At 60.8% G+C, this 115,343-nt stretch carries 101 protein-coding genes, 1 other RNA gene and 2 pseudogenes (2 of these 104 cut by a window edge); 63 read left to right on the top strand and 41 right to left on the bottom strand.

The features are described 5' to 3' along the window. Positions 1-74, top strand: the 3' end of a protein-coding gene (locus IEW17_RS04385; RefSeq protein WP_188560807.1) for a pyruvate dehydrogenase complex E1 component subunit beta. 1,039 nt of this gene lie to the left of the window's left edge; only the last 74 of its 1,113 coding nucleotides appear in the window; the start codon falls outside the window, past its left edge; it ends in the stop codon at positions 72-74. A 70-nt stretch (positions 75-144) separates the two neighbouring features. Here the strand turns inward: IEW17_RS04385 and IEW17_RS04380 are convergent, their stop codons facing one another. Beyond that, complete coding sequence (locus tag IEW17_RS04380; RefSeq protein WP_188560806.1) at positions 145-1,527, bottom strand: hypothetical protein; 1,383 nt, start codon at positions 1,525-1,527, stop codon at positions 145-147. Next, the gene (locus IEW17_RS04375; RefSeq protein WP_188560805.1) at positions 1,521-2,858 is read right to left on the bottom strand and encodes a hypothetical protein; all 1,338 of its coding nucleotides are present in this window, start codon (positions 2,856-2,858) and stop codon (positions 1,521-1,523) included. Before IEW17_RS04375 ends, IEW17_RS04380 begins: the two co-directional genes overlap by 7 nt. A gap of 213 nt (positions 2,859-3,071) precedes the next feature. Between IEW17_RS04375 and IEW17_RS04370 the strand changes: the two genes are divergently transcribed. Then, positions 3,072-3,638 carry a DinB family protein gene (locus IEW17_RS04370; protein WP_188560804.1) on the top strand — a complete coding sequence of 189 codons (567 nt, stop codon included), beginning with the start codon at positions 3,072-3,074 and terminating at the stop codon, positions 3,636-3,638. 16 nt (positions 3,639-3,654) lie between these two features. Here IEW17_RS04370 and IEW17_RS04365 read toward each other — a convergent pair whose 3' ends face one another. After that, positions 3,655-4,083: an acyl-CoA thioesterase gene (locus IEW17_RS04365; protein ID WP_188560803.1), complete on the bottom strand. Its 429-nt coding sequence runs from the start codon at positions 4,081-4,083 to the stop codon at positions 3,655-3,657. Between the two features lie 88 nt (positions 4,084-4,171). Next, on the bottom strand, positions 4,172-4,906 hold the full coding sequence (locus tag IEW17_RS04360; protein WP_188560802.1) for a class I SAM-dependent methyltransferase: 735 nt from the start codon (positions 4,904-4,906) through the stop codon (positions 4,172-4,174). 128 nt (positions 4,907-5,034) lie between these two features. Here IEW17_RS04360 and IEW17_RS04355 point away from each other — a divergent pair, with 128 nt between their 5' ends. Then, entirely contained in the window at positions 5,035-5,208 is a 174-nt protein-coding gene (locus IEW17_RS04355; protein WP_188560801.1) for a DUF2256 domain-containing protein, read from the top strand. A 104-nt stretch (positions 5,209-5,312) separates the two neighbouring features. Further along, positions 5,313-5,621: a hypothetical protein gene (locus tag IEW17_RS04350; RefSeq protein WP_188560800.1), complete on the top strand. Its 309-nt coding sequence runs from the start codon at positions 5,313-5,315 to the stop codon at positions 5,619-5,621. Between the two features lie 9 nt (positions 5,622-5,630). Here the strand turns inward: IEW17_RS04350 and IEW17_RS04345 are convergent, their stop codons facing one another. From IEW17_RS04345 to ffh, 4 genes are all read right to left on the bottom strand, one after another. After that, a complete protein-coding gene (locus IEW17_RS04345) occupies positions 5,631-6,464 on the bottom strand; it encodes a molybdopterin-dependent oxidoreductase (protein ID WP_188560799.1) in 834 nt (277 codons plus the stop codon). Positions 6,465-6,479: 15 nt separating this feature from the next. Further along, positions 6,480-7,205 carry a cytochrome b/b6 domain-containing protein gene (locus tag IEW17_RS04340; protein ID WP_188560798.1) on the bottom strand — a complete coding sequence of 242 codons (726 nt, stop codon included), beginning with the start codon at positions 7,203-7,205 and terminating at the stop codon, positions 6,480-6,482. A 392-nt stretch (positions 7,206-7,597) separates the two neighbouring features. Continuing rightward, the gene (locus tag IEW17_RS04335; protein WP_188560797.1) at positions 7,598-9,508 is read right to left on the bottom strand and encodes a CHRD domain-containing protein; all 1,911 of its coding nucleotides are present in this window, start codon (positions 9,506-9,508) and stop codon (positions 7,598-7,600) included. 330 nt (positions 9,509-9,838) lie between these two features. Continuing rightward, positions 9,839-11,203, bottom strand: a complete 1,365-nt coding sequence (gene ffh / locus IEW17_RS04330; RefSeq protein WP_188560796.1) for a signal recognition particle protein — start codon at positions 11,201-11,203, stop codon at positions 9,839-9,841. Between the two features lie 177 nt (positions 11,204-11,380). Between ffh and IEW17_RS04325 the strand changes: the two genes are divergently transcribed. From IEW17_RS04325 to IEW17_RS20815, 5 genes and pseudogenes are all read left to right on the top strand, one after another. Continuing rightward, a complete protein-coding gene (locus IEW17_RS04325) occupies positions 11,381-12,691 on the top strand; it encodes a glycosyltransferase family 4 protein (RefSeq protein WP_229748804.1) in 1,311 nt (436 codons plus the stop codon). A gap of 62 nt (positions 12,692-12,753) precedes the next feature. Continuing rightward, positions 12,754-13,794 (top strand): putative sugar O-methyltransferase, encoded by a 1,041-nt coding sequence (locus IEW17_RS04320; protein WP_188560795.1) that lies wholly within the window; start codon positions 12,754-12,756, stop codon positions 13,792-13,794. A 39-nt stretch (positions 13,795-13,833) separates the two neighbouring features. Continuing rightward, positions 13,834-14,913 (top strand): acyltransferase family protein, encoded by a 1,080-nt coding sequence (locus IEW17_RS04315; RefSeq protein WP_188560794.1) that lies wholly within the window; start codon positions 13,834-13,836, stop codon positions 14,911-14,913. Between the two features lie 86 nt (positions 14,914-14,999). Then, positions 15,000-16,223, top strand: a pseudogene (locus IEW17_RS21420) (FG-GAP-like repeat-containing protein); the annotation flags it as partial. Between the two features lie 117 nt (positions 16,224-16,340). After that, complete coding sequence (locus tag IEW17_RS20815; RefSeq protein ID WP_229748803.1) at positions 16,341-18,392, top strand: T9SS type A sorting domain-containing protein; 2,052 nt, start codon at positions 16,341-16,343, stop codon at positions 18,390-18,392. Between the two features lie 74 nt (positions 18,393-18,466). On the opposite strand, the gene IEW17_RS04305 is transcribed toward IEW17_RS20815, so the two are convergent. Together IEW17_RS04305 and IEW17_RS04300 are read right to left on the bottom strand one after the other, a co-directional pair. Continuing rightward, positions 18,467-19,396 (bottom strand): SGNH/GDSL hydrolase family protein, encoded by a 930-nt coding sequence (locus IEW17_RS04305; RefSeq protein ID WP_188560792.1) that lies wholly within the window; start codon positions 19,394-19,396, stop codon positions 18,467-18,469. Positions 19,397-19,398: 2 nt separating this feature from the next. Next, positions 19,399-20,871: an MBOAT family O-acyltransferase gene (locus IEW17_RS04300; protein WP_188560791.1), complete on the bottom strand. Its 1,473-nt coding sequence runs from the start codon at positions 20,869-20,871 to the stop codon at positions 19,399-19,401. 159 nt (positions 20,872-21,030) lie between these two features. Between IEW17_RS04300 and pseB the strand changes: the two genes are divergently transcribed. The 13 genes from pseB to IEW17_RS04235 all read left to right on the top strand — a co-directional run bounded on the left by pseB (position 21,031) and on the right by IEW17_RS04235 (position 35,500). Then, entirely contained in the window at positions 21,031-22,050 is a 1,020-nt protein-coding gene (gene pseB / locus IEW17_RS04295) for a UDP-N-acetylglucosamine 4,6-dehydratase (inverting) (protein WP_188560790.1), read from the top strand. Positions 22,051-22,067: 17 nt separating this feature from the next. After that, positions 22,068-23,258: a UDP-4-amino-4,6-dideoxy-N-acetyl-beta-L-altrosamine transaminase gene (gene pseC / locus IEW17_RS04290; RefSeq protein WP_188560789.1), complete on the top strand. Its 1,191-nt coding sequence runs from the start codon at positions 22,068-22,070 to the stop codon at positions 23,256-23,258. Positions 23,259-23,396: 138 nt separating this feature from the next. Beyond that, entirely contained in the window at positions 23,397-24,050 is a 654-nt protein-coding gene (locus IEW17_RS04285) for a pseudaminic acid biosynthesis-associated methylase (RefSeq protein ID WP_188560788.1), read from the top strand. After that, positions 24,050-24,784: a cytidylyltransferase domain-containing protein gene (locus IEW17_RS04280; protein ID WP_188560787.1), complete on the top strand. Its 735-nt coding sequence runs from the start codon at positions 24,050-24,052 to the stop codon at positions 24,782-24,784. Before IEW17_RS04285 ends, IEW17_RS04280 begins: the two co-directional genes overlap by 1 nt. Continuing rightward, positions 24,781-25,803, top strand: a complete 1,023-nt coding sequence (locus tag IEW17_RS04275; protein ID WP_188560786.1) for a class I SAM-dependent methyltransferase — start codon at positions 24,781-24,783, stop codon at positions 25,801-25,803. Before IEW17_RS04280 ends, IEW17_RS04275 begins: the two co-directional genes overlap by 4 nt. Before the next feature lie 59 nt (positions 25,804-25,862). Beyond that, positions 25,863-26,609 carry a class I SAM-dependent methyltransferase gene (locus tag IEW17_RS04270; protein WP_188560785.1) on the top strand — a complete coding sequence of 249 codons (747 nt, stop codon included), beginning with the start codon at positions 25,863-25,865 and terminating at the stop codon, positions 26,607-26,609. A 173-nt stretch (positions 26,610-26,782) separates the two neighbouring features. Continuing rightward, a complete protein-coding gene (locus tag IEW17_RS04265) occupies positions 26,783-27,376 on the top strand; it encodes a GNAT family N-acetyltransferase (protein ID WP_188560784.1) in 594 nt (197 codons plus the stop codon). Then, positions 27,360-29,321 carry an NAD-dependent epimerase/dehydratase family protein gene (locus tag IEW17_RS04260; RefSeq protein WP_229748802.1) on the top strand — a complete coding sequence of 654 codons (1,962 nt, stop codon included), beginning with the start codon at positions 27,360-27,362 and terminating at the stop codon, positions 29,319-29,321. The genes IEW17_RS04265 and IEW17_RS04260 overlap by 17 nt, the downstream gene beginning before the upstream one ends. An 8-nt stretch (positions 29,322-29,329) precedes the next feature. After that, positions 29,330-30,007, top strand: coding sequence for an HAD family hydrolase (locus tag IEW17_RS04255; RefSeq protein WP_188560782.1), 678 nt, complete (start codon positions 29,330-29,332; stop codon positions 30,005-30,007). A gap of 58 nt (positions 30,008-30,065) precedes the next feature. Further along, the gene (gene pseI / locus IEW17_RS04250; RefSeq protein WP_188560781.1) at positions 30,066-31,109 is read left to right on the top strand and encodes a pseudaminic acid synthase; all 1,044 of its coding nucleotides are present in this window, start codon (positions 30,066-30,068) and stop codon (positions 31,107-31,109) included. 14 nt (positions 31,110-31,123) lie between these two features. Next, complete coding sequence (locus IEW17_RS04245) at positions 31,124-32,413, top strand: glycosyltransferase family protein (RefSeq protein ID WP_229748801.1); 1,290 nt, start codon at positions 31,124-31,126, stop codon at positions 32,411-32,413. 183 nt (positions 32,414-32,596) lie between these two features. After that, complete coding sequence (locus tag IEW17_RS04240; RefSeq protein ID WP_188560780.1) at positions 32,597-33,943, top strand: DUF7033 domain-containing protein; 1,347 nt, start codon at positions 32,597-32,599, stop codon at positions 33,941-33,943. Positions 33,944-34,021: 78 nt separating this feature from the next. After that, positions 34,022-35,500, top strand: coding sequence for an oligosaccharide flippase family protein (locus IEW17_RS04235; RefSeq protein WP_188560779.1), 1,479 nt, complete (start codon positions 34,022-34,024; stop codon positions 35,498-35,500). A gap of 154 nt (positions 35,501-35,654) precedes the next feature. Here the strand turns inward: IEW17_RS04235 and IEW17_RS04230 are convergent, their stop codons facing one another. The 5 genes from IEW17_RS04230 to IEW17_RS04210 form a co-directional block, all read right to left on the bottom strand. Next, positions 35,655-36,701, bottom strand: coding sequence for a methyltransferase domain-containing protein (locus IEW17_RS04230; protein ID WP_188560778.1), 1,047 nt, complete (start codon positions 36,699-36,701; stop codon positions 35,655-35,657). Positions 36,702-36,819: 118 nt separating this feature from the next. Then, on the bottom strand, positions 36,820-39,978 hold the full coding sequence (locus tag IEW17_RS04225; protein WP_188560777.1) for an efflux RND transporter permease subunit: 3,159 nt from the start codon (positions 39,976-39,978) through the stop codon (positions 36,820-36,822). A gap of 183 nt (positions 39,979-40,161) precedes the next feature. Further along, positions 40,162-41,241, bottom strand: a complete 1,080-nt coding sequence (locus IEW17_RS04220) for an efflux RND transporter periplasmic adaptor subunit (protein WP_188560776.1) — start codon at positions 41,239-41,241, stop codon at positions 40,162-40,164. A gap of 144 nt (positions 41,242-41,385) precedes the next feature. Further along, a complete protein-coding gene (locus IEW17_RS04215) occupies positions 41,386-42,696 on the bottom strand; it encodes a TolC family protein (protein WP_188560775.1) in 1,311 nt (436 codons plus the stop codon). Positions 42,697-42,925: 229 nt separating this feature from the next. Continuing rightward, positions 42,926-43,264: a tetratricopeptide repeat protein gene (locus IEW17_RS04210; RefSeq protein ID WP_188560774.1), complete on the bottom strand. Its 339-nt coding sequence runs from the start codon at positions 43,262-43,264 to the stop codon at positions 42,926-42,928. A gap of 152 nt (positions 43,265-43,416) precedes the next feature. On the opposite strand from IEW17_RS04210, the gene IEW17_RS04205 reads away from it, so the two are divergent. The 4 genes from IEW17_RS04205 (at position 43,417) to IEW17_RS04190 (ending at position 46,762) form a co-directional block, all read left to right on the top strand. Next, positions 43,417-44,157, top strand: a complete 741-nt coding sequence (locus IEW17_RS04205) for an electron transfer flavoprotein subunit beta/FixA family protein (protein ID WP_188560773.1) — start codon at positions 43,417-43,419, stop codon at positions 44,155-44,157. A gap of 124 nt (positions 44,158-44,281) precedes the next feature. After that, positions 44,282-45,259, top strand: a complete 978-nt coding sequence (locus IEW17_RS04200; protein WP_188560772.1) for an electron transfer flavoprotein subunit alpha/FixB family protein — start codon at positions 44,282-44,284, stop codon at positions 45,257-45,259. Between the two features lie 221 nt (positions 45,260-45,480). After that, entirely contained in the window at positions 45,481-46,107 is a 627-nt protein-coding gene (locus IEW17_RS04195) for a bifunctional nuclease family protein (protein WP_188560771.1), read from the top strand. 133 nt (positions 46,108-46,240) lie between these two features. Then, entirely contained in the window at positions 46,241-46,762 is a 522-nt protein-coding gene (locus tag IEW17_RS04190; RefSeq protein WP_188560770.1) for a YfiT family bacillithiol transferase, read from the top strand. Positions 46,763-46,840: 78 nt separating this feature from the next. Here IEW17_RS04190 and IEW17_RS04185 read toward each other — a convergent pair whose 3' ends face one another. Next, positions 46,841-47,656: an ABC transporter ATP-binding protein gene (locus IEW17_RS04185; protein ID WP_188560769.1), complete on the bottom strand. Its 816-nt coding sequence runs from the start codon at positions 47,654-47,656 to the stop codon at positions 46,841-46,843. A 99-nt stretch (positions 47,657-47,755) separates the two neighbouring features. Then, positions 47,756-48,487, bottom strand: coding sequence for an MlaE family ABC transporter permease (locus tag IEW17_RS04180; RefSeq protein ID WP_188560768.1), 732 nt, complete (start codon positions 48,485-48,487; stop codon positions 47,756-47,758). 100 nt (positions 48,488-48,587) lie between these two features. Here IEW17_RS04180 and IEW17_RS04175 point away from each other — a divergent pair, with 100 nt between their 5' ends. Beyond that, positions 48,588-49,313, top strand: coding sequence for an SDR family oxidoreductase (locus IEW17_RS04175; protein ID WP_188560767.1), 726 nt, complete (start codon positions 48,588-48,590; stop codon positions 49,311-49,313). Between the two features lie 220 nt (positions 49,314-49,533). Here the strand turns inward: IEW17_RS04175 and IEW17_RS04170 are convergent, their stop codons facing one another. Beyond that, the gene (locus tag IEW17_RS04170; protein WP_229748800.1) at positions 49,534-50,316 is read right to left on the bottom strand and encodes a GIN domain-containing protein; all 783 of its coding nucleotides are present in this window, start codon (positions 50,314-50,316) and stop codon (positions 49,534-49,536) included. A gap of 43 nt (positions 50,317-50,359) precedes the next feature. On the opposite strand from IEW17_RS04170, the gene IEW17_RS04165 reads away from it, so the two are divergent. From IEW17_RS04165 to IEW17_RS04145, 5 genes are all read left to right on the top strand, one after another. After that, entirely contained in the window at positions 50,360-51,052 is a 693-nt protein-coding gene (locus IEW17_RS04165) for an SDR family oxidoreductase (protein WP_188560765.1), read from the top strand. A 1-nt stretch (position 51,053) separates the two neighbouring features. After that, positions 51,054-51,962, top strand: coding sequence for a gliding motility-associated ABC transporter ATP-binding subunit GldA (gldA, locus tag IEW17_RS04160; protein WP_188560764.1), 909 nt, complete (start codon positions 51,054-51,056; stop codon positions 51,960-51,962). Positions 51,963-52,112: 150 nt separating this feature from the next. Further along, positions 52,113-52,838, top strand: coding sequence for a gliding motility-associated ABC transporter permease subunit GldF (gene gldF / locus IEW17_RS04155; protein WP_188560763.1), 726 nt, complete (start codon positions 52,113-52,115; stop codon positions 52,836-52,838). After that, positions 52,838-54,568, top strand: a complete 1,731-nt coding sequence (gldG, locus tag IEW17_RS04150; protein ID WP_188560762.1) for a gliding motility-associated ABC transporter substrate-binding protein GldG — start codon at positions 52,838-52,840, stop codon at positions 54,566-54,568. The genes gldF and gldG overlap by 1 nt, the downstream gene beginning before the upstream one ends. Before the next feature lie 43 nt (positions 54,569-54,611). Further along, positions 54,612-54,872: a hypothetical protein gene (locus IEW17_RS04145; protein WP_188560761.1), complete on the top strand. Its 261-nt coding sequence runs from the start codon at positions 54,612-54,614 to the stop codon at positions 54,870-54,872. Here IEW17_RS04145 and IEW17_RS04140 read toward each other — a convergent pair. Both IEW17_RS04140 and IEW17_RS04135 read right to left on the bottom strand, forming a co-directional pair. Continuing rightward, the gene (locus tag IEW17_RS04140) at positions 54,869-55,162 is read right to left on the bottom strand and encodes a type II toxin-antitoxin system RelE/ParE family toxin (RefSeq protein WP_188560760.1); all 294 of its coding nucleotides are present in this window, start codon (positions 55,160-55,162) and stop codon (positions 54,869-54,871) included. The two genes, IEW17_RS04145 and IEW17_RS04140, sit on opposite strands and share 4 nt — an antisense overlap. After that, positions 55,150-55,329 (bottom strand): hypothetical protein, encoded by a 180-nt coding sequence (locus tag IEW17_RS04135; RefSeq protein ID WP_188560759.1) that lies wholly within the window; start codon positions 55,327-55,329, stop codon positions 55,150-55,152. Before IEW17_RS04135 ends, IEW17_RS04140 begins: the two co-directional genes overlap by 13 nt. A 151-nt stretch (positions 55,330-55,480) precedes the next feature. Between IEW17_RS04135 and dnaN the strand changes: the two genes are divergently transcribed. Further along, positions 55,481-56,605, top strand: a complete 1,125-nt coding sequence (dnaN, locus tag IEW17_RS04130) for a DNA polymerase III subunit beta (protein WP_188560758.1) — start codon at positions 55,481-55,483, stop codon at positions 56,603-56,605. A gap of 120 nt (positions 56,606-56,725) precedes the next feature. Next, positions 56,726-57,061 carry a gliding motility protein GldC gene (gene gldC, locus IEW17_RS04125; RefSeq protein WP_188560757.1) on the top strand — a complete coding sequence of 112 codons (336 nt, stop codon included), beginning with the start codon at positions 56,726-56,728 and terminating at the stop codon, positions 57,059-57,061. Between the two features lie 99 nt (positions 57,062-57,160). On the opposite strand, the gene IEW17_RS04120 is transcribed toward gldC, so the two are convergent. From IEW17_RS04120 to IEW17_RS04070, 11 genes and pseudogenes are all read right to left on the bottom strand, one after another. Then, entirely contained in the window at positions 57,161-57,706 is a 546-nt protein-coding gene (locus tag IEW17_RS04120) for a DUF4890 domain-containing protein (RefSeq protein ID WP_188560756.1), read from the bottom strand. Between the two features lie 131 nt (positions 57,707-57,837). Further along, positions 57,838-58,377, bottom strand: a complete 540-nt coding sequence (dcd, locus tag IEW17_RS04115; RefSeq protein WP_188560755.1) for a dCTP deaminase — start codon at positions 58,375-58,377, stop codon at positions 57,838-57,840. Between the two features lie 105 nt (positions 58,378-58,482). Next, a complete protein-coding gene (locus IEW17_RS04110) occupies positions 58,483-59,370 on the bottom strand; it encodes a hypothetical protein (RefSeq protein WP_188560754.1) in 888 nt (295 codons plus the stop codon). Between the two features lie 28 nt (positions 59,371-59,398). Then, positions 59,399-60,697 (bottom strand): glutamate-1-semialdehyde 2,1-aminomutase, encoded by a 1,299-nt coding sequence (hemL, locus tag IEW17_RS04105; RefSeq protein WP_188560753.1) that lies wholly within the window; start codon positions 60,695-60,697, stop codon positions 59,399-59,401. A gap of 213 nt (positions 60,698-60,910) precedes the next feature. Next, positions 60,911-62,653, bottom strand: coding sequence for an ABC transporter substrate-binding protein (locus IEW17_RS04100; protein WP_188560752.1), 1,743 nt, complete (start codon positions 62,651-62,653; stop codon positions 60,911-60,913). Between the two features lie 75 nt (positions 62,654-62,728). Further along, positions 62,729-63,238: a hypothetical protein gene (locus tag IEW17_RS04095; protein WP_188560751.1), complete on the bottom strand. Its 510-nt coding sequence runs from the start codon at positions 63,236-63,238 to the stop codon at positions 62,729-62,731. Between the two features lie 82 nt (positions 63,239-63,320). After that, positions 63,321-63,635, bottom strand: a complete 315-nt coding sequence (locus IEW17_RS04090) for a hypothetical protein (RefSeq protein WP_188560750.1) — start codon at positions 63,633-63,635, stop codon at positions 63,321-63,323. 67 nt (positions 63,636-63,702) lie between these two features. Next, the gene (locus IEW17_RS04085; protein WP_188560749.1) at positions 63,703-64,227 is read right to left on the bottom strand and encodes a hypothetical protein; all 525 of its coding nucleotides are present in this window, start codon (positions 64,225-64,227) and stop codon (positions 63,703-63,705) included. A 57-nt stretch (positions 64,228-64,284) separates the two neighbouring features. Then, the gene (locus IEW17_RS04080; protein ID WP_188560748.1) at positions 64,285-64,785 is read right to left on the bottom strand and encodes a hypothetical protein; all 501 of its coding nucleotides are present in this window, start codon (positions 64,783-64,785) and stop codon (positions 64,285-64,287) included. Positions 64,786-64,895: 110 nt separating this feature from the next. After that, positions 64,896-65,636 (bottom strand): hypothetical protein, encoded by a 741-nt coding sequence (locus tag IEW17_RS04075; RefSeq protein ID WP_188560747.1) that lies wholly within the window; start codon positions 65,634-65,636, stop codon positions 64,896-64,898. Between the two features lie 102 nt (positions 65,637-65,738). Next, positions 65,739-66,695 (bottom strand): annotated as a pseudogene (locus IEW17_RS04070) (prohibitin family protein). A gap of 342 nt (positions 66,696-67,037) precedes the next feature. Here IEW17_RS04070 and IEW17_RS04065 point away from each other — a divergent pair. From IEW17_RS04065 to dgt, 7 genes are all read left to right on the top strand, one after another. Beyond that, on the top strand, positions 67,038-68,531 hold the full coding sequence (locus IEW17_RS04065) for an NADP-dependent isocitrate dehydrogenase (protein ID WP_188560746.1): 1,494 nt from the start codon (positions 67,038-67,040) through the stop codon (positions 68,529-68,531). A 67-nt stretch (positions 68,532-68,598) separates the two neighbouring features. Beyond that, positions 68,599-69,276, top strand: a complete 678-nt coding sequence (locus IEW17_RS04060) for a TetR/AcrR family transcriptional regulator (protein ID WP_188560745.1) — start codon at positions 68,599-68,601, stop codon at positions 69,274-69,276. Positions 69,277-69,372: 96 nt separating this feature from the next. Next, the gene (locus IEW17_RS04055) at positions 69,373-71,115 is read left to right on the top strand and encodes a peptidase domain-containing ABC transporter (RefSeq protein WP_188560744.1); all 1,743 of its coding nucleotides are present in this window, start codon (positions 69,373-69,375) and stop codon (positions 71,113-71,115) included. 116 nt (positions 71,116-71,231) lie between these two features. Beyond that, positions 71,232-72,635 carry an HlyD family secretion protein gene (locus tag IEW17_RS04050; RefSeq protein WP_188560743.1) on the top strand — a complete coding sequence of 468 codons (1,404 nt, stop codon included), beginning with the start codon at positions 71,232-71,234 and terminating at the stop codon, positions 72,633-72,635. Positions 72,636-72,771: 136 nt separating this feature from the next. Beyond that, positions 72,772-74,205, top strand: coding sequence for a TolC family protein (locus IEW17_RS04045; RefSeq protein WP_188560742.1), 1,434 nt, complete (start codon positions 72,772-72,774; stop codon positions 74,203-74,205). Positions 74,206-74,271: 66 nt separating this feature from the next. After that, positions 74,272-74,949 carry a DUF1361 domain-containing protein gene (locus tag IEW17_RS04040; protein ID WP_188560741.1) on the top strand — a complete coding sequence of 226 codons (678 nt, stop codon included), beginning with the start codon at positions 74,272-74,274 and terminating at the stop codon, positions 74,947-74,949. Positions 74,950-74,983: 34 nt separating this feature from the next. Further along, positions 74,984-76,369, top strand: coding sequence for a dGTP triphosphohydrolase (dgt, locus tag IEW17_RS04035; RefSeq protein ID WP_188560740.1), 1,386 nt, complete (start codon positions 74,984-74,986; stop codon positions 76,367-76,369). A 104-nt stretch (positions 76,370-76,473) separates the two neighbouring features. Here dgt and IEW17_RS04030 read toward each other — a convergent pair whose 3' ends face one another. Both IEW17_RS04030 and guaA read right to left on the bottom strand, forming a co-directional pair. Further along, the gene (locus IEW17_RS04030; protein WP_188560739.1) at positions 76,474-77,202 is read right to left on the bottom strand and encodes a type 1 glutamine amidotransferase; all 729 of its coding nucleotides are present in this window, start codon (positions 77,200-77,202) and stop codon (positions 76,474-76,476) included. Between the two features lie 158 nt (positions 77,203-77,360). Continuing rightward, the gene (gene guaA / locus IEW17_RS04025; RefSeq protein ID WP_188560738.1) at positions 77,361-78,896 is read right to left on the bottom strand and encodes a glutamine-hydrolyzing GMP synthase; all 1,536 of its coding nucleotides are present in this window, start codon (positions 78,894-78,896) and stop codon (positions 77,361-77,363) included. A 524-nt stretch (positions 78,897-79,420) separates the two neighbouring features. On the opposite strand from guaA, the gene ffs reads away from it, so the two are divergent. The 7 genes from ffs (at position 79,421) to IEW17_RS03990 (ending at position 84,611) form a co-directional block, all read left to right on the top strand. Then, positions 79,421-79,518: signal recognition particle sRNA small type (gene ffs / locus IEW17_RS04020), an RNA gene on the top strand. 182 nt (positions 79,519-79,700) lie between these two features. Beyond that, the gene (gene fsa / locus IEW17_RS04015) at positions 79,701-80,357 is read left to right on the top strand and encodes a fructose-6-phosphate aldolase (protein WP_188560737.1); all 657 of its coding nucleotides are present in this window, start codon (positions 79,701-79,703) and stop codon (positions 80,355-80,357) included. A 108-nt stretch (positions 80,358-80,465) separates the two neighbouring features. Then, positions 80,466-80,669, top strand: a complete 204-nt coding sequence (locus IEW17_RS04010; RefSeq protein ID WP_188560736.1) for a fructose-6-phosphate aldolase — start codon at positions 80,466-80,468, stop codon at positions 80,667-80,669. A gap of 86 nt (positions 80,670-80,755) precedes the next feature. Beyond that, positions 80,756-81,436, top strand: coding sequence for a cell division ATP-binding protein FtsE (locus IEW17_RS04005; protein ID WP_188560735.1), 681 nt, complete (start codon positions 80,756-80,758; stop codon positions 81,434-81,436). Positions 81,437-81,487: 51 nt separating this feature from the next. Further along, positions 81,488-82,381, top strand: coding sequence for a glycosyltransferase (locus IEW17_RS04000; protein ID WP_262891820.1), 894 nt, complete (start codon positions 81,488-81,490; stop codon positions 82,379-82,381). A gap of 76 nt (positions 82,382-82,457) precedes the next feature. After that, positions 82,458-83,576, top strand: a complete 1,119-nt coding sequence (locus IEW17_RS03995; RefSeq protein ID WP_188560814.1) for a DegT/DnrJ/EryC1/StrS family aminotransferase — start codon at positions 82,458-82,460, stop codon at positions 83,574-83,576. Positions 83,577-83,597: 21 nt separating this feature from the next. Then, positions 83,598-84,611, top strand: a complete 1,014-nt coding sequence (locus IEW17_RS03990) for a Gfo/Idh/MocA family protein (RefSeq protein ID WP_188560733.1) — start codon at positions 83,598-83,600, stop codon at positions 84,609-84,611. Positions 84,612-84,810: 199 nt separating this feature from the next. Here the strand turns inward: IEW17_RS03990 and IEW17_RS03985 are convergent, their stop codons facing one another. Further along, positions 84,811-85,746 carry a DUF3078 domain-containing protein gene (locus tag IEW17_RS03985; protein WP_188560732.1) on the bottom strand — a complete coding sequence of 312 codons (936 nt, stop codon included), beginning with the start codon at positions 85,744-85,746 and terminating at the stop codon, positions 84,811-84,813. Between the two features lie 343 nt (positions 85,747-86,089). Here IEW17_RS03985 and IEW17_RS03980 point away from each other — a divergent pair, with 343 nt between their 5' ends. The 5 genes from IEW17_RS03980 (at position 86,090) to IEW17_RS03960 (ending at position 93,366) form a co-directional block, all read left to right on the top strand. Further along, on the top strand, positions 86,090-86,575 hold the full coding sequence (locus IEW17_RS03980) for a BLUF domain-containing protein (protein ID WP_188560731.1): 486 nt from the start codon (positions 86,090-86,092) through the stop codon (positions 86,573-86,575). Between the two features lie 28 nt (positions 86,576-86,603). Then, positions 86,604-89,642: a PD-(D/E)XK nuclease family protein gene (locus tag IEW17_RS03975; protein ID WP_188560730.1), complete on the top strand. Its 3,039-nt coding sequence runs from the start codon at positions 86,604-86,606 to the stop codon at positions 89,640-89,642. Positions 89,643-89,653: 11 nt separating this feature from the next. Further along, a complete protein-coding gene (locus IEW17_RS03970) occupies positions 89,654-90,106 on the top strand; it encodes a nucleoside deaminase (RefSeq protein ID WP_188560729.1) in 453 nt (150 codons plus the stop codon). 134 nt (positions 90,107-90,240) lie between these two features. After that, a complete protein-coding gene (locus tag IEW17_RS03965; RefSeq protein WP_188560728.1) occupies positions 90,241-92,028 on the top strand; it encodes a chloride channel protein in 1,788 nt (595 codons plus the stop codon). 69 nt (positions 92,029-92,097) lie between these two features. Further along, the gene (locus IEW17_RS03960) at positions 92,098-93,366 is read left to right on the top strand and encodes a BaiN/RdsA family NAD(P)/FAD-dependent oxidoreductase (RefSeq protein WP_373286152.1); all 1,269 of its coding nucleotides are present in this window, start codon (positions 92,098-92,100) and stop codon (positions 93,364-93,366) included. A 23-nt stretch (positions 93,367-93,389) separates the two neighbouring features. Here IEW17_RS03960 and IEW17_RS03955 read toward each other — a convergent pair whose 3' ends face one another. After that, positions 93,390-93,653, bottom strand: a complete 264-nt coding sequence (locus IEW17_RS03955; RefSeq protein WP_188560727.1) for a hypothetical protein — start codon at positions 93,651-93,653, stop codon at positions 93,390-93,392. 197 nt (positions 93,654-93,850) lie between these two features. Here IEW17_RS03955 and IEW17_RS03950 point away from each other — a divergent pair, with 197 nt between their 5' ends. Both IEW17_RS03950 and IEW17_RS03945 read left to right on the top strand, forming a co-directional pair. Next, positions 93,851-95,299, top strand: coding sequence for a DNA integrity scanning protein DisA nucleotide-binding domain protein (locus IEW17_RS03950; protein ID WP_229748799.1), 1,449 nt, complete (start codon positions 93,851-93,853; stop codon positions 95,297-95,299). A 158-nt stretch (positions 95,300-95,457) separates the two neighbouring features. Then, positions 95,458-98,163, top strand: coding sequence for a PAS domain-containing hybrid sensor histidine kinase/response regulator (locus tag IEW17_RS03945; protein WP_188560725.1), 2,706 nt, complete (start codon positions 95,458-95,460; stop codon positions 98,161-98,163). A gap of 74 nt (positions 98,164-98,237) precedes the next feature. On the opposite strand, the gene IEW17_RS03940 is transcribed toward IEW17_RS03945, so the two are convergent. Further along, positions 98,238-99,230, bottom strand: a complete 993-nt coding sequence (locus tag IEW17_RS03940) for an aldo/keto reductase (protein ID WP_188560724.1) — start codon at positions 99,228-99,230, stop codon at positions 98,238-98,240. Positions 99,231-99,409: 179 nt separating this feature from the next. Between IEW17_RS03940 and IEW17_RS03935 the strand changes: the two genes are divergently transcribed. The 5 genes from IEW17_RS03935 (at position 99,410) to IEW17_RS03915 (ending at position 103,591) form a co-directional block, all read left to right on the top strand. Next, a complete protein-coding gene (locus IEW17_RS03935) occupies positions 99,410-99,847 on the top strand; it encodes a hypothetical protein (protein ID WP_188560723.1) in 438 nt (145 codons plus the stop codon). A 3-nt stretch (positions 99,848-99,850) separates the two neighbouring features. Beyond that, positions 99,851-100,546 carry an SCO family protein gene (locus IEW17_RS03930; protein ID WP_188560722.1) on the top strand — a complete coding sequence of 232 codons (696 nt, stop codon included), beginning with the start codon at positions 99,851-99,853 and terminating at the stop codon, positions 100,544-100,546. Next, positions 100,547-100,978, top strand: coding sequence for a c-type cytochrome (locus tag IEW17_RS03925; RefSeq protein WP_188560721.1), 432 nt, complete (start codon positions 100,547-100,549; stop codon positions 100,976-100,978). 202 nt (positions 100,979-101,180) lie between these two features. After that, entirely contained in the window at positions 101,181-102,113 is a 933-nt protein-coding gene (locus tag IEW17_RS03920; RefSeq protein ID WP_188560720.1) for an enhanced serine sensitivity protein SseB C-terminal domain-containing protein, read from the top strand. Positions 102,114-102,232: 119 nt separating this feature from the next. Further along, positions 102,233-103,591 (top strand): M28 family peptidase, encoded by a 1,359-nt coding sequence (locus IEW17_RS03915; protein WP_188560719.1) that lies wholly within the window; start codon positions 102,233-102,235, stop codon positions 103,589-103,591. Between the two features lie 150 nt (positions 103,592-103,741). Here IEW17_RS03915 and IEW17_RS03910 read toward each other — a convergent pair whose 3' ends face one another. Then, the gene (locus IEW17_RS03910; RefSeq protein WP_188560718.1) at positions 103,742-104,602 is read right to left on the bottom strand and encodes a DUF2911 domain-containing protein; all 861 of its coding nucleotides are present in this window, start codon (positions 104,600-104,602) and stop codon (positions 103,742-103,744) included. Between the two features lie 189 nt (positions 104,603-104,791). Here IEW17_RS03910 and IEW17_RS03905 point away from each other — a divergent pair, with 189 nt between their 5' ends. Both IEW17_RS03905 and IEW17_RS03900 read left to right on the top strand, forming a co-directional pair. Next, positions 104,792-106,294 (top strand): SDR family oxidoreductase, encoded by a 1,503-nt coding sequence (locus tag IEW17_RS03905; RefSeq protein WP_188560717.1) that lies wholly within the window; start codon positions 104,792-104,794, stop codon positions 106,292-106,294. A 185-nt stretch (positions 106,295-106,479) separates the two neighbouring features. After that, the gene (locus IEW17_RS03900; protein ID WP_188560716.1) at positions 106,480-108,336 is read left to right on the top strand and encodes a prolipoprotein diacylglyceryl transferase family protein; all 1,857 of its coding nucleotides are present in this window, start codon (positions 106,480-106,482) and stop codon (positions 108,334-108,336) included. A gap of 23 nt (positions 108,337-108,359) precedes the next feature. Here IEW17_RS03900 and IEW17_RS03895 read toward each other — a convergent pair whose 3' ends face one another. From IEW17_RS03895 to IEW17_RS03885, 3 genes are all read right to left on the bottom strand, one after another. Further along, entirely contained in the window at positions 108,360-110,939 is a 2,580-nt protein-coding gene (locus IEW17_RS03895) for a type IA DNA topoisomerase (RefSeq protein WP_188560715.1), read from the bottom strand. Between the two features lie 142 nt (positions 110,940-111,081). Next, entirely contained in the window at positions 111,082-111,813 is a 732-nt protein-coding gene (locus IEW17_RS03890; protein WP_188560714.1) for a GAF domain-containing protein, read from the bottom strand. 656 nt (positions 111,814-112,469) lie between these two features. Beyond that, positions 112,470-113,168, bottom strand: coding sequence for a hypothetical protein (locus IEW17_RS03885; RefSeq protein WP_188560713.1), 699 nt, complete (start codon positions 113,166-113,168; stop codon positions 112,470-112,472). A 209-nt stretch (positions 113,169-113,377) separates the two neighbouring features. Between IEW17_RS03885 and IEW17_RS03880 the strand changes: the two genes are divergently transcribed. After that, positions 113,378-113,854 carry a hypothetical protein gene (locus IEW17_RS03880; protein ID WP_188560712.1) on the top strand — a complete coding sequence of 159 codons (477 nt, stop codon included), beginning with the start codon at positions 113,378-113,380 and terminating at the stop codon, positions 113,852-113,854. A 164-nt stretch (positions 113,855-114,018) separates the two neighbouring features. Here the strand turns inward: IEW17_RS03880 and IEW17_RS03875 are convergent, their stop codons facing one another. Then, positions 114,019-115,343, bottom strand: the 3' portion of a protein-coding gene (locus IEW17_RS03875) for an amino acid permease (RefSeq protein ID WP_188560711.1). The gene runs 130 nt beyond the window's last position; 1,325 of the gene's 1,455 nt are visible here — the last part of the coding sequence; its start codon lies off the right edge, out of view; it ends in the stop codon at positions 114,019-114,021.

The raw sequence follows: 115,343 nt of genomic DNA, 5'->3' as shown, positions 1-115,343 counted from the left end.
TCATCGAAGCCTCGCTGCCCAACGTAGCCCGCATCGTGAAAGCGGTGAAGGAAGTGACCTACGCCAAGGTGTAGCTGATTTACTTGCAGCCAGCAGAAAGCCCCGTCAGCAACTACTGACGGGGCTTTCTGCTGGCTGAAGTTTTTATGAGGGAGCCTCGCTTGGCGGGCGTACCTGACCGGCCGTAGCCGCCGATAAGTACCAGCAGCCCCACAGCCAACCCAGCGCCAGCCCCAGCACCGCCAGTCGCCGCAGCGGAGAGCGCAGCCGTTGCCAGCCCGCTAGGGGTTGCCAAGTTCCCGCAACCCCGGCCAGGATTAACAGATGCAGCGGCAGCAGAAACCGGCATTCCACGAGCGTGGGCAGCGCCAGCAGGCAGGGCAGCAGCAGTGCCAACAGCACCGGCGCGGCCTGGGCCCAACGGCGGGCAGCACCAGGCGGGTGACGACGAGTTCGCCACCAGCCCGCGGCTGCCAGCGCAACTGCCAAACCCAGCAGCGCATAGTTAATCAGGCGCAGCGCCACTTGCCCGGGCGGATGGAGCCTTAGCGGGTAAGGCGTCGGAAACCAGATGTCCAGGCCGTTGAAGAGGTGCCGCGAGTAACGGCCTGCCGTATGCAATGGCTGCTGCGCCACAAATGCAGCAAAATGCCCGTAGCTGGCAAAGCGCTGGCCCGGCACCGCCGCCAAGGCCCGCTGACCCACCGAATCAGCATACAGCAGCGAGCGGGGGACTTCCGGAATCAGACTCGACTCATATCGCTGGAAACGGGTACCCCAGGCCAGCTGCTTAAGATAAAGCGGCTGGCTACCGGGCGGCTGGGCCAGCACCAATGGCGTGGGCCGCTGGAAATTTCGCTGATTGATAAGTGCCTGTGGCAACAATACCAACGCCAGACCCGTCACCAACGCGGTCAGGCTACCAGCTAAATTCCTCCTGGTTTCCGCTCGCTGCCCCAAGAGCCACAGCCACCCCGGCACGCTGGCCAGGTAAATGGGCCGGATGTTGAGGGCCGCCGCCAGCAGTATTCCGGCAACCAATGCCCACCGCCACCCTGGCCGGCCCAGGGCCACTAGCCCTAGCAACAGCAGCGTCAGAGCCGGCATGTCGCTCAGGGTGAAGTTGAAGTAGTCGCGCCAGAACAGGAAGGTGAGACCCAGCAGCACCAGCCAGCGCCCCAATGGCAGCGCCCGGCCGGTAACCTGCGCCCACAGCTGCGGCATGGCCAGCCCGAACAGCACACTGGCCCAGCACGCACCCAGCACGCGCGCGCCAGTCAGCATGCTCCAGCCTGTGAAGTGGCACAGCAGCCGGGCCGGCAGTATTAGCAACGGCCCCAGGTAGCCCCGCAGCGGCTCATCATAGGCCAGCAGCGAGAAGCCGCCGTGCTGGGTGAATTTGAGCGACAGTTCCCAGTATTGGGCGGCATCGAACCGGAATTGGTCGGGGGTGTAGCCGCTCAGGGGCAGGTAAGCCGCGTACAGGGCCAGCACCAGCAGCATGCGCCAGCGGGCGGGCACTACCATGGCTGCGCCTCTTCGGCGGGAAGCAGTTCGTGCAGCGGCAGGGTATGCCAGATGTCACGCGGGGCCTTATACAAATGCTTTTGGGCACTGGCTGAAGCCGAAAACCCGCTCACCACCGTGGCAACGTACCCAGCCACCACCAGCCCGCGCGCGCGGGCCGAAGCAGCCCGCCACCAGCGTAGCGGAGTGGCGCCAAATGCTACTGCCGCACTCAACAATAGGTGCAGCGGCAGCAGAAAGCGGCACTCGATGGCTGTAAGCAGGGCCAGCAGGCAGGGCAGCAAGAGGGCCAGCAACACCAAAGCCGGCCGAACCCAACTGGCCCTAGGGCGTTGCCAGGGCCGAAGCAGTAGTATCAGCAGCCCGCCGAAAATCAGCGAATAGTTCAGCCAGGCCAGTGGCCAGGTGGGCACAAATACCTCCTGGATATAGGGCGTGGGATACTGCACATCCAGCGCATTAAATAAGTGGCGCTGCCACACCCCCATGCTACGCCACGGGCGGCCGAGGCAAAGCTGCACGTACTGGCTGGCCGTGCTGAACTCCGTGAGGCCAGTGGCCTCCCACATGGCTTTGCCGCGCTCATCCATGAAGTACATGCCCGCTTGCATGTAGTCGCTGCCAACAGTGGTTTCGTACTTCTGGGTTCTTAGCCCCCATTCCAATTGCTGCAAAAAAAGCGAGGGTTGCCCCGGCATGGTAGTGAGCACCCACGGGGAGCGCACATTTACATGTATACTGTTGGTGTAGGCCTGGGGCAGCAGCACCGCCGCCGCGCCCAGCACCAGCGCCCCGCCCCGTACCAAGCCCCACCATTGGGCACGCCCCAGTGGTGGCACTAGCGCCAGCAGCCCCACCGCAGGTAGTGCCACTTGGTATATAGGGCGCATGTTGGTGGCGGCCGCCACCGCGACACCAGCCAGCACGGCACTCACTACGCCCCGGCCACGCAGCAACGCAATCAAGGATGCGGCCAGGGCGAATAAGGCTGGAAAGTCGGTCAGACTGAAGTTGAAATAATCGCGCCACAGCACAAAGCCTAAGCCGGCAAACAACAGGCGGCGGCCCAACGACACGGCCGGGCCGCCTTTTACAGCCTGCCACAGGGCCGGGCCAGCCCAGCCAAACACCAGCGCCGCAGTGGCGGCGCCGAGGTAGCGCGTCATTTCGATGGGCAACATCTTTGCCTCCACCACTAGTTGCGTGAAGGGGCTCAGCAGCAGCGGAAACAGATAGCCACGCTGAATATTGAAGTAGGAAAGAAACTCGAAGCGGCCAGTTTCAAAATATTTTTCCGCAAAGTCCCAATACCCTCTCGAGTCATGATGCAAACCAACGTAGGTGGTGGAAGGCAGATAAGTACAGTATATAATCCCAATTACCACCACCGCCAGGAGCCCCGGCTGTTTATGCAGCCACGCCCAGATTTGCTTCAACCAATAAAACTTACCCATATTGTACCGTACCAATCCGGCTGAACTGCCGTACATTCCCTCGTAATTGTCGCTCAAAGCTACGTCACTGCTTTCATCGCTCCCACTCGCATGAACCACCGCCTACACCTCAAATTAGAACAATTGGAACGGTCTACCGGGCGCCTGCTGGCCTCCGCCGAGGCGCTGGGGGCTGATAGTGGCAAGTCGCCTGCGCCGGGGCATTGGTCGGCTACGCAGGTCGTGCATCACTTGCTGTTCATTGAAGGCAACATCATTCAGTATGTGCAGAAGAAAATGCAAGCGGAGGAAATGCTGCCCAAAGTGGGTTTGTTCACGCGGTTGCGGGCGCGGTTTATCCGGTTGTTTCTGCGCCTGCCCGGCTTTAAGGTGAAGGCCCCGCGCGGCGTGGCCACCGTTACCGATGCCGGCGACCTGCCCAGCCTGCCCGAGCTGCGCGCCACCTGGGAAGCCTCGCGGCGCCAGCTCGAACGGCTGCTCAACGAATTTCCGGGCCGCCAGCTGAACCGGGCCATATTTCCGCACCCGCGCTCGGGCCGCATCAATATCTATCAGGTGATGGAGTTTTTGCTCGACCACCTGCTGCACCACCAGCAGCAAATCAACCGCATCACCAAAGCCCTGCGGCCCGTTGGCCCCGAGCTGGTCAGGAGCTAAGCACCCGGCGGCCGGGCTAGCGTACCGGGGCCTCGTAAATAGGCAAGTTGCGGAAAGCCTCACTTAGCTCGGCGGGCGGAGTGATGAGCTTGCGGCGGTCGAGGTCGAGCCAGGCTCCGTCCACGGCCACGGTAGCGGCCACGCGGCCGTCGGCCTTGTAGATGGTGTGCGTGATGCTCCAGCGGGTGCCGTCGTCGTTCACGGTGCGTAGGCGGCTATTCACCCGGATTTCCTCGCCGATGTGGACTTCTTTCAGGAAGATGGTTTCCTCGCGGAACAGGATGGGACCCAGCCGCAGGCGGGCAAATTCTTTGATGTCGTAACCCCATGCGGCGAGCAGCACTAGGCGCTGGTCGGCGGCGTAGTCGGCGTAGGCGGAGTGGCGCATGTGGCCGTTGGGGTCCATGTCGGCCCAGCGGGTGCGGTAAGTGGTAGCGTCGGTCATTGGGGAAACAAGAAATTGATAATCAGGAACAAAGAGTTGAGCAAAACCGACAACACGCGGTTTCACCTTCCGCCTTCTTCATTCCGCATTAGTTTAAGGGAGAAAGCCGCACGAGGTATTGGTCATTCTCGTCTTCACTGAGAAATTCGGCGCTGTAGCCGGCTGTTTCAGCGGTATCGTTGAGCAGGGCGGCATCCACAAAAAGCCAGGGAAAGGGTTCGCCGGTGCGGTTTTGGTAGCTCAGGGTATAGGCTACTTCGCCGTAGTAGGGACCATTCAGGTTGAGGAGGAGCGCGCCGTCCTCGTCTTCGTAGAGGTAGCGCACGTCCGACGACGTGGCCAGAATCTGGCCGCCGGGAGCCAGCAAGGTGCGGGCGTGAGCCAGAAATTTGTCCAGTCCCTCCAGGGTACCGGTCAGGCCCAGGCCGTTCATGAGCAGCAGAATGGTGTCATACGGCAGCTCGGTGGGCGGCAGCGGGGCAAACAGGTCGTGCCGGGCGGCGGTGCGCACACCACGCTCCGTCATCACCTGCACCGCTCCGGCCGATACGTCCACGGCTTTCACGTGTTCGAAGCCCCGGCTTTGCAGCTCCAGACTGTGGCAACCGGCGCCGGCCCCAAGGTCGAGCACGCGGCCCCGGCTTTCGTCGAGGGCCAGGCGCTCCAATTCCGGCATTTGCAGCAGCGGGCGGAAGAAGTACGCGGCCGGCAGGGGCTCGTCATCAGCAGCGGTGCAGTGCACGGTGAGGGAGGCCGCGATATCGCCGCGGTGGTAGTCCAGCAGGGCTTTGCCCAGAATATCAGGAGCGGAAGTCGTCGTCATGCGTTGGATGGTAAGGGCGGGGAGGCCACGCCAATCGGACTGCCTTCCTCCTACCCAGGCCAAAATTACCCAAAACTTCGCGGGGAGGCCGGGCGTTTGAAAGGCAAACCCGATTATCAACCGCCCCCATGCTCACTTCCAAACTTCGTAAAGGCCAACTGCCCACCAAAATCTGCGTCACTTGCGGCCGTCCCTTCGAGTACCGCAAAAAGTGGCGCGCCAACTGGGAAGAAGTGAAGTACTGCGGCGAAAAATGCCAGCGCAACCGCCCGGCGTCAGGCGCAGCCAAGGCGACCACCTAAAGGCCCAGGGCGCGATTCCCGTATCTTTTCGGCGAAATCGTTCATTTGGCAACCGGGCCGTCCGCCCGCACCAGCCGTCACCTTCCCTGCAATTTTATTCCCCAATGGCCTCCAACCTCGACTACCTGAACCCCGCGCTCATTCCGCTCGAAGAGAAAGTCAATACCTACCTGGAAACGGAAAAGGCCCTGCGCCGCGCTACCCAGGGCCTCGCCGGGCCACCCCCGACCCAAAGTCCCGACCAGCTACGCCAAAGCTTAGACCGCCTGGAGCAGGAAATACTGGCCCTGCTGCCTACCCGCAACGAATGGGTGAAAGTAGACCTCGGCTACGGCCCCAGCCGCGTGGGCGCCTGGCACGTGCCCGCAACCGCCGCAACACCCGAGCGCTACGAGCTGCGCGTGGTTCACTAGGCGCTTGGCCTAGTGGCCCGCATCCCAATCGTAGCCCAATTCCGCCCATAAGTCCTTCGGCCGGGTGTCGGCGAAGGCGATGGTGCCGATGCGCTTAATGTGCTTGATGCCGTATTTGAGCGGGGTCACCAGCCGGAGCGGTGCGCCGTGGCCGGCGGTCAGGGGCTGGCCATTCATCTCGTAGCACAGCAGCGTTTGCGGGTGCAGGGCACTAGCCATGTCGAGGCCCACGTAGTATTTTTCATCAGGCGTGACCAGGCTCACGTAGGGTGCCAGGTCAGCGGGCGGGTTTAGCGGGTCGGCGGGGCGGCCGCTGCGGGTGGCCAGCGGGTAGCGGGCCAGAAAATCGGACAGCCGCGCGCCGCCCCAATGCACTATGGTGCTCCAGCCTTCAATGCACTTAAGCTCGGTGGTCATCGCCACTTTGGGCAGCGCCTGGATATCGGCCAGCGTGAATTCCTGGGTTTGACCCGTGCCGTAGCCCTGCACGCGCAGCCGCCAGGTTGCGGGGTCAAGCTCGCTTTTCAGCCCGTATTTGCCGTTTTCGCGGGGCGTGCGGGCGCGGTTGCGAGCAAACTCGGGGGCCAGGCGCGTTTGCTTGAAATAAGCACTGCTAAGGCGGCCGTTGGCATCGAGCGCCTTGCGCAGCGGGCGCGGAATGCCGGAATCGTCGGGCTGCGACAACAGCCAGCGCCAGCCCCCAATGCCCACTAGGCCCGCCAGCCCCAAGCCAATGAATGAGCGCCGCGAGCGCCGGCGGGCCTCGGCTAGCACCGCAGCTTCGGATTGCAACGGAGCCCCCGGACCATCGGCCGGGAGCGGCCCAGATGAGTTGTCAGTCATGCTGAAAACGAACGGTTATTTGGATGAAAGGGACGCATCAGCGGCGGGCAGCGACGTAGGCCCGGCCGTGACCCGGTGCGTAGCGGGGTCGACTTCTTCGATTTCGAAGCCAGCCACCATTGCCCGAAAATTGTTCCAGCCGGCCCGCACTACCTGGGCAATGTGCACGATAAAAAACAGCACGTAGCCGATGGTGAGCGCGAAATGCAGGATGCGGGCAAACTCATAGCCCCCCAGCAGCGCGGTGAGCCAGCCAAACTGCGTAGGCTTATAGATAGCCAAGCCGGTAAGCACCGAGCCCAGTCCCATGAGCACCACGCTGGTGTAGGCAATCTGCTGGGCACCGTTGAACTTGCGCACCGGCAGTGGCTTCTTGTACAGGCCCAAATCGTGCAGCGTCACCAGCACCGCCTCCCGAAACGAGTGCCGGGTGGGCAGCAGGTAGCGCCACTCACCCGAATAAATCGTGTAGAGCACGTACAGCAGCCCGTTCAGGAAGAAAACCCACATCAGCACGAAATGCCACGCCATGCCTTGGGCCAGCTTGTGGTCGATGTGGAAAGCCTGGTAAAACGACTGCGGAAAGAACTTGAACAGCGTGATATCGCCCCAACCGAGACGGTACACATCATTGGCCCAGTAAATCCACAGGCCACTCCAAATCATCAGGCTGAGAACGGGAAAGTTGACCCAGTGAAACCAGCGGATGGCCAACGGGTGCTTTTCGATAAGCTGCTTCATAAATCCCGAAACGTGAGGTAAACGGATGCAAGGTACACCGGGCCCAAAACCAGCCCCTCGTCTTGTCCGACGCGGTCCCCGCAGCTTCCTTACAACAAGTAGCTACCAGAGATGGCACAAAAAAAGTGGCAACCCAAAGGGATGCCACTTTCCATACCAAAACACCTTAAAAACTATTCTTTCACGATGGCACTAACAACAATTGCACCAAAAGATTCCGAAGTAGTTAGAATTTTCTTCAAGCTGTTACCTGTAAATCCATTACCCAGGTAATAAATATGATGAAGCTGTTCAAGAATCAGTCAAAACTAAGTTGAAACGCCGTGCTTATCTGGCGTGCTTTCGACTTCCTAAATAGCTTCGATAACAGCGTTATTATTCAACTAATCAAGTTATTCTTTTGCAATGCGCGTTACCACCTGGCTTTCGCCGATGCGCAGCGTGAGCAGGTAGATGCCGGGAGCAACACCGGGCAATGCCAGCGGCATCGAATTGGCACCTGCGCGAACGGCCACGGCCTGTGCCGCCACGGTGCGGCCCAGCATATCGGTGATGCGAAGCTGACCGGTAGCACTGAAGCGGGCATCGAATGATAGCGTGAGCGCCGAGTTGAAGGGATTGGGAGCGGTACTAAACGTTTCGGGCAGCACGGCGGCGGGCTGGGTGGCTAGCACCACCTGCAGGTTGCGTGCACCCCGGTACACTTGCCCACGGATTTCGCCCGAGGGGTTGGCAGCGGTGTGCAGGTTCAGGTAGATATTCTCGTTGCGGAACTGCAACGAGCGGCTCACGTCGAAGGGCACGGCGTTGTCGCTTTTCCAGTAGCCGGCGAGGGACGTAGGAGTGGTGGCATTATCAAAAAACGAAGTCAGGCTGAACACCACCGGGCCCGACTGCGCGGCCGAGCCGGAGTGGAAGTGGCCCATAGTGGCCGGCCCGCTCAGGCCGCCCCACACGGCGGCGAAACGAGCATTGGTCTGGTCCCGGTCGATGCTCACAAAGCCCACGCCGTAGCCAGCGGTGGTTACCGGGTTAGGTTTTTCCTGAGCCCCGTTCAGCACGATGCTGTAGCCCTCGCGCGCCAGCCGGATAACCTGCCCGCGGATTTCACCGTTCGGGTTTGCGGCCGTAGTCAGTACGGTGTTGATACCATTACTCAGCAGCAGGTTTACTAAGGCGGGGGTCAGGGTCGGGGCCGTAATCTCGAAGGTGATAACGTTGCCCACGGTGTTGCCACCGACACCGGATATCACGGGCACGATGCTTACGAGGTTGGCGGGCGTATTGGCAACGCCAGCGTTGGCGGCGTAAAGCTGCAGGTTAACGGGCGGGCCACTCAGGCCCGTGTAGGCCACCTGTACGCGCACGGTGTCGAGGGTGCCGACGAGCCGGCCCACGGATACGGCCGAGGCGGTGGTGGTCACGGCGGGCACCATTTGCGCCCCGTCGAAGCGAGCATCCAGGGGCAGCACGCGCCGCTCGGGCAGTACCTGCGCCCGGATTTCGCCACCGGGGTTAGCGGCAGTGTGGAAGTTGATGTACACCCCGCCCTGCACCAGCGCGGTTCGCAGCGCGGGCGTGAGTAACGGGGTAGCACCTTGCGACGAAATTTCGCCTTCCAGTACGTTGCCCATGAGGAAAGGCGTGAGGCTCAGGGCCACCGGAGCATTGGCACCGGGGCCGGCAATGTGGAAGTGCGCGCCAGTGATGGCACCGCTCAGCCCGGCTACCACCACCCGAAACTTCAGGCGCTCCTGGTCCTGGCTTAGGGTGAATACGCCCAGGCCGGAGGCGTTGGTGACCACGGCCGGCGCTTCCTGGGCGCCGCTCAGCACGCCTGCCAGCGCCTCATCCGATTCTACCGTGACCTGGCCGCGGATTTCGCCGCCGGGGTTGGCCGCCGTGTGCACATTCAGGTACACCAGCCCGCGCAGGAGCCGCGCGATGCGCAGGGGCGTGACCTGGGCCCCGGCCAGAAAGCCCGAGAGGCGGTTGCCGCGCAGCATGCTTATCAGGTTCACACTCACCGGGGCGTTCATGCCCGCCGGGGCGTCATGAAAATGCACGCCCGTGACGGGCCCGCTCAAGCCGTTGAAAGCCGCCTGAATAAAGATGGTGTCACGCCTGGAGTTGACGGTGATGGCCGCTACGCCCTGACCGGTGGTGGCCACGGCGGGCACTTCCTGGGCCCCGCTAAGCCGGGCCGTCAGCAATAGGTGGGGGCGCAGGTGGTCGGCCGAAGCCGCCAACGGGGCGGCCAGCAAGGCAGCAGCGGCCAGCGAACGAAGTAGTTTTTTAAACATGGGTTCTAAAAGTGAAGTGGTTGGGGTGATGAAAGACAGAAGTAGCCGGCAGCCCGGTCTGCCCCCATAACTCGGAGCCGACAGTCGCAAGGTTGCCCGATGCATCTGGTTTTTTCTATGTCATTGGGTAAGCGCTGAATTCGCCAGAATGTTTTGATGATTTTCGGCAACAATCCATTAGCTACTAACACCCTGTCACGGCGTCACCCTGTTCCCAGACCAGCTTTTGAACGAGCCAAATCGACGAGCTGAGACATTAAAAAAAGCCCTGACGAATCGCCAGGGCTTTTTTAGGCAGTTAGACTGCGAAGGTCTTCCGCGGGCGGGAGCTTAGCGCATCATGCCGCCAGGGCCGCCTTTCATGCCGCCCATCATCTTGGCCATTTGGGCCATACCGCCCTTGGTCTGGCTCATTTTATTCATGGTGCGCATCATTTTGCGCATGTCATCAAACTGCTTCATCAGGGCATTTACCTGCTGAATGTCGGTGCCCGAGCCTTTGGCCAGGCGGCGCTTACGCGAGCCGTTGAGCAAGTCGGGATTGGCCCGCTCCTGCTTGGTCATGCTCTTGATGATGGCCTCAACCGGTTTGAAGGCGTCGTCATCAATGTCCACGTCCTTCATGGCCTTGCTCATGCCCGGAATCATACCCATCAAGTCCTTGATGTTGCCCATCTTCTTGATTTGCTCCAGCTGCGAGAGGAAGTCGTCGAAATTAAACTGGTTTTTTCGGATTTTGGCGTTGATGCGCTTGGCTTCTTCCTCATCAAACTGCATCTGGGCCCGCTCCACCAGCGAAATCACGTCGCCCATGCCCAGAATTCGCTGGGCCATGCGGTCGGGGTAGAATAGGTCCAGCGCGTCCATCTTCTCGCCGGTCGAGATGAACTTGATGGGTTTTTCCACCACGGCCCGGATGCTGAGGGCCGCACCGCCACGCGAATCACCGTCGAGCTTGGTGAGCACCACGCCGTCGAACTGCAGCCGGTCGTTGAAGGTTTTGGCGGTGTTCACGGCGTCCTGGCCGGTCATGGAGTCCACCACAAACAGCGTCTCGCTCGGGTTGATGGCCGCCTTCACGGCCTCAATCTCACGCATCATCTGCTCGTCCACGGCCAGGCGGCCAGCGGTGTCGATGATGACGACCTTTTTGTTGTTCTTCTTCGCGTACTCGATGGCGTTGCGCGAGATTTCAACGGGGTTCTTGTTCTCGACTTCCGAGTACACTTCCACGCCGATTTGCTCACCCAGCACCTTCAGCTGGTCGATGGCGGCGGGGCGGTACACGTCGCAGGCCACCAGCAGCACGGTGCGGTTTTGCTTCTTGATAAAGCTGGCCAACTTGCCCGCAAACGTGGTTTTGCCCGAGCCCTGCAGGCCCGCGAGCAGCACCACGGCCGGGTCGCCCTTGATGGTGATGTCCTTCTTCTCGCCGCCCATGAGCTCGGTCAGCTCATCGTACACGATTTTGACCATGAGCTGGCCCGGCGACACGGCTGTGAGCACGTCGCGGCCCATGGCAGCCTCCTTAATCTTGTCAGTTACATCTTTGGCAACCTTGTAGTTAACATCGGCATCAACCAGCGCCCGGCGGATTTCCTTGATGGTGGCCGCAACGTTGATTTCGGAAATACTGCCCTGGCCCTTGAGGGTTTTAATGGCCCGGTCGAGCTTGGTGGAGAGGTTATCAAACATGGATTCGCTGAATTAGCTGCGCTGAACGTCGTTTGCCTGACTTAGGCGGAATTGGCTGATTTGGTGCGGCGGGCGCTGCCCGGAATCAAACCGAAATTGAACCCCAAAAGTAACCACAAAAGGCCGAAAACCGGCAAACGGCGTACCTTCGCGGCCCGCTTTCTGATTCCCGCTTTCGTGTCCGTTTCCCGCCCGCTACGCCTGCTAGTCATCACTTATTATTGGCCGCCTTCGGGCGGGGCCGGCGTGCAGCGCTGCCTGAAATTTGTGAAGCACTTAGGTCATTTCCAAGTGGAAGCCACCGTGATAACCGTGGACCCGGCCCAGGCCACCTACCCCGTGCTCGACGAAAGCCTGCTGGCCGAGGTCCCACCGACAGTGCGCGTCATCCGCACCGGCACCACCGAGCCGTTTGAGTCCTATAAGAAGCTGACGGGCCGCGCCGTGCCCTACGGCGGCTTCGCCAACGAAGGCAAGCCCGGCCTGCTGCAGCAGGCCCTGCGCTTCGTGCGCGGCAACCTATTCATCCCAGACCCGCGCCGGGGATGGAACCGCCACGCCCTGGCCGCCGTGGAGCAGCTGCTGGCCGCCGGCGAGCAGTTTGATGCCGTGCTCACCTCCTCGCCCCCGCACTCCACCCAACTCATCGGCCTGGAGCTGAAAAAACGCCACGGCCTGCGCTGGCTGGCCGACCTACGCGACCCCTGGACGGATATTTATTACTACAAAGACCTGCATCACACGCCGCTGGCAGCCTGGCTCGATGCGCGCTACGAGCGCCAGGTCCTGACCCAGGCCGACGCCGTGTTGGTCACTTCGCCCGAAACCAAGCGCCTGTTTCTGGCCAAGCTGCCGGTGCTGCCCACCACCAAATTCCACGTACTGCCCAACGGCTACGACGAGTCGGATTTCCGCCAGTCCTCGGCCGCGCCAACCGACTGCCTGCGCATCACCCACACCGGCACCATCACGGAGCTGTACCGCATCGAGCAGTTGCTAAAGACCGTGGCTACCTGCGCCGCCGCCCACCCCGAGGTACCGTTGCGGCTGCGCTTCGTGGGTCAGGTTTCGGCTGAGCTACGCGGCCAGATTGAGCGGGCGGGACTCTTGCCCATCACCGAATTCATCCCCTTCGTGCCCCATGATAAGTCGGTCGAGTACCTATTAGAGTCCTCTGTGCTGCTGATGGCCATTCCGGACGTGCCGCGCAACTTCGGCATCCTGCCCGGCAAGGTGTTCGAATACCTGGCGGCCAACAAGCCCATCCTGTGCGTGGGCCCCACCGGCTCCGACGCCGACAACCTGCTGCAGGAGTGCGGCGCGGGCCAGGCCCTGCCCTACCAGGATGCCGCGCTGATGCTCGATACGTTGGAAACCCTGGTGGCCCAGTGGCGCATCAACTCCAACCTGGACTTGCCGGCCGTGAGCCACACGCGCTACTCGCGCCGGGCGCTGGCAGGCGAGTTGAGTAAGATAATGAATAACTAAACTAAAACTCCCTGACCAATAATAGGGTCATTTTAATACAAAACTCTCGAAATTTACACGAAATGAATCACCTTGACAAACTTAACGCAGCCTACCGTAACGCACCGGAGATATTTCAAGCCGGAAGATATTGGAGAGCATACGAAGAACAAATCACCGATGAAGTCAAACAGGCTGATTTAAGTGAGCTGAGGAGCGGAAAATACCCAATATTCACCACCTTTGGCTTCAATGATTTGGTATATTATTACCATCCTCGAATGCCATTTTATATAAAGTCTATCCGTAAAATTGTTCGGAAGCTTTTCATCGATAATCGCGCTTCTTTGCCTTATTCCTTGCGTTTATCGGACATACGGGAAATGGCTTATAAATATAGCAGCCTTCAAGGACAGCTATCGGGTGCACAACCAATTAGCAATGTAGAAGCAAGTGATTTTGGTAATCCTCAAGACTTGTTTGTTATCAAGGGTAAAAAATACACCATGAAATTTCTTAGCTTCTATGTACGGTATTGCTTTGCTCAAAATCACATAAAGTTGAGAGGTGATGAAACCATTGTTGAACTCGGCTCAGGCTCAGGATTTCAGGTTGAGATACTTAAAAAAATGTATCCGAATCTGACAATCCTCTGCTTCGACTTGCCCGCACAATTGTATTTGTGCGAAAAATACCTGGAAAACGTATTTGGTAACAACGCAATTGTTAGTTCAGAAAAGAATTTGGAACTCAGTGACCTCTCCACTTTGGAGAAAGGCAAAATACACTTGTTCGGCAATTGGCAATTTCCCTTACTGACAAACTTCAAGTTTGATATTTTTTGGAATGCCGCCAGCTTTGGCGAGATGGAGCCCGACATCGTAGCTAATTACTTGGATTATGTAAAATCCAATTGCAACTGGGTTTATTTGATGCAAGCTCGAAATGGAAAAGAAAGCTCCAAAGAGCATGGAGTTGTCAAGCCTATCCTTTTCGCTGATTATAGCCAGATGCTCGGCAACAGCTATACACTTGTAGAGGAAGACGACGCTTACGATGCGCATAGAAGAGTATCCCAGACCGGCGGATACTTTCAGGCCCTATGGAAAATAGCTCATAAATAGCCATCAAATAAAGCCAACTACTGCCTTAACCTTTCTCAAATGCTGACAATTCCTTCGCCGAGTCAGGCAAAGATGAGATTACCAGGATTAGATTATCTGCGTGGCTTGGCTGCCTTGGGTATAATGACTTACCATTACTGCTCTTGGACCTTCGGAGAGCAACCGGCAAATTCGTTTTTAGGTCGAGTGGGAATCTACGGCGTGGCAATCTTTTATATTTTGAGTGGCCAAACACTTAGCTATATATATAGCTCAAGCCTTCATTTAAAGATTATCGATTTACGAGAGTTCTACAAGAGGCGATTCTTTAGAATATTTCCGCTTTTATGGTTAGCTACGTTACTCTCTATCGCACTTTCAAAACACGTTCCGGCTGCTACAGATGTCTTTTTGAATCTGACTGGACTTTTTGGCTTGGTAAAATGGGATGTTTACTTTGCGACTGGCGCTTGGTCTATTGGCAATGAACTGTGTTTTTATCTTGCTTTTCCTTTGTTAGTTTTTCTACTAAACAAGAGTCGAATCGTTTTTTTTCTATTTGCCCTGTTAGCACTTGTAATCACTTGTTACTTTTCATTTGTTGCTCTAAAAACTAATGCGACTTTGTCTGACCAGTGGCATATTTACACAAATCCATTGAATCAGTTCGTTCTCTTTCTGGGGGGTGTATTAATGGGAAAGTTCATTCAATCTAGTGCGGTAAGATTAGTTCAGAGTGCTTTAATAGGAGCCATTGGATTTGCAATTTTTTTATTGCTTCCAATTCAAGGCGCCGCCATTGTGCTTGTAACGGGTTTCAACAGACTGTTCTTCATCGTTAGCTGCTTGCTGCTTTGTTACAGCTTTTTTAGCTCTGTTCACGCATCGGTGTTTATCGATAAGCCTTTGCTATTACTGGGCCAAATAAGCTATTCGGTATACTTACTACATCCATTAGTATATGCGATTATTAAGGCTTGTTTCTCATTGATAGCTAGAGTTATTCCGGTACCAAACATATACACGTTGCTTACTTCAATAATTGTGTCGTTAGTAGCCAGCTACCTATCGTATACCTATTTTGAGCGTTTTTTCATAGGAATTAGCCACAATAGCAAGTCTTCTGGTTTCGTTGGTTAAGCTCGTAAGCAGCATTTTAGCTAGCTTTGATTAGATTCCATTTTGCGAATTCCTCAAATCAATCCACATTATCTACACTTTTGCCAATGTCATTTCATTTACGCTCATTATCAGCAGGTATAGCACTGCCCATCATTGGGTTGTTGCCACTATCAGCGCTCGCTCAACCTATCATCGTGGGAGTGTCCCCAACGGTGAATCAACGCTCAGCCCCGAGGGCCAGTAGTGTAACCGCAACGTTTAGTGAGCCTTTGAGCTCTGGCTCAGAAGCGGCTCTGCAGATATTCAGCACTCAACGTGGTGGCAGACGCACCGGCAACACGGGCACCACTGCGCTGACCGGGAACAATTTGTCGTTTGCGCCAGCGCATGATTTTAAACCTGGTGAGACAGTATTTGCTACAGTAACCACTGCGGCTAGGAGCACCAATGGCAACTTGGCCTTGCCACGTGTTTTTCAATTTACGACTGCAGCTACTGGCGGCAACGGTACATTCAGTAATGGTGCAGAAGTATCGGTTGGAAGCAATCCATATATCGTAATCACTGCGGATATTGACAACGATAACGACTTGGATTTGCTGACACCAAACTTCACAGGTAATTCCGTTAGCATCCGTCTGAATAACGGTAGTGGGGCTTTTGGCGGTACTGCCGAAGTTCCAGTCGGCAGTCAGCCCCGTGGCCTTTCACTATCTGACATCGATGGCGATGGCGACCTTGACATTGTAACTGCTAACTATAACGCAAATACAGCCAGTGTGCGATTTAATAACGGCAGCGGACTTTTTTCAGGCAGCTCCGAATTGGTCGTGGGCAATCAACCTCAGAGCGTAATGTTGACCGACTTGGACGGTGATGGCGACTTGGATTTGTTGGTGTCAAATGGTGCCGGAAATACCGTGAGCATTCGAATTAATAATGGGAGTGGAACGTTCAGTGGCGGCTCAGAGGTACCTGTTGGCACTTTTCCATTCAGCTTGACCACCGCCGATGTTGACAACGATGGGGATATGGACCTGATTACGGGTAGCTTTCAGAGCACAACGGTTAGCATCCGTTTGAATAACGGCAGCGGTGCATTTAGTGGCACTACTAACCTAAGTTCAGGTAGTCAGCCCCGAGGTGTAACGGCTGCTGACGTTGATAGTGACGGCGACCTTGACTTGCTGGTAGCCAATTTTGGCAGCAATAATGTGGTCGTGTTCTCCAATAATGGCACTGGCGCTTTTACATTGAGTTCAACCCTGCCAGTTGGCAATTCACCGGGTGGTGTTACCGCAGCGGATATTGACGGCGACAGTGATTTGGATATACTCGTGCCAAACATATTCAGCAACACCGTGAGTGTGCGGGTTAACAACGGCACCGGCGTTTTCACAAACGGCACCGATGTTTCAGTAGGTAGTCAACCTTATCGAGTAGCAATGGCTGACTTGGATGGAGACAGCGACTTGGATATGCTAGTGGCAAACTTTGCCGGAAATTCCGTGAGCGTGCGTTTCAATGATGTTTCGACCCTCACAGATTTGGTAGTAAGTACCCCGCAAAACGTGAGCGGCACCTACCGTAACGTTACCGTCACCGGGCCAACAACTGGTGGTGCCGGCACTGCTACTCTCACTGGTGCCCTCGCAGTAATGGGCACCCTAACGGTGCAGGATGGTGGCACCCTGCTCACAGCCTGCCAGCCGCTTACGGGGGTAGGCAATTTCGTACTGGCCGCTGGCGGTACTTTGGGCATCTGCGACCCGCTGGGCATTGAGCAGACCGGCAATACCGGCTCGGTGCGGCTCACGGGTACCCGCAGCTTCAGCAACGACGCCAGCTATATCTACAATGGCACCGTGGCTCAAGTAACGGGCGGGGCCCTGCCCAGCCAAGTGCGCAACCTGACCACCACCAATACCAACAATGTCACGCTGAACTCCGCCGAAAAGGTAATGCAGGCCCTGACGGTGGGCTCGACGGGCAACTTGGTGCTGAACGGCCAGACCCTTACCCTGCCTTCCAGCGCGGCGGGCACAGCCCTGGTTGTGAACAGCAGCACGGGCCGTGTGCAGGGCAATACCGCGCTGATGCAGCGGTACCTCGACCCTTCGGTAAACGCCGGCGTGGGCTATCGCCACTACAGCGCCCCCGTAGCGGCCACCACAGTTGCCGACCTGATGACTGCCGGTTTCGCGCCAGTACTGAACGGTGCTTACAACAGCTCAGCTTCGCCGGGGCAGGTTACGCCTTTCCCCACGGTGTTTGGCTACGACCAAAATCGGCTGGCCACAACCACCAACAACTACAGCGCCTTCGACAAGGGCTGGGTGTCGCCGCTGGCTACCAGCGATGCCCTGGCAGCTGGCCGGGGCTACACCGTCAATATTTCGGCTGCTGAGAAAGTTGATTTCGCCGGCACCCTCAACACCGGCGACCTGACCGTAGCCCTGGCCCGTACCGCCGGCCCCACCGCTGCTGACGGCGGCTGGGCACTGGTAGGCAATCCGTACCCCGCCCCGCTCGACTGGACTACGGTAGCCGCTGCCGACCGCCCCAACCTGGACGCGGCCATGTACGTGTTCGAAAGCAGCAGCCAGTACAGCGGCACCTACCGCGCCTACACCAACGGCATGGGCGGTGGCAGCCCACTCATTGGTTCCAGCCAGGGCTTTTTCGTGCGGGTCAGCCCCGGCCAGACCACGGGTAGCCTCACTTTTCGCAACGCTCAGCGGATAACGAGCTACACCACGCAGGTACCCGTGCGCCGGGGCTCGGCCGAAACCCGGCCCTTGGTGCAGCTCAATTTGCAGGGCGCGGCCGGTCCGGCCGACGCGCTGTTCGTGTACGCCGAAACCGGGGCCACCGCGGGACTCGATTCGCAGTACGATGCCATGAAGCTTCCCAATCCCAGCGGCCTGAACTTGACGGCCCTGGCCGCCAACGGAGAGGCGCAGGCCATTGCGGGCCTGGCCAAACTCACCACCGCCACAGTGGTGCCGCTGAGCATCGGCGTGCCTGCGGCGGGCAGCTACACGCTCCGCGCCGACCAACTGCTTAACCTACCCACGGGCCTGGACGCCTACCTGTTCGATGCGCAGACCAATCAGCAAATCAACCTGCGCCAGCAAACTCGCTACACCTTCAGCGTGAGCCCTCAGCAAGCCCTGCAAACGATAGCCGGCCGCTTTGAGCTGCGCTTTGGTCCCGCAATGGGCCCCTTGGCAACGGCAGCGGCGCTGGCTGGCTTCGAGTTAATGCTATACCCAAATCCAGCCCATGCCAAGCTCACGATTTCCCTGCCGAATACGGCCGGGGCTATTGCTATGAAGGCGGGCATTTACAACAGCCTCGGGCAGCAGGTTCGGGCAAATATTCCGCTTTCCACTACCGGTACGACGCTCGACGTATCAGGCTTGGCAAAAGGCATCTACACCATCCGGGTGCAGGCCGGAGCCACGCCAATGGTGAAGCGGGTAGTAATTGAATAAAACTTTTCATTTGCCCCACAAAAAAGGCTCCCCGCAGATGCGAGGAGCCTTTTTTGTGCAGTTATTTCGAGTCATTACTTGAGTTGTAAAACAGCCTGCAAATCCGCCGCCAACCGCTGACTGAAGGCGGCGCTGGCGGCGCGCTGCAAGTGGTTGCCGTCAGTCGTGGCAAAGGGCTGGGTACTGTAATCCAGGTAAGGCACGGCTTGGGCGGCGGCCGTTTGCCGCATGAGCTGGTCGAATCCGGGCTGATAGATTTTCTCCAATGCCAGCAGCGACGGGCCCACCGGCAGCCGCACCAATACTACCCGGCCGTGGGGTTTTAGCCAAGCTATGGTTTGGCGCAAGGCCTGCAAGCGGCCCGCTGACAGGTGCTGGCTGGCAGCCAGCCGGCGGTAATCCTGCAATTTGCGGGAGGTGCGGGCGCGCACCTGGGCACTATCGGTGCCGATATTGACCTCCAGCCAGCCGTCGGGATGCAGGCGCTCGGTGGCGGTGGCGTAGTCGAGGGGCAGGCGGTAGAGCGGCTTGGTCTGGTAATGGGTGAGGTAGGCCAGGTTGGGATTCTGGCTGACCTGGTGCAGCTGGCCGATGAAGGAATTATCCTCCGGAAACGCGCCCTCTGGCCCGGTGAGCGACAACGACCACGGGTCGACGGCCACGATGAATAAGCCGTTTTTCGTTTCGGGCCGCAGCTTACGCTGGATACTGCGCAAGTACGCCGGGCCGTAGGGCGAGTGCGTGAGGGTGAAAGCGTAATTCAGCAGCGGTCCTTCAAGCTGCCCACCCAGCCGCGCCGTCAGCACCGCCGGCCGAATGCCCTGCGCCGCCCGCGACGTACCCAGCACCAACGAGCCGGCTGGCGGGGTAGTAAAACGGCCGTAGAAAGCATCCACACCGCCTTTCAGCACCACCGGGGCCAACAGCGTGGCTCCCAGCAGGCCCGCCACCGCCAGCAACAGCAGGCGCAACAGCAACTTGGATACGGCAGCTCGCACGGGCATTTTCAAAACTGAAAGTAGATGAACGACGTGCTATTGAAAATACCCAGATACAGAATCAGCAGCGCCAGGCCCACGTAGCCCACCCAGCGCGTGGCGAACGGCTGCGCGGCCAGCCACGCCTGCGGGCTGCGCCGGCTGCCCGCGTACTCGACCAGTAGCATTAGGCCCACGCCGAGGGCGGCCACGGCCAGCTCGGGGCGGTAGTGCTGCGAAAAGTCGAGCAACAGGGTGGCCAGCTGCCGGCCGTGCAGGTTATGCCAGCCACTGAACAAGTGCCGGCTGATGAACAGGGCGTCCCCCAGCGTATTGGCTCGGAAGAATATCCACGCATACGCCACCAACCCGAACGTGACGAGCACACCCAAGACCCGCCGCAGTCTTGGGTGAGCCGCCAGGCCCGTTAGCTGCGCCAGCCGCTCCCGCGTGGGCCGAGCCCAAATACTCAGCACCAAATAGATTCCGTGCAGGCCGCCCCAGACCAGAAAAGTCCAGTTGGCCCCGTGCCAGAGGCCACTGATGAGAAATACGGCCAGCAGGTTGCCATAGGCCCGGGCCGGCCCTACCCGGCTGCCACCCAGCGGAATGTAGAGGTAATCCCGAAACCAGCTCGACAGCGAAATGTGCCAGCGCCGCCAGAACTCCGGCACCGAGGCCGACTGGTAAGGCTGCCGGAAATTCAGGTTAAAATCGAAGCCCAGCACCCGGGCCGCACCCCGGGCCATGTCGGTATAGCCCGAAAAGTCGCCGTAAATCTGAAAGGTGAAGGCTAGCACGGCCAGCATCAACAGCGGACCCTCGGGGTGCTGACGCGGGTTGTTGAAAATGGGGTTGACGAACAGGGCCAGCCGGTCGGCCACCACTACTTTCTTGAACAGGCCCCAGGCCATGAGCCGCAGCCCGCTCACAATGCGCGCATAATCGAACGGGTGCACCCGCCGAAACTGCGGCAGCATGTGCCCACCCCGCTCAATAGGGCCCGCCACCAGCTGCGGAAAGAAGGCCACGAACAAAGCAAAGCGACCAAAATTCCGTTCCGCTTCCAGCCGGCCCTGGTACACATCAATAATGTAGCCCACCGACTGAAACGTGTAGAACGACACGCCCACCGGCAGCAGCAAACCCAGCGCGGGCCCTGCTCCCACGGGCAAATGCAAGGCGCTGCCCAGCTGCACGGCCGCGTCGCGAAAGAAATTGAAGTACTTGAAAACGAACAGCGTACCCAGGTTGCTGGCCAGGCTGAGGTAGAGCCAGGGCCGCCGTGCCTGCTTGGTGGGTAGCTGGCCCATGCGGTAGCCGCTGTAGTAGTCGAGCACCGTAGTAGCCAGCAGCAGCAGGGCGTGCACGGCCCGCCAGCTCATGTAGAAATAATAGCTGACCAGCAGCAGCAACGGCCCGCGCCAGCGCGGCGGCAAGCCATAATACAGCCCGACGACCAGCGGAAAAAAGACGAGGAAATGAAGAGAATTGAATAGCATTCGCAACGTGGGGCGGCCCCCGGCGGCCAAAGGTCGGGAATGTAGCCTGGACTCTGCGAGTCCGGGCCGGCGCGGCGCGGACGGTACCGGGCCCGGACTCGCAGAGTCCAGGCTACATTTCGCCTACTTTTGCAGTCCTGTTTTGGCTTAACAATTTTCATGGCTCTCGACCTCAACCACAAATCCATCCTCGTTACGGGTGGCACCGGCTCCTTCGGCAAACAATTCGTCCGCACCGTTTTCGAACAATTTCCGCAGGTGAAACGCCTCGTGGTGTTTTCGCGCGACGAGCTGAAGCAGTACGAGATGAGCCAGGAGTTCAGCCCGGCCAAGTACCCGGCCATTCGCTATTTCATTGGCGACGTGCGCGATGCCGAGCGCCTGCACCGCGCCTGCGAGGGCATCGACATCGTGATTCACGCCGCCGCCCTCAAGCAGGTGCCCGCCGCCGAGTACAACCCGATGGAGTGCATCAAAACCAATATTTTCGGGGCCGAAAACGTCATCAATGCGGCCCTCGACTGCGGCGTGAAGGAAGTAGTGGCCTTGAGCACGGACAAGGCGGCCGCACCCATCAACCTCTACGGAGCCACCAAACTATGCTCCGACAAGCTCTTTGTGGCCGCCAACAACATGAAGGGCAGCCGCGATTTGCGTTTTTCGGTGGTGCGCTACGGCAACGTAATCGGCTCGCGCGGCTCGGTGGTGCCGTTCTTTTTGCAGCAGCGCCACACCGGCGTGCTACCCATCACCCACCCCGACATGACGCGCTTCAACATCTCGCTCGAAGAAGGCGTGAAACTGGTGCTGTATGCGCTGGAGCACGCCTGGGGCGGCGAGATTTTCGTGCCGAAAATCCCTTCCTATAAAATCACGGAAGTGGCCCGTGCCATCGGCCCAGAGTGCGAGCAGAAGATTGTGGGCATCCGCCCTGGCGAGAAGCTGCACGAAGCCATGATTACCGAAACCGATGCGCTGAGCACGGTCGAGCTGGCCCGCTACTACGTCATTCTGCCTTCGTTGCCAACTTGGGACGTCGAGAAATTCATCGAGAAATTTAACGGCCAGCGCGTGCCCCTGGGCTTTTACTACGACTCAGCTAACAACGAAGAATGGCTGGACGCCGAGCAGATTCGTCAGGAAATCCGCCTGCACGTCGACGCTGAGTTTGAGGTGTAAACTACATTACCGGTCCGATGCCTAATACCACCTTCAGCCCCACCCGCCCGCTGCCCTACGGCCGCCAGCACATCACCGACGCCGACGTGGCGGCCGTGACAGCCAGCCTGCACGCTGATTACCTGACCCAAGGCCCCACCGTGGCCGAGTTCGAAAAGCAGTTTGCCGCTTACGTGGGCGCCCAATACGCCGTGGCCGTGAGCAATGGCACGGCGGCCCTGCACCTGTGCGCCCTGGCCCTGAACGTGCAGCCCGGCCAGCGCGTCATCACCTCGCCGCTCACCTTCGCGGCCTCGGCCAACTGCGTGCGCTACTGCGGCGGCGAGGTGCATTTCGCCGATATCGACCCGGCCACGGGCCTGATTGACCTAGTGAAAGTGCGGGCCTTGCTGGCCGGCCACCCCAAAGGTCATTTCACCGGCCTCATTCCGGTCGATTTCGCCGGCTTAGCCGTGAATTTGGAAGCAGCCCGACAACTGGCCGACGAGTTTGGCCTTTGGATTATCGAAGATTCGTGCCACTCGCCGGGCGGCTATTTCCTGGACTCCGAGGGCCAGGAGCAGCGCTGCGGCAACGGCCGCTTTGCCGACCTGGCCATCTTCAGCTTCCACCCGGTGAAACACATTGCCACCGGCGAGGGCGGTATGATTACCACCAACAACGAGCAGCTGTACCATCACCTGCTGCGCCTGCGCACCCACGGCATCACCCGCGACCCGGCCGACTTGGTGCGCGAGCCCGACGGCGGCTGGTACATGGAAATGCAGGAGCTCGGCTACAACTACCGCCTGCCCGACCTCAACTGCGCCCTCGGCCTGAGCCAGCTTGCCCGCGCCAACGCGGGCCTGGCCCGGCGGCGCCAGCTGGCCGCCCAGTATGACGCCGCGTTTGCCCAACTACCCGGCGTAACGGTGCTGGCCCCCGGCCGCCCCGGCCACGCCTACCACCTCTATGTGATTGAAGTAGCCAACCGCAAAGAGCTGTACGACTTCCTGAAAACTAAGCAGATTTTCGCGCAGGTGCACTACATCCCGGTGCACCGCATGCCCTATTATGAAGGCTTGGGCTGGAAAGCCGGTGACTTCCCGCTGGCGGAGGAATACTACACCCGCTGCCTCAGCATCCCGCTATTTCCAACCCTCACCGACGAGGAACAGGAGTACGTGGTGGCGTGCATCGTCGAGTTTTTAGACAGCAATAAGCATTAATGACAGCCCGTCATGCTGAGCGCAGCCGAAGCATCTCTACCGCGCAAGTAATTTATTGCTTGCAGCGAAGCGGTAGAGATGCTTCGGCTGCGCTCAGCATGACGTTCTGATTTCTCTATTCCAAATAGCTCCCTTCCCTTGCAGCATACCCAACAAGAGGACTTCTGGTCCGGCGACTTTGGCCGCGAATACACCGACCGCAACTCGCGCCCGCTCGAGGAGTGGAATGCGTTTTACCGCGACCTCTACGGCCACACCAAGCTGGAAATGAACGCCGAATTTCTCGGCGACCTGCCCCGGGAGGCCCGCATTCTGGAAGTGGGCTGCAACACCGGCATGCAGCTGGTGGGCCTGCAAGCCGCCGGCTTCACCAACCTGTATGGCGTGGAGCTGCAAGGCTACGCGGTGGAAAAAGCCCGCGAGTTCGTGCGCGGCGTAAACATCCTGCAAGGCAGCGGCTTCGATTTACCCTTCAAGGACAACTACTTCGACGTGACGTGCACCAACGGCGTGCTGATTCACATCGCCCCCAACGACCTGCCGCGTATCATGGGCGAAATGGTGCGCTGCTCAGGCCGCTACATCATGGGCTACGAATATTACGCGCCCGAAACCACGCCCATAAAGTACCGTGGCAACGACGGCTTCCTTTGGAAAACCGACTTTGCCCAGGTTTTTCTGAATAATTTCCCGGAGCTGCGCCTCGTGAAACAAAACCTCTACCCCTATATCAACGACGCCGAGCGCGGCAACCAGGACGTAGTGTACCTGCTCGAAAAAACTACCCGTTGATGAAGCGCGCCGGCATTATTTCGCAGGTGCGGATGGGCAGCACCCGGCTGCCAAGCAAGGTGCTGCTGCCCGCCGCTGGCCGCCCGCTGCTCGACTACCACATAGCCCGCCTGCGCCAAAGCGGCCTGCCCATCTTCCTGGCTACCACTACCGAGCCAGCCGACGACGTGCTGGCTACCTACGCCGAAACCAACCAAATTCCCTACCACCGCGGCAGTGAAACCGACGTGCTAGCCCGCTACTACGGCACGGCCCAGGAGTTCGGCCTCGACGTGATAGTGCGCGTCACCTCCGACTGCCCACTGGTGGACGGCCCGCTGATTGGGGCCGCCGTGGGCCGCTACATCGCAGAAAACAACCCGCTGGCGTACCGGTCCAATTCCATCGTTCGCAGTTTTCCGCGCGGGCTGGATTTCGAGATTTTCTCGATGCAACTACTGGCCGAGGCGCACACCATTGCCACGCTGCCCTACGAGCGGGAGCACGTCACCCCGTACATCAAGACCAATCCCGCCACGGCCGGCCGCGTGGTTTTTCGCGATGAGGTATGGCCCGGCGGCGACTTCAGCCGCTTCCGCATCACGCTCGATACGGCGGAAGACTACGCGGTATTGCGCACGCTCATTGCGGATTACCACGCCGACCTGCTCGATGTGCCCAACCTGCTGGCCTTGCTCGAAGCGCACCCCGAAATCATGGCCCTGAACGCGCACATCGAGCAAAAAACTACATGATTCTGCCCGACACTCTGCGCCTGAACGAGTTCGGCTTCTACGAAATAAAGCAAAAGCCCACGCCTGCGGAGCTGCGCGACTACTACGCCCAGCGGTATTACCAGGAGAACCTGACCACCTACCAGGCGGCTTATCCGCCCGAGGAGCTGGAGCACATCGAAGGCAAGCTGCGGCTGCGCCACTGGGTGCTGGAGGAACTGCGCAAGCCCAACCGGGTTGGTGCCCGGAATCAGCACGTCCCTATGCCTGCACCGAAAGGAGCCGAATTGGAAAAGCCCTCGGCCACTGCTGATGCCGTTGGGAAACAAGCAGCTGGCGTTGCTGCAAACCCCGGCTCCTTCCTGGATATCGGCTGCGGCGAGGGCTGGGCGCTGGACTATTTCCAGCGGCAGGGCTGGGAGGTGCTGGGACTCGATTTCAGCAGCTTCAGCCTGGAAAAATTTCACCCCGCGCTGCGGGACCGGCTGCGCACCGGCGACCTCTACGAAGAGCTGCAAACGCTGGTAGCGGCCGGCCAGCAGTTCGACGTGCTGTGGCTGGATAACGTGCTGGAACACGTACTGGAACCAGCCGAGCTACTGCGCCTCTGCCGGGCGCTGGTGAACCCCGGCGGCGTGCTGGTCGTGGACGTGCCCAACGATTTTTCGGTCCTTCAACAGCACTTGCTCGACAGCGGCCAGATTGACCGGCCTTTTTGGGTGGTGCTGCCCGACCACCTCTCCTATTTCAATTCTGCCGGCCTGCGCAATATAGCCAAGGCTACCGGCTGGCACATCGCAAAAGTCATTGGCGACCAACCCATTGACCTCAACCTATTAAACCCCGCTGCCAACTACGTCATGGACCGCACCCTGGGCAAAGGCGCGCACCAGGCCCGCCTGCAGCAGGACAACCTGCTGCTGCGCACCGCGCCGCTCCCCGCCGTGGCAGCCTACTACGAAGCCCTGGCCGGCGTGGGGCTGGGCCGCAGTATTGTTGCATTTTTGCAGCCCGCCCAATTAGTGATTAACGGTCAGTGATTAACGATTAATTCTTCCACTGACACTACCCATTAATCACTGACCGTTAATCCCTAATTATGTCCTCCCCTATTTCCGTGCTCAGCGGGGCCTCCGCTCCCGAGCAAACGCGCCGCGAAGGCTTCGCCCAAACCCTGCGCGAGTCGCCCATACCGAACACCGAGCTGCTCAACAATCTGGGCCTGTACCTCAACCGGCAGACGTTTTCGCGCCTGCTGTTCTTCACCGAGCTCTACCAGCAAATCATCCCCGTGCACGGCGTGGCCATGGAGTTTGGCGTGCGCTGGGGCCAGAACCTAGCACTGATGCACGCGTTGCGCGGCATCTACGAGCCGTTCAACTACAACCGCAAAATCATTGGGTTCGACACCTTCAGCGGCTTCCCGTCGGTGGATGCCAAGGACGGCCAGCTGGTGAAGGAAGGCGACTACGGCGTGACGGAGAACTATCAGGAATACCTCGCCCAAATCCTGGCCCTGCACGAGGCCGACAGCCCCATTCCGCACAAGCGCAAGTTTGAGCTGGTGGCCGGCGACGCCTCCGAAACCGTGCCCCGCTACCTGCGCGACCACCCCGAAACCGTCATCGCCTTCGCTTACTTCGATTTCGATATCTACGCCCCCACCAAGGCCTGCCTCGAAGCCATCCGGCCCCGCCTGACCAAGGGTGCCGTCGTGGCCTTCGATGAGTTGAATTGCCCCGAATTTCCGGGCGAAACCCTGGCCTTCGACGAGGTATTTGGCGTGGCCAATTACGCCCTGCGCCGCAGCCCGCTCAACCCGCTGATTTCTTATTTGGTGGTTTAGAATGCCGTCACGCTCAACAGAACGTCATACCTAGAACGTCATGCCGAGCGCAGCCGAGGCATCTCGCGTGCTGCAGTAATCCAATCGATTGAGTTGCTCCCGCACGCGAGGTGCCTCGGTCCCTAGCTTGATGCGCCACATGCTCGGCATGACGTTCTCGTAATTTCTGCCCCATGAAAACCTACCGCCCCCTTCCCCAAGCCGAATACCGCTGGCAGAACTACCAACTGGTGCCCATCCGCTACGAGGACCGGGAGCCTATTCGGGCCTGGCGCAACGCGCAGCTGGAGGTGCTACGCCAAGCCGAGCCGCTTACGACAGAGCAGCAAGAGGCTTATTTTCAACGGGTAGTGCTGCCCCTGTTTGAACAGGAACAGCCAGGACAGCTCCTCTTTTCGCTCCTGTATAAGAACGAATTGATTGCCTACGGCGGCCTCGTACACCTCTCCTGGCCCGATGGCCGGGCCGAAGTTTCGTTCCTGGTTGACCCCACGCGGGCGGCCGACCCAGCCACCTACCGCCAGGATTTCCGGGCGCACCTGCGCCTGCTGGGTCAGGTAGCGTTTGATGGCTTGAAATTCAACCGCTTGTTCACCGAAACCTACGACATCCGGCCGGCCCACGTCACCATTCTAGAAGAAGCCGGATTTCGGCTGGAAGGCCGCCTGCGGCAGCATGTGCAGCTAAAGCCCGGTACTTTTGCCGACTCACTGATGCACGGCCAGCTGGCCGCCGACTATGCCACAGCCTTTGGAACTGCCCTTTAAACGAATATTTATCAGCGGCGGGGCCGGCGTAATTGGTCAGGAAATGACGCGCCGCCTAGCCCTGCTCGATGCCGATATTCAGGTGCTGGTCGGCGATATCAAGCCCCGGCCAGCTGATTTTCCGGCCCGATTCCAGTACCGACAGGGCGACTTGAATTTTATCACCGAGCAGGAAATCGGCGTTTTCGCCCCCGATTTGTTCATCCACCTCGCCGCCACTTTTGAGCGCTCTACCGAAACCTACGGCTTTTGGGAAGAGAATTTCCGGCACAACGTGCAGCTCAGCCACCACCTCATGACGGTGCAGAAGGACCTGCCTTCGCTGCGGCGCGTGGTATTTGCTTCCAGCTACCTCATTTATGACCCGGCGCTCTACACCTCCGCCGAGGTGCCGGAGGAGCCCACCAGCCTGCGCGAAACCGACCATATCCTGCCCCGCAACCTGACGGGCATGGCCAAGCTGGCCCACGAAATCGAGCTGCGCTTCCTGGATAACTTTCGCGCTGAACGGTTTAGCACCGTGGCTCCGCGCATTTACCGCGGTTACGGCCGCAACGGGCGCGACATCACCTCACGGTGGGTACGCATGCTGCTGGCTGGCGAAGAAATCACGGTGTATGGGGCCGAATCGTTTTTCGACTACCTCTACGCCGCCGACACGGCCGAGGGCCTGCTCCGCCTTGCCGCCGCCGAAACGGTTACCGGCCTCATCAACCTGGGCACCGGCCGCGCCCGCCGCGTGGCCGATGTGGTGGAAGTGCTGCGGCAAAACTTCCCCGACCTGCGGGCCAACTACGTAGCCTCAGATATCCTTTTTGAAGCCTCGCAAGCCGATATGACGGCCTGGTCGCGGGTTATCGACTGGCTGCCGCCGACCACGCTCGAAGTGGCCATTCCCGAAATCATCGCCTTCGAGCGGGCGCGTCAGGCTGCCATAGTCGCCGATGAAAGTGCTGCTGCCCAGAGCCCGGGGCACGTCCTCATCAGCAGCCTGTCGGCCAAGGTGCCGCTGGCCCAAGCCGTGAAACACGCTGCCAAGCGCCTGCACCCCGGCATCAACGTCATTGGCGGCGACCTCAACCCGCACGCGCTGGGCTTTCATTTCACCGATGCGAGCTGGGTGATGCCCACCACTACGGACGAGCACCTGCCCGGCATCATTCGTTACTGCCAGGCGCACGGCATCACCCGCGTGGTGCCCACCCGCGACGGCGAGCTGGCCTTCTGGAGCCGGCACCGCACTGCGCTGGCCGAGGCCGGCATCGCCGTACTGGTGAGTGCGCCCGAGGCCGTACACCGCTGCCTCGACAAGCTGGAGTTTGCCGAATTCGGCCAAACAATGGGCCTGCCCGTCATCGCCACCAGCCTCAATATCGAGGCGCTGACCGGCGACGTGTCCACTCCCACTACCGCCTTTGTGGTGAAGGAACGGCACGGGGCCGGCTCGCTCAGCCTCGGCCTCAACCTTCCCTACGCGGCCGCCGTGGCCCACGCCCAAACCCTGCAGGAACCCATTTTTCAGCCCTTCATCCACGGCCGTGAAATTAGCGTGGATGGCTACATTGACCGGGACGGCCAAGTGCACGGCCTCATGGCCCGCACCCGCGACGTGGTGGTGCGGGGCGAGTCGCAGGTGACTACTACTATTCACGACCCGGCCCTGGTGGCCCGCCTCACGCCCCTCGTGGCAAAGCTGGGCCTATATGGTCCTTTCGTGCTGCAAGCCTTGCTGACTGATGATGGCGGACTGCTCATCATTGAGTGCAACTGTCGTTTTGGCGGGGCCTCTACGCTGGGCATCGCGGCAGGCGTCGACTCGTTTTTCTGGTTTTTGCAGGAAGCAGCGGGGGCTGATTTGAGCCAATTCCCTTTTCGTCCGGCTGCCGGGCCACTGCGCCAGGTGCGGGCAGCGGCAGATGTAGTGACGATGGTTACCCCTCAGTAACACCGCCCATGCCCGTCCTCGTTTTCGACCTTGACGACACGCTTTACCCCGAGCTGAACTACGTGCACAGTGGTTTTCGGGCGGTTGCGGCTTTCCTTAGTCCGTTGCTGGCCGTGCCGGCCGAAACCTTGGCGGCGGGCATGGTTGCGGAAGAAGCCGTGCTGGGCCGGGGCCAGGTGTTTGATAACGTGCTGCGCCAGCATGGGCGCTGGAGCAAGGCGCTGGTGGCCGCCTGCCTGCGCGCCTATCGCCAGCACCGGCCTACGCTGGCCTTGTTTGCGGATGCCGAACGCTGCCTCACCCGCTTTGCCGAGTGGCCGCTCTACCTCGTGACGGATGGGCACAAGGAAGTGCAGGCCCGCAAGGTGGCGGCGCTACCGCTGGCCGGCCGGGTACGCCACGCCTACCTCACCAACCGCTACGGCCGCCACCGCGCCAAGCCCGACCCGCACGTATTTGAGCTGATTTGTCGGCGCGAGGACATGGGCGCAGCCGAGGTAATTTACGTGGGCGACAACGTGCGCAAGGATTTTGTGGGCATCAAACCGTTGGGCTTCCGCACGGTGCGGATACTGCGGGGCAACTACGCGCACCTGACAGCCGACGCGGCGCACGAGGCGGACCGGAGCATTCACACGCTGGATGAGTTGACGACGGAGTTTGTGGCGGCGCTGCTGGCATCGTAGGGCGCAACGCGCTACGGCCCGCCTACCTTTGCCCCCTCGAATACTGCCAAATCAACTCATGACCGAAATTACCATCGGTGGCCGTCCGGTTGGCCCCGCCCACAAGCCGTTCATCATCGCCGAAATGTCGGGCAACCACAACCAGAGCCTGCCCCGGGCCCTGGCCCTGGTGGATGCCGCCGCCGCCGCCGGCGTTGATGCCCTGAAGCTGCAGACCTACACCGCCGATACCATTACGATGGACACCGGTTTTGCCATCGACGAGGAAGGCCAGTCGCTGTGGGAAGGCAAGAATTTATACAAGCTGTACCAGGAAGCCCACACGCCCTGGGAGTGGCACGCCGAGCTGTTTGCCCGCGCCCGGCAGCACGGTATGCTGGCTTTTAGCTCGCCGTTTGACGAAACCGCGGTAGATTTTCTGGAAACGCTGGACGTACCGGCTTATAAAATCGCCTCGTTTGAAAACGCCCACTGGCCGCTGCTGCGCAAAGTAGCCGCCACGGGCAAACCCGTGATTGTGAGCACCGGCGCCGCCACCCTGGCTGAGATTGACGGTGCCGTGCGGGTACTGCGCGAGGCCGGCTGCCGCGAGTTGGTGCTGCTCAAATGCACCAGCACCTACCCTTCCTCGCCGGCCAATACCAACCTGCGCACCATCCCGGTGCTGGCCGAAACCTTCGGCTGCCCCGTCGGCCTGAGCGACCACACCATGGGCGTGGGCGCGAGCGTGGCGGCCGTAGCGCTGGGGGCCTGTGTCATCGAAAAGCACTTCACCCTAAGCCGCGCCGAGGGTGGCGTAGACTCCGCGTTTTCGCTGGAGCCCCACGAGCTCAAAATGCTGGTGGAAGAAACCGAACGGGCGCACCAGGCCTTGGGCACGGTCCAACTCTGCATCCAGACCGGTGAGGAAAAAAGCCGCCTCTACAAGCGCAGCATCTACGTAGCCCAGCCCATTGCGGCGGGCGAAGAATTCACGACGGACAACCTGAAAATCATCCGGCCCGGCGATGGCCTCTGGCCCCGGCATTGGGACGTAGTGCTGGGCCGCAAGGCCGTGAAGGACCTCAAACCCGGCACCCCGCTGACCTGGGAAGCACTGTAATGCCGGCTCCCACGTTGTCGCTTATTCCTAGGCTGCGCGATATTTTGCAGCTGCGCTTCACGGCGATATTCGCGGCGCTGCCCCCGGCCGCGCTGGCTGATATTTCGCCGGCCAACCCGCTCAAGCGGCTGGCGCGGGTGCTGGGCTACGCGGGCCTGCGGCTGGTGGGCAACATGTTTCAGCCGATAAAAAACCGCGACGACCTACACGGCAAAGTCTGGCTCTACGTGGTGAGCGCCAACAACTACGACGCCCTGGAGTTCATTCAAAAGGCCCGGCCCGATGCGGTGCTGGTAGCTGGCCAGGCCAAGAACATCGGCCGCTACAATAAGGCGGTGAACCGGCTGTCGTTGCGGCGTAAGCTGCTGTATTATTGGCAGTTTCCGCTGGCGTTGGCAGGCCTGCTGCGCACCGATGGTGGGCGGGCCTGGCGCTTCTTCGACTTCATTTTCTACGCCATCGGCTACTATGAAGTGTATCGGCGGGCGCTGCGGCACTACCGGCCGCGGGCCGTGATTTTCTCCAACGACCACAACGACGATACCCGCTCCCTCCTGCTGGCCTGCCACGCCGAGGACGTACCCACCGCCTACGTGCAGCACGCCAGCGTGAGCGCCAACTTCCCACCGCTGGGCTTCGATTTGAACCTACTGGAAGGCCAGGACGCGCTGGATAAGTACCGCCGCTGCGGCCCCGTGCATGGCCGGGTAGCGCTAGTAGGCATGCCCAAAGCGGACGCTTACCTCAACCAAAAAAACACGATGCCGACCGTGCGCCGCGTGGGCCTAGCCTGCAATATTCACGACCCGCTCCCGGCGCTTACCCAAACATTGACTTACCTGCTGCGTGAGCTACCGGAACTCACCTTTACCCTGCGGCCCCACCCCAGCGACGGCCGCGATTTTGAGCCGTTGCGCCAGCTCTTGCCATCGTTGAACTGGTCAAGTGCCTGGCGGGAAAACGTGTTCGATTTCCTGTTGCGCCAGGATGCGCTGGTGGCCGCAGACACCTCCACGCACCTCGAAGCCACCCTGCTGAACGTGGCCAGCATCTACTACCGCTTCGGCACCAACCCGCTGACCGACGACTACTACGGCTACGCGGCCCGCGGTTTAGTGGCGCGGGCCGACACGCCGGCCCAGCTAGCGGCCGTGCTGCGTGGCTACGCCCAGCACAAGCCCATTGACCTTTACCGACGGGCGGCTTACTACAACGCGACTTTAGGCACGCCGGACGAGGGCCGTAGCCAGCCGCGCACCTTGGCGCTGCTCAATGCGTGGCTGGGAGCAGCGGCCAGCAGCTGAGGCAAATACACTTTTGAGTCAATGTATTTTCCCAGTCAGAGTACATCTTTGCGACAAATTCAAAAGTTGAGAGTTAAAAATCAGACAGATTGCATTTTAACTTTTAACTCTCAACTTTTAACTTGGCACATAAAACGGGAATCCACTCTAATGCCAGCTTCTGCGCTTCCACCTGCCTTACCCGTGCCCAACGCGGCCCCTGTTTCCGAAGAAACGCGGCTGGCGTATGTGCTGCGGCACTTCCGGCTGGCGTATGAGCAGGTACCCAACGTTTCAGTTGGCTATGCAGGAGTGCAGCCTGCCATCACCATAGCTGATGCGGCGGGCGCATTTTTTCAGCAAGCCACGGCCTACCCGCCCGCGCCGAATTTCCGCGAATGGGCCGGGCAGCGGGTGCCGTTTTTCTTCGACAGCCAGCCCGAATTGCCACTCCTGGAGTTGGGTGCGGGCGTGGCTACCATCCACGCCGACCTGATTGCGGCCGCCTTTTACCTGCTCAGCGGCTGGCAGGAGTATTTCTCGGATATCCGCGACCGACACGGCCGTTTTTCCTACGCGGCCAGCGTGCAGCAGCAGTACGGATTTGTAGCGCTGCCCGTGGTGAACTACTACTTCGACGTGCTAAAAACGGCCGTGGAGCATGTAACCGGCCAGCCGCTACGCCTCCGTTCCTGGCGCGAAGGCGCCCCGTTCGCCGCCTTCATCACCCACGACATCGACAACCTGCGCAGCGCCTGGAAAGCCCCCGCTAAAGCAGCCCTGAAACAAGGGCGACTGCTGAGATTCGGGCAACACCTATTCCGACACTTCACCCAACCCGATGCCTGGGACAACCTGGAGGCAGTGGCTGCTACCACGGCCGCGTACGGCGCCAAGTCCACGTTTTTTATTTTGCCAGCCAACCAGCGGGGGGCCGACGGCACGCCGAATGCGGACTACTGCCTCTCAACTGCGCTACTGGTGCGGCTGCAAAAACTAAAGGAGCTGGGCTGCGAAATCAGCCTGCACGGCAGCATCGGCACGGCCGCCAACGCTTTGCAGCTGGAAGAAGAAATTGAAAGTCTCCGGCACGGCACTACCGGCCTGCGCTTTCATTACCTGCGCTGGGAGCCGCGCCAAACGCCGGATTTGGTGGATTCGGCTGACCGGTTTTCGTACGATTCCACCTTGGGCTTTGCGGAGCATTTCGGCTTTCGCAACTCTTATTGCCGGCCGTTTTATCCCTATAATTTTCAAACGGGAGCTGCGCACGATTTTCTGGAAATCCCGCTCAACGTGATGGATGCCACCCTGCACCACCCCAACTACCTGCAGCTGCGGGCCAAAGAAATCCTACCCGCTTTGCGGCCGATGCTGGAGGAAATTAAAAAATTTGGCGGCGTGGCCACCGTGCTTTGGCACAACGACCATTTTGACCCAGCCAACCACCTGACCGGCCCGCGCCAGTTCGCTGAAATCATGCACTACCTGCAGCAGCACGGAGCCGCCTTTCTCACCGGAAGCCAGATTGTGGCCGAACTTCGCCCCTGAGCAAATGCCCCCCGGTCCTCGAGCCCAGCGGTTGACCAGTGGACATTCGCTTAATCACTCCCTCACTCCCTCACTCTTTTGGGCATCGTTCAGCGCCAGGGCATCCGCAACACCCTGATTTCTTACCTGGGGCTGGCCATCGGCTTTGCCAACACCATTCTGGTGCTGCCGCGGCTGCTTTCACCGGCCCAGATTGGCCTGATGGCGGGCGTGCTGCTGCCGCTGGCCACCATTGGGGCGCAGGTAGCAGCCTTCGGCTTTGCTAATGCGGGGATGCGGTACTTTCCGTTTTTTCGCAACCAAGGGCGCAACCATGCCGGTTTTTTTCCGCTGCTGCTGGGGCCGCCACTCGTTGGCTTTGTGGTGGTGGCGGCGCTCATGTGGCTGGGCAAGCCGCTACTGCTGCAGTGGTACGCCCAGGGCGACGCGGCCCTGCTCTCGCCGCACTACCTGGCGGCCATTGGACTGGCGGGCTGCATCATGCTGGGCTCGTTGCAGGATGCGTACCTGCGGTCGTTGTTTCACACGTCCTTTTCCTCGTTTTGCCAGGAAATTCTGCTGCGGCTCATGCTGGTGGGCGCGGCCGTGGCCTACAGCCAGGGCTATTTGAGCTTCCACGGTTTCGTGCTGGCCTACACGGGGGCGTATGCGGTGGTGGCCGTGCTGCTCGTTTGCTACCTGGCGGCCATTGGCGAGCTGCATCTGCGGCCCACGCGGGCGGCGTTGCGCATTAAGCCTCTGCGCGAGATGCTCGGTTTTGGCGCCTTTGTGCTGCTGAGCAACATCTCGGGCACGGTACTGCTCAATATCGACAGCCTGATGGTGGGCACCAAAATCAGCCTGGCCGCTGCGGGTATCTACCTCATTGCCACCAATGTAAGCACGGCGTTGGTCCTGCCCTTCCGGGCGCTCTACAAAACGGCTTTTTCGCTTATCGCCGAATACTGGAAGGAAGGCGACATGACCAAAATGGCCGACTTCTACCGGCGCAGCACCCGCATCAACACGCTTATGGGCTGCTACTTAGCGCTGGGCATTGGGCTGAATCTCGACTTTATCTACGGCCTGATTCACCGGCCCGAGTACGCGGTGGGAACCACGGCCGTGCTCCTGCTGCTGGCCGGTCGGCTGTTCGACGGCATCACGGGCGTCAACGGCATCATCGTGGCTACGTCGCCGCGCTACCGGTTCGATTTGGTATTCAACCTCTCGCTGGCGACGGCCGTGGTCGTCCTCAACTGGCTCCTGATTCCACGAATGGCACTGGCTGGGGCCGCCCTGGCCTACTGCATTGCCCTGGTCAGCATCAACACGGCCCGCACGTGGTTTGTGTGGCGCACCTACGGCATGCAGCCGTTCGATGGCCGCATTGCGCGCATCCTGGCGGTGGCGACCGTGGCAGGCCTGGCCGCCTGGTCTTTGCCCGAAACCGGCAATGCCTGGCTCACGCTGCTGCTGCGCGGGGGCGTGCTCACGGTGGTGTACGGGGCGGGCGTGCTGCTCACGCGCACCGCACCGGAAGTAGAGGCACTATGGACCAAGTTGCGCAACCGCTAACCTCACCCCCTGACCCCCTCTCCAAAAGAGAGGGGGCACCAGCTTTGCGCAGACGCAAAAAAGAGTTGAAAATTAGCTCCGTCCGGAGATTAACTTTCAACTCTTTTCCGGTGCTCCCTCTCTTTTGGAGAGGGGGTCAGGGGGTGAGGTACCGCTAGCAGCAGCCCCCTGGCAGAGCATCGGCACTGGCGACAGCCGGAACCGTGCCGCGGTCAAACAAGCCGAAGTGCTGGCTGGTATCACCCAGCACCTTGAAATGGGGGGCGTAGCGGGTTTCGGCCACCATCGCGGCCGTGTTGCCGCAAACCAGCATGGGTCGGCCGGTTTCGAAAGTATGGTGGTCGTCGAGCACGAACTTGTGGGGCTGGCCGGATACCGTGCCCAGGTACGTGGCCACTTGGCCGTGGTCCTCGCACTTGTCCTCAATGTCGAGCTTGAAAGCCCGCACTGTGAGTGAGTAGAAGCCGATATTACCCACTTTGGCTTCAATCTCGGCGTTGTTGATGGTGAGGCGACGACTGCTGAGCAGGCGGTAATCGTTCACCCCAAGACGCAGCAGCAGGCGCCGGAAATCTTCGGTGTACATGGCCCCGCTTAGGCACTCACCGTACAAAATCGGGTCTTGGCGCAGGGTTTCGGGCACGCGGCGGTCGGCAAATACGTCGGCGATAAATAGCTCGCCACCGGGCTTCAGCACCCGGAAAATTTCGCGGTACGTGGCCTCTTTATCGGTGCTAAGGTTGAGCACGCAGTTGCTCACCACCAAGTCCACGCTGTTGTCGGGAATTCCTGCCGATTTAAGGTCTTCGATGTAGCCGTGACGGAATTCGACGTTGGGCTGGGCGTAGCCGAACTTCTCGGTGTGCGCCCCAATGTGGCGGCGCGCCACGTCGAGCTGCTCCTCGGTCATATCAATGCCAATAACGTGGCCGTGCTCGCCTACCAGCTTAGACAGCAAGTAGGCATCGCGGCCCGAGCCGGAGCCCAAATCGAGCACCGTGATGCCCTCGATGGCTTCCGGGATGCACACCCCGCAGCCGTAGTACTTATCCAGCACCTCGGGCTCAAGTTGCGCCAGGATGCGGCGGTGCGCCAGCGGAATGTCGTCGGTGCAGCAGGCGTTGGTGAGCAGGTCCTGGCTGGTTTGGAGCTGGGTGCCGTAGTAATCCTGGACTTGGGAGTGAGTGTCGGGGCTGGCCATTTAGACGGAGGTTCGGTGGATAATCAGGGCAAGAGTACGTTGCGCTGGGAACAACTGGTTTGCTTAGCCAATGTTCCTTGCTGCAAATTAAGCCCTAACCGGTGCTGGCCCCAATTGCTTAGTGCGCCACAACTGGCTCCAAGTAGTTTTTGTCCCCGGGCAGCGGCACGTACTTAGTGTGCTCCGCGCGGTAGAACCGCTCAAACACCAGTGGGAAAATAAACAGCGTCAGAATAGTACCCGTAATCAGGCCCCCGATTACCACAATGGCCAGCGGCTTGCTGGTTTCGGAGCCGATGCCGGTGCTGATGGCGGCCGGCATCAGGCCGATGGTGGCCATAAGGGCCGTCATCACCACGGGGCGCACCCGCGAAATCACGCCTTCGTTAATCGAGCTGTCCAACGACATCTTTTTCACCAAGTTCTGCTTGAAGACGGAAATGAGAATCACGCCGTTCTGAATGCAAATGCCGAACAGGGCGATGAAGCCGATGCCGGCCGAGATGGAAAAATTGGTATGCGTGAGCAGCAGCGCCGCAATGCCGCCGATGATGGCAAACGGCACGTTGAGCAGCACCAAGCCAGCATCTTTCAGGTTCCCGAACAGGATAAACAGGATGAAGAAGATGAGGGCCAGGCTCACGGGCACCACCTGCGTGAGGCGCTGCGTGGCCCGGCGCTGGTTCTCAAAATCGCCGGTCCACTTCTGCTCGTAGCCTTTGGGCAGCTGCACGCGGCGGTTCACCTTGTCCTGCGCTTCCTTGATGGTCGAGCCCATGTCACGGCCCCGGATGCTGAACTTGACGGCGGCAAAGCGGCGGTTGTCGTCGCGGTAAATCAGGCTCGGGCCGGTGACGGACCCAATGGTGGCAATTTCGTTGAGCGGAATGATTTTGCCGGCCATGGTAGGCACCATCAAGGCCCCGATTTGGGTAGGCGTTTGCCGGAACTGCGGCTCGTAGCGCACCCGGATGGGGTATTTGCGCTCGCCTTGGTAAAGCTGCGAAGCTTGCTTGCCGCCCACGGCCATTTCGAGCACGGAGTTGGCGTCCGACTTGTTCACGCCGTAGCTGGCCATGCGGCCCTCGTCCAAGTCAACGTGCAGCTCGGGCTGGCCGATGTTGCGCAGCACGCCCAGGTCATCGATGCCGCGCACCGTTTTCAGGATTTCGTACACCTCGCGGGCCTTGCCTTCGAGGGTGGCCAGGTCGGTGCCATAAATCTTGACCGCGATGCTGCCCTTCACGCCCGAAGCAGCTTCCTCCACGTTATCGGTGATGGGCTGCGAGAAGTTGAAATCAACGCCCGCAAACCGGCCGAGCTTGGTCTTCATGCGCTCCACCAGGTTCTCGCGGTAGGCCTTGCTCTTCATCTCCTTGTCCACCTCCGGCGTGTGCTTGATTTGGACCAGAAATTCGTTGTTGTAGAAGCCCGTGGGGTCGGTGCCGTCGTTGGGGCGGCCGGTCTGGCTCACTACGTCGCTCACTTCGGGGAAGCTGAGAAACACCCGCCGCATCTGGTTGCACAGCTCGTTCGATGATTCCAGACTGATACTCAGCGGCAGTTGCGCCCGCACGTAAATGCTGCCCTCGTTCAGCTCCGGCAAAAATTCGGAACCCAGAAACGAGAAGGCAAACACGCCCCCCGCCGTCACGGCAAAGGCAATGACGAGGCTGATGGTTTTGCGGGCGTAGGTGAAGCGAAAGAACCGCTGCGCCCCGTTGTTCACGGCGCGCACGAAGAAGTTGTCCTTCTCGCGCACGTTCTTTTTCAGCAGGATGCTCACCAGCACCGGCACCAGCGTGAGCGTGAAAATCAGCGCCCCGAGCAAGGCAAAACCCAGCGTCCAGGCCAGCGGGCTGAACACCTTGCCCTCCACTTTCTCGAAGGCGAAAATGGGCAGCAGCGCGGTGATGATAATGGCCTTGGCGAAGAAAATCGACTTGCCCATATCGCGGCCCGACTTCTTAATCAGCCCCAGCTTCGAGAGCTTGTTGAACCGCTCCATGCCCATCTCGTGGGCCTTGTGGTCGAGGGCCACGAACAGCCCCTCCACCATCACCACGGCCCCGTCGATGATGATGCCGAAGTCGATGGCGCCCATGCTCAGCAGGTTGGCACTCATGCCCTTCAGCCGCAGGCAAATGAAGGCAAACAGCAAGGCCAGCGGAATAATCACCGACACGATGACCGTGGTGCGCCAGTCGGCCATGAACAGGAACACGATGAGCGTGACCAGCACAATGCCCTCCAGGAGGTTGTGAATCACGGTTTCGGTGGAGAAATCAATCAGTTGCTGGCGGTCGTAGAAGGTTTTCATCTTCACGTCGGGCGGCAGAATCTTGCCGTTCAGCTCCTCCACCTTGTCGTGGAGGCGGGCAATGACCTCCGAAGGATTTTCGCCCTTGCGCATCACCACAATGCCTTCCAGCTTGTCGTCCTCAAACCCGCGCCCCACCTTGCCCAGCCGCGGCAGCGCCGACTCGGTGACCCGGGCCACGTCGCGCACCAGAATCGGCACGCCGTTCACGTTCTTAATTACCGTGTTGGTGATGTCGCCGATGTCATTGAGCAGGCCGATGCCACGCACCACGTAGTTCTGCTGGCCCTGGTTGATGACGTCGCCGCCCACGTTGATGTTGGAGCGCTGCACGGCGTTGTAGAGGTCGAGCGGCGTGAGGTCGAAGTCCTGCAGCTTGCCGGGGTTCACGCTGATTTCGTAGCTCTTCACCTCGCCGCCGAAGCTGTTCACGTCGGCCACGCCGGGCACGGCTTTCAGGTTGCGCTCAATCACCCAGTCCTGCAGGGTTTTGAGTTCGCGCACAGTCTTGGTCTTGCTTTCCAGCGTGTAGCGGTAAATTTCGCCGGTCGGGCCGTAGGGCGGCTGCACATCGGGCGTGATGCCGTCGGGCAAATCCACCTCGCGCAGCAGGTTATTTACCTGCGGGCGGGCAAAGGCGTCGTCCACGCCGTCGTCGAAAATTACCTTCACCACCGAGAGGCCAAACAGCGTGGTGCTGCGCACAGAGGCTTTTTTCTGCACCGGGTTCAGGGCAATTTCGATGGGCACGGTCACGAACTTCTCCATCTCCTCGGCCGAGCGGCCGGGCCACTGCGTGATGATGGTGATTTCGGTGTTCGTGACGTCCGGAAACGCTTCGATGGGCGTGTTGCGGTAGCTCACCACGCCCATCACCACCACCACCAGGGTCAGCAAAAAGATGAACCCTTTATTTTTTAACGAAAAGGCAATGATGCCCTGGATGAACTTGTTCATTTGATGGAGCTATTAGCTTTTAGCTGATGGCTGGTTGCTGGTTGCTTTTTTGACGACCAAACTGTCGCTGTTCAACGACGAAACGGCCGACGCGCACTCGGGTCAAAAACGAATTGGGACGAATACAAGAAAACGAAGAAGAAGCCCCTGGCCGGCCAGGGGCCGCCCAGAGCGCGCGGGCAGCTAGTCGTTCAACTCGTCGTACACCAGGAGCTGGTCTTTGGCGATGACCACGTCACCCGCCTTAAGGCCGGTGGTTACGTAGCTGAACTCGCCCACGGTCTTGCTGATGGTCACGGGGCGGGTTTCCACGTGGGTGCGGTCGCGGTACACCATCACGAAGTTCCGGTCCTTGTCGAACACCACGGATTTGGCGGGCACGGCCAGGGACTTGGCCGCCTGGGTATTTTCCACGCGCACTTGGGCGTACATCTCGGGCTTGAGGAGGTAGCCGGGGTTGTTGAGGCGCACGCGCACCTTCATCACCTTGCTGTCGGGGTCCAGCACGTTAAACACCTTGTCGATGCGCCCCCGGAAGTGCTGGTCGGGGTAGGCCAGGGTGGTGACGTCGGCCGAGTAGCCCACCTTCACTTTCGAGATGTCGGCCTCAAACACGTTGGCCATAATCCAGACATCGTCCAGGTCGCTCACCGTAAACAGGTTGCCCACGTTGCTGTCGTTAAACTGCTCGTGCTCGGTGGCGTTTTTCTCGGTAATGAAGCCCGAGATGGGGGCACGCAGCTCGTACATGCCGTCCTTGCCAATGCCGTACACGCTGAGCTGCTTCACGTTTTTGCCCACCGTGCCGCGCGCCTTGGTTACCTCGGCCCGGGCCAGCACCACGTCCCGCTCCGAACTCAGCCCGGCCTTGAACATGTCTTCGGCCACGGCCAGGTTTTTGCGGGCAATGTCGAGGTCGGAAGTAGCGGCCGTGGTTTGGTTTTGCACATCGGCAATCTCCCCCGACTTGATGACGGCTAGCAGCTGGCCCTTGGTCACCTTGTCGCCGAGCTGCACGTTGAGCTTCTCGACCACGCCGCCCACCAACGGGTACACCTTCACGGTTTTGTCGCCGTTGGCCGTTATTTCGCCGGTCAGCACCAGCTCGTCCTGCACCGGGCGCAGGCGCACGGTGTCCAGCACTATCTGCTGCATCATGGTGTCGGAAAGCCGGAAGCCCTCCTTCTTTTCTTCTTTGACTTCGGCTTTGGAGCAGCTGGCCAGGGCCACGGCGGCCAGCAGGCCCAGAAAAATGCGGTTCATCAGAATTGGTTAGTTTATTGAAAGAGCACCGTGCGGAACGCCGCCGCAGCCGCGTGCTCGCATCGTTGCCGCCGATTGAATTACTGGACCCACGCGAGCGGCTTCGGCGGCGCGGCGCATCACGCTCCTTTTAATGTCTGCTAATTATTCCGCCCGGAACACTGGTTTGCCCACCGCGAAATTCAGCTGTTCGAAGGCCCGCACGCGGTTGGCCCGCAGCGTGTTCAGCTGCACCAGGTTGTTTTTGTAGGACTCGAAAAAGTCCAGGTACTCCACTACGCTCAGCACCCGCTTGGCGTAACTCTGCTCAATACCAACCATCAAGCGGGCGAAGGGGGACGTGTCGCGGTCGTTGGTTTGGAACAGCTCGTCGTTGCGGGCCACCAGCTGGTAGGCCTGGTGTATCTCGCTCTGCACAATCAGCTGCTGCTGGTCGAGGAGGAGGCGGCTGCCGGCAATCTGCGCCTTGGCAGCCTGAATATTACCCTGGTTCCGGTTGAAAACCGGGACGGCCATCCCCAGGGTCAGGGCGCTGTAGTTGCTGATGTAAGAGCCGGCCTTGTCGTAGGTGTAGCCCACGGCCAGGTCGGGGGTCGCCAGTTTCTGCTGCAGGCGCAAGTTCAGGTTTTGCTGCTCCACGGCGGCACGACGGGCGTTCAGGTCGGTGCGGCGGACCAGGGCGGTATCAACCAGCTGCTGCTCCGAATAGCCGCGCAGGCTTAGTTCGCGGGTACGGCCTAGGTTCACCAGGGGCACAAACTGGCTCCCGGTAGCGTCGCGCAGCAGCACGTGCAGGTCGGTTTGGTCGGCGGCCACGTCATTGAGAATGGCCTGCCGCTCGCTTTGCAGCGCAAACAGAAACGCCCGCAGCCGAATAACCTCCTTGAGCGCAATATTGCCCTTCTCGAACTGCGTCTGGTACAAACCCACGGTGCGCGTCAGCGAGGTAATTTCCGTGTCGTAGGTCTTCAGCGTTTGCTGCTTGAAGTAGACGTCGTAGTAGATAGTGCGCAGCTGGTAGCGCAGCAGCCGCAGCAACTCCTGCAGATTGTACTGCTCAACCACGGCTCCTTGCCGGGCCACCTGGCCCGCCGCCCGCCGCCGGCCGGCCAGCGAAAACAGCTGCTGCACCGTCACAATGGCTTCGCTGCCCACCGTGCCCTCCGGCACCGAAGGCCGGGCAATGCGCCGGCGCAGCACATCCTGCTCCACATACAGCGTAGGGTTGTCGATGACGCGGGCCTGAACGGCCTGTGCCTGGGCCACCGTCACGTTATACTGCTGGGCCAGCACCGCCAGATTATTCTGAAACAAGCGCTGCTCGGCCTCGGGCAGTGTGAGGCGCACGGTGTCGGTGGCGACGGCCAATGCCGGGCGCGGAGTGGTTTGGCTGGCGGCTGGCGTGGCGGCCAGGCCGCAGACACCAAGTAGAGCCAGAATGGAGGAGCGAAACATATACATCGTTGATTTCGATGCAAAGGTGTCCGGCCTTCATGAGGATAAAATGAACCCAGCCAATCGACGGCCAACAACGATTCCGGCCCGGTGAACGGCTGTTTTTTGGCGGTCAAAAAGTCACGTAGTTTTAACCGCCACAGTTGGGAAAGCCCCGAAAGATGGCGTCGGCCAGCAGGCCGCGCCGCCTCCCGGGGCATTTGCTGAGCCCCAACCGGCGCGGCGCAGACTACTCGTCTTCGTAGTCCAGCCCCAGGCAGCTGTTCAGGGCCTGGCGCAATTCGCTGGCGGCGTGCTGCTGGCCGGCTTTGCGGGCCACGGTCAGGCCCGTTTGGTAAACTTTTTCGGCCTCGTTCTTCTTATTGAACTGCTCCAACAGCTTGCCGGCGTGGTAATAGGTACCCACGTAGTCAGGGTGTTCGGTCAGCAGTTTCTGGTAATACTCCCACGCCCTTTCGGGCTCCAGGGCGCGGTATTCCGTGGCCAGGGCGTAGATGGTGAAGGCATCGGTCGGGTCATCGGCGTAGAATGCCAGCAACTGCTGCAAACGGGTGGGCGGGGTGTTCATCAGGGAGGGAGTTTTGTTTACCTTTGGGGCAAAATTGCGGCTTTTCTACCGTTTGCCGGTTGCCCTCAATTTTGCCGCCGCGTGCCCCTAGTTCCTACAGGTTGTTATGCATGCAGCATTCCTCTTGATTTTGCCACCCAAACCCCGTTTAGATGAAGTTTCTGGTTTGTATTTCTAACGTGCCCGACACGACCACCAAAATCACCTTCACGCCCGATAACAAGGAGTTCAACAAGGCTGGGGTCCAGTTCGTGATTAACCCTTGGGATGAATACGCCCTCACCCGCGCCATTGAGCTGAAAGAAGCTGCCGGCGCCGGTACCGTGACGGTGCTCAACGTGGGCGAAGCCGATACCGAGCCCAACATCCGCAAGGCCCTGGCCATTGGCGCCGATGATGCGATTCGCGTCAACGCCGCGCCGCAGGACGCCTACTTCGTGGCCGAGCAGATTGCCGCCATCGCCAAAGAAGGTGCCTACGATGTGATTCTGATGGGCAAGGAAAGCATTGACTACAACGGCTTCCAGGTGCACGGCATGGTGGGCGAGATGCTGGGCATCCCCACGGTAGCCCCGGCCATGAAGCTGGATATGAGCGGCAACGTCGCCACCCTGGAGCGCGAAATTGAAGGCGGCAAGGAAATCGTGACCGTCAACACGCCCTTCGTCGCTTCGTGCCAGCAGCCCATGTGCGAGCCCCGCATCCCCAACATGCGCGGCATTATGACGGCCCGCACCAAGCCCCTGAAAGTAGTGCCCGCCGTGGGCGAGCCCGCCCGCACCACCGTGGCCGAGTTTGCGCTGCCCCCCAAGAAGCAGGGCGTAAAGCTCATCGACGCCGAGAATGCCGGCGAGTTGATTAAGCTGCTCCGCAACGAAGCCAAGGTCATTTAATTCGTCTGTCATGCTGACGAAGGAAGCATCTTATCACGGCTGCTTTCGTTTGCTTTAACTAACTCAGTGGCGCGAGCGTGATAAGGTCCTTCGCTGCGCTCAGGATGACAAAAAAGAAAAAATCATGTCTGTATTAGTTGTAGTTGAATGCGCCGACGGCGAAGTTAAAAAGTCGTCGCTGGAAGTGGCCTCGTATGGAGCCGAGGTGGCCGCGATGCTGGGCACCACCGCCACAGCCATTGCCGTGGGCGAAGCCAACGCGGCCAACCTGGCCAAGCTGGGCGAGCAGGGCATCACGAAAGTGCTGCACGACGCCGAGCCGCGCCTCAAGGATTTCGTGAACAATGCCTACACCAAGCTCATTGCCACGGCAGCCGAGCAGGAGCAGGCCAAAATCATCATTTTGGCCAATTCCAACATTGGCGCGGCCGTGGGTTCGCGCCTGTCGGTGCGGCTGAAGGCCAGCCTGGCCACCAACGTAGTGGAACTGCCTAAAACGGAGGGCGGCCAGTTCGTGGTGAAGCGCGGAGCTTTCTCCGGCAAAGCGTTTTCGGACGTGGCGCTGAGCGGCGACCGCAAAATCATCGCCGTGAAGAAAAACTCGACCGAAGCCAAGCACGACGCCGGCAAAACGGCCGAGGTAAGCACCTTCGCCGCCCAACTAACCGATGCTGACTTTGCCGACGCGCCTACCCAGGTAATCATGCAGGACCAAGCCGGCGGCGTGCTGCTGCCCGAAGCCGACCTCGTAGTTTCGGGCGGTCGGGGCATGAAAGGCCCCGAGAACTGGAGCCTGATTGAGGACCTGGCCAAAGCTTTGGGCGCAGCCACCGCCTGCTCCAAGCCCGTATCGGACGTGGACTGGCGCCCTCACCACGAGCACGTGGGCCAAACCGGCATCACGGTATCGCCGAACCTGTACATTGCCTGCGGCATTTCGGGCGCTATCCAGCACCTGGCCGGCGTGAATAGCAGCAAGGTGATTGTGGTTATTAACAAAGACCCGGAGGCTCCTTTCTTCAAAGCGGCCGATTACGGCATCGTTGGCGACGTTTTCGACGTATTGCCCAAGCTAACAGCGGCCGTAAAGGCGCTGGGCTAAGCCTGAATAAACGTATTTGGGGACTTAGGCCCGTGGCATTCGCAGGAACGCCAAGGCTTGAGTCCCTAAGTCTTTTCTAGCCTTGGGAGTTATTTTTGGGCATTTTAGCGGCAGATGGCAGGACTTTTCTTTATTTGCACATTCTTAACAGCTGCCTTGCCCTGCTTACGGGCCCTCCCACCTTATCCTAAGCATCCAGACACCCAGTTTACTTTATCCCCTTGAAAAAAATCCAGCTTGAAATCCTGGGCCTTTCGTCCAGCCAGTCGCAGTCTGGTTCCTTCGCGCTGATTCTGGGCGAGAAGGGCGGCAACCGCCGCCTGCCCATCATCATCGGCATGTTTGAAGCGCAAAGCATTGCCATTCAAATCGAAAAAATCAGCCCCAACCGCCCGCTGACCCACGACCTGTTCAAATCGTTTGCCGAGCACGTGCACGTGGTGATTCTGGAAGTGGTGATTTCCGACCTCAAGGAGGGCGTGTTTTACTCGCGCATCGTGTGTTCCGACGGAGCCACCACATTTGACATCGACTCCCGGCCTTCCGATGCGATTGCCATTGGTTTGCGTTTCGGGGTGCCCATCTTCACGGTCGAGAGTGTGCTCAGCGAAGCCGGCATTATTCTCTCTGACCTCGACGAAGCCGACACTGAAGGCAACGCCGAAGAAGATGATGAAGACGAGGATGACGACTCGCCCCGCGCCGCACGGGTCACGCCCGAGCCGCGTGAGCCCAGCGGCCAGGTGTCGCTCGATGAATTAACCAAAATGCTAGCCCAGGCCCTCGAAAAAGAAGACTACGAGAAAGCCGCCAAAATCCGCGACGAGCTCAATAAGCGCAACGGGTAGGAGTAAATTAAAAATGAGGAATTAAAAATTAAAAAGGCTGACAGGCTAGGAGTTTACTCTTATTCGGTCAGCCTTTTTTTGATTTTTAATTCCTCTTTTTTAACTCCTCATTTTTAATTTTTAATTCAACCGCATGGACCTCAGTTTCCCCATTGGCCGCGCCAAATTGCCCGATGGCCCCCTGACCACCGCCGAGCGTACCGCCCTCATTCAACAGCTGGTTGACTTGCCGACCCAACTCACGGCCACAGTGCAAGAAGTGGGCGATGAAGGCCTGCAACGCCCCTACCGCCCCGGCGGCTGGACGGGTAGGCAGGTCATTCACCACCTCGCCGACTCACACATGAACTGCTACTTCCGCTACCGGCTGGCCCTGACGGAGGACAACCCCACCGTGCGCCCTTACGACGAACAAGCCTGGGCCGAGCTGCCCGATGTAGCCGCCACGCCCATCACCATTTCGCTCACACTGCTGGAGGCCCTGCATACGCGCTGGGTTACGCTGCTGCAGCACCTCACCGATGCGCAGTGGCAGCGCACGTTCTATCACCCCGCCACCAAGCGCACCTTCACCCTCGACCAAGCGCTGGCCATGTACGCGTGGCATGGTCAGCACCATCTGGCGCATTTGAAATTACTGCTTCCAACAGGCTAACGAGCACAAAATCAGAACGTCATGCTTCGGCTTCGCTCAGCATGACGTTCTGATTTATTCTTTATTTGTAATGCGTACTCAGATGCCGCCGCCGGCTTCGCTTTCTTCAGCGAAGGCAGAGATTCCACCTTCGGTTTCGTCATCGATGCGCTTGGCGGCCCGTACGAGGCTGCTGCTGAAAATAAAGTCGCGCAGCTCAGGTACGGTGGCGTTCAGAATTTCGTCTTTGGTGCCATCCCAGAGCTTTTTGCCCTGGTGCAAGAAGATAATGTGCTCACCGATTTCAATCACCGAGTTCATGTCGTGGGTCACGATGACGGTGGTAATATCGTATTCGTGGGTAATTTCCTTAATTAGATTGTCGATTTTGATGCTGGTGGCGGGGTCGAGGCCGGAGTTGGGTTCGTCGCAAAACAGGTAGGTACACTGCGGGGCGATGGCCCGGGCAATGCCCACGCGCTTTTTCATACCGCCCGAAATTTCGGCGGGCATTTTATTGCCGGCATTTTCGAGGCCCACGCGCTTGAGGCAGAATTCGACCCGGTCGCGGCGCTCCTCGGGCGTCATTTCAGGGGTCAGCATCTGGAGCGGGAACTCCACGTTTTTGGCTACCGTCATGGAGTCGAACAAGGCCGAGCCCTGGAATAGCATCCCGATTTTGCGCCGGATTTCCTGCCGAATATCGATTTTACTGTTGGTGTACACCGTGCCGTCGAAGGTGATAGAGCCGATATCCGGCTTCATCAGGCCCACAATGCACTGGAGCAGCACACTCTTGCCCGTGCCCGAGCCGCCGAGCAACAAGTTGCACTTACCGGTTTCGAACACGCACGAAATGCCTTTGAGCACGGGCGTACCGTCAAATGACTTTTCGATATTGGATACTTCAATCATGAATTCAATGAGTGAATGGGTGAATGAGCGAATGAATGGATGAATTCGGAGCCAAATGATGGATTTATCACCCGCTCATTCACCTGTTCACTCGTGGCCTTAAAGAAGCAAAGCGGCCAGGGCAAAATCGGCCAGCAGAATGGCGATGATGGAATTGGTAACTGCGCCGGTGCTGGCCGCGCCCACTTCGAGGGCCCCGCCGGTGGTGTAATAGCCTTTGAACGAGGAAATACCCGAGACCAGAAAGGCAAACACCACGGCCTTGATGAGGGCGAACACAATGTTGTAAGGGATAAAATCGGTGCGAATGCCCTCGATATAGTCCTGGGCCGTCATGACGCCGGTGAGGGTGCCCGCCAGGTAGCCGCCCAGAATGGAAAGCAACATGGCCAAAATAACCAGCAGCGGAAACATGAGCAGGGCCGCCAGAATACGCGGCAGCACAAGGTAGGACGTCGAATTGATGCCCATGACCTCCAGCGCCGATACTTGCTCGGTGATGCGCATGGTGCCCAGACCGCCGGCGATGCTGCTGCCCACTTTGCCCGCCAGCACGATGCTCGTGATGGTGGGAGCCAGCTCCAGAATGGTCATTTCGCGCACCATGTAGCCGATAGTGGACTGCGGAATGAGCGGATTGGTGAGGTTGTAGGCAATCTGCACGCAGGTTACGGCCCCGATGAAAGCGGACACAATGGACACGATAACCACCGAATCGACGCCGATGAGCATGGCTTCGTCGATGGTGCGAGTCCACAGGACGCTGAACCGCTCGGTGCGCGTGACCATGCCGCGCATGAAGAGGACGAACGAACCAAGAGTTTTAAGCATGGAAAATAACTAAAAGAATAAAAACCGTAAGTTGGCAATGGTGTTGGTTCCGGCAACAAAGTAGGCAACCCGCCACCTTACGTAAAATCACGCAAATACAGTGCAAACCAACGAAAATTTAATTGTCGTGACCGGCGGCAGCAAAGGTATCGGTCAGGCCGTAGTGGCGCGGTTTATCCGCGCCGGCTACCCCGTCGTCACCTGCGCCCGCTCGGCCCCCGACTTGGCCGCCCTCACAACCGCCCTGGCCGTCGATGTTCCCGGAGCCGTGCTGCACACCCTGCCCGCCGACCTCAGCCTCCCCGCAGACTGCGCCCGTTTCGCAGCTTTCGTGCTGGCCTTGGGTTTGCCCATTGAGGTGCTGGTGAACAACGCCGGAGCTTTCGTGCCCGGCCGCCTGCAGGACGAACCCCTCGATGGCTCGCAGCTGCGCCAGATGCTGGCCGTGAACCTGCTCAGTGCCTACGACGTGACCTTGCCGCTGCTGCCCGGCATTATTGCCCGCGGCCGGGGCCACATCTTCAATATTTGCTCTACGGCCAGCATCATGGCTTACCCCAACGGCGGGTCCTACGGCATTGCGAAGCACGCGCTGCTGGGCTTCAACAAAAACCTGCGCGAAGAGCTGAAGCCCAGCGGCGTGCGCGTGACCGCCGTGCTGCCCGGCCCCACCCTCACGGCTAGCTGGGCCGGCGTAGACTTACCCCCCGAGCGGTTCGTGCAAGCCGCAGACGTAGCAGAAGCTATATTTTCAGCTTTCTCGCTGTCGCCCCACGCCGTGGTCGAGGAACTGCTGATTCGCCCGCAGCTGGGGGATTTGGGGTAATATTCTGCGATGTGGAGCGCAGCATGACAGTCGCTACTACTTGTTCCTGAATCAGCAAGCGTATGTATGGAACGTCATGCTCATCTGGCGTCCGCTTGTCGAAGCATCTCTACCGCATCGTTTGGGTGTCGTTCGGTAGAGATGCTTCGACAAGCGGACGCCAGATGAGCATGACCGCTAATTTTTCTCAGTGTTTCCTGTTACGGAACAAGTCTTTAATCTATTCGGCCTTCTTACCGCCTTTACCCGTCACGCGGATATCCGTGAAGGCCGGTGGGCCGCCGTAGTACAGGGTGCCATTACCGGCCACGGTGCCGGCCACGGCATCAGTGGCGCGCACGCGGGCGTTGCCGTCGCTGTCGCGCGTCATGGTGAAGTAGCAGCGGCGCAAGGCCAACCCTTGCGCGAACAGCCGGCCGGAGCCGCCCAGCGTGAAGTTCATTTCTTCGGCTGAGCCCCTTACGTTAATATCGCCCAGCTCGTACTGGTCCAGGAACAGCTGGCGGGCCTGCACGTTGAGGTCGTAGTCACCGGCTCCGATTAAGTGAAAAAAAATGGTGTCTTGCCGGAACTGGCCAACGGTGCTGATATTTCCCTGCCCGCGCAAAAACACGTTGGTCATGCGCGGCACGTGCAACGTCACTTCCCGGGGCGTGTCGTAGCTGCGGGCCCAGTTGCAACGGCTGGTGTTGGCAATTTCAAGGCTGTTGCCGTTGCGGGTGAAGGTGATGTTGTCAATCAGGCTTTCGCCGGCCCGCACTTCGGCGTAGGTCTGGGTATCTTGCACGAGGCGCAGGTCCACGTTATCGTAGGCTGTTACGGTGACCAGGCCGGCGGCAACCTCGCGCCGATGGGTAACAATTGCACCAGTGCTTTTCAGGCAATCAGCCCCGTGGCCGGGACCGCAGGCCGTCATTCCGGCCAGTAGGGCCACTACTGCACCGGCGCGGGCCAGCGCATGCCGCCCCCCAAACCACCCCAGGCCGCTAACTTGCGGCCGCAAACTCGTATAGCGCATTTGCATTCCTTACTTTTCCCAAAGATAAATGGACCTCACCCGTAAAGTTGCCATCGTGACCGGCGCAAGCAAAGGAATTGGCCGCGCCACCGTCGAAGCGCTGCTCGAGCGTGGGGCCGCCGTGGCCGGCTGGGCCCGCACCGCCCCCGAGGGCTTAACCCACGACCGGTTTCAGTTCTTCGAATGTGATGTGCAGGACGAGCATTCCATTACCGAAGCTTTCACCAATACCCAGCGTGAGCTAGGTCCCGAAATTCACGTGCTGGTGAACAACGCCGGCCTAGGCATAATGGGTGATATTGACGGCTTCAAAGTCGACGATTGGAAAACGATGTTCGACACCAATGTGCTGGGCACCTTCCTCTGCACCCGTGCCGTGCTGCCCCAGATGAAAAAGCAGCAGCTGGGCCACATCATCAACGTGGCTTCGCTGGCGGGCACGGCGGGCACGGCCGGCATGGCGGGCTACTGCGCCACGAAGTTCGCGGTGCGCGGCTTTTCCGATGCTTTATTTAAAGAAGTGCGGCCAGCCGGTATTCGGGTTACCTGCGTCATGCCCGGCTCCGTCGAAACCAACTTCAATGGCAACGAGCCAGGCGCTGAACCTGACCCGTATAAAATGACACCTGAATCTGTGGCCGAGGCCATCGTGCACGCCATCGAAGCCCCGGACACGACCATGATTTCCGAAATTCAGTTACGTCCGGCGCAGGTCAAATAATATGGTAGAAATTGAGCACTTGACCAAAACCTACGGCACTCAAAACGCCGTGGACAACATCAGCTTCACGGCGGGCAAGGGCGAAATCGTGGGTTTCCTCGGGCCGAACGGCGCGGGCAAAAGCACCACCATGAAGATTGCCACCGGCTACCTCCCTCCCACCGCGGGCACCGTGCGCGTGGCGGGCTACGACGTGCTGGCCAATAGCCTGGAAGTGCGTCGGCACGTGGGCTACCTGCCCGAGCACAACCCGCTCTACCTCGATATGTACGTGCACGAGTACCTCGAATTCATCGGCTCGGTGCACGGGCTGCGGGGCTCCGGCCTGCGCACCCGCGTGGCCGAGCTGGTGCGCCGCGTGGGCCTGAGCCGCGAGCAGAACAAACAAATCGGCGCGCTCAGCAAGGGCTATCGGCAGCGCGTGGGCCTGGCCCAGGCCCTCATCCACGACCCGGACGTGCTCATTCTCGACGAGCCCACCACCGGCCTCGACCCCAACCAGATTCTGGAAATCCGCCAGCTCATCCGCGAAGTGGGCGAAGACAAAACCGTTATTTTCAGCACTCACATTCTGCCCGAAGTCACCGCCCTGTGTTCCCGCGTGCTCATCATCAGCCGGGGCAAGCTGGTGGCCGACAGCCCCGTGGCCGAGCTGGCGGCCCGCGCCGCCGGCGAAACCGTGGTTCGCGCCGAGTTTGAAGGCGCGGTGGAAATGACCAAGCTGGCCAAGCTGCCCGGCGTGCGCCACGTAGAGGCCGCCCCCGACGGCGCGGTGCTGCTGCGCACCGCGCCCGGCACCGATGTGCGCGCCGCCGTGTCGCGGCTGGCCGGGCAAGAAGGCTGGATACTGCTGGGGCTGCGGCAGGAGCACCAGAGCCTGGAAGAGGTGTTTGGGGAACTGACGAAGTAAGAACGATTAAACAGAACGACCAAAAAAGAACGTCATGCTCATCTGACATCCGCGCAGTCGAAGCATCTCTACCTCAATACTAATTAATTATTCACGCGGTAGAAATGCTTCGGCTGCGCGGACGCCAGATGAGCATGACATTCAGATACTATGCTTACAATCCTCCAAAAAGAATTTAACGCTTTCCTAAATTCTCCCGTCGCCTATGTGGTGCTGGGAGTTTTTCTGATTGCAACCGGCCTGTTCGTCTGGGTTTTCCCCGATAGCAGCGTGCTCGATTACGGCTACGCCGACTTACAAACGCTATTTTCGCTGGCTCCCTGGATATTCCTGTTTCTGATTCCGGCCATCACGATGCGCACGTTTGCGGAAGAAAAAAAGGCGGGTACAATTGAATTATTATTAACCCGTCCGCTGACGGATGGACAGATTATTGGTGGTAAATATTTAGCCTGTTTATTACTGGCTTTGCTGGCCTTAATTCCGACGTTGCTCTATTACTTCTCGGTGTACAAATTGGGCAGCCCGGAGGGAAATATTGATTCGGCCGCCACGGTGGGTTCTTATTTAGGTTTGGCGCTGCTGGCGGCGGTGTTCGCGGCCATCGGCATCCTGGCATCGGCCCTCACGCGCGACCAGATTATTGCCTTTCTGGTCGCGGTGGTGGGGTGTTTTCTGATTTATTCGGGTTTCGATTCGCTGGCTTCGGTGCTGCAGGGCAGCTCGGCCTATTATGTAAGTCAATTGGGAATCGCAGCGCACTACCGCGACTTGAGCAAGGGCCTGGTTGACTCGCGGGACCTAGTTTATTTCTTCAGCGTGGTAGCCATTGCTTTGCAGGCAACCCGCCTGGTATTACGGAGCCGAAATTGGTAATGGAAAATACGTTGACTAATTCGCCAATTGAAGTTCCCGTGCCCGCCTCGCGCAAGCGGCGCGACTTACTCACTTTTGCCGCTATTCTCGGCGGGCTGCTGCTGTTCAATTTTATTGCCCAACGCTTCTTCTTTCGGCTTGATTTGACGGAGGAGAAGCGCTACACCATGTCTGATGCGACCAAGAAGCTGCTGCGCGACCTCAAACAGCCGGTCACGGTCACGGTGTACCTCACGGGTGATTTCCCGCCTGCCTTCCGCCGCCTGGAGCAGGGCGTGCGCGAAACCCTGACCGAGTTTCAGGTATACGGCGGGGCCAACCTGAACTACATTTTTATCGACCCCAGCGCGGGCAGCACCGAAGCCGCCCGCAACCAGTTTTATCAATCCCTCTTCAAAAAAGGGCTAAAACCCACCAACCTCGGCGCTACCGAAAATGGCAAGCGCGTCGAGAAAATCATCTTTCCCTACGCCGTAGTGAGCGTGGGCGCGGTCGACAAACCCGTGCTATTACTGCGCGGCAACCAAGCCGCCCCGGCCGACGTGCGCCTCAACCAGAGCATCGAAGGCCTGGAGTACGAGCTGGCCAGCACCATCCGCACGCTGGTACCGGCCCTGCGCAAGCGCATTGGCGTGGTGGAAGGCCACGGCGAGCTGACCAACGTGCAGGCCGGTGACATGCTGGGCAGCTGGCAGCAGCAGTACGACGTATTCCGCGTCACGCTCAGCAAAGTAAAAGACCTGAGCGCGCTCGATGCCATCGTGGTGGCCCAGCCCAAAACGCCCTATTCCGAAGACGACAAGTTCAAGCTCGACCAGTTCATCACCCAGGGCGGCCGAGCCTTATTCTTCGTCGATGCCCTGCGCGTGGACCTCGACAGCGTGACCCGCAACGGCGTGGCGCTGGCCACGCCTTATGACCTCAACCTCGACGACCTGTTCTTCAAATACGGCCTGCGCCTAAACCAGAACCTGCTCCTCGACCTGAACAGCGGCCAAATCCCGCTCGTGACCGGCATGGACGGCAACAAGCCCAAAATCGAGCCCATGCCCTGGCAGCTCTACCCGCTCATCAACAAGTTCAGCCCGCACCCCATCACCCGCAACCTCGACGCGGTGTACCTCAAATTCACCGGCAACCTCGACACGGTGAAGGCCACCGGCATCCGCAAAACCGCACTGCTCAGCACCTCGCGCTACACCCGCGTGCTGCCCGCCCCAGTACCCATCAACTTCAACGACGCCCGCCTCGAACCCAATCCCAAGCTTTACCAGAAGGGTTTCCAGCCGGTGGGCTACCTGCTCGAAGGCCAGTTTAGCTCACTCTTTGCCAACCGCGCCCGGCCAGGCACCCTGCAGTTCCAACCCGAGAAGCCGGCCAACGCCAAGCCCAGCAAAGTCCTAGTAATGGCCGATGGCGACTTTATCCGCTCTGAAATCGACCCCAAAACCGGCAACCCCTACCGCCTGGGCTTCGACCGCCTCGCCAACACCGAATTCGCCAACCGCGAGCTGGTGCTGAACGCCACCGACTACCTGCTCGACGAAACCGGCCTCATCGCCGTGCGCGGCAAACAAATCACCCTCCGCCCCCTCGACAAAGTGAAACTGGCCGAACAGCGCCGCAGCTGGCAGCTGCTGAACCTCGGTGCGCCGCTGGTGCTGCTGGGGGCTTTCGGGGCCGTGCGGGCGTGGCGGCGCAAGCGGCGGTATGCGGGGTTTGGCGGGTAACTCAGTAGCTCCATTTACCTACCCGGCTTGCATTCCGCACCTCATGGAAGAAATATTCAGCGCCATCTTCGGGGAAGTCCTTGCCTTTTTACTGCTCGCACCAATTGGCTTTGCATATTTATTTCTCCGTTACCGGAATAAAGTGCGCGTGCAAAGGGAGTTGGCGAGTAAATATGAAAATAGCTACGCCAACGTCGGCCAAGTCATCATATTGAATACAATAGCTGCACTCCTAGCCTTGGCAATGGCAGGCCTGGTAATTCTTGCAATCGTAACGCCAATTATGAGCTGGATGCGCGGTTAATTCAGCCTCGTAAGCGGCTTCGAATTATTCTGAATCCGAGAGATAGTAACCGTATCAGCATCCTGAATGCGGTAAATAATACTGTAATCGCCACTTACCAACTCTCGCGTAAATCCGTCCTTGAACTGCGGGGCCATCCGGCCACTCTGCGGGAAGTTTATCAGAATATCCGCCCGCGCAATCAGCTTATCAATAAGCCGGTCAGCATAGCCTTCGGAGAACTGCGAATAAAATTCGCGCAACTGGTGCAAATCCTCGATTGCCGGATTCGACCAGATTATTTGCGCCATGACTTTACCAACTCCTTCACTTCTTCGTGCGTCTTGGATTCTCCGCGCTCGATTGCCGCAAAGCCTTCTTCAACTTTCTCAACATAGATAAGGCGCTCAACCAAGGCATCAAGGTCAAACTTTTCGGGCAATGTATTCATTGCCTCAATTACTTCTTCTTTAGTCATGGTGCATGTGGTTTAGTCTATTAAATGTACATCCTATCCTCAAAGAAACGGCATTGCCGGAGTAGCCGTTCACAAATCCCGCCCGCCCTTCCAAAGCCCAACCCCACCCCGTATCTTTGCCCTCCCTTATTCCTAGCCCTAGCCTCGCACCATGAAATTCATTGTCTCCTCCTCCGCGCTGCTCAAGCAGCTGCAAAGCATCAACGGCGTGGTTACGAACAACCCTGTGGTGCCCATTCTGGAGAACTTTCTCTTTGAGATTGAGGCCGGCAAGCTCACCATCACGGCCTCCGACCTGGAGACCAGCATGATTACTGAGCTGCCCGTGGAGGCCCGCGACACTGGCCGCATCGCCGCGCCGGCCCGCATCCTGCTCGATACCCTGAAGAATCTGCCCGACCAGCCCGTGACTTTCACGCTGGACGAGGAAACGTACACCATCGAAATCAGCTCGGCCAACGGGCGCTACAAGTTGGCCGGCGAGAACGCCGCCGACTTTCCCCGCGTGCCAGTGGTGAAGGGTTCTTCGCCAATTGAGATGCCGTCGTCGTCGCTGGCGCGGGCCATCAACAAAACCATCTTCGCGGTGAGCACCGACGAGCTGCGCCCGGCCATGACCGGCATTCTGGTACAGCTGGCTGATAACCAAGTGACCTTCGTGGCTACCGATGGGCACCGCTTGCTGCGCTACCGCCGCCAGGACGTGGGCGCCGGCCAAACCGCCAACCTCATCATCCCACGCAAAGCCTTCAACCTGCTGAAAGGCACGCTGCCCTCCGAGGCTACGCCGGTAAAAATCGAGTTCAACCAGAGCAACGCTTACTTCAGCTTCAACCAGATGCGCCTCGTGTGCCGCCTGATTGACGAGCGCTACCCGGACTACGAGAACGTGATTCCGGTGAGCAACCCCAATAAGCTCATTATCAACCGCGCCGAGCTGTTGAATTCGGTGCGCCGTATCAGCATCTACTCCAACAAGACCACCCACCAAGTGCGCCTGCGCTTGGCCGGCTCCGAGTTGGTGGTATCGGCCGAGGACCTGGATTTCAGCAACGAAGCCAAGGAAACCCTCACCTGCCAGTACGACGGCGAGGACATGGAAATCGGTTTCAACGCCCGCTTCCTGCTTGAAATGCTCTCGAACATTGACTCCGAGGAAATCACCCTGGAACTGAGTACACCCAACCGCGCCGGCTTGCTCATGCCCACTACGCCGGACGATAACGAAAGCATCCTGATGCTGGTAATGCCCGTAATGTTGAACAACTACGTTTAATTTTTAACTTTAACAACTGTCATCCTGAGCGCAGCGAAGGACCTTATCACAACTGAACGAAATCCGTTCTAATATGATAAGGTCCTTCGCTGCGCTCAGGATGACACATTTTTGCCCAATATGAAAAAATCAGAAATCCGTTTCAGCATTGCCCTCGACGACAATAAGGTGCCCGAGGCCATCAGTTGGTCGGCTACCGATGCGGGGCCGGATATCCATTTTGCCAAGGCCATTAATATTGCGCTGTGGGACCGGGAGCAGGTGGGCACCATGAAAATTGACCTTTGGACCAAGGACATGCCGATTGATGAAATGAAGCGCTTCTGCGTAGACAACATCGGCTCGATGGCGGAAAACATCGTGACGGCGACCAACGATAAGGAAATGGCTGACAAGATGCGGGCGCTTTGCAAAGAGCTGTCAGACTATTTGGACCGGCAGGAGCAGAATGGCTAGGAATGAACCTGTTTGAACACAGAAAAGGCCCCGCTGGAAATAACCAACGGGGCCTTTTCTGTGTTGACGCGGCACGGGAAGAACCGGGTCTGAAGTCGTTTACCGAGCGTTGCGGCCCAGGTTACCAGCGGGCCGATTCACCGGCTTGGTGCGGGCCGGGGCTACCGAGGCATTGTTGGCCCGTGCAGGAACGGGATTTTGCACGGCGTCAGTAAGCAGAATACTGGCCGACTGGCTGGCGTAGTCCTTATCGGCTTGGTAGTAGGTGGCGCGGGAGCCAAAGTAGGCGCTGTATTGGTCGGTGCTCAAAAAATCCTGGAACTCCTTGTCGCGCTCTTTGCAAACGCCGTTGCACTGCTCGTCAATGAGCTTGGGATTACCCGCATTTTTACGCTCGATGGCCGCCATCTTGGCGACTTTCTCGGCGTTGATGACCCGGAGCTTGGTGGCTTGGTAATTATTAAGGCGGAGGTCGCGCACCATTTTGTTGCTCAAGCGGTCGGCGCGAGCTTCGATGGGGTTTAGGCGAGGACTCGATTGAGTTTTATCCTGCACCGCAACGGGGCTGGGGAATGCTTGCTGGGCACTGGCAGCTCCAGCCAAAAGGGCCAGTATCAGGGAAGCAAAAGCTGTTTTTTTCGTCATCGTCGTAGGGGTTACGGTACGCACTTACGCAAGGACCGGGCCAGTAGCAAACCAGCCGGTTACCCGATTAAACGGAGAAATGATGGTTCCGGTTCGGGTGTATGGTCGTGATATAGGGCTGGCAGAATATGCTACCATTTGTTTTTCCACATCATTGACTCCACCGGTTTATCGGTCCGCTCGTTGTATTTAGCGTTTTCCTTCCGGTTGTAAAGCATGGCTACGTCGCCTTGCACGGTGAAGTAAATCAGCTGGCCGATGGGCATGTGGCGGTATACCCGCACGGGCATCGATACGCTGATTTCCAGCGTCCAGTGGTTGCAGAAGCCGACATCGCCCTTGCCAGCCGTCGCGTGAATATCGATACCTAAGCGGCCCACGCTGCTCTTGCCTTCGAGGAAGGGCACGGTGGCGTGGGTTTCGGTGTACTCCTGCGTCACGCCCAAGTAAAGCTTGCCGGGCTGCAACACAAAGCCTTCGTCTTCGGGTATTTCGAACGTATCGATTTCGTTGTGCTTGCGGGCATCCAGCACCTCGTCGCGGTAGGTAGCCAGGTATTTACCGAGGTGCACATCGTAGGAATTGGTGCCCAGGCAGCTGCGGTCATAGGGCTCGATAACGATGGCCCCTTTCTCGATTTCCGCGAGGATTTGCAGGTCGGTAAGAATCATGGGTGGTGGTGAAGGGGTAGCTGAATAAAAAAGCAATGGTTATGCTTCATTTGGCGTACGCCAGATGAGCATGACGAGCAGACAAGAGGCATTGTCACTTAAGCCTTAGTCGTCGTCGTGGCGGTGGGGCTGCTGGGCACGTTCCGTTTCGTCGTCATCCTCGTCGTCCTCGTACCGGTCCTCACGCAGGCCGGGCGAACGAGCGGGGCGCAGGCGGCTGGCCAGACTGCGGGGCTCGGGCTCCGGCTCGGGGTCAGCCGACAGATTGTTGATGCGGCGGCTGAGGCCCGGCACCACGTTGATGATGAGGTGGGCCAGCAGCAGCACGCTGGTCAGGCTCAGCAGCAGGGTGAAGTAGTCGAGCCAGTCGTGGGCCGCGGCGGGGCCAAGGCTGGCAGTGGGCGCGCTGGTCAGGGGTACTTCGTCGGCCGGAGCGGCTTCGTTGTTGTCGGCATCGTGCGTGGTGAGCGGGGCCGTGACGGGCGCTTCGGGCTGGGCATCGATGTCGGCGGGCGGGATGGCGGCTGTTTCTTCGGCTCCCGAGGCGTTGAACTGAGCAGTAGCTTGCTGAATGAGCCGCTGCTCGGCGCGCACCAGGGCCACCCGCTCATCGCGCGGCAGGTTGTGAATAAAGAACTCGAAATTTTTATCCAGCAGCACCGATTTGAGTTGATTTTCGAACTCAGCCAGCGTCATAGGGCCGTTGCCGAAGCGGTTTTTGTAGCGCTCGGCAATGCCGTTGTAGTTCAGAAACAGCTGCTTGAGGCCAGCATTGCTACCGAAACCGTCGAACTGGCGGCGGGCGGCGGCAGTGCGCAGTGTGAGCGGAAACTTGCCCCGGGTGAACGACTTATCGTACACCGTTTCCATGGTCCGGAAGTTCAGCTCATCAATGGTTTTGTCGAAGAGGCGCTTATTGGCCTGGGCCGGCGTTTCGGCGTGAGCGAGCGCCGTGAGGAGCAGAAAAAAGCTTAACAGGCGTAGTTTTAACATCGGGCAAAGGTCGCAGAATTAACGCGCGTTACAAGCCGTGCGCTTCCACCAACGATTCGCGGCAGGCGGTCAGGTACATTTCCACCAGCTCATCGGTGATGGCCGTGGACACGAATAGCGCCTCGAACTGCGAGGGCGCGAGGTAGATACCCCGGTTGAGCATGGCGTGGAAATAACGGCCGAAAGCGGCGGTATCGCACTGCTTGGCGTCGTCGAGATTATTAATGGGCCGCGTCGTGAAGAACAGGCTAAACATGGAGCCCACGCGGTTCACGGTGTAGTTCAGGCCGAGTTCGGCGGCGATTTGGCGGGTGCCATCGGCCAGGCGGGCGCTGCTGGCTTCGAGCGCGGTGTAAAGCTCGGGGTGCTCGTGCAGGTAGCGGAGCTGAGCCATGCCCGCGGCCGTGGCCATGGGATTGCCAGAGAGCGTGCCGGCCTGGTACACTTTGCCCGCCGGAGCCACGCAGTTCATGATGTCCTCACGGCCGCCGTAAGCGCCCACGGGCAGGCCACCGCCGATGATTTTACCCAGCGTTGTCATGTCGGGTTTGATGCCGTAGAGTTGCTGGGCACCACCCGGCGTGAGGCGAAAACCAGTCATCACCTCGTCAAAAATGAGGACGATACCGTGCTGCGTGCAGAGGTCGCGCAAGCCTTGCAGAAAGCCTGCGGCGGGCACCACAAGGCCCATGTTACCCACCACTGGCTCCAGGATAAGGGCCGCGATTTGGTCGGAATTGGCGGCGATGAGGGCCTGCACGGCGGGCAGGTCGTTGTAGGGCGCGGTGAGGGTATCCTGGGCTACCCCAATGGTTACGCCGGCCGAGTCGGGCTCGCCGGCGGTGAGGGCCCCGCTGCCGGCCGCAATCAGAAAGGCGTCGCCGTGGCCGTGGTAGCAGCCTTCGAACTTGATAATTTTGGCGCGGCCAGTGTAGCCCCGCGCTGCCCGAACCGCCGACATACAAGCCTCGGTACCGGAGTTCACCAACCGGACTTTTTCGATGCTGGGCACCATCTCCCGAATCAATTCGGCCATCTCAACCTCGCGGTGCGTGGGCGCGCCAAAACTGAGCGAGTGGGGCAGCGCCGCACGCACGGCATCGAGCACGATATCGGGGGCGTGACCGAGAATCATGGGGCCCCAGGAGTTGATAAAGTCCATGTAGCGGTTGCCGTCCACGTCGGTGAGCCAAGCCCCGTGGGCGCTGGCCATGAACACGGGCGAACCACCCACCGAGCGAAAGGCCCGCACCGGCGAGTTCACGCCCCCGGGAATGAGGGTTTTAGCACGTTCGAAAAGGGCAACGGAGGTAGTGAGGTTGAGCATGAGTATTAAAGGTGGGGGTGGTCGCTGAATTGACCTGTTTGGTATGTGGGGCGAGGCGAGTGAGGAATTCAGTTGTTGATTCTATTGCAATCAACTGGTTAACAAGTCAATCACTTTTGAGCGAGAAGTTACCGCAGAGGTGCGCGGAGAAAAACGCGGAGGGACGCAGAGCACGACAAAATCAAGGGGGCAGACGGGAATCGAATTGTAGCTCTAGCGTAACACCTGAAGCTCCAAGTTGCTTAGTTTCACGATGGGCACTACCTGATTGTCATGAGCACCGCCGACGTAGCTCTGGCCATCGAAAATGGCCCCGGCTGCCTGCGATGCCCCGGCCAGACTGGCCTGAAACGACGGACCGTATTGGAACAGCGCCGTGCCGAAATACAGCAGCATCTCAAAGCCCTGGCTGGCAAATAGCGACGGCGGCAAACGCTGGCGCTGCAAGTACAGCTGCCGAAACCGACGGAAGCCCATCCCCTGCTCGTCAAAATATTTGGGCTGCACAAAATACGTCCCTGGGGCACTAAGCTGGCCAATGTCGAGGCGCGGGTTGTCGAGCCAGGAACCGGGCGCTATCAGGCCGGGGCGCGTGGCGGCGGGCTGAAGGTGCAGCTGCCGGATGGCGTAGGGCCCAATGCGGCGGTTGTCGGAAGCGACTACGACGTGGCTCACATTGGCCAGGTCGAGGCCCGTGAAGGCGGTAGCCAGGCTCTCGTCCACATCGGGGTTGAAGCGGCGCAGGATGCTGATTTTGCCGCCTTCGGCCTCGTATGCCGCTTGGTAGGCATTGGCGAAGGCGGTTTCGTCCTTGCTGTCTTCGTGCAGAACGACGCCGGGCCGGCCGGCACCGTAGGTACTCAGGGCGAACTGTGCAGCGGCACGGCCCTGGGTGGCGGAGCTGGGCGCGAACAGGTAGTGCCAGGGGTTATCGAGCACAAGGTCGCCGTCCTGCGAGAGCGGGTTGACGCAGACAATCTGGTGTTCGCGGGCGTAGCGGCTCAGCAGCTTCGCGCCCGACTTGTAGATGGGTCCGATGAGCAAGTCCATGCCCGCCAGCTCGGGCAGAGTCAGCACCTGTTTCAGCGCTAGCGTATCGGCCCCGGTGTCGTAGGCGAACAGCTGAATGGGCCGGCCGGCGCGCTGCAAGCTGTCCTGGGCCAGGCGCAGACCAGCGTAGAGGTCGGTGACAAACTGGTTTTTGCGCTGCGTCTGCCAGCTGGGGTCACTGAGCTCGAAGGGCAGCAGCACGGCCACGTTGTAGCTGGATTTCTTGACGGCGCGGGGGCGGGGGGTGTAGCGGGCACGGTCGAGGCTGAACTTGCTGATGAGCTCATCGAGCTGCGGGCGGTCGGCATCGGTGTAAGCTCCGCCAAACACCAGGCGGTCGGCGTAGGCACGAGCCAGCGTAGCGTCGTCGGGGTAGCGCTTGAGGTTGCGCAGCCAGGTGGTGCGCTCTTTAATGCGCGGCAGGCAAGTGGCTTTCAGGGCCTCGCGCTCGGAGGTGAGCTTATCGGCCGGCAGCTGCGCCAGCGCTTTCATGCCGGTATCAAAATCCTCCTGCTCGAAGGAAACCTGACCCTGCAGAAACAGCACGTCGGGCAGGTTGGGGTACGTGGGGTACTCGGTGCGGAGCAGGTTGAGCAGCTGCTCGGCCTCGGGCCACTGCTTGAGGCGGGCAGCGGCCACGGCGGCCAGGTAAGCGGCATCGGCGGCGCGGGCGAAGCGGGCGGTGGGCTGGGCCAGGGGCTCCAGCTGCGCCAGAGCGGCGGCGTAGTGGCCCTGGTCGAGCTGCGACTTGCCGCTGCGGTAGCGCACCGAAGCCTCGGCGGGCGGCACGGCGGCGGGCCGGGGCTTAGCGGGCGTTTGGGCCAGCGCGGGGGTACTGGCCCCTAATACGAGCAAACTCAACAGCCAGCAGGAAACCAGTGGCTGGCGAAAAAAAACAATGGGCATAGTGGACGCAAAGTGAGCAGCGCAAAAGTACGCAACGCCCGGCCGCACCCGCTACGCCCACCATTGGCGGCAACCTTAGCGCCACGCCAAGTCGCGGCCAGGCACAGCACTGGCGGCATGCAGCACCCGATGCGCCATGAACACGGCCAGCGGGGCCTCTACCAACAGCAGCACCTTGCGCAGCCAGTCGGTACGCAAGAGGCGCGTCATCAGATCGGACGAGAACTGGCCCTCACTTAGCGCACCTTCCAAGGGCCACTGCACGAATACGGTGGAAGCCCAGAATACCGCGTGGCAAGCCAGGGCCAGCCACAGCGCGGGCCGGGGCACGGCCGGGGGCCGCTGCCAGCAGAGGAGCACCAGCACACCGCTCAGCAGCACGGTGGGCACGGTGAGAAAGGGCATGATATGCTGGGCCGTGGCCAGGTGCCAGGCCGCGAAGTCGGCGGCGCTCAAGTAAGGGCCGAGGTCGGCCCAGCTCTGGTACTCCACGAACTCATTCATCACGGCCGCGCCCAGGCAGTAGAATGTGAGAACCAGGTACGCCAGAAAAATCCAGTGCGAAGAAAACGAAGCAGGTTTCATAGAAATTTAAAATAAGGGTGGAGAAAAAGACAGTCAGCAATTGGCATCGCCCGCTCATCAGGCAGCACCCTCCCCTGCCGGCTCAGACGGCGCAGAGCTGCCGCACCCGGTCGGCCTCGGCATCGTTGACGTGGGTGACGGCCGTGGCGTAGATGCGAAAGTCGTTGATGGGAAAGTGCGCCTGCAGCTCCATTTCAATGCGCCGGTAAAGCAGCGCCTTGGTCAGAAACAGCACCCGGTACAGCGGCTGGATGCCGAAGGTGCCATCAGGGGCCAGGCGGTGGTTGCCAATGGCCTCATCCAAAAACACGTCCGTTGCCAGGCGTTGGGTAAGCACCAGCCGGGTAGCGGCCTGGGCGTGCTGTGCGCTCATAGTGAGCAGGTTGAATAGTATCATAATAAAGTGAAAGAATGAATGTGAAATGAAAATTCAGGCCGAAAGCGGCTCCCTGCTTCACCCGCGGCTAAGGGCGCAGCATCCGCCGGGCTTTGTAGTGAGCCAGGCTGTGCAGTATCTGCTGCACCACCGGCTCGTGGGTGGCAAAGGCGCTGGGCGTACCCGACACGCAGATGAGCAGCACGTGGCCCCGGTGCCGGGCGGCCAGCGCATCGTAGCGCAACAGCTGGCCGTCGCGGTTGCCCGCCCCGGTGGTTTCCAGAAACTGAATGCCGTTGTAGGCGGTGGCAAACTGCTTGTTGACCGTGATGCCGAACTGCTCGGCCAAGTGATACAGGGCCTGGTCGGGGGTCATGCGGGTGGCGGCCCCGCGCAGCTGCCCGATGTAGAGCATCAGGTCGCGGCCGGGGCTGAAGTGGGTAACGGATACGGTGGTGTCGTTCGTCTGGCGCAGCTGGTCCCAGCCGGTCGGCACCTGGTACTGGAGCTGGTACTGGGGACTGCGGACGGACTCGTAGTGTATTTCGGGTGCAGACTGGGCCCGCAGGCCCAGCGGCGAAAGCAAGGCGAGCAGCAAAAGCAAATATTTCATAGCAATGAGCGGAAAAAGGTTGGTGAAAAATGAGAAACGACTGACCGGCCGGGGCGGCTACTTGCCCCGTTGCGGCGTGAGACTGTCGAGCATCCGGTGCAGCAGCGGGGCATGAGTAGTGAAGACGGCGGGCGTAGCGTACACGTACACGAGCAGCATGTGGCCCTGATAGGTGGTCACGCGGGCATCGTAGCGCAGCTCGCGTCCCCCCACGAAGCACGTCCCGGTGCTCTCCAGAAAGTCGAGCCCGTGCGACGACAGTTGATGCTCTTCGTGGCGGGTGGCCCCCAGGTGGCGCAGCAGCCGCTGCAAGGCGCGGGCGGGCGGCACGTTGGCGTGCCGGCCCCGCAACTGCCCCACCCACAGTCGGGCATCGTCATCGGGGCTCTGATAGCGCAGCACTTCCACCGAGTCGGTGCGCTGATGCGTCAGGGGCCAGTGCGGGGGCACGGCGTAGGTCACCTGAAAAGCCCGGTTTTGCACCAGCTCCAACTCCTGGGCCGCAGCGGGCGGGCCGGGCAACAGCAACACGAATAGCAACAACAGCAAGCGGTACATGGCGAAGTGGAATTAAGGGTGAGGTTGGTTGGTGATTGCAGGTTGGTGATTACCATTTTATTGATTAGCAATTGTTCATCAATTAATTACCTGGAGTGGTCGATGGCAGCTCAGTGCCCGCCGGGTGGGGCATTGTCCTCGGCATCGTAGCCGAGCAGGTTCAGCTCGAACACGACTCCGGCCCGGTTCTGGCTGCCGGGGTTGGGCAGCAGCGCCCCCAGGCAGAGCTGCACCCGCCGCGTGGCCAGGTAGTTGATTCCCAGCACCGAAACGCTGGTGGCGTTGCGCCCCGAGATGAAATCGCCCATGAGCAGCACCTTCTTCGCCAGCGGATACTCGGCCCCTACCAGCACGCCCGCCCGGTTGCCGGCTCCCAGCGTGCCGCGGTCGGATAGGTAGGGGCCAGCCACCACTTTCACATGGGGGCGCGGGCTCCACACCCAGGTGTTATAGCTGAAGTGGGTGAGCTGACGGGCCGCCCCGCCAAACCGCAGCGGGTTGGTGCCCACCTGCGTACCCAGACTGGTGCTGAGCGTAGGGCTGAGCTCAAAGAATTTCTGCCCCGTGAGCTGCACCAGCGGCTTGAGCGGGCGGCTGGAGTCGTGGCGGTTCACCGCGAACACGTCGCCTCCGTTGCGGAAATCCATCTTAATATTGACCACGTTCAGCCCCGCTTCCCAGCCCCGACCCAGCCCGTACACAAAATGGTTTTTCGATTCCAGCTCGTGCGTGCCGTACACGTTGGTCTGGTGCTGATAGAACACCTTGCCGGCGGGGGTGAGGTCGCCGGCCGGGATGTTGAACAGGTTCTGCTGCGCCTGCGCCGTACGCGCCAGTAGCAGGAAAAGCAAGAGCAGCAGAATCAGGTGTCTGGGTCGGCGCGGGGCCGGCCCAGGGCCGGGGCACCGCCTGGCGGCACCCCGGTACGCGGTGAGCGGAGTTGGCACCAAAGCTTACTGATTCAAAGTATTGAGCAGCTGCGTGTTGCCATCGGTGATGATGGTTTTCGAGTTTGACGACTTCGACAGTTCCCGAAACGCCTCAATGGACTTGTACCGGAGCACGGCCGGCGTCAGGTCACGGTTGATGAGCTGATTGGTGAGGCGCACAGCCTGCGCCTCAATGCGCATGGCCTCGGCCTTGCCTTTGGCCTGGATGATGTTTGCTTCCTGTTCTCCCTGAGCCCGCACCACGGCAATGCGCTTCTGGCCCTCGGCCTCAATCACGCGGCGTTCGGCGTCGCGGGTTTCGCGCTGCTTGAGAAACTCCATGCGCAGGGCCTCCTGTTCCGATTCAAGCTTGTCCTCAATGGCCTTGGCCAAACCGCCGGGCAGCACAATGTTTTTGAGCAGCACGTTCTCAATCTCGAAGCCCCGCGTGGAAAGCACCTCGTTCATCTGCGTAAGAATGGCCTTTTCAATCGCCGAGCGCTCGGCGCTGTGCATGTCTTTGGCAAAGTAGCGGGCGCACACGTCGGCCGCCGCTGAGCGGAAGACAGGCAGAATCAAGATGTTTTCGTAGCCCAACCCCGTGGTTTGCAGAATGCCGGGCACTTGGTCGGCCTTCACGCGGTAGAGAATCGAGATGTCCGAGGCAATCTACAAGCCTTCCTTCGACGGCAGACTGGAGCGAATCTCCAGGTTCTGCGTCGTGACGGGCACCTTGATGATGGTGGTCAGGAAAGGGTTAAAGGCCTTCGGCCCCGACAGCACCACTTGTTGGTCGAGGCGGCCCAAGGTGCGCTTCACGCCCGCCTCACCCTGCCGCACCGTGGTGCAGGCCCCGCCCAGCAGGGCAGCCCCGACCAGCAGCAGGCCAGCCACCGTGCGCCGGCCCTGCACCAGCAAAGGCCGGTGTAAACAATAGGAACTGAAGGTTTCGACCAGCGCCCGGATGGTAGCGGGACTCATCGACGCGGGCGCGGCTGAAACCAGCCCGGCAGGCCGGGGACGCAATGCCCTGGCACGGTGCCAGGGCAGGCGGGATGCGAAATACGGGACTTGTATCATGGCGAACTGGTTTAGTTAGTTAAACTACCAATATTGATAGCTTTACTATCATATACAAGTCCACATTAAAAAAGGTTACAGCAAATAGTAAATAAGTTTAGTAGTTCTATCAATGCAATATACTCAGCTATTATTTTTGAAAGTAAAACTATTAATTCGCGAAGTGTGTATAACTTTGCGGCCCGAATCAAGAAGTATTTCACTTTGGTTTGGCACCGGTTTCACCTTTCGTTCCCCTAGCTTATGTCGTCAGCAGTGCCCAAAGTCCCTATTACCGTCGCCATTGGCGACGGCATCGGCCCCGAAATCATGTCCCAGACCCTGCGGGTACTGGAAGCGGCGGGGGCGGCCCTGGCCCCGGAGTTTATTGAGGTGGGCGAGGCCGTGTACCGGGCCGGCAACAGCTCCGGCATCGGCCCTGAGGCCTGGGAATCGTTGAAGCGTACGCGGGTGCTGCTCAAGGCCCCAATCACCACGCCGCTGGGCGGGGGCTACAAAAGCCTGAACGTGACCCTGCGCAAAACCCTGGGCCTGTATGCCAACGTGCGGCCCTGCCGCTCGCTGCACCCGGCCGTGGCCACCCGCCACCCCGACCTGGACGTGGTGATTATCCGCGAAAACGAGGAGGACTTGTACGCTGGCATCGAGCACCAGCAAACCCCCGACGTAGTGCAGTGCCTGAAGCTGGTGAGCCGGTCGGGCTGCGAGAAAATCGTGCGCTTCGCCTTCGAGTATGCCCGCCGCCACGGCCGTCGGCGCATCACGTGCATGACCAAGGACAACATCATGAAGCTCACCGACGGGCTGTTTCACCGGGTGTTTATGGAAATCGGGCGCCAGTACCCCGACATTGCGCAGGACCACCAGATTATTGACATCGGCGCGGCGCGGCTGGCTGACACGCCCGAGCGCTACGACGTGGTGGTGACGATGAACCTCTACGGCGACATTATTTCCGATATCGTGGCGCAGCTCACCGGCTCGGTGGGGCTGGCCGGCTCGTCCAACGTTGGCGACCAGGGCGCGCTGTTCGAGGCCATTCACGGCTCGGCCCCCGACATCGCGGGGCAGAACATCGCCAACCCCTCGGGCCTGCTGCAGGCCGCCGTGCTCATGCTGGGGCACTTGGGCCAGCACGAGGTAGCCGCCCGCATCCACAACGCCTGGCTCTGCGCCCTGGAAGACGGCCTGCATACGGCCGACATCTACCGGGCCGGCACCAGCCGGACCAAGGTAAGCACCACCGAATTTGCCGATGCCGTGATTGCACGGCTGGGCCGCGGGCCGCAGCAGCTGGCGGCAATGCCCGCGTTGCCCGTGGCGGCCCCGCCGCCCTCGGCCATTGAAACGCCCCTTTACGGCAAAGTTCCCGTGGAGCAGCAGTTGGTGGGTGTCGACGTATTTCTGCGCTGGGATGGGAAGCGGGCCGCCACCCTGGGCCAGGAGCTGGAAGCCCTCACCGGGCACCGGCTGCAGCTCAAGCTCATCACCAACCGGGGGGTGAAGGTGTACCCCGACGGCCACCCCGAAACCTTTTGCACTGACCACTGGCGCTGCCGCTTCGTGGCTGCGGATGCGCGGATACACGGGGCGCAGTTAGATTTTACCCGCGTATCTTTTATAGATGTCCTGACCCTGCTGCACCGCCTGGCCGACTGCCAGTTGTACGTTATTAAGACCGAACACCTCTACCTCATGGATGGCGCGCGGGCCTTCTCGCTGGGCCAAGGCGAATGACGGGCGTGACCCAGCACGTTTCTTTGAAGTTAATTTCCCAGCCGTATCTGTTTAATTTTGTTCTCTTATGCACGCCACGCTTCGCATCGACCTTAACGAGAACCTATACCTGCGCGACCCGCAGAGCACCGACCTGGGCCGCCGCCTGGTAGCCGAGGCCATTCTGCTGATTGACGAAATCGGTTTCGAGCAATTCACATTCAAGAAGCTTGCGCAACGCATCGAATCCACCGAGGCCTCCCTCTACCGCTATTTCGAAAACAAGCACAAGCTCCTGGTGTACCTCGTGAGCTGGCACTGGGCCTGGCTGGGTTACCAGATTCGGTTTCATACCCACAACGTGCCCGACGCCCGCACCCGCCTGCGGCTCACGCTGGCCATCCTCACCCAAGCCCACCACGACGACCCCACCACCACCCAGCTCGACGAAGCCGCCCTCTACCGCATTGTGGTGAGCGAGGCTTCGAAAGCCTACCTCACAAAAGATGTGGACGAGGACAACGAGGCCGGCCTGTTTCAAGAGTACAAGCGGCTGGCGGCTGGCATCGTGACGGTGGTGCAGGAAATAAATCCGGCCTACCCGTTTCCCCACGCCTTGGTAAGTACCCTGCTTGAAAGCGCCCGTAAGCAACTGTTTTTTTCTAAGCACCTGCCCTCGCTGACTGACGCGGCTAGCCAAAATACGGAAAACGCCATCTGCGCTTTTCTTGAACAACTGGCATTTGCCGCGCTTGACAGCAATTAGTGGTTAAGGCTTGGCGATTGATGATAAGTGCCCAACACCACCCATTATTCGCAAGACATTAACTACTAGTCATTACCTACTCATTGTTTGTTATTTATGTCCGACGCTTCGTCCTTATCGCCCGTTCAACGCCTGTTCCGCCTATTGGCGGCTGAGCGGCGCGACATTACCTACCTCTATGTGTACGCGGCCCTGGCTGGCATCATCAGCCTGAGCTTGCCGCTGGGCGTGCAGTCCGTCATTGGGTTTGTGAGCAGCGGGGCCATCAGCACCTCGCTGGTGGTGCTCATTGGGCTGATTGTGCTGGGCACCATGCTGGTGGGCGGGCTCCAGATTATGCAGCTGCACCTGATTGAATACATCCAGCAGCGGCTGATGGCGCGGGTGGCGCTGGACTTTGCCGTGCGCCTGCCCCGGGTGCGCAGCGAGGCCCTGGACGGCGAATACCTCCCCGAGCTGATGAACCGCCTGCTCGACGTACCCACCCTGCAAAAGGGCCTGGCCACGATACTGGTGGAGTTTTCGGCCGCCGGCCTGCAAATCGTGTTTGGGCTGCTGCTGCTCTCTTTTTATCACCCCATCTTCATCGCGTTTGGCCTGCTGCTGCTGGTGTTGCTCTGGGCCCTGATTGCCGCCACTGGGCCGCGCGGGCTGCGCACGAGCATTGTGGAGAGCAAGTACAAGTACCAGGTGGTGGCCTGGCTCGAAGACGTGGCCCGCACGGTGGGCAGCTTCCGGCTGCCGGCCCGCCAGAACCTGGCCCTGGGCCGCACCGACGAGCTGCTGAATGGTCACCTCAGTGCCCGCGACGCCCACTTCCAGGTACTGGTGGCGCAATCGTGGGGCTTCGTGGTGTTCAAAACCCTTGTCACGGCAGGACTGCTGGGAATTGGCTGCTGGCTGCTGATTGACAAGCAAATTAACATCGGGCAGTTTGTGGCGGCTGAAATCGTCATCATCGTGACGATAAACGCGGTTGAGAAAATCATTCTCAAAATTGATGTGGTGTACGACGCCCTCACGGCCATCGACAAAATCGGGCACGTGCTGGACCTGGAAACCGTGCCCAAAGCCACCGGCACGGCATCGCTGCCCGCTGACATTGACACCGCGCCGGCCCCCGGCCTAGCCGTAGTCGTGCGCGGCCTCACCTACCGCTACCCCCAGGCCGCGCGCGACGTGCTGGAGGGAGTAACTTTCTCCCTGGCTCCCGGCGACCACCTGGGCTTGGTGGGGGCCGATGGCGGGGGCAAAACCACCCTGCTGCGCCTGCTGGCCGGCCAGCTGCCCGGCTACACCGGGCAGGTAGCCTACGCCGGTCTGTCCCTGTCTGACCTGAGCCCCGCCGCCCTGGCCGCCGCCGTGGGCGACAGCCTGGCCCATCAGCACCTGTTTTCGGGCACGGTGCTCGAAAACATTACCTTGGGCCAGCCCGAACTCACGGCCGCCGACGCGGCCTGGGCCGTGGACCTGGTGGGCCTGCGCGACGACCTGTACGCCCGCCCCGACGGCCTGCAAACCCGCGTGGGACCGGGCTACGCGCTGGGCTCGGGCGCTACCCAGCGGCTGCTGCTGGCCCGCGCCGTGGTGGCCCGCCCCCGCCTGCTGCTTCTCGATGCCCTGCTGCCCGCCGCTGCCCTGCCCGAACGGGTGCAGATGCTGCGCCGCCTGCTGGCCCCCGGCCTGCCCTGGACGGTTATCGTGGCCACTACCCAGCCCGAGCTGCTGGCCCTGCTGCCCCGCGTAGCCGTACTGGAGGAGGGCCAGCTGGTGGCCGAGGGAACTCTCGACCAATTGCGGAACACGCCCGCCCTGCGTGAATTGTTGGGGGGTATTTAATTGTTCGTTGCTTGTTGTCAGAACTTAACCGACAAACAAATAACACACCCAACCATTGACAACCAGTAACCTGCAACAAATAATCGACAATTAACAGTTGATAACTAACAACTAAAATGCCTTTTGCCGAACATCCCAACCCCGAAACCCATCCCGACGCGCAGCGTTTCACGGCCTTTGCCAGGGTGCGTACGCCGCAGGCCGGCCGGATTCTGGCCCGCTGGGCCGGCGGCCTGGGCCTGCTGGTGCTGGCCGCCGGGTTTTTGCCCTGGACCCAGAACATTCGCTCGACCGGCAAGCTGACTACCCTGCGCCCACAGGACCGCCCCCAAACCGTACCCAGCACCATTGGAGGACGCATCAAGACCTGGCGGGTGCAGGAAGGGCAGCTGGTGCGCAAGGGTGATACGCTGGCCGAAATCGTGGAAATCAAGGAAAAGTACTTTGACCCCCAGCTGTTGGTCCGCACCCGCGAGCAGCTCGAAGCCAAAATCAATGGCCTGCGCGAAAACGCGGCCAAAACCCGCGCCCTGGGCGGCCAGCAGGATGCCCTGCGCCTGGGCTTGGCTGCCAGCCTGAATAAGGCCCGCAACAAAGTGCGCCAGGCCGATTTGAAGGTGCGCTCGGACCGGGCGGAGCTGGTGGCGGCCCAGGCCGATTTCGCCATTGCCAGACGCCAGCTGGAGCGCCAGGAATTCCTGTACAAGCAGGGCTTGAAGAGCCTGACCGAGCTGGAGCAGCGCCGCCTCAAGTTTCAGGAGAGCACCGCCAAGCTGCAAGCCGTGGAGAACAAGCTGGCCGCATCGGGGCAGGAGTCCCTCAGTGCGCGCATCGAGCTGGAATCGTTGGATGCCGACTACGCCGATAAGCTGGCCAAGAGCGAGAGCGACCGGCGCTCAGCCACCGGCTACCAGTTTAGCACCGAGGGCGAGATTGCCAAGATGCGCAACGAGCTGGCCAACCTCAGCATTCGGGCGGGCTTCTACTTCATCACGGCTCCCCAAACGGGCTACGTGGTGCGCGCCCTGAAGCAGGGCGAAGGTGAAATTGTGAAGGAAGGCGAGGACTTGATAACCCTGATGCCCGCCAACCCGCGCCTGGCCGCCGAACTCTACGTGAAGCCCATGGATGTGCCCCTGCTGCGCGTGGGCCGGCGGGTGCGGCTGCAATTTGATGGCTGGCCGGCGCTGGTGTTTACGGGCTGGCCGGGCAGCAGCTTCGGCACCTTCGGCGGCGTGGTGCAGGTGATTGACAACATCGACTCGCAGGGCCAGTATCGCCTGCTGGTGACGCACGAACCGGGCACCGAGGCTTGGCCCGCGCCGCTGCGCGTGGGCTCGGGCGTGTACGGCTGGGCCCTGCTCGACGACGTGCCGATATGGTACGAGCTGTGGCGGCAAATCAACGGCTTCCCGCCCAACTACGTGGGCGACGCTACCGCCTACCCCGCCGGCCAGCCCGCCAAGGGCGGCAAAGTGGTGAAGGCTGACAAAAAATCCAGCTATGGTAACGAGGAATAAGGATAGGGAAGAAAGTGAGTTAAAAACTCAAAGTGAAAAATTAAAAATGGTCTGTTTCCCAAACCGTCACCGGGCATTTTTAATTTTTAATTCTTCCTTTTTAGTTTCAGCAACCGTTTGGCTACAGCGGGTAGCCTTGGTAGCCCTGCTACTGGGGCTGCGGCCGGTGCCGGGGCGGGCGCAAACTCTGGCGGCGGATTCGGCGGTGCTACGGCTGTCGGAGTTTATGGGCCTGGTGTCGCAGTACCACCCCGTGGCCCGGCAAGCGGCGCTGAACCCTGAGCGGGCCCGCCAGGAAATCCGCCAGGCCCGCGGGGCCTTCGACCCCACGCTCAACGGCAAATACTACGGCAAGCAGCTCAAAGGGACAGAATATTTTCACGACTGGGAAACCTACCTACGCGTACCTACCTGGTTTGGTATAGACGTGAAAGCGGGCTGGGACCGCGGCGTGGGCCCCTACGTGAACCCGCAGGAATACACCGCCACCGGCGGCCTGAGCTACGTGGGCCTGAGCGTGCCCCTGGGCCAGGGCCTGCTGGTGGACGAGCGCCGCACCGCCGTGCGCGTGGCTCAGGCCCTTACCGGCCTGGCCGAAGCCGAGCGCCGCGCTATTCGCAACAAGCTGCTGCTGAGCGCGGCCAAAGACTACTGGGACTGGGCCCTGGCCACCGAACGCCTGCGCCTGCTGGCCGCCAACGAGCGGGTGGCCGCCGTGCGCTTCGCCGCCACCCGGCAGCGCGTGCTGGCCGGCGACTTGGCCGCCATCGACTCGGTGGAGGCCCAGGCCGAGCTGCAAAACCGCCAGGGCCAGCGGGCGGCCGCCCGCGTGCAGTCCCAAAATGCCGCGCTGGTGGCGTCCAGCTACCTCTGGGACGGCGAAGGCCGCCCCCGCGAACTGCCGCCCACTGCCCGCGCCCAGCCCCTGCCACCCGCCCTGGCCTGGCGGGTCCTGGCCCCCGACACCCTGGCCGCCCTGGCCGCCCAAGCCCAGCAGCTGCACCCCGACTTGTTGAAAACCCGCGTGAAGCAGGTGCAGCTGAAGCTGGAAAGCCGCCTGCTCCTCAACAAGCTACTGCCTAAGATTAATTTAGACTACAACCTGCTGCTGCCCGGCCAGCCGTTTGCGCTCGAAAACAGTCCGCAGCCGTTCCGGGGCGGCTACTCCACCAACAACTACAAGCTGGGGCTCAGCCTGGCCTACCCGGTCCTGCTCCGCGCCGAGCGGGCCAAGCGCCAGCTCAACCAGCTGAAGCTACGCGATGCCGGCTTCCAACTCGACCAGGACCAGCGCCTGGTGGGCAACGCCCTACAAACCGCCGCCAACGACTGGCAGGCCCTGGTAGAGCAGCTGCGCCTGCAGCAGCAAGCCACGGTCAACTACCAGCGCCTGCGCGACGGCGAGCTCATCCGCTTCGATAATGGTGAAAGCACCGTGTTTTTTATCAATTCCCGCGAAGCCAGCCTGCTCGCCGCTCGCCAGAAGCTGGCCGAGCTTCAAGCCAAATACGCGCAAACCCAGGCCCAGCTGCGCTTCGCGGCGGGCGTAGACGTGCCGGTGACTGAGTAGCCGGCTGGGGCTCGTCAATGGTAGGCCCAAAATAAAGGCTGGCGTTCCGGCGTTATCTTTAGGTATATGCAAGGACCTGTTGCTGCCAGTCTGCCGTTTTCCCGCGCCCGCCTCACCCTGGTTTTCGTGCTGGCCGCCTCGCTTAGCTTGAGCCTACTGCTGGTGGCGGGCCGCGTGCTGATGACCGGGCGCGGAATATTCCTGTTCTTGGTCTGGAACCTGTTTCTGGCCGTAATTCCCTTCGCCATCAGCACCATGCTGGGCACGGCCAGGGGGCCTTTGCGGGCGCGGCTGCTGGTGCCGGTGGGAGCCGCGTGGCTGCTGTTCTTTCCCAATGCGCCCTACATCCTCACCGACTTGTTTCACCTCGAACGCCGGGCCGGCGTACCGCTCTGGTACGACCTGGCCCTGATTCTGAGCTGCGCCTGGAATGGCCTGATGCTGGCCTACGCTTCGCTGGCTGACATGCAGCGGTTGGTGCAGCTGCGCCTGGGCACGGGGGCCGGCTGGGCCTTCGCCACGCTGGCGCTGCTGCTCAGCAGCTTCGGTATTTACCTGGGTCGCTACCTGCGCTTCAATTCCTGGGACGTGCTGGCCAACCCGCTCACGCTGTTTTTCGACATTGTGAACCGAATTCTGCATCCGTTCAGCTTCCCCGGCACCTGGGGCGTCACGCTGGTATTCGGGCTGTTTTTGCTGGTGGGCTACGGCACGGTGCGGCTGCTGGGCCGGGCGCACGAGTAGTTGCCCGCCCGGTATCGGCGGCTACATTTGCCCCATGCCTTCCCAAGAACTCATGCACTGGCCGCGCCTGCTCTCGCAGCGCCGCTTCCCCGACCAACAGCTCCCGCCCACCAGTGCCGCCCCCGGGCGCGGAGCCTTCGTGCAGGACTACGACCGGGTGGTGTTCAGCTCCGCGTTCCGCCGCTTGCAGCGCAAAACCCAGGTGATGCCCCTGCCCGAAACCGACTTCGTGCACACCCGGCTTACCCACTCGCTCGAAACCGCCGTGGTGGGCCGCTCGCTGGGCCGCCTCGCCGCCCGCCACCTGCTGGAAAACGACGCCGAGCTGGCCCAGCTCCTACCCAACCTCGACCAGGACTGCGGCGACATCGTGGCCGCCGCCTGCCTGGCCCACGACATCGGCAACCCGCCCTTCGGCCACTCCGGCGAGGATGCCATCAGCAGTTACTTCCTCAGCGCCACCGCAGCCCCCTACCTGGCGCAGCTAACGCCCGCCGAAATCGCCGACTTGCAGCATTTTGAGGGCAACGCGGCGGGGTTCCGCATCCTCACGCACACCTACGCGGCCCACAGCACCGGCACGGCCGGCCTCGGCCTCACCTATGCCACGCTGGGCGCGTTCACCAAATACCCCCGGCCCAGCCTGGTGGCCGATGCCGCTCGGAGAAACGGCGCTTCGGAAAAGAAATACGGCCATTTTCAAACCGAAAACAGCCGTTTTCAGCACGTAGCCGCCGAGCTGGGCTTACTACCTAAAGACGCGGCAGCGGGCTTCTACCACCGCCACCCGCTGGCCTTTCTGGTCGAAGCCGCCGACGACCTCTGCTACCGCATCATCGACTTCGAGGACGGTCTGAAGCTGGGCCTGATTGCACCCGAAACCGGCTTGCCCCTCCTCAAAAAGATGCTCAACGACCCGGCCGACCGCATCGGCAGCGTGCAGTGGCACGACTGGCGTGAGGAGTTGGGCTACATCCGGGCGCGCCTCATCGGCAAGCTGGTGGCCGAAACCGCTACCCTCTTCGCCCGGCACGCCCCCGCCATTCTGCGCGGTGAGTACGACCAGCCGCTTATTAAAGAACTGAGCTGCTGGGTCGATTTGCAGGAAGTGCAGCGTCTGAGCATCAACCAGCTCTACCGCAGCCGCCCGGTGCTCGAAATTGAAGCCGCCGGCTTTGAGGTCCTCGGCGGCCTGCTCGACGCTTTCCTCTGCGCCGTGTTCGACGCCAGCCAGGGCCACCGCAGCCGCAAATTGCTGCTGCTGCTGCCCGAGCAGTTCCGCGCCGAAGGCCATCAGGCCGGCGTATCGGCTTATGAAAAAATCCTGCTGCTCACCGATTTTGTGGCTGGCATGACCGACCAGAATGCGTTGAGCTTGTACAAGACAATAAAGGGAATTGAGCTGCCGAAAGGGTTTTAGAATCGCCTGTCGTGCTGAGCACCGCGAAGCATCCTGTCACGTTACAACGGTTTCGTTCAGCCGTAACAGAATGCTTCGCGGTGCTCAGCATGACAGACGCTTTCTTATCCAGCCAGTGCCGCAATATCCCCTTCATGCACTGCTACCAGGTTCGCCAGCAGCGATTCCAGTAGCTTGCGGCCCTTCCACACCGATTTCATTTTGGCCCGAATCTGTGCGGCCGTCTGCACGAATTCCTGCTCCTCGGCCGTTTCGTGGCCTTCAAATTCCATCAGCTTTTCCACCATCGGCACCGTCATTTCGGGGTGAAACTGCAGGCCGATAATCCCGTCACCCCACACAAAGCCCTGCGTGGCGCACCCGGCCGACATGCCCACCCGCATAGCGCCCGGCGGCACCGTAAACGTGTCCATGTGCCAGTGCAGCACGGCCGCCTTCTCCGGCCACCCGCGCAGCAGCGGGTGCTCGAGGGACTTCACCGAGAAGCGTACCGTCCAGAATCCGATTTCCGGGTCCGGGTTGGGGCGCACCTCGCCGCCCAGTGCCTGCGCCACCAGCTGCGCCCCCAGGCAAATGGCCAGCGTCACCTTCCCCGTCCGCAACACCTCCTGGATGAAGACCTTTTCGGCGCGCAGCCACGGCAGATTCTCCTCATCGTGCACGCTCATAGCCCCACCCAGAATGAGCAGGCCGTCGAAGTTGTCCATGGCAGGAAACATCGGATTGGGCTCGAATAAGCGGGTGAAAGTGAGCGAATGACCGTGCGCAGCCAGCCAGTCGGCGGCGTGGCCGGGGCCTTCCTCGGGCATGTGTTGGAGGCAGTGGAAACGCATTTGGTCAGTGTCTAAACAGTTTGAAAAAAGAACGTCATGCTGAGCTTAGCCGAAGCATCTCTATTGTGTTGGTAACCCTTTCGATTGGATTACTCATACGGTAGAGATGCTTCGGCTAGGCTCAGCATGACGTGCTGTTATTCGTCAAGCCTTGGGTTCTACTCCCACTCAATCGTGGCCGGCGGCTTGCTCGAAATATCATATACCACGCGGTTGATGCCCCGCACCTGGTTGATGATTTTGTTGCTAACGTCCGCCAGAAACTCGTAGGGCAAGTGGGCCCAATCGGCGGTCATGCCGTCCACGCTGGTCACGGCGCGCAGGGCCACTACTCGTTCGTAGGTGCGCTCGTCGCCCATCACGCCCACGCTTTGCACGGGCAGCAGCATGGCCCCGGCCTGCCACACTTTATCGTAGAGGCCGTATTCTTTCAGCAGGTTGATAAACACGCCATCGGCCCGCTGCAGCAGGTCCACTTTCTCCGGCGTTATGTCGCCGAGAATGCGGATGCCCAGGCCGGGGCCGGGAAAGGGGTGGCGGTTGAGAATCTCGGCGGGCAGCTCCAGGGCCGCGCCCACTTCGCGCACCTCGTCCTTGAAGAGCATGCGCAACGGCTCCACAATCTTGAGGTTCATCTTCTCGGGCAGGCCGCCCACGTTGTGGTGGCTTTTGATGGTGACCGACGAGCCGTGTACCGAAACCGATTCAATCACATCGGGGTAAATGGTGCCCTGGGCCAACCAGCGGGCACCTTCCACCTTCTGCGCCTCGCGGTCAAACACCTCAATAAAGGTGCGGCCAATGGCCTTGCGCTTGGCTTCAGGGTCGCTGAGGCCTTCGAGCGCGGCGTAAAACTCGGGCGCGGCCCGCACGCCGGTCACGTTCAGCCCCAGGCCTTCGTAGGCTTTGAGTACGGTGGCAAACTCGTCCTGCCGCAGCAGGCCGTTGTCCACGAAAATGCCGTGCAGGCGCGGACCGATGGCGCGGTGCAGTAGCAGGGCTGCTACGCTGCTATCCACCCCGCCCGACAGGCCCAGAATCACTTGCTCGTCGGGGCCGATGGTGTTTTGCAGGGCCAGCACGGCCGAATCCACGAAGTGGTCGGGCGTCCAGCTTTGCTCGCAGCGGCAGATGTCGACCACGAAGTTGCGCAGCAGCTGCTTGCCCTCGGTGGAGTGCGTCACTTCGGGGTGAAACTGGATGCCGTAGGTATCCTGGCCGGCAATCTGAAAGGCGGCTACCGCCACCTCGGGCGTGCTGGCAATGATGTTGTACCCGGCCGGCAGCGCCTGAATGGTGTCGCCATGCGACATCCACACCTGCGAGTCGGCGTGCATGTCCGCCAGTAGCGGCGAAGCGGCGTCCAGCTCGGCCAACCGGGCCCGGCCGTACTCGCGGATGGTGGCGGGCAGCACCGAGCCCCCGCCCTGCTGGGCCAGCAGCTGCGCGCCGTAGCACACGCCCAGTACCGGCACGTGGCCCAGCAAGTGGCTCAGGTCGGGGTTGGGAGCCCCTTCATCCCGCACCGAACAAGGCGAGCCGGAAAGAATGATGCCCCGAATATCCTCAGTTAAAGCGAGGCTCGGGGCGTGGGTGTAGGGGTGAATTTCGCAGAACACGTGCAATTCGCGAATGCGTCGGGCTATCAATTGCGTGTATTGCGAGCCGAAATCTAGGATGATGAGTCGTTCCATGCCACAAAGCTACTCACGGAAGCAGCCGGGTTGGCCGCGTTTTCTGCGCCGTCCTTTAATCCTTGCTACTTTCTTGCTTTGTACGCTTACTTCCACTTCCCCATTTCTTCCCTTACCCCAACCCTTACACTCCGTTAATGCCCGGTGCTTTGGCCTTCCTCGGAACGGCTGGCAACCATATTTGGGCCCGGTCCCCCAGCAACCACGTCCCCCCAGAGGCGCTTGCGAAACGGGCTATCTGCAACCCGGCATTAGTCAGGCGAGCTCCGTAACGCGGCTGGGCCAGTTCCCTCCCCTACTTTATTGCCGAAGCGCTGGGCCGCGTGGCACGCCCGAATACGGCCCCAACCCCGGCCACCGATAGCCAATAGCATCTTGTGCTCAATGGATTGCCAATCGGCACTGGCCGCGCGCACTTGGCCAGGACAGCCCGCCACAAAGTACTGAGCGCAGGGCGATAGTAGCCTCGGCACAAAAAAACAGTCCAAACCCGCCAAAACGCGGAATCTGTACGTATCTTTGCAGCGGCAAGTCAGAACGACCAGCTCCTGCTGAACTCCCCCAGGACCGGAAGGTAGCAAGGGTAGGCGGTTGATGCGGTGCGATTTTGGCTTGCTTTTTTTTGCCCTTTTCTGTCGGCCCCGACGCTGCTCCGTTCCGCTTTTGGCGGACCAATGAGTAGCTTTGGGGCCGATTCTTTTTTTATTAGTTGTTAGCTAACAGCGGTTGGACCATAGCCCCAAGGCGCGGTTTCAACACGAATAAATAGCTAACAGCTAATAGCCAACAGCTAATAGCTAACGAATGAAGTTTTTTATTGACACCGCCAACCTGGCCGAAATCCGCGAAGCCGTGGAGTTGGGCGTCCTCGACGGCGTAACCACCAATCCTTCGCTGATGGCCAAGGAAGGCATCCGCGGCATCGACAACGTGATGGCCCACTACCGCCAAATCTGCGAAATGGTGGACGGCGACGTATCGGCCGAAGTTATTTCGACCGATTTTGAAGGCATCATCCGCGAGGGCGAAGAGTTGGCCGAGCTGCACCCCAACATCGTGGTGAAAGTACCCATGATTAAGGAAGGCGTGAAGGCCATTAAATACTTCTCGGACAAAGGCATTAAAACCAACTGCACCTTGATTTTCACGGCCGGGCAGGCCCTGCTGGCGGCCAAGGCCGGCGCAACTTACGTGTCGCCCTTCGTGGGTCGTCTGGACGATATCGGGCACGACGGCTTGCAGCTGGTGGAGCAAATTGTGCAGATTTTCAGCAACTACGGCTATCCTACTGAGGTGCTGGCCGCGTCGGTGCGCCACGTGCCGCACCTCATCCAATGCGCCGAAATCGGCGCCGATGTGGTAACCTGCCCGCTCAACGTCATCACCGCGTTGCTCAACCACCCGCTCACGGACAAAGGCTTGGCCACGTTCCTGGCCGACCACAAGCGCGTTAATTCTTAACGCGTATTATGAGTTTTGAATTATGAGTTATGACTTGCTCAACCGCCACGTTGAGGCGTCCGTAGCCCCAACTCATAACTCATAATTCAAAACTCATAATTACCCGCCATGTACATCATCAAAGTAAAAGGCAAGGCCAAAATCCCCGACTACATTCAGCTGCGGGATGAAGCCTTTGTGCTCATTGCCTACTTCCGGGCCGACCGGCCGTTGAAAGACCTGCATCGCTACGGCCTCGAAGGCAAGGAAACCGAACTGGCCGACGTGATTTCGGGACTGGAATTCGGAAAATTACGGCCGCTCAATATCTAAGTTTTGCGTTGGTCCTGAATCTTTTTAATCAGACCAATTCAGCAACTAGCGCATTTCCATTTCTCACCGAAAAGGTGGAGTTATCCATGACTGAAAACGTTATTGAGCTGCACGAAGCGACGATAATGCAGGAGCAGCAGGCCGTGCTTCAGGGCGTGTCGTTTGCGCTGGAAAAAGGTGCGTTTGCTTACTTAGTGGGCCGTACTGGCGCGGGCAAGTCGTCGCTGCTCAAAACGCTGTACGCCGACCTGCCGCTGCAAAGCGGCATGGGCACCGTGGCCGGCTACTCGCTGCCGAAACTACCGGCCAGCAAAGTGCCTTACCTGCGCCGAAAGCTGGGCATCGTGTTTCAGGATTTTCAGTTGCTTTCGGACCGTACGGTGGCAGAAAATCTGATGTTCGTGCTCAACGCCACGGGTTGGAAAGGCAAGTCGCAGAAGCAACAGCGCATTTCCGATGTGCTGGTGCGCGTGGGCCTGAGCGGGGCCGCCAACCGCATGCCGCACCGCCTTTCGGGCGGCGAGCAGCAGCGCGTGGTCATCGCCCGGGCCATGCTCAATGAGCCCGTACTCCTGCTGGCCGATGAGCCCACCGGCAACCTCGACCCCGAAGTTTCGGCCAATATTATGCAGCTGTTTGGCGAGATAAATAACGCTGGCACTGCTGTTTTAATGGCGACGCACAATTTTCAATTAATTGAAAAATACCCACACCGCATACTGACTTGTAAAGACGGCGAGTTGCTGGATTCGGCGCAGCCACGGTAATTAGTTCGGGCTAATTAATTGTTTAATTTTTCTTGTTGATTGGCAATTAATATGTCCGTTGGGCTGTCCGTATTAATTCCGATATTTAATTGGGATGTCCGCGAATTGGTGAATTCGCTAGCCGCGCAATTAGAAGATTGGAACGGCCCGGTGGAAATAATTCTGCTCGATGATGGGTCGCAGGATAATTTTCGAAAGCTGAACCGAACCCTGGCGACGCAACCCAACGTGCGCTACCAGGAATTGCCCCACAATGTGGGCCGGGCCGCCATTCGCAATCAGTTAGCGGCCGTTGCGCAGCACGAGTGGCTGCTGCTGCTGGATAATGACGGTTTATTACCCGACACCCGGTTTCTGGCCCGCTACGCCGCCGCGCGCGACCGCGCCACCGTGCTCATCGGCGGCACCCGCTACGAAGCAACTCCGCCTCCTGACCCCGCCTTATTCCTGCGCTGGCGCTACGGCCAGGCGCGGGAAGCCCGCCCCGCCGCCGTGCGCCAGGCGGCTCCCTACGGCCAGCTCACCATCAATAACGCCTTGGTTCAGGCCGATGTATTCCGCCAGTTTCCGCTTGATGAGCGCCTGACCGGCTACGGCCACGAAGACACTAAATTCGGTCTGGGGCTTGCCACGGCGAACGTACCCATTCTGCATTTGGACAACCCCGTGCTACACGCCGGGCTGGAACCCGCCGCCATATTTCTGCAAAAAAGCGAGCAGGCGGTTCGCAATCTGGCACGGGTGTACCGCGAAGACGGGTTCAGTACCGATTCGCGCCTGCTACAAATGGCGTTGCGCCTGCACCGGCTGGGTGTGGCCCCGGCGGCTCGTGCCACGCTGGGGGCGCTGGCTCCGGCGTTGCGTCGCCAGCTGCTCTCGACCGCGCCGCGCTTGCGGCTGCTCGACCTCTTGAAACTTTCGTGGCTGCTGCGGGAGCTGGCCTGAGTTTGACCAGTATCTTTGGCAAGCTGCTTTTCTCGGTTTTATTTTGATTCTTCCCGCGCCGCCCTCCCCTATTCTTTTGCTCGATTTGGTGGGCGAACACGCGGCCCTGCAACCAGCGCTCGATGAAGCGGTTCAGGAGGTGCTGGACTCGGCCGCCTTCATCCAGGGGCCGGCCGTGGGGCAGTTTGCCACCGAGTTGGGCGACTATCTGGGCGGCGCGCACATCATTCCCTGCGCCAACGGCACCGACGCCCTCACCCTGGCCCTGTTGAGCCTGAACCTGCCCGCCGGGGCCGAAATCATCCTTCCAGCCTTCACCTACGTGGCCACTCTGGAGGCCGCCGCGCTGTTGGGCCTGAAGCCGGTGCTGGTAGATATACGGCCCGACACCTTCAACATTGACCCAGCTGCGGTGGAAGCGGCTCTCACTCCGCGTACCGGCGCAATTGTAGCGGTCCATCTGTTTGGGCAATGCGCCGATTTAGCGGCGTTGCGCGCTATTTCCATTCGCCACGGCGTGGCACTGATTGAGGATAATGCCCAAGCCATCGGGGCTACTTTTCAATTCGAAAACGGTGAAACGGCCTACGCCGGGGCAGTGGGCGAAATAGGCACCACGTCTTTCTTCCCCTCCAAAAACCTCGGCGGCCTCGGCGACGGCGGGGCCTTGCTCACCCGCGACCCGGCCCGCGCTATCTTGCTCCGCCAGCTTGCCAACCACGGCCAGAGCCAGAAATACCACCACCAGCACATCGGCCTCAATTCCCGCCTCGATACCCTGCAAGCCGCCCTGCTACGGGTGAAGCTGCGGCAGCTACCCACCAATACCGCCGCCCGCCAGGCCGTGGCCGCCCGCTACGATGCTGCGCTGACCACCGTAGCCGGCATTACTATTCCGGCCCGCGACTCGCGCAGCAGCCACGTCTTTCATCAATACACCATCCGGCTAGAGGAACCCAGCCGCCGCGATACGCTACAGCATTTCCTGAAGAGCTGCGGGGTGCCAACCATGATTTACTACCCGCTGCCGGTGCATGCGCAACCGGCCTATGCCTACCTGGGCTACCGGGCGGGGCAATTTTCGGTGGCCGAGCGGCTCTGCGGGGCTGTCCTTTCGCTGCCGGTTCATCCGCTGCTGACGGAAGAGCAGCAAGACTATATTGTTGAACGCGTGGAAGATTTCTTCGATAATTAATACTGATTTGTGAGTAAGGATTTGCCTCAAGTTCGATTTGCCATTTGCGGCGTGGGCCACATTGGCCGCCGCCATGCCGCGCTGGTGGCGCGGCACGAAGGGGCCGAGTTGGTGGCCCTGATTGATGCTCGCGCCGACCTTGCGCCCAGCCTCGCCGCCGAGTTTGTCGGCGTGCCTTTTTTCGCTTCCCTCGAAGAATACCTGCAAAACGGCCCCACCGCCGATGTCCTCACCGTGGCCACGCCCAACGGCTGCCACGCCCCGCAGGCGGTGGCCGGCCTGCGCCACGGCCTGCACGTGGTAGTCGAAAAGCCTATTGCCCTGAGCAAGGCCGATGCCGAAACCATCGTGCACACGGCCCTGCAAACGGGTAAGTTGGTGTTTGGCGTGATGCAGAACCGCTACTCGCCCCCCGCCGCCTGGCTAAAGCAAGTGGTGGATGAGGACCGGCTGGGCCAGGTGTTTCTGGTGCAGCTTAATTGCTTCTGGAACCGCGACGCCCGCTACTACCAGCCCGGCGGCTGGAAAGGCACCCAGACCCTGGACGGCGGCACGCTCTTCACCCAGTTCAGCCACTTCGTCGATTTATTGTATTGGGTATTTGGCGACATCACCAACCTTTCGGCTCGTTTTCGCGACTTCACCCACGCCGGCCTCACCGAGTTTGAGGACAGCGGCCTCGTCACCTTCGACCTGCTGCGCGGCGGCAGTGGCATTCTTAGCTACAGCACCGCCGTGTGGGACCGCAACCTCGAAAGCAGCCTCACCGTGGTGGCCGAGCGCGGCAGCCTGCGCATCGCCGGCCAGTACATGGACAAGGTGGAATATTGCCACCTCCAAGACTACCAGATGCCCACGCTCCCTCCCACCAGCCCCGCCAACGATTACGGCCCCTTCCAAGGCTCGGCCGCCAACCACGTCCAGGTCATCGAAAACGTGGTGGACACGGTGCAGCGCCGTAGCTGCGCCACCACCAATGCGCTGGAAGGCCTGAAAGTGGTGGAGATAATTGAGCGGATTTACGCGTTGCGGTAGTTGGGTTTAGCTTTAATTGCAAACGGTAACACTAACATTCAAAACGCAGCTGTTTAGCAACTTGTCAGCAGGTCATGCCTCGGCTGCGCTCGGCCTGACGGTCACTTCGTCTGTTGAATTCCCAAACAGCTTCATTGGAAGCAGCAACAAACTCTCCTGGTGCCAGAGCTTCTTCCGCAACTTAAGCTTTGCCTGCCCGCTACTTTTTCTCGTCCACAAAATTCTGCACGGTGTAGGCCACACCGATAGTGAGGCCCTGGGAGTACTGCACGCCGCGGTCCTGGTCGTAGTCGTAGAGGCCGATGGCGGTGAGGCCGACGTTGACGTATTTGCCCACTTTAGCGGTGAGGCCAAGGTCGAGACGATGGTCGATTTGCTGGGGCGTGAGGTTGCGGTAGTTGGCGAACAGGACGTAGCGGGCCTTGAAGTTGACGTTGGGGCTGATGTTTTTGTCGAAGTCGGCCAAAATCTGGGCGGCCAGCACTTCGAAGCGCGTACTGTGGCCGAGATTCACGCCGTAGGGCGTGTCGCCGAGGGCGGCCACGAAGCGGTTGGCGCGGTTCACCACCGTTAGGCGCGGGGCGAAGGGCGAGAGGCGCAGCTTGAAATATGGCACGGGGTGGTACTCGAAGCCGTAGGCCGCCGTAACGAAGCCGGGCGCGAAGAAGTCGGATACGAGTTGGGCGCGGTCGAGGCCAGCGGCGTTGGTGTCGTACTTGTAGCCGGGGGCAAATTGGGTGAGCAGGTTCAGGGACACGAACATGTCCCACTGGCTGCTGATGGCCCGGCCGTACTTGGTGTCGAGATACAGCCGGTCCTGGCCCTTGCGGTAGCCCAGGCCTTTGGTTTGGGAAAAGGCGAAGAGGAAATCGGCTTCGTTGTCGAAGCTGTGCACGCCGAGCTTGCGGTTGGCCCGGGCATTAGTTAAGGCATTGAAACCAATGGTACTGACGCCCCCGCCCCGCCAGTTGCTGCTCAGCAAGGACTCGTTGAGGCCGAGGCCGGTTTTGAGGCTTTTGCGCCACACCGGGGCTGGCGTAGGCGCCGCGAGGGGCACGACAGGAGGCACGGTTTGGGCGTGGGCAGCTGGGGTTAGGCCGCAGGCGGCGGCTAACAGCAGATAAAATAATCGCATGGGCAGGAGAAAATCGGTGGAATAACGGAAGCAAATACGGTGGTCGAAAATAGCACCGCGAGCGCCGTCACTCATAACCATGACCAGTGAGCGGTGGCGGCGCGGGCAGCAGCGGTCCTAATTATCGATACCAAAGCTTTAGATTTTTCGCGGCTAAGTATCAGCTCATCAGCCTTGCACAGCGCGCAGGTTACGACCAAAAGTCAACTTATTTTATCAATCCAATTTATTAAATATTCATTTGTTTGATTAAATTGCCTAAGCCGATGATTTTTTCTGGCGGGTAGTGCGGGGCCAACCGGCTACTCGCGCCGCGCTACCCTCCTCTCAACTTCCTGTTGCTATGGGACTATACCAACTCATCTACCAGAGCCAGTCGCTGGTGCCCTTCGAAAAGGAGGAGATAGTGACTCTGCTGGCCGGATGCCGTGCTTACAATACGACCCACAACATCACGGGCCTGCTGCTGTACACGCCCGATGGCCGCTTTCTGCAAATGCTGGAAGGTGAAGAAAGCACCGTGCGCAGCCTGTATCTGGACAAGATTTCGACGGACCCGCGCCAGTTCAGCTGCCGCATCTACAGCGAAGGCCCGGCCCTGAAGCGCAGCTTTCCCAGCTGGCCGCTGGGTTTCCGCAACGCTTCCGCCGATGTGCTGCGAACGCTGCTCAGCAACGTGCCGCCCGACCGGCACGGCCTGCTGGTGCCCCGCCCCCACACCCGCCCCGAGCTGATGAAGCTGCTGCAGGAATTTCTGGCCAATGGAGAAGTCAAGGCTTCACAGGAAGACCCCTGGACCCGAACCTCTGGCCGCGAGCCCGCCTACTGAGCGCGCCCGGGCCGGTATCTTTACCCCAATGCCTGCCCTGCCCACTTCCTACCCCGTTTCGGGGGCCGCTTCGCCGCTGGCCGCCCCGGCGTCTTTTCTGGCCGCCACCGCCCGCGAGCTGCTGGACCGCTACGGCTCCGGCCCGCTCGACGAGTTGTCCGACATCATGGTGGTGGTGCCCACGCGCCGGGCCGTGGTCTACCTCAAAAACGAGCTGGCCCTGGCCCTGCCGATGGGTGAGCCGCTGTGGGCCCCGCGCGTGGCCGCCATGGAAGACTACATGATGGAGCTGGCCGGCGTGCAGGTGGAGGAGCCAATCGCGCTGCAACTGCTGCTGTTCGACATCCTGAAAAAAATTGACACCGGGCTGGATTTTGACAAGTTCGTGGGCTGGGCCGGGCTGCTGCTGAGCGACTTCTCGACCCTCGACCAGAACCTCGCGCCCACCCACCAGGTGTTCGAATACCTGAGCCAAGCCAAGGCCCTGGAGCGCTGGAAGCTGGACGAGCTACCCGAGAAAAGCCAGGCCGCCGCGCACTCCTTCAGCTTCTGGGACCAGCTGGAGCGGGTGTACCAGCAGCTGCAACAACGCATGCTGGCCCAGAAGCTGGCCTACCCCGGCCTGGCCTACCGTCGCGCCGTGGAGCAGCTGGAACAGCGCCTGCAGGACCCCGCCCAGCCCGAGCCAGCCCGCCACGTCTTCGTGGGCCTGGGCAATTTGTCGAAATCTGAAGAGAAGCTCATCCGCCTGCTGATGAACGCCGGGCGGGCCGAAGTGCGGTTCGATGCCGACCCTTTTTACCTTGAAAAAGACTCGCCCAACCGCGCCGGCCAGCACCTGCGCCATTACCAGGAGCAGTGGAAGCTGCCGCTCGACAGCTTTGGCGGCGGCGTGGAATGGCTGCGCGGCCGGCCCCACCACGTGCGCTACCTGGGCGTGGCCAACCCCAGCATGCAGGGCAAGCTGGCCGGCCAGCTCCTGGCCGAAGCCCGCCGCCAGTACCCCGACGCCTCGGTGGCCGTGGTGCTGCCCGACGAAACCCTGCTCCTGCCCGTGCTACACGGCCTGCCGCCCGACGAGGTGCCCGACTACAACGTGACCATGGGCCTGAGCTTTCAGGCCACGCCCCTGTTCAACCTGGTCGATTTGCTGTTTGAGGTGCACCTCACCGGCATCCGGGAGGGCAGCGCCGAAACGGGCTACGGCGTGCCCCGCTACCACCATCTGGCCGTGACCAAGCTGCTGAGCCACCCGTTTCTGCGCCGCTACCAGCTGTGGCAGGACCGCCAGGCCGACCAGCCCCAGTACCACGGCTTGCTGGACCAGATTTGCCGCGAAATCGTGCGCCTCAACGCCGTGCTGCTGCCCGCGACCGAGCTCGTGAAGCTGGGCGCGCACCATCCGCTCATCGAGGCCCTGTTCAAAACCTGGGATAATTGCGACGACATCATCGCCGCCTGCTACACCGTTATCAACCTGCTGCGCCAGGTGTACGCCGCCGAAAAAGCCGACACCGACCGCGAAGCCAGCCTCGGGGCCGAGTACCTGTACCTGTTCTATACGCTGGTGAAGCAGCTCGATTCGGCCTTCGACTGCCGCGAGCAACGGCTGTCGGTACGCTCGTTCCGGCGGTTTCTGTACGAGCAAATGGCCCGCACGCGCCTGCCCTTTTCGGGCGAGCCGCTGGCCGAAGTGCAGGTGATGGGTTTGCTCGAAACCCGGGCCCTGGATTTTGACCACATCATCATCCTGAGCTGCAACGAGGGCGTGCTGCCCGCACCCAAGAAGCAGCAGTCGCTGTTTCCCTACGATGTCCTCGCAGAGTTCAAGCTGCCCACTTACGCCGACGCGGAAGCCATCACCGCCTACAATTTCTGGCGGCTGCTGCAGCGCGCCCAGCGCGTGGACCTAGTGCACGTGCTGCCCGGCGCCGAAGGCATGAAAAGCGGCGAGCGCAGCCGCTTTTTACTACAGCTGCAAAATGACCTGCTGCCCCAAAACGCGCAGCTGACGCTGGAGGATTTGACGGTCAGCGTAAGCGAGTTAAAAGTTGAATCAACAGATGCTGCCGCTTCAACTTTTAACTCCCCCGAAGGCGACCTGGTGCTGGAGAAAGACGCCGAAATGCTGGCGGCCTTGCGCGGCGTGCTGGAGCGCAACATTTCGCCCTCGCGCCTGAATGATTTCCTGGCTTGCTCGCTGCGCTTCTACTTCTCGAAAGTGGCCCGCTTCCATGAGAACGAGGCCGTGGAAGAAACCCTGGAAGCCAGCAGCTTCGGCACGATGATACACGAGGCGCTGGAAAACCTAATGCGCCCTTTTCAGCAGGAAGCCCGCCAGATAACGGCCGCCGACATTCCCGGCCTCGTGCAACAAGCTCCGGCCGAGGTGCAGAAAGTGCTGCGCCAGGAAGAAACCGAAAAGCACGCCCGCGCCGACGAAGGCCTCAACCACGTGTACGGCCAGGTAGCCACCCGCCTCGTTGTGCGCCTCCTGGAAAGCATGGTCGAGCAGCCCGGTATCCTGCCCCTGCGCCTGTTTGGGCTGGAAGCGAAGCTGGCCGCCACCGTGTTTGTGGACGTACCCGGCCAGCCCGAGCGCCTCGCCGTGCGCCTGTCTGGCTACGCCGACCGCGTGGACCAGCTGCCCGACGGCCGCCTGCGCGTGGTGGACTACAAGTCCGGCCTGGTGAAGCGCAGCGACCTGCAGCTGCGCGGCTACAAGGACCGCCTCAGCCCGGCCGAAGCCGTGGAGCGCCTGCTCACCGAGCCGTCCTCCAGCGCCGACAAGGTGCGCCAGCTCTGGCTCTACCGCCTCATGCTGGCCCACACCGCCCAGCGCGAAACCGCCGAAACCGCCATTCTCTCCCTGCGCAACCTCGACGAGGGCCTGCTTTCCGCCGATTTGAGCTTTCTTACCGAAGGCGGCGAAGACTTTGTGGCCATTTCCGAAGAGCTGGTGCGTAAAATTGTGCTCCGAATGCTGGACCCCGCCGAGCCCATTCGCAAAACCGACGACTTTACCAAGTGCGAATACTGCCCCTACAAAGGCATCTGCGCCCGCTAAGAACCTTCCCCATGACCAACCAGCCCGCCAAAGACGAATTCATGCAAGCCGCCATCGACGAAGCCCGCCTGGGCCGCTCGCAGGGCGGCATCCCCATCGGTTCGGTGCTCATCCGCGACGGCAAAATCGTGGGCCAGGGTCACAACAAGCGCGTGCAGGAAGATTCCGCCATCAAGCACGGCGAAATGGACTGCCTCACCAACGCCGGCCGTCAGCGCACTTACCGCGACACCGTTATCTACACCACGCTCATGCCCTGCTACATGTGCGCCGGCACCATCGTGCAGTTCAAAATCCCAAAGGTCATCGTGGGCGAGTCGCGCACCTTTGGCGAGTCGCGCACTTTCCTCGAAAGCCACGGCGTAGAAGTGGTCGACCTCGACCTGCAGGAATGCGTGGACATGATGGACGAATTCATCGCCGCCGAGCCCACGCTCTGGAACGAGGACATCATGGAGCTGTAAGCCACCGGTAACCAAACCCGCCGTTGCCGTGATTTCACTCAAAAGCCCGCGAAAACTGCGCTTTTTTGGGCCGGCTACATCTGCCGGCCCGGCTTTTGCGTTGCTGATAGTGCGTTAACCTTTCGTTGCTGCCCATGCCTAATCACGCCGTTCACCGCTTGTTGCGCCCGATGCTGATGTGGCGGGCCCGCCACATCAGCGAACGGATGTACATGCTGATTCTGAGCGTGCTGGTGGGCGCGAGTGCGGGCCTGGCGGCCGTCGCCCTGAAAATCTCGGTCCGCTGGGGCCAGGAAATGCTGCAAATGGGCATTTCTGAGCCCAAGCGGGTATTTGCTCTTTCGGTTTATCCGGTTATCGGCATCACGCTCACCGCCTTATTCACCAAGCTTTTTCTGGGCGGGCAGCTGGGCCGGGGCATCGGCCCCATCATCTACAACACGGCCCGCGAGGGCAGCGTGGTGCCGCGCTCCAAGCTCTATTCGCAGCTGGTCACGGCCTTTCTTACGGTCACGTTTGGAGGGTCGGCCGGTACCGAGGCCCCGATTTCGGTGACGGGCGCGGCGCTGGGCTCCAACGCGGGCCGGGTGCTGCACCTGGATAGGCGGCGGCGGCGCCTGCTCACGGGCTGCGGGGCGGCGGCGGGCGTGGCGGCCATCTTCAACTCGCCCATCGCGGGGGTGCTGTTTGCGGTCGAAACGATACTGCTGGAGCTGCCCGCCCAGTATTTCATTCCGCTCCTCATTTCCTCGGCCACGGCCACGGTGATTTCGAAAGCCCTGTACGCGGGCCAGCCGTTCGTGCTCATCACCACCAGCTGGCCCGTCAACGCGGTACCTTTTTATATACTATTGGGCTTATTCACGGCCTTTTTCTCAGTGTATATGATTCGAACCTACCATTGGTTCGAGCGTTTCTTTGAGCGGTGGCCGGGACTAAACTGGCGCAAGGTGCTGCTGGGCGGCTCCATGCTGGGCGGCCTCATTTTCCTGTTTCCCACGCTTTACGGCGAGGGCTACAACACGGTAGAGCTGCTACTGAGCGGCCACGCCGAGCGCATCACCGATGGCAGTATTTTCTCTGTTTATCAGGACAATAACCCTTGGCTGCTGCTGGTGCTGGTGCTGTTCAGCCTCATGCTCAAAGTAGTGGCCACCAGCATCACGGTGGGGGCCGGCGGCAATGGCGGCATGTTCGGCTCGTCGCTGTTTGCGGGGGCGTTGGCGGGCTTCTTCTTCGCCCGCCTTATCAACCTGAGCGGGCTGGTGCACATCCCCGAAATTCACTTTGTGGTGCTGGGCATGGCCGGCACGCTGGCGGGGGTTATCCACGCCCCACTCACGGCCATTTTCCTCATTGCCGAAATCACGGGCGGCTACGCGCTGTTTGTACCATTGATGGTGGTAACCAGCTCTTCCTACCTCATTACCAAGTATTTCGAGCCGTACTCCGTATACACCCGCAAGCTCGCCAATCGGGGCGTAGACGTATACGCCAACCGCGACCGGGGCCTGCTGGCGCAGCTCGACCCGCGCAAGCTGCTCGATACTGGTTTCGTCCCGGTGCGGCCCAATACCACGCTGGGCGAATTGGTCGACGTGTTCCGGCACGCCTCGCGCAACCTGTTTCCGGTGGTGGCGGCCGGGGGCCGGCTGCTGGGCGTAGTCAGCCTCGATTCAGTCCGTGATGCCCTTTTCGATGATGCTCATTACGCCACCATCAGGGTGCGCGAGCTGATGAAGCCTGCCCCCGCCGTGGTGGGCCCTAACGACGACCTGGAGCACACGCTCACGCTGTTTGACCGCCACGCCGTGTGGGCCCTGCCCGTGTGCGAGGAGGACGGCCGCTACCTCGGCTTCATCCTCAAATCGGCCATCCTGGCCCGCTACCGGCGGCAACTTATCCAGGAAAGTGAAGCCTGACGCTGTGCTAAATGAGGAATGAAAATACTGCGTTTGGCAGTCAGGCTACTTAGCTTTGATGGCTGATTCATCACGTTTAATTCTTCATTTCTCATTCTTCATTCCTCATTACAATCAGGAGTAGCCGTAGTCGGCGGCGGGCCAGCCGGACTGCTGGCGGCCCAGCGCCTGGCCGAAGCCGGGCAGCGGGTGCAGCTGTTTGAGGCACAAGCCACGGTGGGCCGCAAGTTTCTAGTGGCCGGTCACGGTGGTTTCAACCTGAGCAACGCCGAGGAGCTGAGCCGGTTCGCCAGTCGCTACGGAGCCGAATCGAGCCGTTTTGCGCAGTTGCTGGGGCATTTTTCACCGCTTGATTTACGAGCCTGGGCCGCCGACCTGGGCATCGAAACCTTTGTGGGCACGAGTGGCCGCATCTTCCCAGTGGCGGCGCACAAGCCGGCCGATTTGCTGCGCGCCTGGCTGCGCCGACTACAAACGCTGGGCGTTGAAATTCATACCCGCCACCGCTGGCTGGGTTTTGCGGGCCCCACCGGCCTGCGCCTGCGCGATGAAAACCCGGGACCCGACGCCGGCCGGGAATTTGTGCTGGAGCCCGCCGCCACCGTGCTGGCCCTGGGCGGGGCCAGCTGGGCCAAAACCGGCTCCGACGGCGCTTGGGCCCCGTTGCTGCAGGCGCTTGGGGTGCCCGTCACGCCATTCGCCCCGTCCAACTGCGGCGCGGAAGTAAATTGGTCCGATTTCTTTATTCAAAAAATCGGTCGCACGCCGCTCAAAAACATTGCCCTGCGCGTGAACCACGGCCCCGAGGTCCGTGGCGAAATCATGCTTACCGAATACGGCGTGGAGGGCACACCGGTGTACACCCTCACGCCCCAGCTACGAGCGGCACTGGCCAGCGACGGCCCCGCCGTATTGCACCTCAATCTCAAACCCGACCTGACGGCGGAGGCGCTGCGCCAAAAGCTTAGCCAGCCCCGGGGCAAAGCTTCGTTCTCTGATTTACTCAAGAAAACCCTCAGCCTGAGCCCCGCCGTGCCCACGCTCCTGCGGGAGTCGTATTCGGAAGCAGCCACGCTCGCCCCGGCGGCGCTGGCAGAGCTGCTACGCGCCGTACCGCTAACCGTTGCAGGCTTACGGCCCCTTGATGAGGCGATTTCCACGGCCGGCGGTATTGCCTTTGCGGCCCTCGATGAGCACCTGATGCTGCGGCAGCAGCCGGGCATATTCGTGGCCGGCGAAATGCTGGACTGGGAGGCCCCCACGGGCGGCTACCTGCTGCAAGGCTGCTTCAGCACCGGGGCATGGGCGGCACGAGGGATGTTAGATTTTATAAAATAGCGCCGGACGGCACCTGAATATATTCAACTCTTGAGGCTGGCGGCTTTGGCGCGCTTATCGGCTTCGCGCAGGATTTGGCGGGCCTCGCCGAGCAGGCGGCGGCCGGGGTTGAGCTCTTCGTGGGCGATGAGGGCGAACAACAAAAAGAACGACGCCAACGGCAGCACCCAGCCCAACACAAACCACAGCCAAAACGACCGGCCCCGACTGTGCGCGCAGTAGCCGGTCAGAATTGGGATGAAGGAAATGGCCAACGCCACCACAAAAAGCATGTCGACAAAGAGCATAGGCTTGTGGGGGGTTGGGAGCGTGAGGACTAAGCTACTACGGTCGACCGGAGCAGGTTCGAAGATACAAATTTTGCGGCACAGAGGGAAGCGGGTACCAGGTAATTTTGTTTCGCAATACCACTATCCGTTCGATTTTTCCGTAGTTCGGGACGAAGTTGGGCCCGCAGCAAGGTCTGGCCGTCCTCAAATTGCCCATGTGGGAACACCAAAGCCTATTCCGAGTTTCTGCCCAGCTCTTCGCCGAGGGGGTTTTTAATTTGCTCGACCGCAGCCTGCGGCCCGAGGTTTTTCTGCTGGGCTTTGCCTCGGCCAAAGAGTCGGACGAGCCCGGTGGCGTGGTGGTCGAGCCGTCTTCGACCCGCTACCAGCCCGGCGATTTCGCCCGGGTAAAAGCCCGGGCGGCCGTACTCGAAGCCAATGCTGGCCCCCAGGGCTCCGTGTACCACCTGCACCCCAACGACCACGACCGGTCGGAGAAGCAGCACTGGTACGAGCTGGTGTGCCAGGCCACCGAAACCACGCTGGCCGAACTCACCACGAGCCGCCAGGAAAACCGGCGCTCCTTCTGCTCGGTGCCGGTGAGCCTGCAGGGCTACCTGGTAACGGTAGTGCTACAGGTGGCCGCCGACTGCTACGAGGGGTACTTCGCGCTGCCCAAGCCGGGCAATGGCCGCCCCTCCAACCTGCCCCACGCGGCGATTATCGAGTTTCTGCACGACTGTGCCCGCGCCCTGCGCGAGGCCGACACGGCCGACAACGACCAGCCCGTGCTCGACCGTGACCACAACGAGCTGCTGCGCTCGGCGGGCCGCCGCCTGATGCTGCGCGTGGCCCCCGCCGGCACCCACGGCCTGTATGATGCCTGCAACGGCGTGGCCGCTCTGCGCCACGAAGGCGACGAGGGCATCGGAACCATGCTGGTGAGCCGCCGCCTGCACCCCGGCATTGTACCGGTGCTGACCCTGGAAACGCCGGTGCCCATGCGTGACCACCGTTCTATCCGCAAGCTCCTGGAGCTAAGCGAAGGCCACACGGCCCTGATTTCAGACGCGTCCCACGTATTTGGATTGGGGCAGTTAGTACCCGAATCAGACACTCAATTTGAGCCGCTTAGCACGGTGCACTTCACCAATCACTACAGCTGGGAAATGAGCCACGCCGGCCACGTACTCATGCGCGTGGTGAGCAACACCCCGCGCCTGCCCCAAGGCCGCGTGGCCGCCGACAACTTCACCCGCGTGGCTGCCCGGATATTCCCTAGCCTCAACGACGACAGCATAGATTACCTCTGGGACCTGGCCCGCAAGGCCAGCACCCAGCCCAATGGCACCATCCTCGTCATCAGCACGGGCGCTGCCCACGAGGCCCGCCGCCTCACCCGCCAGTGCTTTCGGGTGGTGCCGCGCATTATGACGCCTTCGGTGCTGCGGCTGGTCACCAACATCGACGGGGCCGTGCTCATCGAACCCAACGGCGTGTGCCACGCCATTGGAGCCATTCTCGACGGCCTGGCCACGGAGAAGGGTGACTCCTCACGGGGCTCGCGCTTCAATTCGGCACTACGCTACGTCAACAGCAGCCAGTACCCGGTGCTGGCCGTGGTGGTGAGCGAAGACGGCTGGATTGACCTGCTGCCCAGCTAGGCAAGCTGCGCTAAAATTATTCATTCAGGAGGACGGCCATTGGCTTTACTTAGGCGGAGCATGAACAACTGTGCCTGGTTTTCACCGCTTCTTAAATACAGCAGACCTTTCAACACCGCAGGTGTTACATTAGCCTGTCACTTTGTATTTATGCTGATATGTTGCCTTCCGCTCCTGTTATTGCTACTATTGACTACCCCAAGGCTCTGGCCGATGCCGAGCAGCGCATCCGGGAGCTAACCGAGTCGCTGGCCTTTGCCGAGATGGCGGAGCAGGTGGTAGAACAGCTTACTGACCGCCGACTGGAAGGGCTGCTGGTAGTGAACAAAGCCGGCCGCATTGTGCTGACCAACCAGCAGCTCTTCAGCCTGTTTAACCTAATGGACTCCTCTGCGGCCTGGCAGGGAAAGCCGGTGCTGCAGCTGCTGGCCCGTTTGCAGCCCCTGGTGGAGAAGCCTACCGACCTGGCTACCTGGGTGGCCAACGCCCCGCGCGTGCTGCGCCCCTACCAACCCGTGCTCCTGACGCTGCACCACGACCGGGTGCTGGCCTGCGAGGCCACGCCGGCAGCACCGGATGACCGGGAAGGCTTGTGGGTGCTGAACCTGCGCGACGTGAGCGAGCAGCAGCGGCAGCTAGCCGCTCAGAAGTCATTCGCCTTTATCCCCGACGAAAACCCTAACCCAATTGTGCGCATTGGGGCCACATACCAACAGTTGTACGCCAACCGGGCGGCCCAGCGGCTTGGGGCCAGCCTGACACGCCCCGAGCAGGTGCGGGTGCAGCGGCAGTTGCGGGCGGGGGCCACGGCATCACTGGCATTGGGTACGCTGCAGCAGGTTGAAGTAAAAATCGGGACGCAAGTATTCAGCATCTCCGTGGTGCCGCAGCCGCTGGAGGGGTACGTCAACCTCTACTTTGCCGACATCACCGAACGCGAGGCGGCGCGCCAGCAGCTGCGCGAAACCCAGCAGTTTATGGAACAGGTGCTCGACACCATTCCGACGGTGGTGTTCGTGCGTGACACCGAGCAGAAGCTGGTTTTCCAGAATCAGGCCATGTTGAATCTGGTGAAGGCCTCCCCCTTTGCCAAGCCCGTGGCTCCCACCCCCGAGAGCGTGGCCGAGCTGGCCCGCTACGCCGCCATCGATGCCCAGGTACGGGCCACCGGCCAGGAAGTAGCGCGGGAAGATTCGTTCACGCTTGCCGATGGCAGCACCAGATGGTTTTATACCGTGAAGCGCCCCCTCCGCCGGCCCGATGGCTCGATGCACGTGCTGGGCGTGAGCACCGACATTACTCCCCTCAAACAGTTTCAGCAAACCCTGGAGCGCAGCGAAAAGCAGTACCGCGACCTGATGCATTACGGGCAGGCCCTCATCGGCACCTGCGACCTGCAGGGCACCGTGCTCAGCGTAAACCCCGCTCTGGCCAAACTGCTGCGCGAATCCCCCGCCGCCATGCTCGGCATGTCCGTCACCGCGCACATGCTGCCCGAAGACCGCGACGCCTTTGCCGATTACCTCACCCGTATTACGGCCGCAGGCGAAGAAGAAGGCGTGCTGCGCGTGGTACCGCGCGGCACCCAGGAGCTACGCTATTTGCTGTACCACAACTTCGTGGTGCGCGAGCCCGGCCAGGCTCCCTACATAGCCTCGCACGCCCACGACATTACGGACCGGGTGCGGGCCAATAAGGAGCTGAAGCGGGCCAAGCTGGCCGCCGAAGCCGCCGTGCAGGCCCGCGAAAACTTCCTGGCCAACATGAGCCACGAAATCCGCACGCCCATGAACGGGGTGCTGGGCGTGGCCAACCTGCTGGCCAAAACCCCACTCACCGCAAAGCAGCAGGAGTACCTGCGCATCATTCGCAGCTCGGGGCAGCACCTGCTGGCCGTGCTGAATGACGTGCTGGACATGGCCAAAATCACTTCCGGCAAGCTGGAGCTCAGCAGCGAGTCGTTCAACCTCTGCGACTCGATGCAGCAGGCCGTGCAGCCGCTGGCCCTGCAAGCCCAGGAAAAAGGCATTGTCTTCGAAGGCACGCCCCTGAGTGCAGGCTGCCCCTACCCCGTGGTGCGGGGCGACGCGCACCGGCTCAATCAGATTCTGATAAACCTGGTGAGCAACGCCATCAAGTTCACGCCAACCGGTGGGCGGGTGAAGGTGGAAGGCCAGCTGCTGAGCGAAACCGCCGACACGCTGACCATTCAGTTCCGGGTGACGGACACGGGCATGGGGATGCAGCCCGAGGTCATCGCCCGCATCTTCGAAAGCTTCACCCAGGCCTACGCCGATACTACGCGCCTATTTGGCGGCACGGGCCTGGGCCTCAGCATCAGCCGCGCTCTGGTCGAGCAGATGAACGGCTCGCTGACGGTGGAAAGCACGCCCGGGCAGGGCAGCTGCTTCGCGTTCACGCTGTGCCTGCCCAAAGCTACCCTGGCCGACGCTGCTATAGCCACCGATGTATTCGATACCGGCGTACTACATGGCGTGCGGGTGCTGCTGGTGGAAGACAACGACATCAACCGCATGGTGGCTTCCTGGACCATGCAGGCCTGGGGCATGGTGGTGACGGAGGCTGAGAACGGCTCCGAAGGCGTGGCGCAGTTCGAGCAGCAGGAATTTGACCTGGTGCTAATGGACATTCAAATGCCCGGCATGAGCGGGCTCGAAGCCGTGGCCCTTGTCCGGGCGCACCCCGACGCGGCACGGGCCGGCGTATCGGTGCTGGCCCTCACGGCCAACGCCTTCCGCACCGACCACCTGCGCTACCTGGCCGCCGGCATGGACGACTGCCTGGCCAAACCCTTTGAGGAAGCCGAGCTCTACGCCAAGCTGGTGCAGCTGCTGGCCCGCTAGCCCAGCCAGCAGCTCAAAGAGAATCCCCGCCAAAAATTCCGGCGGGGATTCTTTTTGAGCTGCCATACCATAATCTACCCGTTCACGGAGGCCATCATAGCCTCGGGGTAGCGCATGCCGGCGGCCGCTTTGCCTTTGGGGGCTATTTCGTCGAGCTGGGCCAGCTCATTGGGAGAGAGGCTGACTTCGAGCGCGCCCAGGTTTTCTTCCAGGTATTTCACGCGCTTGGTACCGGGAATGGGCACCATGTCGTCGCCCTGCGCCAGCACCCAAGCCAAGGCCAACTGGCTGGCCGTGCAGTGCTTTTGGGCCGCCAAGTCGTTGATGCGGGCCACCAGGTCGAGGTTTTTTTGAAAGTTGTCGCCCTGAAAGCGGGGGGTGTTGCGGCGGTAGTCGTCGGCCGCGAGGTCCTCAAACCGCTTGATTTGGCCCGTGAGGAAGCCCCGGCCCAGCGGCGAGTACGGCACGAAACCCACGCCCAGCTCCCGGATAACGGGTAGAATCTCATCTTCCGGCTCGCGGCTCCACAGCGAGTATTCGGTTTGCAAGGCGGCGATGGGGTGCACGGCCACGGCCCGGCGCACGGTGGCCGGCGCGGCCTCGCTCAGGCCCAGAAACCGCACTTTGCCTTCTTCCACCAAGCGACTCATGGCCCCCACAGTTTCCTCAATAGGCGTGTTCGGGTCTACGCGGTGCTGGTAGTACAGGTCGATGTAATCGGTGCCGAGGCGCTTGAGGCTGCCTTCGCAGGCGGCCTTCACGTATTCGGGCCGGCCACTGATGCCGCGCTTGGTGGGGTCGTTCAAGTCGCGCAGGATGCCGAATTTGGTGGCAATAATGACTTTATCGCGCTGGCCCTGGAAGGCCCGGCCCACCAGCTCCTCGTTTTTGTAGGGGCCGTACATATCGGCCGTGTCGAAGAAGGTCACGCCCAGCTCCCGGGCGCGGTGCAGGGTGCGGGTACTCTCGGCATCGTCCTGGCCGCTGTAGAAATCGGACATGCCCATGCAGCCCAGGCCGAGGGCTGAAACAGTGAGGCCGGAGCGGCCCAGTTGGCGGGTTTTCATAGGTTGGGAAGAAAATCAAGTGACTGAAAAGAATGTGTCAGGTGTGTAAAGCAATACGCACAAGCTTCTCCAACCAGCTAAGCCCAATTTTGCTTTTTATATATTCTCCAAGCCAACGCCGCTGCTTTCCAACGCTGTACACAACCGCACGGCCCGCCCGCCGAACGTACCTTTGGGCCGTGAAATACATTCCCACAAATGCCCTGCGCGGGGCCCTGGTGGCTTTCGGCGTGCTCCTGGCCGCCTGCGCCTCCCCCGACAAGCCCATTGCCGAGCAAGGCCCACCCACTCCGGCCGCCGCGGCCGAAATGGCCGTCATGGCTCGCCACGACTCCCTGATGGCCCAAACCGACCAGCTCTACTCACTCAAGGCCCAGATTTCGGCTACCCATTCCCCCGCCGCCGCCCCCTTCGTGCGCGGCCTGCTGGCCGCCGATGCCGCGATGATGGACTGGATGCACCGGTACAAAGCGCCCGACAGCACGGCCACGCCCGCCGCCCGTCTGGCCTATTTCCAGCAGCAGCAGCAGGTGCTGGCCGGCGTGCGCCGCCAGTACCGCGCAACGATGGACTCGGCTTCGTTGTTTATCAGCCAGCACCCCGCTTCTTCTAAATAACCCATGTTCAAACGCCTGTTGCTGCTGCCCACGCTGGCCGCCACCCTGCTCACCACCGCCTGCACCGAACCGCCAAAGGAGGCCGCCAAGCTGCCCATTATGGGGGAGCGCGACGTGCGCCCCCGCGCCGATGGCGGCCCCGCCGACACCGTATTTGCTACCGTGCCCCGCTTCCGCCTCGTCAACCAGGCCGGACAGGTTATTACCAACCAAACCTTTGCCGGGCGGGCCTACGTGGCCGATTTCTTCTTCGCCACCTGCCCCGGCATCTGCCCCAAAATGCAGGGCGAGCTGCTGAAAGTGTACACCAAGTACGCCAAAGACCCACGCATCGTCTTCCTCTCGCACACCATCGACCCGGCCCACGACACCATTCCGGTGCTTAAGGACTACGCCCAGCGCCTGGGCGTGACCGATGCGGCCCGCTGGCACTTTGCCACCACCGGGGCCCACAACGAGCCCACGGCCAAGGACACGGTATTTCAGCTGGCTAAGGCCTACTTCACCGCGGCCCTGCCCGACAAGGAGGCGCCCGGCGGCTTCGCCCACAACGGTACCTTCGCGCTGGTGGACGACCGGGGCCACATCCGCGGCCTCTACGACAGCCTCAACGCCCAGGAAGTAGCCCGGCTTTTCGTGGAATTGCCCATCCTGCTGGCCGAGATTGATGCCCGCAAATCGGGCGTAGCGACGAAGTAAATGCCGTCCCGCTCCCTCATATTAGGCTTGGTGGCGCTGTTGGGCACCATCCTGGCCAGCTGCTTCAGCAACAACCGCCACCAGGGCGAAAAGCTGTATGCCCTGCACTGTTCCAGTTGCCACGGCGAACAGGGCCAGGGCCTCGCCCGCCTCATTCCGCCCATCGCCGGGTCCGACTACCTGGTGAAGCACCGCGCTGAGCTGGCCTGCCTGCTGCGCAACGGTCAGAACGAAGCCATCGTGGTGAACGGCATTGGCTACCACAACATTATGCCCGGCAACAAAACCATGAGCACCGCCCAGCTCACCAACCTGCTGAACTACATTGAAAGCCACTGGGGCAACAAAGGCGTGCCGCGCACCATTCTCGATGTGCAAACAGCGCTGGACTCCTGCCGGGTGCCCCAAGCAGCTGAACCGCACCACCACTAAAAAATGAGAGGAACGGTCATGCCATTGCAGCGCAGCATCTCTACTGCTTCGCTGCAATGGCATCCATTACGTGTGAGGTAAAGATGCTGCGCTGCGCGTAGCATGACCGTTCAAAATTGCATATTACGCCCCTTTATACCCCTGCCAAACGCGTTTTTTGCCGTAGATTGCGCGTCCAACTTCATTCGTATTCTCGTTCCCCATGGGCCTGTTTGATTTCCTGAAAAATAAACCCGGCGATGCCCCGGCCCCGCCAACCACACCTACCGGCACGCCAGCCGCCAAACCGGCTGCCGACGGCCCCCGCTACCAAGGTGCCAAGTTCACGGCCCCGGCCGACCCCGTGGTGCCCATGATGCCCACCGATTTCATGCTGCCCCAACCCGAGCCGTTCCCCTTCGAGCCCGAAAACGTGCTGGAGCAGCTTCTGCTACTGGCCGCGACCGACGAAAACGCCCGCCCCGCCTTCTACCAAGCCTTGCTGCAGGAAGAAATCCTGATGATTTTGGCCCCCGCCGAAGGCATCGAGCCCGGCGAAGTCATTCTCGCCGAAGGCCAGGAAATTCAGCTGCAAATCCTCGCCGATGGTAAGCTGCCCATCTTCTCCTCGCCCTCCCGCCTCACCGATGGCGGCGTCGAAAACAACCCCATGCCTTACGTGCGCCTGCCCGGCCACGCCTTTTTCAACATGGTGCAGGGCCAAGACTGCGTGCTGAACCCCTTCTCGCCCGCTGGCAAAATCCTGCCAAAGGATGAGTTGGCCGCTTTGCTCGCCGGGCAGCTTACCGGCCCGCTCTCGCCCGCCGGCGGCGATGCCCAGGTGCTGCTTAGCCAGCCCGCCGACTACCCCAGCGCCGTAGCCGAGGCCGTTTCGACCTGGGCCGCCACGCAGCCGCACATCGAAACCGCCTTCCTGGCCCAGATGCAGCTCGACTCCAACCCGGAGGTGCCGCGCCTGCTGCTGGCTTTCGAAAGCAGCAGCCTGGACCCCAGCTTCATGCAGGAGCTCGGCCCTGTGCTCGAAGGCCGGACCACCGACTTCCAATTCGTGGATTTGATGCTACTGGATAAGACGTCGGACGAAGGCGTGAACCCGTATTTCCGCACGATTGAGCCGTTTTATAAGCAGGGCTAATTGAACTGGCCGGTCGACATTACTTAGAACGTCATGTCGAGCGAGAACGTCATGACGTTCTCGCTCGACATGACGTTCTTTTTTCTTCGTTGTTTCCCATCTTGTCCTACCTTCCCCGCATGAAACTCGCTACGCTCCTACTTCTGGCGCCGTTTGCCGCGCTGGCCCAAACCAAGCCCGCCCCGCTCCTGCCGCCCGCCGACCCCCGCATTCAAAAGCTCGTCGATGAAATTTCGGCTAAAAACCTGGAAGCGGATATCCGCAAGCTCGTGTCCTTCGGCACGCGCCACACGCTGAGCGACACCAAGAGCCCCACCCGCGGCATCGGCGCGGCCCGCAACTACGTGCGCGATGAGTTTCTGAAGTACAGCAAAGCCAGTGGCGGCCGCCTGATGGTGGAGATGGACACGTTCACGGTGAAGCCCGACGGCCGCCGCATCAACCAACCCGTGCTCATGGCCAACGTGCTGGCCACCCTGCCCGGCACCGACCCCACCGACACCCGCATTATTCTGGTGAGCGGCCACATCGACTCCCGCGTGAGCGACGTGATGAACGCCACCGCCGATGCCCCCGGGGCCAACGACGACGGCTCCGGCACCGTGCTGGTGATGGAACTGGCGCGGGTGCTGGCCGGCCAGAAATTTTCCTGCACCCTCAAATTCGTGGCCGTGCAGGGCGAAGAGCAGGGCCTCTACGGCTCGGGCCACCTCGCCGAGCGCGCCAAAAAAGAAGGCTGGAACCTGATTGCGATGCTCAATAACGACATTGTGGGCAACTCCCACGGCTTCGACCCGGTGATAAACGACGCCACGCGCCTGCGGGTGTTCAGCGAAGGCGTGCCGGCCAACGAAACGCCCGACCAGGCCAAGCAGCGCCGCCAGCTCAGCTCCGAGAACGACGGCATTAGCCGCCAACTGGCCCGCTACACCCAGCGCACCGGCCAGCTGTACGGCAAGGGCCACCAGGTAGTGCTGGAGTACCGCCCCGACCGGTTCCTGCGCGGCGGCGACCACACGCCGTTCAACCAGCAGGGCTTCGCCGCCGTCCGCTTCACTGAGATGAACGAGGACTACACCCACCAGCACCAGGACCTGCGCACCGAAAAAGGCCGCCCTTACGGCGACGTGACCGAGGGCGTGGATTTTGCTTACCTGCGCCGTAACGCCGGCATCAACCTCGCCACCATGGCCAGCCTGGCCCTCGCCCCCGCCGCCCCGGCCAAGGTCGAAGTTCTCACCGCCAACCTCACCAACCGCACCGAGCTACGCTGGCAGGCCCCCGCCACCGGCCCCAAGCCCGCCGGCTACGTGGTACTGGTGCGCGAAACCAGCGCCCCCCAGTGGCAGCAGCGCTACCCCATGGCCGGCACTACTGCTGACCTGCCCATCAGCAAGGACAACTTCATCTTCGGCGTGGCCAGCGTGGATGCCGCTGGGCATGAGAGCGTGGCTGTGCTGCCAGTGGTGGGTCGGTAACGATTCCAACTTGCTCGAAAACCTTCTCCCCTCCTATTCAACTGTTGAAGCTGTTTAAGAATACGAAAATTAATCTTTCTCATTCACTGAAAAGGCTCCGTGCAAATTTGCACGGAGCCTTTTCAGTGAATGAGAAAGAGATACCGCCGCCTATTTCTTCGCCCCTGCCGCAGCCAGTACTTCCTGGTTCAAACGCACATATTCAGTGCGCGAAACGTCGTTTTTATCGGATTTAACCAGCTCCAACGACTTGTTCGCGGCTTCGATGGCTTCTTTGTTTTTGCCCTGCTTCTGCAGCAGCTTGCCCTTCCAGTAGTAACCATTGTAGCGGGTGGGGTTGGCGGCAATATACTCGTCGAGCCAGCCTAGGGCGGGCGTCAGGTCTTTGCCGGTGTTGAAGTAATACTGCGCGGCCGTGACGTAGGGCTTCTTTTCGCCCTTCATGGCCTGCTCAATCTGGCCCATCACAATGCGGTCGGGGTCGGCTACGATGGGCAGGGCCACCTGGGTCCGGTCCCAAGTCACCACAAGGTCGGCGGAGGCGGGCCTCAGGTTTTCCAAGGTCAGGGACATGGTTTCGACGGCAGCGGCCAGCTTGGTGGGCTTGGCTTTCACGCGGAGCACGTCGAGGGCCTGCTTGTACTCATATGTGCCCCACTGGGCCGTATCGCGGTTCAGGATGAACGTCCACTCCTTGGCATCGGGAATCGTGAGCAGGGCGTAGGCCCCGGCCGGCACGGTCTGGCCGTTGATTTTCACTTCCTCACCAAAACGCACTTTGGTGATGGTGTTGGCCCCCGTACGCCACACCGTGCCGTTGGGTACGAGGTTGCCAAACGCCACCCGGCCCCGCAGCGAGGGCCGCGAATACGTTAGGTCGATGTACGACGTGGAGAAGCTTTGGCGGATGTGCGTAGCCGGGCTCAGCGGGGGAATGGTGAGCTTGGTTTGGGCTTGAGCAGCGGAGGCCAGCAGCAAGCCGGTGGCGAGAAGTTGTAGGGCGTGTTTCATGGCGACAAAGATGCCGCTTGAACCTTTAAGATGCAGAGGCCCACGTATTACTTTTACCCAGCGCCCGCAAACAACCACGGGCGCTGGCCGTTCTCCTATTCATCATCGCCCGGTTAAATCGAGCCGGGGCCCGCTTTGCTGATTTCCCGGCCAAGGCGCGGCATTCCGTTTCTCTAACCAGTCCGCCGCATGAAAATTCTTCTCACCGGAGCCACGGGTTACATCGGCCAGCGTCTGCTGCCCTTGCTGGTGGCCGACGGCCACGAGGTAGTTTGCCTCGTGCGCGACCCCCGCCGGTTCTCCCTGCCCGATACGCTGCCCGAGGCCGAGCATTCGCGCGTGATGGTAGCCAAAGGCGACTTGCTCCGGCCCAAATCCCTGGCCGCTGTACCCACCGATATTGACGTGGCCTACTACCTGGTGCACTCGATGAGCGGGGGCAGCGAAGACTTTTTTCAGCAGGAGCAGCAGTCGGCCCACAACTTTATCCAATACCTGAATATCACCCCCGCCCGGCAGGTTATTTACCTTTCCGGCATTGCCAACGACCACGACCTGAGCGTGCACCTGCGCTCGCGCCGCGCCGTGGAAAACGTGCTGGGCCAAGCCCGCACCGCCAAGCTCACGGTGCTGCGGGCCAGCATCATCATCGGCTCGGGCTCCGCTTCGTTTGAAATCATCCGCGACCTGGTGGAGAAGCTGCCGGTGATGGTGACGCCGCGCTGGCTGAACTCGCGCTGCCAGCCCATCGGCATCCGTGACATCATGTTCTACCTCACCGCGGTGCTGGACAATCCCGCCTGCTTCGGGCGGGCCTTCGATGTGGGCGGCCCCGACGTGCTGACGTACCGCGAAATGCTGCTCGGGCTGGCCGCCGAGCGCGGCTACAAGCGCTGGATTGTGACGGTACCCGTGCTCACGCCCCGGCTGTCGTCGTGGTGGCTGTACCTGGTCACGAGCACCACGTTTTCATTGGCCCAAAGTCTGGTCGAGAGTTTAAAGAACGACACCATTTGTGACCCCAAAAATAGCATCAGCGCCGTTATTCCGCACGAGTGCATGAACTACCGGGCCGCGCTGGCGCTGGCTTTCCAACGCATCGAGCAGAACGAAGTGGTCAGCTCCTGGTCTGATGCGCTGAGTTCCGGCACCATGCGCCAGAACTACATGGACGCCATTCAAATCCCCAAAAACGGGATGTTCTTCGACCGCCAGCTCATGCCCTTCACCCGGCCCGTAGTGGAAGTGCTGGACAACGTCTGGCGCATTGGCGGCGACCGGGGCTGGTACAAAACCGACTGGCTCTGGCGCCTGCGTGGCCTGCTGGACAAAGCCGTGGGCGGCGTGGGCCTGCGCCGGGGGCGGCGCTCGCCCAGCCGCCTGCGCGCCGGCGACCCGCTCGATTTCTGGCGCGTTCTGGTAGCCGACAAAGCCAGCTGCCGGCTACTACTTTACGCCGAAATGAAGCTGCCCGGCGAGGCCTGGCTGCAGTTCCGCATCGTGGACCAGGAAGGCGGCGGGCACGCCCTGGAGCAACTGGCTGCCTACCGCCCGCGAGGCCTGGCCGGGCGGCTCTATTGGTATTCGGTGCTGCCCTTCCACGGCATCATTTTCAAGGGAATGGTGAAGAACCTGATACGGTACCGGGAAGTGCCAGTGGAAGCTGCACGGCAGCCCGAGCTCACGCCATAAGTCGATTTTTGGCCCGGTGAAAGGCCTGATTATTCGAGTACTAAACTTTGGCATTCAAATTCTTATTAAGAATAAAGACAGGGATAGAAGTCTGGTAACGACAAAGTTCGTGTTGTGAGCCCGCTAAGCGGCCGGTTAGCTTTAGGCTTCATTACGATTGAGCCCTTCCCTAACCACTCGCGACTATGACGCTTCCCTACCCGCACGGCCACGACTACTACACCCCGTTTTACCTGCTGGCCACCCTCACCAACGTTTTGTGGTTACTGTGGGAAGGCTGGCGGCGCGGCTTTCCCCTGCGCCCCTGGCTAACGCTGGTAGCCGCCAGCAGCCTCGCCCTAATTCTGGGCACCAAGCTCATAACCTATCCGGTGGATGAATGGGGCACGTTGCTATTTAGCCAAGAGCACACTGATACGGCGCGCTCCATCTTGGGTGGCGGCCTGGCGGCCGTGCTGGCCGTGCTGGCGCTTCGGCGCTGGCTGGGGCTAAGCGGGGCCGTGCTCGATGCCCTGGCCCTGCCACTGTGCGGGGCCTTGGTGGTCCAATGCGTGGGCTGCGTGCTCACGGGTTGCTGCTTCGGGCTGCCCACCACCAGTACTTGGGGATTGATTTATGGGGCCGGTACCCCACCGTGGGTAGCCCAGGTGCAAGCCGGGCTGCTGCCGGCCACGGCGGCCCACAGCTTACCGGTGGTACCCACGCAGCTACTGGCTCTGCTGCTGTGCGCAGCCGTGGCCGGCGTGCTGCTGGCCACCCGAAACCGGCGCTGGCCGGTAGGCTCGTGGCTGCTACTGCAAGCGGGCCTGCTGCTACTGGGGCGTTTTGCGCTGGCTTTTTGGCGCGACCCGGCCGGCGAACCAGTGGCGGGCACCTGGCATGCGGTACCGGGCGGACATTGGCTGGGCTTGCAGGTGCTACTGCTGCCGCTGGGCCTGCTGGCGCTGGGGGCTTGGGCCTGGCGCGTGCGCCAGAGCAGCCAAACCCCGGCCCTTGCGCCGCCGGAGCCCGCCCAAGTAGCGGGAGCGGGGCGCACGCTGGCCGTGGTGCTGGCCATGCTGGCCCTCACGGCCGTGCTGGGCCGCTCCGCCCTCACGCTACCTGAGGTGCTGGTGGTACGTGCCCTTCTGCTGGCGGTGCTGGCGACCGAGGCCAGCGCCGCCCTGGCCACCCTGCATGCCGGGAGCCCGCGCCTGGCGGGCCTGCCACTTAGCCTGGTGCTGGCCGGGGCCGTTTTGCTGACCACCGCCCAGGCCCCGGCTCCCCAACGCCCTGCGGGCGATAGCACAGGTACCACACGCACCACCATCCTCACCGGGGGCGTGCTGAGCAACCAGCACGAAGTGGAGCAGGACATCTTGTACGACAACTCGGGCTGCAGCGGCAGCCAGCGGCTGGCCTTGCAGCAACGCGTGCAGGCTGTGGGGGGCGAGGTGGCGTTTGAAACCGCCAAGGCATCGGGCTACCGCAGCACCTGGGGCGGGGGGGTGTGGGTGGGCGAGCAGCGCATTGCCATGCAGCCGCTGCCCGAACCTAACGGCTCCCAACTCATCACCAAACGCGACACCACTATGCGGCGGGCACTGGTCGACCTGCACATCTTCCGGGAAGTTCACCGGGACGACGGCTGGCTTACCCGCGACCTGCGATTTGGCCTGCACATGGGCAGCCTGGGCTACTTCAGCTACTTCGACGACGGCAATTCACGCGATGGTACCTGGCTAATGCCCGAGGCCATGTTTCGGCTGGGCAAACCGTCGGTGCTCTACGGGCAGGCTGACTTTTGCTACGGCGCCGAAAATGCGCTGGGGGCCTACACCACGCGCTTCGGGTTGGGCTCAACCTTGGGCATCCGCAACGGACCGAACCTCCTGGTTGGATACGCCCGCTCGCCCCATCAGCCTACTCCCAGCCTGGGCTTTGTCAGCGCCCTGCTGCGCCTGCCCGGCCGCCCCGGCCTGAGCCTGGAGCCGTACTTCGCCACCGACCTAGGCCGGCACCACAGCTTCAGTCTAAAGCTGAATTATCGGATTAACCGCTAGGCCCCTCGTCCTCCCCTACCCATTTACCCAAACACTGGCACCACGCGCCCTTCCTCTACTTTCAGCGCGGCATCGTATTTATTACCCGTCTTGCCTGAAACGAAGCCCTTGATGACCCCCGTTTCGCCCCGGCGCAACAGCTGCTTCAGCTGCGTTTCGGTCAACGCTTTGCCGCCCCACTCGAAAGCCACGCGGAACTGGCAGTCCTCGCGGAAGCGGGAGCAGCCGTAGGCGGCTTTGCCCTTGAGCATGGTACCGAGCTTGCAGACCGGGCACGGAATCTGGCCCGAATCGGGGGCCGCGCCGGGCTTGCTGTCGGCCACTTGGAGCAACATGGGCTGAAAGGCCATGTCGAGGCCGATGGCGGCGTCGAACTTCTGGCCTTCAGCCCCGATGAAGCCTTTTATCACGGGTGTGCGACCTTTGGCGAGCAGGGTTTTCACCTGCGGGTCGCTGAGCTTCTTGCCGTGGATTTCGGCGGGCAGGCGGAAGGTGCAGCCTTCGCGGAAGCGCACGCAACCGAAAGCCGTTTTGCCCCGTACGACGTGGCCGGTTTTGCAGGCTGGGCAGTAGCCCAAGCCGTTTGCGCCGGGCAAAGTTGATGCGCCGGAAACCTTGGTTGCTTTGGTGCCGGTGAGGCCGGCGGGCACTTTATTGCCACCGGTTACGCCGTTGGTTTGGGCCTGGCTGATGGCCAGTTCGGCGCTGCCAGACGTGACCATGCGGCCCCGGTTATCCTGCTTCACTTCCTGCACCATCTCGCGCACCAAGTCCGAAAGCTCACCCAGGAAGTTCTCTGAGGACAATTCACCCTTTTCAATCTGGCGCAGCTTGTGCTCCCACTGGCCCGTGAGCTCCGCTGATTTAAGGGTCGGATTTCGGATTAATCCAATCAACTCCACTCCCGTGGGGGTGGGGATAATACGCTTCTTTTCGCGCTTGATGTAGTTGCGCTTAAACAGCGTTTCGATGATGGCGGCGCGGGTACTGGGGCGGCCGATGCCGTTTTCCTTCATGGCCTGGCGCAGCTCTTCGTCGTCGATGTTGCGGCCGGCCGTTTCCATGCCGCGCAGCAGGGTGGCCTCGGTGTAGTCCTTGGGCGGCTGAGTGGTTTTGCTGTCCAGCCGCGGCTCGTGGGAGCCGCTTTCGCCTTTCACAAAGCTGGGGAGGACGGTAGAAACCGCGTCATCGTCAGCCTCCGTGGCCACGGCACCCGGCGCGGACGCGGGCTTGGGGGCCTGCTGCTCCTCGGGGTTGCCGTATACCACGCGCCAGCCGGGGTTTAGGATTTGCCGGCCGCGCACGCGGAAGGGACGCTCGGCGGCTTCGGCCAGCACGGTGGTGTTGCTCACCTCGCAGTCGGGGTAGAAGGCGGCGATGAAGCGGCGCGCGATGATGTCGTACACGCTGCTCTCCATGCCGCCGCCGGGGCCCGCGGCCCCGGTCGGGATGATGGCGTGGTGGTCGGTGACTTTGTTGTTGTTAAAAACCTTGGGGGTCTTGGGAATCTTGGTCGCCAGCAGCGGCGCGGTGAGGCTGTCGTAACCCATGCCGCGCAGGATGCCGGGGATTTTTGGGTACTGGTCGTCGGGCAGAAACGTGGTGTCTACGCGCGGGTAGCTCACGGCTTTTTTCTCGTACAGCGCCTGCACGATTTTCAGCGTGTCCTCGGCCGACAGGCTTAGCTGGTTGTTGCACTGCACTTGCAGGGAAGTGAGGTCGAACAAGCGCGGCGGGGATTCGCGGCCTTTTTTTATCTCCACCTCGGTCACCCGCAACGGGGCGGGGCGCACCTGCTCCAGGGCTTCGCGGGCTTCTTCCTCGGTCACGAAGTAGCCCAGTGCCCGCAGGCGACTTTTGTTGTCGGGCGCGGCGTCGGCGTCTTTGGCCTTGTCCGGCGCGGCCATGTGGCTGAACATCGTGCCCCGGTATTCCGTCCGCAGCACCCAATACGGCTCGGGCCGGAAGTTTTGGATTTCGTGCCAGCGCTCCACTATCAGGGCCAGCGTGGGGGTTTGCACCCGGCCGATGCTCAGTAGCTGTTTGTCTTGGTAGGTAGTGTACTTGAGGGTAAAAAGGCGGGTGGCGTTCAGGCCCAGGAGCCAGTCGCCCACGGCGCGGCTTTTGCCGGCCTGGTAGAGGCTATCGAATTCCTTGGCCTCGCGCAGGTTCTGGAAGCCCTGGCGGATGGCCTCCTCGGTGAGCGACGAAATCCAGAGGCGTTTCACGGGCTTACGGCACTTGGCCTCCATCAGCACCCAACGCTGAATCACCTCCCCCTCCTGCCCGGCGTCGCCGCAGTTTATCACCTCGGTGGCCTCGTCTACCAGCCGCTTAATGGTCTGAAACTGCTTTACCACGCCCTCGTCGCGCCGCATGAGCTTGATGCCGAACGAGTCGGGAATCATGGGCAGGTTGTGCAGGTTCCAGCGCTTCCATTCGGGCTGGTAGTCGTCGGGCTCCTTGAGCTGGCAGAAGTGGCCGAAGGTCCAGGTGACCTGGTAGCCATTGCCTTCCATGTAGCCGTCCATGCGGCGGGTGGCGCCCAGCACGGTGGCGATTTCACGGGCGACACTGGGCTTTTCGGCAATGCAAACTATCACGGATTCTCGCTGATTAACCTGGTTACACCGATTGATTTCGGCGCACAGAATCAACAAAGGTAACCGGAGAAAGGGTCGGTTTTAAAGTAACAGGCCCGCGCTACCGAGGGAATAGCGGTCCGGCAGCTACCCGTAGTTATACCTAGCGCGCCTGCACCTTCACCGCTTGCAGCTCGCGATAGAGCGTCCGGGCCAGGTAGCGCGCCTCATCGAGGCGGGAATCGGCGTAGCGCTGGGCCTCCGCGGAGTCGGTGGCGGTTTCCCACTGGCGCAGCTCGGCCAGGGTGGTGAGGCGGGTGAGGGACTGCTGCACGGAGCCATCGAGGCGGATGCGCAGGGCGGGCAGCAGAGCGGCGTCGTCGGTGGCGCGGGCGGCTTGCAGACGCAGGAGTTCCTGGGCTACCAGGGCCAGCTCCCGCAGCAGCTCACTTTCCAAGACGCTGAGTTGGCGGGGGCGGCGGTCGATGATGCACAGGCTGCCCACCGCCTGGCCGGAGGGAGTGCGCAGGGCTTGGCCAGCGTAGAAACCCAATTGCATCTGCTGCGCCACGAAGGGGTTGACCAGCTCGCAGGGCGTAGTGGCCACGTCCTGGAACTCGGTGATGCCGTCATTCAGAATGGCCACGGAGCACATACTGTCTCCCCGGTCAACGACCGGCGCTTCGGACAAGCCTTTGTTGCCGATAAATACCACGTCGTCGGCCCGCACCAGACTCACGAGGGCAATGGGCATGTCGAACAGCTTGGCGACGATGCCTACAAAGTCGTTGAACAGCTCTTGGCCGGGGGTGCCCAGCACCTGATAAGGCTGCAAGGCCTCCAGCCGCTCGTGCTCGTAGGAAGGAATAAGGCCGGGATATTTCGTAGATGTCATAATGAGCTTGGAAATTCAGTGTCAAACTATGTTGCCTCGCACAAAGTTCAGCCGGACGAACCGTAAAATATTCGCTGCGGCGATGCGTGCAGAAGCTCCTGCCCCAAATACGAGTTGGTTTTATGCCAAAGGCGAATGGTACGACTTCGTAGGCCGCAGCGATGTAGTCGGGGTAACTACCTGGCTTGTCGCGGACTAAAATTTTCCGGCGGACCCCAACCTGAGGGGTCTTTCACACAACGAAGCTGTTTAGAAAGTCAAAACCACTGTCATCCTGAGCGGAGCGAAGGACCTTATTACGCCTGAACAGTTGTTGCGCGGACGTGATAAGGTCCTTCGTCTCTGCTTTAATCGCAGAATGCTCAGGATGACAGACGGACCAAAAAAACGACTTTCTAAGTGCCCTGGCAACTGGTTGGGACGGGGTATTTCGCGCAGAAATAAGCAATGCAACTGGTTGCAACGTCCCCCATCAAGCGGCAAAGCTTACTGCAACCAATGGCACTCGCCGTTTCCGCCCGGCGCAGCCCATTGCAACCGGTTGCACTACCCATTTCCGCGCGGCAAAGCTTGTTGCAACCGGTCGCAACAGCTGACTTCGCATGAAAAAGCCTATTGCAACCAGTTGCAATGGGCTTTTCTGGTTTTTCAGGCTGCTAGAGCTTCGCAGGCTTCGGAATTTTGGGCCCCGTGCTGGTGCGACCAGCCTTGCTCAAATCGAAAAACGTGGCCACGCGGGCCGGCTTTTCGGCGTGTTCCATCAGCAGGGTGGCGTAGGCGCGGAACAGGGCCAGGCAGGTAGCTTCGCGGCCGTCGTGCAGGTCCACGCGCTGGGTGCCGGCGGTTTTGGCCATGCCATCGGCGCGCTGCAGGGCGGCGGCGAGGGCGGCCAGCACGGTGCGGCCCTCGGTGCGCACGGGCGCGGTGAAAGCGGTGGGGCGGGCATCGAGGGCGTCGAGAAAGGCCGTGAAAGCGTCTTCCACCTGGGCCTGGTTGCTCTTGGTGAGGCCCGAACGGCCCTTGGGGAAAATGGCCAGCAGGTCGGGGCTGCCCTCGTCGTAGGTGGGCACGATGACCTTGCGCTCCACCTTTTTCACGTAGGCTTTGAAGTCGGCCAGGGCCTGGGCCAGGGTGATGGTGGCGGCCTGGCTTTCGCCGGAGAGCTGGCCGGTGTGCGCCACGCGGTAGTCGGTGAGGACTACTTCGAGGGGGTTGGCCACGACCTTGTATTTGTCCTTGGCTTCCTGCTGCAAGGCTTGCAGGGTGAAGGCGGCCATATCGGCAAACTGGTCGCGGTTGAGGCGCAGGTTGACGAAGAAGTTCTCGAACCGGGCAGCGTATTTGGGCTGGGCCATGCGGTAGCTGTGGGGGTTAGGTGAAGGAAGCGCAAAAGGTAGGCAGGATTTGTGAGTTCGGGGACCGGGCCGGGCGGCGCAACCTCCGGAGGGGCGGGCCGTACCGAAGGCAGACGCACGCCACTCCGAGGGTTGCGCCGCCCCCATTCCGCCCCGGTAAGTGGGTGGCTGCTTATTTCCCACTACGCGCTACTACCCCCTCCCCCGCCATGGCCCAGACCGTTGTAGGCTTATTCAAAAGCACCACCGAAGCCCAGCAGGCCATCGAGCAGCTGCTGGCGTCCGGCTTCGAGCGCAGCTCCCTAAACCTGGCTACCCAGGACACCCTCCGGGCCCAGCACATCCCCGAGACCAATTCCCCGGCCGAACCATTTGAGGAAGGCGTGGTGCGGTTTTTCACCAACCTATTCGCTGGCAACGAAAACGCCGATGCCCAGGCCCACATTGCCGCCACCCATGCCGATAGCGCCGTGTTAACCGTGCTTGCCGCCACCGAAGACCACGCCGACCGCGCCCGCGCCACGCTGGCCGCGCACGGGGCCGTTGATGTCTATAAGCAAGCCCGACGCCCCAGCCCCGCCGCCCCAGCCTCCGGCCCCGCCGATATCATCGTGGACCTGGAGGGCAGCCTGTTTCGCGTGCGGGATGCGGATAATTTGGACGCGAACGGGCTGACCACGCATTAAGCGGGCAGCGGGCTCAGCACGCGGGGCAAGGTGGTCGTATTCATTTGGCGTCCGCGCAGCCGAAACATTTCCACTGTGTAACCAATCCAGCCAGTTGAGTTACTATGCTGAGCGAGAAGTCTCGGCTACGTTCGACCTAACGGCTCCTTTCGTCCACCTGCTCTTTATACTTTTTCCGCCGCTTGCGCCAGGCGCAGCTTGCTGTGCTTCTTCCCATACCCGTAGTAGATGGCCAGGCCCAGCGCCAGCCACACAATGAGCCGCAGCCACGTTTCCCACGGTAGCGAAACCATCATCACGAGGCACACCACGATGCCCAGAATGGGCACCAGCGGCACCCACGGCGTGCGAAACGGCCGCGGGGCATCGGGGTTAGTTCGCCGCATGATGAGCACGCCCAAGCACACCATCACGAAGGCCAGCAGCGTGCCGATACTCGTCATTTCGCCCACCACGGAAATAGGCACGAAGCCCGCAAACAGGGCAATGAACAGCCCCAGCAGCAAGCTGGACTGCGCCGGCGTGTTGAACTTGGGGTGCAGGCGCGAAAAAATCGGCGGCAGCAGCCCGTCCTTCGCCATCGAGAAAAACACCCGCGACTGCCCCAGCAAATCCACCAGTATCACGGACGTGTAGCCGATGAGAATAGCCAGAATCACCGCCGAGCTCAACCAGGCATAAGGCGTTTTCTCAATGGCAATGGCCACTGGCGCGGCGCTGTTCTTGAACTCCGTGTAGTTGGCCAAACCCGTGAGCACGTGCCCGAACAGTACGAATAGCACCGTGCATATCGCCAGCGAACCAAGGATGCCAATGGGCATATTGCGCTGCGGGTTCTTGGTTTCCTGCGCCATCGTGGCCACGATATCGAAGCCGATAAAAACGAAGAAGATGACACCCGCCCCGCGCAGAATTCCGCTCAAACCAAACTCGCCAAACTTACCGGTATTCACCGGGATGTAGGGTTGATAGTTGGCCGGGTCGATGTATTTCCAGCCCAGCGCGATGAACACCAACACGACGGCTACCTTCAGGGCCACTACCAGTGCATTGAACCACGCCGAGCCCTTGGTACCCCGCGTGACGATGGCCGTAATGGCCAGCACGATGAGCATGGCCGGCACGTTCACAAAACCAGAAATAGTACTGCCATCGGCCAGCGTGGCCTTTTCAAACGGCGACATTACCAGCTGCGCCGGAATATGCAGGCCGTATTTACTCAGAAACTTAATCAGGTACTGCGACCAGCTAATGGCCACCGTGGCCGCCCCCACCGAGTACTCCAGCACCAGGTCCCAGCCGATAATCCAGGCAAACAGCTCGCCCATAGTGGCGTAGGAATACGTGTAAGCCGAACCCGAAACGGGCACCATCGCGGCAAACTCGGCGTAGCAAAGCGCCGAGAAAGCGCAGCCCACCGCCGCGACAAGAAACGAAAGCGTGACGGCCGGCCCGGCATTATTAGCCGCCGCGATACCAGTCAAAGAGA

It is taken from the genome of Hymenobacter frigidus (assembly GCF_014640435.1).
Taxonomy (GTDB): Bacteria; Bacteroidota; Bacteroidia; order Cytophagales; family Hymenobacteraceae; genus Hymenobacter; species Hymenobacter frigidus.
The sequence above is the reverse complement of the archived record's forward strand: the minus strand, read 5'-3'. Positions and strand labels throughout refer to the sequence as shown.

Coding starts and splice junctions, on each gene's coding strand:
- IEW17_RS04380 (WP_188560806.1), bottom strand. CDS start 1,527: ATGGTAGTGCCCGCCCGCTGGCGCATGCTGCTGGTGCTGGCCCTGTAC.
- IEW17_RS04370 (WP_188560804.1), top strand. CDS start 3,072: ATGAACCACCGCCTACACCTCAAATTAGAACAATTGGAACGGTCTACC.
- IEW17_RS04365 (WP_188560803.1), bottom strand. CDS start 4,083: ATGACCGACGCTACCACTTACCGCACCCGCTGGGCCGACATGGACCCC.
- IEW17_RS04360 (WP_188560802.1), bottom strand. CDS start 4,906: ATGACGACGACTTCCGCTCCTGATATTCTGGGCAAAGCCCTGCTGGAC.
- IEW17_RS04355 (WP_188560801.1), top strand. CDS start 5,035: ATGCTCACTTCCAAACTTCGTAAAGGCCAACTGCCCACCAAAATCTGC.
- IEW17_RS04350 (WP_188560800.1), top strand. CDS start 5,313: ATGGCCTCCAACCTCGACTACCTGAACCCCGCGCTCATTCCGCTCGAA.
- IEW17_RS04345 (WP_188560799.1), bottom strand. CDS start 6,464: ATGACTGACAACTCATCTGGGCCGCTCCCGGCCGATGGTCCGGGGGCT.
- IEW17_RS04340 (WP_188560798.1), bottom strand. CDS start 7,205: ATGAAGCAGCTTATCGAAAAGCACCCGTTGGCCATCCGCTGGTTTCAC.
- IEW17_RS04335 (WP_188560797.1), bottom strand. CDS start 9,508: ATGTTTAAAAAACTACTTCGTTCGCTGGCCGCTGCTGCCTTGCTGGCC.
- ffh (WP_188560796.1), bottom strand. CDS start 11,203: ATGTTTGATAACCTCTCCACCAAGCTCGACCGGGCCATTAAAACCCTC.
- IEW17_RS04320 (WP_188560795.1), top strand. CDS start 12,754: ATGAATCACCTTGACAAACTTAACGCAGCCTACCGTAACGCACCGGAG.
- IEW17_RS04315 (WP_188560794.1), top strand. CDS start 13,834: ATGCTGACAATTCCTTCGCCGAGTCAGGCAAAGATGAGATTACCAGGA.
- IEW17_RS20815 (WP_229748803.1), top strand. CDS start 16,341: ATGGCTGACTTGGATGGAGACAGCGACTTGGATATGCTAGTGGCAAAC.
- IEW17_RS04305 (WP_188560792.1), bottom strand. CDS start 19,396: ATGCCCGTGCGAGCTGCCGTATCCAAGTTGCTGTTGCGCCTGCTGTTG.
- IEW17_RS04300 (WP_188560791.1), bottom strand. CDS start 20,871: ATGCTATTCAATTCTCTTCATTTCCTCGTCTTTTTTCCGCTGGTCGTC.
- pseB (WP_188560790.1), top strand. CDS start 21,031: ATGGCTCTCGACCTCAACCACAAATCCATCCTCGTTACGGGTGGCACC.
- pseC (WP_188560789.1), top strand. CDS start 22,068: ATGCCTAATACCACCTTCAGCCCCACCCGCCCGCTGCCCTACGGCCGC.
- IEW17_RS04280 (WP_188560787.1), top strand. CDS start 24,050: ATGAAGCGCGCCGGCATTATTTCGCAGGTGCGGATGGGCAGCACCCGG.
- IEW17_RS04275 (WP_188560786.1), top strand. CDS start 24,781: ATGATTCTGCCCGACACTCTGCGCCTGAACGAGTTCGGCTTCTACGAA.
- IEW17_RS04270 (WP_188560785.1), top strand. CDS start 25,863: ATGTCCTCCCCTATTTCCGTGCTCAGCGGGGCCTCCGCTCCCGAGCAA.
- IEW17_RS04265 (WP_188560784.1), top strand. CDS start 26,783: ATGAAAACCTACCGCCCCCTTCCCCAAGCCGAATACCGCTGGCAGAAC.
- IEW17_RS04255 (WP_188560782.1), top strand. CDS start 29,330: ATGCCCGTCCTCGTTTTCGACCTTGACGACACGCTTTACCCCGAGCTG.
- pseI (WP_188560781.1), top strand. CDS start 30,066: ATGACCGAAATTACCATCGGTGGCCGTCCGGTTGGCCCCGCCCACAAG.
- IEW17_RS04230 (WP_188560778.1), bottom strand. CDS start 36,701: ATGGCCAGCCCCGACACTCACTCCCAAGTCCAGGATTACTACGGCACC.
- IEW17_RS04225 (WP_188560777.1), bottom strand. CDS start 39,978: ATGAACAAGTTCATCCAGGGCATCATTGCCTTTTCGTTAAAAAATAAA.
- IEW17_RS04220 (WP_188560776.1), bottom strand. CDS start 41,241: ATGAACCGCATTTTTCTGGGCCTGCTGGCCGCCGTGGCCCTGGCCAGC.
- IEW17_RS04215 (WP_188560775.1), bottom strand. CDS start 42,696: ATGTTTCGCTCCTCCATTCTGGCTCTACTTGGTGTCTGCGGCCTGGCC.
- IEW17_RS04210 (WP_188560774.1), bottom strand. CDS start 43,264: ATGAACACCCCGCCCACCCGTTTGCAGCAGTTGCTGGCATTCTACGCC.
- IEW17_RS04205 (WP_188560773.1), top strand. CDS start 43,417: ATGAAGTTTCTGGTTTGTATTTCTAACGTGCCCGACACGACCACCAAA.
- IEW17_RS04200 (WP_188560772.1), top strand. CDS start 44,282: ATGTCTGTATTAGTTGTAGTTGAATGCGCCGACGGCGAAGTTAAAAAG.
- IEW17_RS04190 (WP_188560770.1), top strand. CDS start 46,241: ATGGACCTCAGTTTCCCCATTGGCCGCGCCAAATTGCCCGATGGCCCC.
- IEW17_RS04185 (WP_188560769.1), bottom strand. CDS start 47,656: ATGATTGAAGTATCCAATATCGAAAAGTCATTTGACGGTACGCCCGTG.
- IEW17_RS04180 (WP_188560768.1), bottom strand. CDS start 48,487: ATGCTTAAAACTCTTGGTTCGTTCGTCCTCTTCATGCGCGGCATGGTC.
- IEW17_RS04165 (WP_188560765.1), top strand. CDS start 50,360: ATGGACCTCACCCGTAAAGTTGCCATCGTGACCGGCGCAAGCAAAGGA.
- gldA (WP_188560764.1), top strand. CDS start 51,054: ATGGTAGAAATTGAGCACTTGACCAAAACCTACGGCACTCAAAACGCC.
- gldF (WP_188560763.1), top strand. CDS start 52,113: ATGCTTACAATCCTCCAAAAAGAATTTAACGCTTTCCTAAATTCTCCC.
- gldG (WP_188560762.1), top strand. CDS start 52,838: ATGGAAAATACGTTGACTAATTCGCCAATTGAAGTTCCCGTGCCCGCC.
- IEW17_RS04145 (WP_188560761.1), top strand. CDS start 54,612: ATGGAAGAAATATTCAGCGCCATCTTCGGGGAAGTCCTTGCCTTTTTA.
- IEW17_RS04140 (WP_188560760.1), bottom strand. CDS start 55,162: ATGGCGCAAATAATCTGGTCGAATCCGGCAATCGAGGATTTGCACCAG.
- IEW17_RS04135 (WP_188560759.1), bottom strand. CDS start 55,329: ATGACTAAAGAAGAAGTAATTGAGGCAATGAATACATTGCCCGAAAAG.
- dnaN (WP_188560758.1), top strand. CDS start 55,481: ATGAAATTCATTGTCTCCTCCTCCGCGCTGCTCAAGCAGCTGCAAAGC.
- gldC (WP_188560757.1), top strand. CDS start 56,726: ATGAAAAAATCAGAAATCCGTTTCAGCATTGCCCTCGACGACAATAAG.
- IEW17_RS04120 (WP_188560756.1), bottom strand. CDS start 57,706: ATGACGAAAAAAACAGCTTTTGCTTCCCTGATACTGGCCCTTTTGGCT.
- dcd (WP_188560755.1), bottom strand. CDS start 58,377: ATGATTCTTACCGACCTGCAAATCCTCGCGGAAATCGAGAAAGGGGCC.
- IEW17_RS04110 (WP_188560754.1), bottom strand. CDS start 59,370: ATGTTAAAACTACGCCTGTTAAGCTTTTTTCTGCTCCTCACGGCGCTC.
- hemL (WP_188560753.1), bottom strand. CDS start 60,697: ATGCTCAACCTCACTACCTCCGTTGCCCTTTTCGAACGTGCTAAAACC.
- IEW17_RS04100 (WP_188560752.1), bottom strand. CDS start 62,653: ATGCCCATTGTTTTTTTTCGCCAGCCACTGGTTTCCTGCTGGCTGTTG.
- IEW17_RS04095 (WP_188560751.1), bottom strand. CDS start 63,238: ATGAAACCTGCTTCGTTTTCTTCGCACTGGATTTTTCTGGCGTACCTG.
- IEW17_RS04090 (WP_188560750.1), bottom strand. CDS start 63,635: ATGATACTATTCAACCTGCTCACTATGAGCGCACAGCACGCCCAGGCC.
- IEW17_RS04085 (WP_188560749.1), bottom strand. CDS start 64,227: ATGAAATATTTGCTTTTGCTGCTCGCCTTGCTTTCGCCGCTGGGCCTG.
- IEW17_RS04080 (WP_188560748.1), bottom strand. CDS start 64,785: ATGTACCGCTTGCTGTTGTTGCTATTCGTGTTGCTGTTGCCCGGCCCG.
- IEW17_RS04065 (WP_188560746.1), top strand. CDS start 67,038: ATGTCGTCAGCAGTGCCCAAAGTCCCTATTACCGTCGCCATTGGCGAC.
- IEW17_RS04060 (WP_188560745.1), top strand. CDS start 68,599: ATGCACGCCACGCTTCGCATCGACCTTAACGAGAACCTATACCTGCGC.
- IEW17_RS04055 (WP_188560744.1), top strand. CDS start 69,373: ATGTCCGACGCTTCGTCCTTATCGCCCGTTCAACGCCTGTTCCGCCTA.
- IEW17_RS04050 (WP_188560743.1), top strand. CDS start 71,232: ATGCCTTTTGCCGAACATCCCAACCCCGAAACCCATCCCGACGCGCAG.
- IEW17_RS04040 (WP_188560741.1), top strand. CDS start 74,272: ATGCAAGGACCTGTTGCTGCCAGTCTGCCGTTTTCCCGCGCCCGCCTC.
- dgt (WP_188560740.1), top strand. CDS start 74,984: ATGCCTTCCCAAGAACTCATGCACTGGCCGCGCCTGCTCTCGCAGCGC.
- IEW17_RS04030 (WP_188560739.1), bottom strand. CDS start 77,202: ATGCGTTTCCACTGCCTCCAACACATGCCCGAGGAAGGCCCCGGCCAC.
- guaA (WP_188560738.1), bottom strand. CDS start 78,896: ATGGAACGACTCATCATCCTAGATTTCGGCTCGCAATACACGCAATTG.
- fsa (WP_188560737.1), top strand. CDS start 79,701: ATGAAGTTTTTTATTGACACCGCCAACCTGGCCGAAATCCGCGAAGCC.
- IEW17_RS04010 (WP_188560736.1), top strand. CDS start 80,466: ATGTACATCATCAAAGTAAAAGGCAAGGCCAAAATCCCCGACTACATT.
- IEW17_RS04005 (WP_188560735.1), top strand. CDS start 80,756: ATGACTGAAAACGTTATTGAGCTGCACGAAGCGACGATAATGCAGGAG.
- IEW17_RS04000 (WP_262891820.1), top strand. CDS start 81,488: ATGTCCGTTGGGCTGTCCGTATTAATTCCGATATTTAATTGGGATGTC.
- IEW17_RS03985 (WP_188560732.1), bottom strand. CDS start 85,746: ATGCGATTATTTTATCTGCTGTTAGCCGCCGCCTGCGGCCTAACCCCA.
- IEW17_RS03980 (WP_188560731.1), top strand. CDS start 86,090: ATGGGACTATACCAACTCATCTACCAGAGCCAGTCGCTGGTGCCCTTC.
- IEW17_RS03975 (WP_188560730.1), top strand. CDS start 86,604: ATGCCTGCCCTGCCCACTTCCTACCCCGTTTCGGGGGCCGCTTCGCCG.
- IEW17_RS03970 (WP_188560729.1), top strand. CDS start 89,654: ATGACCAACCAGCCCGCCAAAGACGAATTCATGCAAGCCGCCATCGAC.
- IEW17_RS03965 (WP_188560728.1), top strand. CDS start 90,241: ATGCCTAATCACGCCGTTCACCGCTTGTTGCGCCCGATGCTGATGTGG.
- IEW17_RS03955 (WP_188560727.1), bottom strand. CDS start 93,653: ATGCTCTTTGTCGACATGCTTTTTGTGGTGGCGTTGGCCATTTCCTTC.
- IEW17_RS03950 (WP_229748799.1), top strand. CDS start 93,851: ATGTGGGAACACCAAAGCCTATTCCGAGTTTCTGCCCAGCTCTTCGCC.
- IEW17_RS03945 (WP_188560725.1), top strand. CDS start 95,458: ATGTTGCCTTCCGCTCCTGTTATTGCTACTATTGACTACCCCAAGGCT.
- IEW17_RS03940 (WP_188560724.1), bottom strand. CDS start 99,230: ATGAAAACCCGCCAACTGGGCCGCTCCGGCCTCACTGTTTCAGCCCTC.
- IEW17_RS03930 (WP_188560722.1), top strand. CDS start 99,851: ATGTTCAAACGCCTGTTGCTGCTGCCCACGCTGGCCGCCACCCTGCTC.
- IEW17_RS03925 (WP_188560721.1), top strand. CDS start 100,547: ATGCCGTCCCGCTCCCTCATATTAGGCTTGGTGGCGCTGTTGGGCACC.
- IEW17_RS03920 (WP_188560720.1), top strand. CDS start 101,181: ATGGGCCTGTTTGATTTCCTGAAAAATAAACCCGGCGATGCCCCGGCC.
- IEW17_RS03915 (WP_188560719.1), top strand. CDS start 102,233: ATGAAACTCGCTACGCTCCTACTTCTGGCGCCGTTTGCCGCGCTGGCC.
- IEW17_RS03910 (WP_188560718.1), bottom strand. CDS start 104,602: ATGAAACACGCCCTACAACTTCTCGCCACCGGCTTGCTGCTGGCCTCC.
- IEW17_RS03905 (WP_188560717.1), top strand. CDS start 104,792: ATGAAAATTCTTCTCACCGGAGCCACGGGTTACATCGGCCAGCGTCTG.
- IEW17_RS03900 (WP_188560716.1), top strand. CDS start 106,480: ATGACGCTTCCCTACCCGCACGGCCACGACTACTACACCCCGTTTTAC.
- IEW17_RS03890 (WP_188560714.1), bottom strand. CDS start 111,813: ATGACATCTACGAAATATCCCGGCCTTATTCCTTCCTACGAGCACGAG.
- IEW17_RS03885 (WP_188560713.1), bottom strand. CDS start 113,168: ATGGCCCAGCCCAAATACGCTGCCCGGTTCGAGAACTTCTTCGTCAAC.
- IEW17_RS03880 (WP_188560712.1), top strand. CDS start 113,378: ATGGCCCAGACCGTTGTAGGCTTATTCAAAAGCACCACCGAAGCCCAG.